Origin of the sequence: Streptomyces sp. NPDC051051 (assembly GCF_040682975.1) — a bacterium.
Lineage (GTDB): Bacteria > Actinomycetota > Actinomycetes > Streptomycetales > Streptomycetaceae > Streptomyces.
Genome location: NZ_JBFBCB010000005.1, coordinates 56,913 through 172,255, shown reverse-complemented (window position 1 = coordinate 172,255; position 115,343 = coordinate 56,913). Strand labels below are relative to the sequence as shown.

Annotated in this window: 101 protein-coding genes, 1 tRNA gene and 3 pseudogenes (1 of these 105 only partly in view); 67 read left to right on the top strand and 38 right to left on the bottom strand. The window is 70.7% G+C overall.

The window, feature by feature from the left end; all coding sequences use genetic code 11:
- Positions 1–170: 170 nt before the first annotated feature.
- Entirely contained in the window at positions 171–431 is a 261-nt protein-coding gene (locus AB0N31_RS06155; RefSeq protein ID WP_366057167.1) for a UBP-type zinc finger domain-containing protein, read from the bottom strand.
- 60 nt (positions 432–491) lie between these two features.
- Here AB0N31_RS06155 and AB0N31_RS06150 point away from each other — a divergent pair, with 60 nt between their 5' ends.
- A complete protein-coding gene (locus AB0N31_RS06150; RefSeq protein WP_366057166.1) occupies positions 492–2,090 on the top strand; it encodes a Na+/H+ antiporter in 1,599 nt (532 codons plus the stop codon).
- 36 nt (positions 2,091–2,126) lie between these two features.
- Here the strand turns inward: AB0N31_RS06150 and AB0N31_RS06145 are convergent, their stop codons facing one another.
- Positions 2,127–3,038, bottom strand: a complete 912-nt coding sequence (locus AB0N31_RS06145; protein WP_366057165.1) for a pyridoxal-phosphate dependent enzyme — start codon at positions 3,036–3,038, stop codon at positions 2,127–2,129.
- Between the two features lie 173 nt (positions 3,039–3,211).
- On the opposite strand from AB0N31_RS06145, the gene AB0N31_RS06140 reads away from it, so the two are divergent.
- From AB0N31_RS06140 to AB0N31_RS06125, 4 genes are all read left to right on the top strand, one after another.
- Positions 3,212–4,618 (top strand): family 2B encapsulin nanocompartment shell protein, encoded by a 1,407-nt coding sequence (locus tag AB0N31_RS06140; RefSeq protein WP_366057164.1) that lies wholly within the window; start codon positions 3,212–3,214, stop codon positions 4,616–4,618.
- A gap of 109 nt (positions 4,619–4,727) precedes the next feature.
- Positions 4,728–5,852, top strand: coding sequence for a family 2 encapsulin nanocompartment cargo protein polyprenyl transferase (locus tag AB0N31_RS06135; protein ID WP_366057163.1), 1,125 nt, complete (start codon positions 4,728–4,730; stop codon positions 5,850–5,852).
- 297 nt (positions 5,853–6,149) lie between these two features.
- Positions 6,150–6,734: a dihydrofolate reductase family protein gene (locus AB0N31_RS06130; RefSeq protein WP_366057162.1), complete on the top strand. Its 585-nt coding sequence runs from the start codon at positions 6,150–6,152 to the stop codon at positions 6,732–6,734.
- 18 nt (positions 6,735–6,752) lie between these two features.
- Positions 6,753–7,001, top strand: coding sequence for a hypothetical protein (locus tag AB0N31_RS06125; protein WP_366057161.1), 249 nt, complete (start codon positions 6,753–6,755; stop codon positions 6,999–7,001).
- 79 nt (positions 7,002–7,080) lie between these two features.
- Here the strand turns inward: AB0N31_RS06125 and AB0N31_RS06120 are convergent, their stop codons facing one another.
- A complete protein-coding gene (locus AB0N31_RS06120) occupies positions 7,081–7,833 on the bottom strand; it encodes a VOC family protein (protein WP_366057160.1) in 753 nt (250 codons plus the stop codon).
- A 178-nt stretch (positions 7,834–8,011) separates the two neighbouring features.
- Positions 8,012–8,407, bottom strand: a complete 396-nt coding sequence (gene sodN, locus AB0N31_RS06115; protein ID WP_366057159.1) for a superoxide dismutase, Ni — start codon at positions 8,405–8,407, stop codon at positions 8,012–8,014.
- Positions 8,408–8,552: 145 nt separating this feature from the next.
- On the opposite strand from sodN, the gene sodX reads away from it, so the two are divergent.
- The gene (gene sodX, locus AB0N31_RS06110; protein WP_366057158.1) at positions 8,553–8,987 is read left to right on the top strand and encodes a nickel-type superoxide dismutase maturation protease; all 435 of its coding nucleotides are present in this window, start codon (positions 8,553–8,555) and stop codon (positions 8,985–8,987) included.
- Here the strand turns inward: sodX and AB0N31_RS06105 are convergent.
- The 4 genes from AB0N31_RS06105 to AB0N31_RS06090 all read right to left on the bottom strand — a co-directional run bounded on the left by AB0N31_RS06105 (position 8,891) and on the right by AB0N31_RS06090 (position 12,446).
- A complete protein-coding gene (locus tag AB0N31_RS06105; protein WP_366057157.1) occupies positions 8,891–9,520 on the bottom strand; it encodes a CGNR zinc finger domain-containing protein in 630 nt (209 codons plus the stop codon). The two genes, sodX and AB0N31_RS06105, sit on opposite strands and share 97 nt — an antisense overlap.
- A 210-nt stretch (positions 9,521–9,730) precedes the next feature.
- On the bottom strand, positions 9,731–10,504 hold the full coding sequence (locus tag AB0N31_RS06100) for an amino acid ABC transporter ATP-binding protein (protein ID WP_366057156.1): 774 nt from the start codon (positions 10,502–10,504) through the stop codon (positions 9,731–9,733).
- Positions 10,501–11,439, bottom strand: a complete 939-nt coding sequence (locus AB0N31_RS06095; RefSeq protein ID WP_366057155.1) for an amino acid ABC transporter permease — start codon at positions 11,437–11,439, stop codon at positions 10,501–10,503. The genes AB0N31_RS06100 and AB0N31_RS06095 overlap by 4 nt, the downstream gene beginning before the upstream one ends.
- Positions 11,440–11,477: 38 nt before the next feature.
- Positions 11,478–12,446 carry an ABC transporter substrate-binding protein gene (locus tag AB0N31_RS06090; RefSeq protein ID WP_366057154.1) on the bottom strand — a complete coding sequence of 323 codons (969 nt, stop codon included), beginning with the start codon at positions 12,444–12,446 and terminating at the stop codon, positions 11,478–11,480.
- 602 nt (positions 12,447–13,048) lie between these two features.
- Here AB0N31_RS06090 and AB0N31_RS06085 point away from each other — a divergent pair.
- On the top strand, positions 13,049–14,281 hold the full coding sequence (locus AB0N31_RS06085; RefSeq protein WP_366057153.1) for an NADP-dependent malic enzyme: 1,233 nt from the start codon (positions 13,049–13,051) through the stop codon (positions 14,279–14,281).
- Positions 14,282–14,327: 46 nt separating this feature from the next.
- Here AB0N31_RS06085 and AB0N31_RS06080 read toward each other — a convergent pair whose 3' ends face one another.
- Positions 14,328–14,465, bottom strand: coding sequence for a hypothetical protein (locus AB0N31_RS06080; protein WP_366057152.1), 138 nt, complete (start codon positions 14,463–14,465; stop codon positions 14,328–14,330).
- 131 nt (positions 14,466–14,596) lie between these two features.
- On the opposite strand from AB0N31_RS06080, the gene AB0N31_RS06075 reads away from it, so the two are divergent.
- The 3 genes from AB0N31_RS06075 to AB0N31_RS06065 all read left to right on the top strand — a co-directional run bounded on the left by AB0N31_RS06075 (position 14,597) and on the right by AB0N31_RS06065 (position 16,466).
- Positions 14,597–15,562: a zinc-binding dehydrogenase gene (locus AB0N31_RS06075; RefSeq protein WP_366057151.1), complete on the top strand. Its 966-nt coding sequence runs from the start codon at positions 14,597–14,599 to the stop codon at positions 15,560–15,562.
- A 128-nt stretch (positions 15,563–15,690) separates the two neighbouring features.
- Positions 15,691–15,900, top strand: coding sequence for a helix-turn-helix domain-containing protein (locus tag AB0N31_RS06070; RefSeq protein WP_366057150.1), 210 nt, complete (start codon positions 15,691–15,693; stop codon positions 15,898–15,900).
- A complete protein-coding gene (locus tag AB0N31_RS06065; RefSeq protein WP_366057149.1) occupies positions 15,900–16,466 on the top strand; it encodes a Clp protease N-terminal domain-containing protein in 567 nt (188 codons plus the stop codon). The genes AB0N31_RS06070 and AB0N31_RS06065 overlap by 1 nt, the downstream gene beginning before the upstream one ends.
- A gap of 113 nt (positions 16,467–16,579) precedes the next feature.
- On the opposite strand, the gene AB0N31_RS06060 is transcribed toward AB0N31_RS06065, so the two are convergent.
- The 7 genes from AB0N31_RS06060 to AB0N31_RS06030 form a co-directional block, all read right to left on the bottom strand.
- On the bottom strand, positions 16,580–17,689 hold the full coding sequence (locus AB0N31_RS06060; RefSeq protein ID WP_366057148.1) for a helix-turn-helix transcriptional regulator: 1,110 nt from the start codon (positions 17,687–17,689) through the stop codon (positions 16,580–16,582).
- Between the two features lies 1 nt (position 17,690).
- On the bottom strand, positions 17,691–18,626 hold the full coding sequence (locus AB0N31_RS06055; RefSeq protein WP_366057228.1) for a DUF4097 family beta strand repeat-containing protein: 936 nt from the start codon (positions 18,624–18,626) through the stop codon (positions 17,691–17,693).
- 178 nt (positions 18,627–18,804) lie between these two features.
- Positions 18,805–18,984: a DUF6104 family protein gene (locus AB0N31_RS06050; RefSeq protein ID WP_073491365.1), complete on the bottom strand. Its 180-nt coding sequence runs from the start codon at positions 18,982–18,984 to the stop codon at positions 18,805–18,807.
- Between the two features lie 152 nt (positions 18,985–19,136).
- Positions 19,137–22,922, bottom strand: coding sequence for a multifunctional oxoglutarate decarboxylase/oxoglutarate dehydrogenase thiamine pyrophosphate-binding subunit/dihydrolipoyllysine-residue succinyltransferase subunit (locus AB0N31_RS06045; RefSeq protein WP_366057147.1), 3,786 nt, complete (start codon positions 22,920–22,922; stop codon positions 19,137–19,139).
- Positions 22,923–23,224: 302 nt separating this feature from the next.
- Positions 23,225–24,328, bottom strand: coding sequence for an ATP-binding protein (locus AB0N31_RS06040; protein WP_366057146.1), 1,104 nt, complete (start codon positions 24,326–24,328; stop codon positions 23,225–23,227).
- Positions 24,325–25,065 (bottom strand): response regulator transcription factor, encoded by a 741-nt coding sequence (locus AB0N31_RS06035; protein WP_366057145.1) that lies wholly within the window; start codon positions 25,063–25,065, stop codon positions 24,325–24,327. Before AB0N31_RS06035 ends, AB0N31_RS06040 begins: the two co-directional genes overlap by 4 nt.
- 123 nt (positions 25,066–25,188) lie before the next feature.
- On the bottom strand, positions 25,189–25,866 hold the full coding sequence (locus AB0N31_RS06030; protein ID WP_366057144.1) for a spermidine synthase: 678 nt from the start codon (positions 25,864–25,866) through the stop codon (positions 25,189–25,191).
- A 213-nt stretch (positions 25,867–26,079) separates the two neighbouring features.
- Here AB0N31_RS06030 and AB0N31_RS06025 point away from each other — a divergent pair, with 213 nt between their 5' ends.
- The gene (locus AB0N31_RS06025; protein ID WP_366057143.1) at positions 26,080–26,925 is read left to right on the top strand and encodes a rhomboid-like protein; all 846 of its coding nucleotides are present in this window, start codon (positions 26,080–26,082) and stop codon (positions 26,923–26,925) included.
- Here the strand turns inward: AB0N31_RS06025 and AB0N31_RS06020 are convergent.
- Positions 26,922–27,584, bottom strand: coding sequence for a GNAT family N-acetyltransferase (locus AB0N31_RS06020; protein ID WP_366057142.1), 663 nt, complete (start codon positions 27,582–27,584; stop codon positions 26,922–26,924). The genes AB0N31_RS06025 and AB0N31_RS06020 overlap by 4 nt on opposite strands.
- Positions 27,585–27,760: 176 nt before the next feature.
- Here AB0N31_RS06020 and lon point away from each other — a divergent pair, with 176 nt between their 5' ends.
- Together lon and AB0N31_RS06010 are read left to right on the top strand one after the other, a co-directional pair.
- The gene (gene lon / locus AB0N31_RS06015; RefSeq protein ID WP_366057141.1) at positions 27,761–30,184 is read left to right on the top strand and encodes an endopeptidase La; all 2,424 of its coding nucleotides are present in this window, start codon (positions 27,761–27,763) and stop codon (positions 30,182–30,184) included.
- Between the two features lie 358 nt (positions 30,185–30,542).
- Positions 30,543–31,082 (top strand): MarR family transcriptional regulator, encoded by a 540-nt coding sequence (locus AB0N31_RS06010; protein WP_366057140.1) that lies wholly within the window; start codon positions 30,543–30,545, stop codon positions 31,080–31,082.
- A 42-nt stretch (positions 31,083–31,124) separates the two neighbouring features.
- Here AB0N31_RS06010 and AB0N31_RS06005 read toward each other — a convergent pair whose 3' ends face one another.
- On the bottom strand, positions 31,125–31,910 hold the full coding sequence (locus AB0N31_RS06005; RefSeq protein ID WP_366057139.1) for a protein phosphatase 2C domain-containing protein: 786 nt from the start codon (positions 31,908–31,910) through the stop codon (positions 31,125–31,127).
- A 368-nt stretch (positions 31,911–32,278) separates the two neighbouring features.
- On the opposite strand from AB0N31_RS06005, the gene AB0N31_RS06000 reads away from it, so the two are divergent.
- The 6 genes from AB0N31_RS06000 (at position 32,279) to AB0N31_RS05975 (ending at position 39,399) form a co-directional block, all read left to right on the top strand.
- Positions 32,279–35,050: a nitrate- and nitrite sensing domain-containing protein gene (locus AB0N31_RS06000; protein WP_366057138.1), complete on the top strand. Its 2,772-nt coding sequence runs from the start codon at positions 32,279–32,281 to the stop codon at positions 35,048–35,050.
- A complete protein-coding gene (locus AB0N31_RS05995) occupies positions 35,047–35,550 on the top strand; it encodes a roadblock/LC7 domain-containing protein (protein WP_366057137.1) in 504 nt (167 codons plus the stop codon). Before AB0N31_RS06000 ends, AB0N31_RS05995 begins: the two co-directional genes overlap by 4 nt.
- The gene (locus AB0N31_RS05990; protein WP_366057136.1) at positions 35,547–35,978 is read left to right on the top strand and encodes a DUF742 domain-containing protein; all 432 of its coding nucleotides are present in this window, start codon (positions 35,547–35,549) and stop codon (positions 35,976–35,978) included. The genes AB0N31_RS05995 and AB0N31_RS05990 overlap by 4 nt, the downstream gene beginning before the upstream one ends.
- Complete coding sequence (locus tag AB0N31_RS05985; RefSeq protein WP_366057135.1) at positions 35,959–36,606, top strand: ATP/GTP-binding protein; 648 nt, start codon at positions 35,959–35,961, stop codon at positions 36,604–36,606. The genes AB0N31_RS05990 and AB0N31_RS05985 overlap by 20 nt, the downstream gene beginning before the upstream one ends.
- Positions 36,607–36,619: 13 nt before the next feature.
- Positions 36,620–37,873, top strand: coding sequence for a styrene monooxygenase/indole monooxygenase family protein (locus AB0N31_RS05980; protein WP_366057134.1), 1,254 nt, complete (start codon positions 36,620–36,622; stop codon positions 37,871–37,873).
- Between the two features lie 776 nt (positions 37,874–38,649).
- On the top strand, positions 38,650–39,399 hold the full coding sequence (locus AB0N31_RS05975; protein WP_366057133.1) for a hypothetical protein: 750 nt from the start codon (positions 38,650–38,652) through the stop codon (positions 39,397–39,399).
- Here AB0N31_RS05975 and AB0N31_RS05970 read toward each other — a convergent pair.
- The 4 genes from AB0N31_RS05970 to AB0N31_RS05955 form a co-directional block, all read right to left on the bottom strand.
- A complete protein-coding gene (locus AB0N31_RS05970) occupies positions 39,372–40,562 on the bottom strand; it encodes an NlpC/P60 family protein (RefSeq protein WP_366057132.1) in 1,191 nt (396 codons plus the stop codon). The genes AB0N31_RS05975 and AB0N31_RS05970 overlap by 28 nt on opposite strands.
- A 158-nt stretch (positions 40,563–40,720) precedes the next feature.
- On the bottom strand, positions 40,721–41,011 hold the full coding sequence (locus AB0N31_RS05965) for a hypothetical protein (RefSeq protein ID WP_366057131.1): 291 nt from the start codon (positions 41,009–41,011) through the stop codon (positions 40,721–40,723).
- Positions 41,012–41,025: 14 nt separating this feature from the next.
- Positions 41,026–41,676, bottom strand: a complete 651-nt coding sequence (locus AB0N31_RS05960; RefSeq protein WP_366057130.1) for a TetR/AcrR family transcriptional regulator — start codon at positions 41,674–41,676, stop codon at positions 41,026–41,028.
- 212 nt (positions 41,677–41,888) lie between these two features.
- On the bottom strand, positions 41,889–42,827 hold the full coding sequence (locus AB0N31_RS05955) for a diiron oxygenase (RefSeq protein ID WP_366057129.1): 939 nt from the start codon (positions 42,825–42,827) through the stop codon (positions 41,889–41,891).
- 261 nt (positions 42,828–43,088) lie between these two features.
- On the opposite strand from AB0N31_RS05955, the gene AB0N31_RS05950 reads away from it, so the two are divergent.
- Complete coding sequence (locus AB0N31_RS05950) at positions 43,089–43,991, top strand: ADP-ribosylglycohydrolase family protein (protein ID WP_366057128.1); 903 nt, start codon at positions 43,089–43,091, stop codon at positions 43,989–43,991.
- Between the two features lie 81 nt (positions 43,992–44,072).
- Here the strand turns inward: AB0N31_RS05950 and AB0N31_RS05945 are convergent, their stop codons facing one another.
- From AB0N31_RS05945 to AB0N31_RS05915, 7 genes are all read right to left on the bottom strand, one after another.
- Entirely contained in the window at positions 44,073–44,591 is a 519-nt protein-coding gene (locus AB0N31_RS05945; RefSeq protein ID WP_366057127.1) for a DUF3291 domain-containing protein, read from the bottom strand.
- Positions 44,592–44,636: 45 nt separating this feature from the next.
- A complete protein-coding gene (locus AB0N31_RS05940; protein WP_366057126.1) occupies positions 44,637–46,094 on the bottom strand; it encodes a penicillin-binding transpeptidase domain-containing protein in 1,458 nt (485 codons plus the stop codon).
- A gap of 49 nt (positions 46,095–46,143) precedes the next feature.
- Positions 46,144–47,511 (bottom strand): FtsW/RodA/SpoVE family cell cycle protein, encoded by a 1,368-nt coding sequence (locus AB0N31_RS05935; protein WP_366057125.1) that lies wholly within the window; start codon positions 47,509–47,511, stop codon positions 46,144–46,146.
- 53 nt (positions 47,512–47,564) lie between these two features.
- On the bottom strand, positions 47,565–47,927 hold the full coding sequence (locus tag AB0N31_RS05930; protein ID WP_366057124.1) for an SH3 domain-containing protein: 363 nt from the start codon (positions 47,925–47,927) through the stop codon (positions 47,565–47,567).
- A 69-nt stretch (positions 47,928–47,996) separates the two neighbouring features.
- Positions 47,997–49,418, bottom strand: coding sequence for a HAMP domain-containing sensor histidine kinase (locus AB0N31_RS05925; RefSeq protein WP_366057123.1), 1,422 nt, complete (start codon positions 49,416–49,418; stop codon positions 47,997–47,999).
- Positions 49,415–50,173 (bottom strand): hypothetical protein, encoded by a 759-nt coding sequence (locus tag AB0N31_RS05920; protein ID WP_366057122.1) that lies wholly within the window; start codon positions 50,171–50,173, stop codon positions 49,415–49,417. The genes AB0N31_RS05925 and AB0N31_RS05920 overlap by 4 nt, the downstream gene beginning before the upstream one ends.
- A 234-nt stretch (positions 50,174–50,407) precedes the next feature.
- Positions 50,408–50,914 carry a protein phosphatase gene (locus tag AB0N31_RS05915; RefSeq protein WP_366057121.1) on the bottom strand — a complete coding sequence of 169 codons (507 nt, stop codon included), beginning with the start codon at positions 50,912–50,914 and terminating at the stop codon, positions 50,408–50,410.
- Between the two features lie 110 nt (positions 50,915–51,024).
- Here AB0N31_RS05915 and AB0N31_RS05910 point away from each other — a divergent pair, with 110 nt between their 5' ends.
- The 11 genes and pseudogenes from AB0N31_RS05910 (at position 51,025) to AB0N31_RS05860 (ending at position 68,580) form a co-directional block, all read left to right on the top strand.
- Positions 51,025–51,831 (top strand): nuclease-related domain-containing protein, encoded by an 807-nt coding sequence (locus AB0N31_RS05910; RefSeq protein WP_366057120.1) that lies wholly within the window; start codon positions 51,025–51,027, stop codon positions 51,829–51,831.
- A 116-nt stretch (positions 51,832–51,947) separates the two neighbouring features.
- Positions 51,948–53,012, top strand: coding sequence for a Ku protein (locus AB0N31_RS05905; protein ID WP_366057119.1), 1,065 nt, complete (start codon positions 51,948–51,950; stop codon positions 53,010–53,012).
- 868 nt (positions 53,013–53,880) lie between these two features.
- A pseudogene (locus AB0N31_RS05900) lies at positions 53,881–54,111 on the top strand (MFS transporter); the annotation flags it as partial.
- Between the two features lie 103 nt (positions 54,112–54,214).
- The gene (locus AB0N31_RS05895; RefSeq protein ID WP_366057118.1) at positions 54,215–55,972 is read left to right on the top strand and encodes a glycoside hydrolase family 35 protein; all 1,758 of its coding nucleotides are present in this window, start codon (positions 54,215–54,217) and stop codon (positions 55,970–55,972) included.
- 238 nt (positions 55,973–56,210) lie between these two features.
- The gene (locus AB0N31_RS05890) at positions 56,211–57,284 is read left to right on the top strand and encodes a LacI family DNA-binding transcriptional regulator (RefSeq protein WP_366057117.1); all 1,074 of its coding nucleotides are present in this window, start codon (positions 56,211–56,213) and stop codon (positions 57,282–57,284) included.
- A 514-nt stretch (positions 57,285–57,798) separates the two neighbouring features.
- Positions 57,799–58,029: a mersacidin/lichenicidin family type 2 lantibiotic gene (locus AB0N31_RS05885; protein ID WP_366057116.1), complete on the top strand. Its 231-nt coding sequence runs from the start codon at positions 57,799–57,801 to the stop codon at positions 58,027–58,029.
- A 186-nt stretch (positions 58,030–58,215) separates the two neighbouring features.
- A complete protein-coding gene (locus AB0N31_RS05880; RefSeq protein WP_366057115.1) occupies positions 58,216–61,527 on the top strand; it encodes a type 2 lanthipeptide synthetase LanM family protein in 3,312 nt (1,103 codons plus the stop codon).
- A gap of 18 nt (positions 61,528–61,545) precedes the next feature.
- Complete coding sequence (locus AB0N31_RS05875; protein WP_366057114.1) at positions 61,546–62,124, top strand: hypothetical protein; 579 nt, start codon at positions 61,546–61,548, stop codon at positions 62,122–62,124.
- A complete protein-coding gene (locus AB0N31_RS05870) occupies positions 62,121–64,373 on the top strand; it encodes a peptidase domain-containing ABC transporter (RefSeq protein ID WP_366057113.1) in 2,253 nt (750 codons plus the stop codon). The genes AB0N31_RS05875 and AB0N31_RS05870 overlap by 4 nt, the downstream gene beginning before the upstream one ends.
- A gap of 348 nt (positions 64,374–64,721) precedes the next feature.
- Positions 64,722–67,319 (top strand): SpoIIE family protein phosphatase, encoded by a 2,598-nt coding sequence (locus AB0N31_RS05865; protein ID WP_366057227.1) that lies wholly within the window; start codon positions 64,722–64,724, stop codon positions 67,317–67,319.
- Between the two features lie 331 nt (positions 67,320–67,650).
- On the top strand, positions 67,651–68,580 hold the full coding sequence (locus tag AB0N31_RS05860; RefSeq protein WP_366057112.1) for an aminoglycoside phosphotransferase family protein: 930 nt from the start codon (positions 67,651–67,653) through the stop codon (positions 68,578–68,580).
- 55 nt (positions 68,581–68,635) lie between these two features.
- Here the strand turns inward: AB0N31_RS05860 and AB0N31_RS05855 are convergent, their stop codons facing one another.
- Positions 68,636–69,871, bottom strand: a complete 1,236-nt coding sequence (locus tag AB0N31_RS05855) for a hypothetical protein (protein ID WP_366057111.1) — start codon at positions 69,869–69,871, stop codon at positions 68,636–68,638.
- Between the two features lie 389 nt (positions 69,872–70,260).
- Between AB0N31_RS05855 and AB0N31_RS05850 the strand changes: the two genes are divergently transcribed.
- The 9 genes from AB0N31_RS05850 (at position 70,261) to AB0N31_RS05810 (ending at position 80,123) form a co-directional block, all read left to right on the top strand.
- A complete protein-coding gene (locus tag AB0N31_RS05850) occupies positions 70,261–70,821 on the top strand; it encodes a bifunctional DNA primase/polymerase (RefSeq protein WP_366057110.1) in 561 nt (186 codons plus the stop codon).
- A complete protein-coding gene (locus AB0N31_RS05845; protein ID WP_366057109.1) occupies positions 70,811–71,131 on the top strand; it encodes a hypothetical protein in 321 nt (106 codons plus the stop codon). Before AB0N31_RS05850 ends, AB0N31_RS05845 begins: the two co-directional genes overlap by 11 nt.
- A 4-nt stretch (positions 71,132–71,135) precedes the next feature.
- Entirely contained in the window at positions 71,136–71,432 is a 297-nt protein-coding gene (locus tag AB0N31_RS05840; RefSeq protein ID WP_358748565.1) for a hypothetical protein, read from the top strand.
- A 411-nt stretch (positions 71,433–71,843) separates the two neighbouring features.
- Positions 71,844–72,500: a class I SAM-dependent methyltransferase gene (locus tag AB0N31_RS05835; protein ID WP_366057108.1), complete on the top strand. Its 657-nt coding sequence runs from the start codon at positions 71,844–71,846 to the stop codon at positions 72,498–72,500.
- Entirely contained in the window at positions 72,497–73,510 is a 1,014-nt protein-coding gene (locus AB0N31_RS05830; RefSeq protein WP_366057107.1) for an HNH endonuclease, read from the top strand. Before AB0N31_RS05835 ends, AB0N31_RS05830 begins: the two co-directional genes overlap by 4 nt.
- A 723-nt stretch (positions 73,511–74,233) precedes the next feature.
- A complete protein-coding gene (locus AB0N31_RS05825; protein ID WP_366057106.1) occupies positions 74,234–74,944 on the top strand; it encodes a hypothetical protein in 711 nt (236 codons plus the stop codon).
- Between the two features lie 423 nt (positions 74,945–75,367).
- Positions 75,368–75,706, top strand: a complete 339-nt coding sequence (locus AB0N31_RS05820; protein WP_366057105.1) for a trypco2 family protein — start codon at positions 75,368–75,370, stop codon at positions 75,704–75,706.
- Between the two features lie 2 nt (positions 75,707–75,708).
- Complete coding sequence (locus AB0N31_RS05815) at positions 75,709–78,867, top strand: trypsin-like peptidase domain-containing protein (RefSeq protein WP_366057103.1); 3,159 nt, start codon at positions 75,709–75,711, stop codon at positions 78,865–78,867.
- 446 nt (positions 78,868–79,313) lie between these two features.
- Positions 79,314–80,123 (top strand): IS5 family transposase, encoded by an 810-nt coding sequence (locus tag AB0N31_RS05810; RefSeq protein WP_366057102.1) that lies wholly within the window; start codon positions 79,314–79,316, stop codon positions 80,121–80,123.
- On the opposite strand, the gene AB0N31_RS05805 is transcribed toward AB0N31_RS05810, so the two are convergent.
- From AB0N31_RS05805 to AB0N31_RS05795, 3 genes are all read right to left on the bottom strand, one after another.
- Entirely contained in the window at positions 80,062–80,574 is a 513-nt protein-coding gene (locus AB0N31_RS05805; RefSeq protein WP_366057101.1) for a hypothetical protein, read from the bottom strand. The two genes, AB0N31_RS05810 and AB0N31_RS05805, sit on opposite strands and share 62 nt — an antisense overlap.
- A gap of 111 nt (positions 80,575–80,685) precedes the next feature.
- Positions 80,686–81,312, bottom strand: coding sequence for a hypothetical protein (locus tag AB0N31_RS05800; protein ID WP_366057100.1), 627 nt, complete (start codon positions 81,310–81,312; stop codon positions 80,686–80,688).
- Between the two features lie 306 nt (positions 81,313–81,618).
- A tRNA-Arg gene (locus AB0N31_RS05795) sits at positions 81,619–81,690 on the bottom strand.
- A 160-nt stretch (positions 81,691–81,850) separates the two neighbouring features.
- Between AB0N31_RS05795 and AB0N31_RS05790 the strand changes: the two are divergent.
- The 26 genes and pseudogenes from AB0N31_RS05790 to AB0N31_RS05665 all read left to right on the top strand — a co-directional run.
- A pseudogene (locus tag AB0N31_RS05790) lies at positions 81,851–82,237 on the top strand (response regulator); the annotation flags it as partial.
- Positions 82,238–82,577: 340 nt separating this feature from the next.
- Positions 82,578–83,630, top strand: a complete 1,053-nt coding sequence (gene nrtL, locus AB0N31_RS05785) for an ArgS-related anticodon-binding protein NrtL (RefSeq protein WP_366057099.1) — start codon at positions 82,578–82,580, stop codon at positions 83,628–83,630.
- Between the two features lie 15 nt (positions 83,631–83,645).
- Entirely contained in the window at positions 83,646–85,037 is a 1,392-nt protein-coding gene (gene lysA / locus AB0N31_RS05780; protein ID WP_366057098.1) for a diaminopimelate decarboxylase, read from the top strand.
- 147 nt (positions 85,038–85,184) lie between these two features.
- Positions 85,185–86,483, top strand: a complete 1,299-nt coding sequence (locus tag AB0N31_RS05775) for a homoserine dehydrogenase (protein WP_366057226.1) — start codon at positions 85,185–85,187, stop codon at positions 86,481–86,483.
- A gap of 6 nt (positions 86,484–86,489) precedes the next feature.
- A complete protein-coding gene (gene thrC / locus AB0N31_RS05770) occupies positions 86,490–87,548 on the top strand; it encodes a threonine synthase (protein WP_366057097.1) in 1,059 nt (352 codons plus the stop codon).
- Between the two features lie 334 nt (positions 87,549–87,882).
- Entirely contained in the window at positions 87,883–88,812 is a 930-nt protein-coding gene (thrB, locus tag AB0N31_RS05765; protein ID WP_366057095.1) for a homoserine kinase, read from the top strand.
- Positions 88,813–89,217: 405 nt separating this feature from the next.
- The gene (gene rho / locus AB0N31_RS05760; RefSeq protein ID WP_366057094.1) at positions 89,218–91,230 is read left to right on the top strand and encodes a transcription termination factor Rho; all 2,013 of its coding nucleotides are present in this window, start codon (positions 89,218–89,220) and stop codon (positions 91,228–91,230) included.
- A 178-nt stretch (positions 91,231–91,408) separates the two neighbouring features.
- A pseudogene (locus tag AB0N31_RS05755) lies at positions 91,409–93,142 on the top strand (trypsin-like serine protease).
- A 164-nt stretch (positions 93,143–93,306) separates the two neighbouring features.
- Positions 93,307–94,461: an LCP family protein gene (locus AB0N31_RS05750; protein ID WP_366057093.1), complete on the top strand. Its 1,155-nt coding sequence runs from the start codon at positions 93,307–93,309 to the stop codon at positions 94,459–94,461.
- 215 nt (positions 94,462–94,676) lie between these two features.
- On the top strand, positions 94,677–94,898 hold the full coding sequence (gene rpmE, locus AB0N31_RS05745) for a 50S ribosomal protein L31 (protein ID WP_356567605.1): 222 nt from the start codon (positions 94,677–94,679) through the stop codon (positions 94,896–94,898).
- Positions 94,899–95,006: 108 nt separating this feature from the next.
- Positions 95,007–96,083: a peptide chain release factor 1 gene (gene prfA, locus AB0N31_RS05740; protein ID WP_366057092.1), complete on the top strand. Its 1,077-nt coding sequence runs from the start codon at positions 95,007–95,009 to the stop codon at positions 96,081–96,083.
- Positions 96,084–96,164: 81 nt separating this feature from the next.
- The gene (prmC, locus tag AB0N31_RS05735; RefSeq protein WP_366057225.1) at positions 96,165–97,004 is read left to right on the top strand and encodes a peptide chain release factor N(5)-glutamine methyltransferase; all 840 of its coding nucleotides are present in this window, start codon (positions 96,165–96,167) and stop codon (positions 97,002–97,004) included.
- Positions 97,005–97,074: 70 nt separating this feature from the next.
- On the top strand, positions 97,075–97,722 hold the full coding sequence (locus AB0N31_RS05730; RefSeq protein WP_363090955.1) for an L-threonylcarbamoyladenylate synthase: 648 nt from the start codon (positions 97,075–97,077) through the stop codon (positions 97,720–97,722).
- Positions 97,719–98,396 carry a protein-tyrosine-phosphatase gene (locus AB0N31_RS05725; RefSeq protein WP_366057091.1) on the top strand — a complete coding sequence of 226 codons (678 nt, stop codon included), beginning with the start codon at positions 97,719–97,721 and terminating at the stop codon, positions 98,394–98,396. Before AB0N31_RS05730 ends, AB0N31_RS05725 begins: the two co-directional genes overlap by 4 nt.
- Before the next feature lie 116 nt (positions 98,397–98,512).
- Complete coding sequence (glyA, locus tag AB0N31_RS05720; protein WP_366057090.1) at positions 98,513–99,751, top strand: serine hydroxymethyltransferase; 1,239 nt, start codon at positions 98,513–98,515, stop codon at positions 99,749–99,751.
- Between the two features lie 129 nt (positions 99,752–99,880).
- A complete protein-coding gene (locus tag AB0N31_RS05715; protein ID WP_366057089.1) occupies positions 99,881–101,212 on the top strand; it encodes an MraY family glycosyltransferase in 1,332 nt (443 codons plus the stop codon).
- Between the two features lie 312 nt (positions 101,213–101,524).
- Complete coding sequence (locus AB0N31_RS05710) at positions 101,525–101,971, top strand: hypothetical protein (protein ID WP_366057088.1); 447 nt, start codon at positions 101,525–101,527, stop codon at positions 101,969–101,971.
- Positions 101,972–102,181: 210 nt separating this feature from the next.
- Complete coding sequence (gene atpB, locus AB0N31_RS05705) at positions 102,182–103,018, top strand: F0F1 ATP synthase subunit A (protein WP_366057223.1); 837 nt, start codon at positions 102,182–102,184, stop codon at positions 103,016–103,018.
- A 77-nt stretch (positions 103,019–103,095) separates the two neighbouring features.
- The gene (locus AB0N31_RS05700) at positions 103,096–103,335 is read left to right on the top strand and encodes a F0F1 ATP synthase subunit C (RefSeq protein ID WP_366057087.1); all 240 of its coding nucleotides are present in this window, start codon (positions 103,096–103,098) and stop codon (positions 103,333–103,335) included.
- A gap of 43 nt (positions 103,336–103,378) precedes the next feature.
- On the top strand, positions 103,379–103,927 hold the full coding sequence (locus AB0N31_RS05695) for a F0F1 ATP synthase subunit B (protein ID WP_366057086.1): 549 nt from the start codon (positions 103,379–103,381) through the stop codon (positions 103,925–103,927).
- Entirely contained in the window at positions 103,924–104,739 is an 816-nt protein-coding gene (locus AB0N31_RS05690) for a F0F1 ATP synthase subunit delta (RefSeq protein WP_366057085.1), read from the top strand. The genes AB0N31_RS05695 and AB0N31_RS05690 overlap by 4 nt, the downstream gene beginning before the upstream one ends.
- 126 nt (positions 104,740–104,865) lie before the next feature.
- Positions 104,866–106,455, top strand: a complete 1,590-nt coding sequence (atpA, locus tag AB0N31_RS05685) for a F0F1 ATP synthase subunit alpha (protein WP_366057084.1) — start codon at positions 104,866–104,868, stop codon at positions 106,453–106,455.
- A gap of 20 nt (positions 106,456–106,475) precedes the next feature.
- Positions 106,476–107,393, top strand: a complete 918-nt coding sequence (locus AB0N31_RS05680; RefSeq protein ID WP_366057083.1) for a F0F1 ATP synthase subunit gamma — start codon at positions 106,476–106,478, stop codon at positions 107,391–107,393.
- A complete protein-coding gene (gene atpD / locus AB0N31_RS05675) occupies positions 107,393–108,829 on the top strand; it encodes a F0F1 ATP synthase subunit beta (RefSeq protein WP_366057082.1) in 1,437 nt (478 codons plus the stop codon). Before AB0N31_RS05680 ends, atpD begins: the two co-directional genes overlap by 1 nt.
- A gap of 132 nt (positions 108,830–108,961) precedes the next feature.
- Entirely contained in the window at positions 108,962–109,336 is a 375-nt protein-coding gene (locus AB0N31_RS05670) for a F0F1 ATP synthase subunit epsilon (protein WP_363090945.1), read from the top strand.
- 142 nt (positions 109,337–109,478) lie between these two features.
- Positions 109,479–109,925 (top strand): DUF2550 domain-containing protein, encoded by a 447-nt coding sequence (locus AB0N31_RS05665; RefSeq protein ID WP_366057081.1) that lies wholly within the window; start codon positions 109,479–109,481, stop codon positions 109,923–109,925.
- Between the two features lie 10 nt (positions 109,926–109,935).
- Here the strand turns inward: AB0N31_RS05665 and AB0N31_RS05660 are convergent, their stop codons facing one another.
- The 4 genes from AB0N31_RS05660 to AB0N31_RS05645 all read right to left on the bottom strand — a co-directional run bounded on the left by AB0N31_RS05660 (position 109,936) and on the right by AB0N31_RS05645 (position 114,252).
- Positions 109,936–110,073 (bottom strand): hypothetical protein, encoded by a 138-nt coding sequence (locus AB0N31_RS05660; protein ID WP_366057080.1) that lies wholly within the window; start codon positions 110,071–110,073, stop codon positions 109,936–109,938.
- 311 nt (positions 110,074–110,384) lie between these two features.
- On the bottom strand, positions 110,385–112,205 hold the full coding sequence (locus AB0N31_RS05655) for a glycoside hydrolase family 18 chitinase (RefSeq protein WP_366057079.1): 1,821 nt from the start codon (positions 112,203–112,205) through the stop codon (positions 110,385–110,387).
- 138 nt (positions 112,206–112,343) lie between these two features.
- Positions 112,344–112,985 (bottom strand): response regulator transcription factor, encoded by a 642-nt coding sequence (locus AB0N31_RS05650; protein ID WP_366057078.1) that lies wholly within the window; start codon positions 112,983–112,985, stop codon positions 112,344–112,346.
- A 91-nt stretch (positions 112,986–113,076) separates the two neighbouring features.
- Positions 113,077–114,252: a histidine kinase gene (locus AB0N31_RS05645; protein WP_366057077.1), complete on the bottom strand. Its 1,176-nt coding sequence runs from the start codon at positions 114,250–114,252 to the stop codon at positions 113,077–113,079.
- A 152-nt stretch (positions 114,253–114,404) separates the two neighbouring features.
- Between AB0N31_RS05645 and AB0N31_RS05640 the strand changes: the two genes are divergently transcribed.
- Positions 114,405–115,013: a hypothetical protein gene (locus tag AB0N31_RS05640; protein ID WP_366057076.1), complete on the top strand. Its 609-nt coding sequence runs from the start codon at positions 114,405–114,407 to the stop codon at positions 115,011–115,013.
- 7 nt (positions 115,014–115,020) lie between these two features.
- Here AB0N31_RS05640 and AB0N31_RS05635 read toward each other — a convergent pair whose 3' ends face one another.
- On the bottom strand, positions 115,021–115,343 hold the 3' portion of the coding sequence (locus AB0N31_RS05635; protein WP_366057075.1) for a cob(I)yrinic acid a,c-diamide adenosyltransferase. It continues 250 nt past the right edge of the window; the window shows 323 of its 573 coding nt (coding positions 251–573); its start codon lies off the right edge, out of view — the gene reads right to left on this strand; the stop codon is at positions 115,021–115,023.

Sequence of the window (115,343 nt, the reverse complement as noted above, 5' to 3'; positions counted from 1 at the left end):
CTGTCCCCGGGACCCCGACCCCCTGTCGTCACTCACAGTAAAACTGTGAATACGCTCCGTGTCTAGGGGTCCGTCGGCCCAAAAGAGAAGAGGGCGCGCCGGGTTGACGTACCCAGGCGTCAGATGCCCGAACCGTACCCGGTCGACGGACGGGCCGTCCCCGGCACGGCTCAGACGAGGACGTGGTCGACGAAGCACCAGCGCCAGTTCTCACCGGGTTCGAAGGTCCGCATGATCGGATGACCCGATTCCTTGTGGTGCTCTGTGGCGTGCCGGCCCGGCGAGGAGTCGCAGCAGCCCACGTGGCCGCACGTCATGCAGAGCCGTAGCTGCACCGGGTCGGTGCCGTCCCGCAGGCACTCAGGACACGTCTCGCCGCGCGGGACGGGTTCGGGGTGCGGCAGCGCTTCGGCGTGCGTGCACTGTTTCATGATTGCCAGATTACGACGGTCGTACGGACGGCCGTGCGGAAAAACGAGGGTGGGCGGGACATGGACGTGATGCCACTGCTGTTGCTGGTGGCGGGCAGTGCGGCGGTCGCCGCGGCGGCCCGGCGCACACCGGTGCCGGCACCGCTGCTGCTCGTCGCCGTGGGCCTGGCCGTGTCGTACGTCCCCGGGGTGCCGGACTACACCCTCGACCCCGACATCGTGCTGCCGCTCCTGCTGCCCCCGCTGCTGTACACCTCCGCCACCGACAGCTCGTACCTCGACCTCCGTGCCCAGCTGCGGCCCGTGGCCCTGCTGTCGGTCGGGTACGTCCTCTTCGCGACGCTCGCCGTCGGGTGGGCCGCCTATCTGATGGTCCCCGGACTGCCGCTGACCGCGGCGCTGGTGCTGGGCGCGGTGGTGGCGCCGCCGGACGCGGTCGCGGCGACGGCGGTGGCACGCAGGGTGGGCCTGCCGTCGAAGGTGACCACGATCCTCCAGGGCGAGTCCCTGCTGAACGACGCGACCGCGATCACCGCCTACAAGGTGGCCCTCGCGGTCGTCGTCGGCGAGGGCGCGTCCTGGGCCGGCGGGATGGAGGAGTTCCTGGTCGCGGCGGTCGGCGGCACCGCCGTCGGCCTGATCCTGATGGCTCCGCTGCACTGGCTGCGCACCCACCTGAAGGAACCGCTCCTCCAGAACACCCTCTCCCTGCTCATCCCGTTCGTCGCGTACGCGGCCGCCGAGCAGTTCCACGCCTCCGGCGTCATCGCCGTCGTGGTCGTCGCCCTCTACCTCGGCCACCGCGCGTGGGAGGTCGACTTCGCCACCCGGCTCCAGGAGGAGGCGGTGTGGAAGATGGTCGCCTTCGTGCTGGAGTCGGCGGTCTTCGCACTCATCGGCCTGCAGCTCCAGATCGTCCTCAGGGGCCTCGGCGACTACGAGGGCCTGGACGCCGTCCTGTACGCGGTCGCCCTCTTCCTCGTGGTCGTCGCGGTCCGTTTCCTGTGGGTGTACCCGGCGACCTTCCTGCCCCGGCTGCTGTCGGCACGCGTCCGCGCGCGCGAGGACAACCCGACCTGGCGGGGGCCGCTCGTCATCGGCTGGGCCGGCATGCGCGGCGTGGTCTCGCTGGCCATCGCCTTTTCCGTCCCCGTCACCGTGGACCACGGCGAGGCGCCCTTCCCGCACCGCAACCTGATCCTCTTCCTGACCTTCACCACGGTCATCGGCACCCTGGTCGTACAGGGACTGACCCTGCCCCCGCTGATCCGCCTGCTGAAGTTCCCCGCCCCCGACCCGCAGGCCGCGACCCTCGCCGAGGCCAACGCCCAGGCCCAGGCCTCCCGGGTCGCCGAGCAGCGGCTGGAGGAACTGCTGTCCGACGAACGCAACGCCCTGCCCCTGCCCCTCGCCGACCGCCTGCGCACCGTCCTCGAACGCCGCCGCAACGCCGTCTGGGAACGCCTCGGCCAGGTCAACCCGGTCACCGGCGAGACCGTCGACGACACCTACCGCCGGCTGTCCCGCGAGGTGATCAGCGCCGAGCGGGAGGTCTTCGTGCGGCTGCGCGACGGCCGCCACATCGACGACGAGATGCTGCGGACGCTGCTGCGCAGGCTGGACCTGGAGGAGGCCGCCGCCTACCGGGAGGCGGGTTAGGGCCTTTCGTCCGGTGGGGAGCGTGGGGCGGGCGGGTCAGGAGGTGAACGGTGCTCCCGTCACGACCGCCGCGAGCCGGGTCCCGCGCGGGAAGACGCCCTCCTCGGCGAGAACGACAAGTCCGTACAGCGACTTGGCGACATAGAGACGTTCGACCGGCAGGCCGTGCCGCTCCTCGAAGTCCCGCGCGAAGTCCTCGAGTGCGGGCGTGGTGCGGGCGTACCCGCCGAAGTGGAAGCGTTCGTCCAGCCGCCAGTCGCCCACCGGGCCGCCGAACGCCTCCCGCTGCAGGGCCCGTATCGCGTCGTCGAGGAAGCCGCCCTTGAGGACCGGTATGCCGAGGGCCCGCCGACCGGGGCCCAGGCCGGCGGCGAGGCCCGCGAGGGTGCCCCCGGTGCCGCAGGCGAGGGCCACGACATCGGCGTGGGCACGCAGTTCCTCGCCGAGGGCCCGGCAGCCGCGGACGGCCGGCGCGTTGCTGCCGCCCTCGGGCACCACGTACGCGTCCTCGGCGCCCGCCGCGCTCAGGACCGCCGCCAGCGCGGCGGGGTCGGCCTTGCGGCGGTAGGTCGCCCGGTCGACGAAGTGCAGCCGCATTCCGTCGGCCGCGCAGCGGGCCAGCGAGGGGTTCAGCGGGCGGCCGGCCAGCTCGTCGCCGCGCACCACCCCCACCGTGGGCAGGCCCAGCAGTCGGCCGGCGGCGGCCGTCGCCCGCAGATGGTTGGAGTACGCGCCCCCGAACGTGACGACCGGCCGCCCGCCCGCCGCCGCCAGGTTCGGCACGAGCTTGCGCCACTTGTTGCCGATCAGCTCCGGGTGGATCAGGTCGTCCCGCTTGAGGAGCAGCCGTACGCCGTGCCGGGCGAACCGGTCGTCGACCACCTCCTCCAACGGCGAGGGCAGCCGGGGGCGCAGGGCGGCGGAGTCGAACGGAAGGGGCCTGGTCACCCCGTCATTGTCGAACACCGTTCGTGCGAAAACCCGCCGTGCCCACACCGTCGATGATCCATTCCCGCTCTTTCGGGTAATGGCACGAACACTTTGAGTGATGGAAGGCTTGCCGCGAGAACAGTGCGTCGGCGCAGTACGGCTCCGGCGCATCACCGGGAGGGCAATTCTCTATGTCGGTAGGCGAAGAAGTCCGCGCTGAGCAGGGCAAGCCGCAGCAGAGCCTTGGCACCGCGGCCGCGCGGAACCTGGCCACCACCACCAAGTCCGTACCGCAGATGCAGGAGATCAGCTCTCGCTGGCTGCTGCGGAATCTGCCCTGGGTCGACGTGCAGGGCGGCACGTACCGGGTGAACCGGCGCCTGACGTACGCCGTCGGTGACGGTCGCGTCACCTTCGTCAAGACCGGGGACCGTGTGGAGGTCATCCCCACGGAGCTGGGCGAACTGCCCGCGCTGCGGTCCTACGAGGACGAGGACGTGCTCTCGGAGCTGGCCTCCCGCTGCCGGCAGCGGGAGTACGCGCCGGGCGAGGTCGTCGTCTCCTTCGGCAGCCGGACCGACAAGGTCTACCTCCTCGCGCACGGCAGGGTCGAGAAGGTCGGCACCGGCCCCTACGGCGACGACCAGGTCCTCGGAGTCCTCGCCGACGGCGCGTACTTCGGCGACCAGGCACTGCTCGACCCGGACGCCATCTGGGAGTACACCGCCCGCGCGGACACCGCCTGCACCGTGCTGATCCTGTCCCGCCAGGACTTCGAGCAGGTCGCCGAGCGCGCCGGCTCACTGTCCGAGCACCTGCGGAGGCTGCGCTCGATCCCCGCGCAGTCGACCAACCGCTACGGCGAGAAGGCCGTCGACCTGGCCGCGGGGCACGCCGGCGAGCCGGACATCCCGCACACCTTCGTGGACTACGAAGCCCGGCCGCGCGAGTACGAACTGAGCATCGCCCAGACCGTCCTGCGCATCCACTCGCGCGTGGCCGACCTGTACAACCAGCCGATGAACCAGACCGAGCAGCAGCTGCGGCTGACGGTCGAGGCGTTGAAGGAACGTCAGGAGCACGAGCTGGTCAACAACCGTGAGTTCGGTCTGCTCCACAACTGCGAGTACGACCAGCGGATCCAGCCGCACGACGGCGTGCCGGGCCCGGACGACCTCGACGAGCTGCTCAGCCGCCGGCGCGGCACCAAGATGCTTCTCGCCCACCCGCGCGCGATCGCCGCGATCGGCCGCGAACTCAACAAGCGGGGGCTCGTCCCCGAGACGATCGACGTCGCCGGCAACCGGATCCCCACCTGGCGGGGGGTGCCGATCTACCCGTGCAACAAGATCCCGGTGACCGAGGCCCGCACCAGCTCGATCATCGCGATGCGCCTCGGCGAGCAGGACCAGGGCGTCATCGGCCTGCGCCAGTCCGGCATCCCGGACGAGATCGAGCCGAGCCTGTCCGTGCGGTTCATGGGCATCAACGAACAAGCCGTCATCAAGTACCTGGTCACGGCCTACTACTCGGCGGCGGTGCTGGTTCCGGACGCGCTGGGCGTGCTGGAGAACGTCGAGATCGGTCGCTGGCGGTGACCTCACCCGTACGGACGCCGTGTCCCCGCCCACCCGGGCGGGTACACCCAGGGGGTCCGCGCCCGGCCGCGCATCCGCCGCCGTGCGTCGACCCGGCGAGGGGGACTCGATGACCGAGTACGTGACGCGGACCAGGCCGCACCCCGGCGCGGCACGGGAGAGGGGAAGGGGCGTCCCGGGTCGGACCGACAGCGGCCCCGCAGCGCTCGACGGGCACGAGGCCGCCGTGATCCTGGAGGAGACCCGGGGTTCCGTCGACCCCGCGCTCCGTGCGGCGATCGACTCGCTGCCCGGCTCGATGCGGCGGATCTCGCTCTACCACTTCGGCTGGGAACACGCCGACGGCACACCGGCCGCGGGCAACGCGGGCAAGGCGATCCGGCCCGCGCTGGTGCTCGCCGCGGCCACCGCGCTCGGCGGCCCGGCGGCCAGGACGGCGGCTCTCCCGGCGGCCGCCGCCGTCGAACTGGTCCACAACTTCACGCTGCTGCACGACGACGTGATGGACCGCGACACCACCCGCAGGCACCGTCCCACCGCCTGGACGGTGTTCGGCGACGCCGACGCCGTCCTCGCCGGGGACGCGCTCCAGGCGCTCGCCCTCGGGATGCTCGCCGCGCACCCGCATCCGGCGTCCCCGGCCGCCGCCGCCCGGCTCGCGGACTGCGTGATCGAGCTGTGCGCCGGCCAGCACTCGGACACCGCCCTGGAGAAGCGGGGCCCGGCCGAGGTCACCCTCGACGAGGTGCTCGCCATGGCTGAGGCCAAGACCGGGGCCCTGCTCGGCTGCGCCTGCGCCCTCGGCGCGCTGTACGCGGGAGCGGCCGAGGAGGATGTCGAGGCGCTGGACGCCTTCGGCCGCCAGGCCGGGCTCGCCTTCCAGCTCATCGACGACGTGATCGGCATATGGGGGGACCCGCGGCACACCGGCAAGCCGGCCGGCGCCGACCTGGTCGCCCGCAAGAAGTCCCTGCCGGTGATCGCCGCGCTCGGCTCCGGCACCCCGGCCGCCGCGGAACTGGCGGAGCTGTACGCGTCCCCCCGCGAGCAGGGGGACGACGTGGAGCGCATGACACTGGCCGTCGAGCTGGCCGGCGGCCGGGAATGGGCCCAGGAACAGGCGGCGGACCGCATGGCCCGGGCGATGTCAGAGCTGGCCCGTGCCGTTCCGGACCCGGAAGCGGCGGGCGGCCTGCTGTCCCTGGCGGAGTTCGTGACGCGCCGCAGCATGTGAGGAGGGCCGGCCCGCCACCGAGGCGGCCTTCGCCTCTCGCAGTCCCCGGGCCTCCGGGACCGTACGGCTCCTGACTCCGCACGGTCCCGAGAGGCCCGGCCCGGCGGGCCCCGCGCATCCCCACGGCGCGCGGGACCCGCCTCTTCGCGTGCGGGCCGCGCTCAGGACTCCCGGTCATGCGGAATTTCTTCTCTCACTTACCGCGGTCACCGATCCGGTCCGGAAAACACTTGTTACCACTACGGATGAAGTACTACAATTGGAGTTATTCTATTCGGACCACGGAAAGAGACCGGTTTGCGCAAGCTCACCTACTACGTCGCCTGCTCCATCGACGGCTTCATCGGAGACCCGCAGGGCGACGCGTCGTCGATGTTCGCCTTCCTCGACGAGGAGTTCCTCGCCTACCTCGCCTCCACCTATCCGGACACCATCGCCGTCCAGGGCCGTGAGCAGATGGGCCTCCAGGGTGCCGAGAACCCGAACTTCGACAGCGTGATCCAGGGCCGGGCCAGCTACCAGCTCGCCCTCGACACGGGCATCACCAGCCCCTACGGCCACCTGCGCGAGTTCGTCGCTTCCCGCACCCTCGGCCCCTCACCCGACCCGAACGTCGAGATCATCGACGCGGACCTGGTCGCCCGGGTGCGCCGGCTCAAGGCCGAGGACGGCGAGCTGGGCATCTGGCTCTGCGGCGGCTCACGTATCGCGGGGGCACTGCTCGACGAGATCGACGAACTCGTCATCAAGACCTACCCGCAGGTCTACGGCTCCGGCACGCCGATGTTCGGCGCCGACTTCTCCGTGACCGACTTCAGCCTGGAGTCCGTGCGCACCTTCTCCAACGGAGTCCTCGTCCGCAGATACGCGCGGAAGCGATGATCGGCCTACCCTGAGGACATGGACAGGGAAAAGCACGTCTGTCCCGACTGCGGGCAGACCGTGGACACGGTGATCCGGCGCCACAAGACGCTGGGCGCATGGGTACCGCGCTGGGTGGCGGGCCCGTGCCACAACCCCGACTGCGAGTCGTTCCTCGAACCCGGCGCCGCACGGCACGGCCACTCCGAGCCCGTCGAACAGCACGGCCGCCCCGAGTCCGCGGAACACGCCGACCAGTCCGGCACCCCCGCCGCGCCCGCCTCCTGACGCCTGTCCGGCAGGGCGTTCCCCGGTGGTCCACCGGGGAGGGACGGGGGACCCCGGCGACCGTGGGAGCCCGTGGCGCCTATCCGCGCGGCAGCCCGCCCGTCTCCGCGTCGCGGCCGGTCAGGCAGTACAGGCCGCCCGCCGGGTCGCGCAGCACCGTCCAGTGGGGGTGGCCGGCGACGAACCGCGCGCCCAGTTGCTCGTGCCGGGCCCGCACCGTCTCGATGTCCTGACCGCACGCGAGGTCGAGGTGGGCGGAGACGGGCCGCTCCTCACCGAGGAGCTGGAGCAGGATCCGCACGGGCAGTCCGGGCGGCGGCGCCACCACGTGGAACTCCGGCAGTGAGCCCGGCCGGGACGTCCAGTCGGGCAGGAGACCGCTCCAGAAGGCGACTTCGGCGTCGTACGCGGACGGCGGGATGTCGATGCTGACCTGGTCCGGGCGGCCGGCGGCCACCACGGGCGGGCGTACGGACTCGCCGTGCCAGGGGACCGCGCAGAACAACTGGCCTGCGGGGGAGCGCAGTACGGCCCAGTCGTCGTGGGCGGCGACCGTGCGCGCGCCCGCGTCCAGCGCCGCCGTGACGAAGGCCTCCACGTCCTCGACGCAGAAGTCGAGATGTGCCCCGCCCGCCCCGTCACCGACCGCCTGCGCCTTCACACAGGCATCGGCCCCCTCCGGCAGGAGGGTGACGAACTCGCCCTTGTCCCCACGGGGCTCGGACGGGACAGTGCCGGTGACGGCGGTCCAGAACGCGCAGGCCCGCTCGAAGCGCTCGGCGGGTCGGTCGAGGAAGGCGTACGTCCAGCGGACGCGGGTGCGGGAGCTCATGCGGCGATCGTAGGCCGGTGCGCGCGGGGGACCGCCCCGGTTTCCGGGCACCCGCGAGGACGCGCGGTCATCCGCCCGGGCATGCCGGAGGGGCCCGGTCGTGTGCCGACCGAGCCCCTCCGGGAAGTCCCTCGTCCCGCGGTGGTGCACCGACCGCCGGTGTGGGAGCGGCCTGGTGTCAGGCCTTCTTCGTCTCCCAGAAGATCCTGTCGATCTCGGCGATGAGTTCCAGCGCCTTCTCGCCCGTCTTCGGGTCGGTCGACGCCTTCGCGGCCGACAGGGCCTTGAGGGTGTCGTTGACCAGCTGGTGCAGCTGGGGGTACTTCTCGAAGTGCGGGGGCTTGAAGTAGTCGCTCCACAGCACGGATACGTGGTGCTTCGCGAGCTCGGCGCGCTGCTCCTTGATGACGGTGGCGCGCGTCTGGAAGTGCGGGTCGTCGTTGGCGGCCATCTTCTCCTGCACGGCCTTCACCGACTCCGCCTCGATGCGGGCCTGGGCCGGGTCGTACACACCGCAGGGCAGGTCGCAGTGCGCGCTGACCGTGACCTTGGGGGCAAACAGGCGGGAAAGCATGGAGCGTTCCTTCCTCGTGATCGTCTTCTCAGGTGGGACATTACTCCCTGAGGGAGCGGTTTTCGCGAGTGCCCCCATGGGCTTAGGACAAAAGTCCGGGGTCAGACTGAGACTGGTGGAGGAACGGACCAGGGAGGTGCCGGCGATGCCGGAGCCGTCGCAGGACGCCGAGCGCGGGAGGGCCGCCGCGCCGTTCGGGCTGGCCGAGGTGACCGGCCCGTCCATGGTTCCCACGCTGCACCACGGCGATCAGCTGGTGGTGCGGTACGGGGCCCGGGTGAGGCCGGGGGACGTGATCGTGCTGCGGCACCCCTTCCAGCAGGACCTGCTCGTCGTCAAGCGGGCCGTGGAGCGCCGCGACGGCGGCTGGTGGGTGCTCGGGGACAACGCCTTCGCCGGCGGTGACAGCACCGACTACGGCACCGTGCCCGACGAGCTGATCCTCGGGAAGGTGCGGTTCCGCTACCGGCCCCGGAAGGCGGATCAGCGTTCGCCGCTGGCGACGCTGCGCTGGGCGCTGTCCGCGGCCAGGCCCGTGCTCGCCGACCGGTCGGCCTCCAGGCGCTTGCGGGCGCGGTAGGCGGCCACGTTGGCGCGGGTCGCGCAGCGGTCGGAACAGTAGCGTCGGGAGCGGTTCGTGGAGGTGTCCAGGTAGGCGTTGCGGCACGGGCTCGCCTCGCACAGGCCCAGCCGGTCGACGCCGTACTCCGTCAGGTGGAAGGCCAGGCCCATCGCGGCGATGGCCGCGAAGCCGGCGGTCGCGTTCGACGGGTGGTCGGCGAGATGCATGTGCCACAGCGGGCGGTCGTCGTCGTCGCGGTGGTCGTGCCCGGAGATCTGCGGGCTGACCGGGAACTCCAGCAGGAGGGAGTTCAGCAGGTCGACGGCGAGGGTCTCGTCACCGCGGTCGGCCGCCTCGAAGACCGCGCGCAGCCGGGCCCGGACCGAGCGGAACCGGGTGACGTCCGCGTCGGTGGCGCGGCGGGCCGCCGACGCGTTGCCGCCGAACAGGCCGCGGACGGCCTCGACCGAGGTCAGCGAGTCCTTGCCCCGGGCCGGTTCCTCGCTGTTGACGAGGCGGACGGCGTAGTCCGAGTAATAGGCCAGTTCCACGTGAAGTCCTTACGGCTGGGCTCTGTGGTCGTCGGTGCGGTCGGGTAACGGCTGACTGCGCTCCCAGGGTATTACGCGGACGACGCCGGAACGGGCTTCCGGCTCCACGGCCACTCGTTCTCGGGCACCCCGCCGCCGGCGCCGACGTGACGCGAGGGGCGGTACGGGGAAAGATCCCCGTACCGCCCCTCGGTCGTGCGTCGCGTCCGGTCAGAGGACCTTGGACAGGAACGCCTGGGTCCGCTCGTGCTGCGGGTTGGTCAGGACCTCGCGCGGGTCGCCGGACTCGACCACCACACCGCCGTCCATGAAGACCAGGCTGTCGCCGACCTCGCGGGCGAAGCCCATCTCGTGCGTGACGACGACCATCGTCATGCCGGACTCCGCCAGGTCGCGCATGACGTCCAGGACGTCGCCGACCAGCTCCGGGTCCAGCGCCGAGGTCGGCTCGTCGAACAGCATCAGCTTCGGGTCCATGGCCAGGGCGCGGGCGATGGCCACGCGCTGCTGCTGACCGCCGGAGAGCTGCGAGGGGTAGTTGCCGGCCTTGTCGCCGAGGCCGACCCGCTCCAGCAGCTGCATGGCGCGCTCCCTGGCCTGGCCCCTGTTCTGGCGCTTGACCTGGACCGGGGCCTCCATGACGTTCTCGACCGCGGTCATGTGCGGGAAGAGGTTGAACCGCTGGAACACCATGCCGATGTCCCGGCGCTTCAGCGCGACCTCGCTGTCCTTCAGCTCGTACAGCTTGTCGCCCTTCTGGCGGTAGCCGACCAGCTCGCCGTCGACGTACAGGCGTCCGGCGTTGACCTTCTCCAGGTGATTGATGCACCGCAGGAAGGTCGACTTGCCGGAGCCGGACGGGCCGATCAGGCAGAACACTTCACCGGAGTTCACCTGGAGGTCGATGCCCTTGAGGACCTCGACGGGGCCGAAGGACTTGTGGACGCCCTCGGCTTTCACCATGGGGTGGGAAGGCTGCGTCATGCCGGGACTCCCTTCGAGCGGCGCGTCGGCAGGACGGCGGCCCGGACGCGCTGGAGCGGCGTCGGCGGCAGGCTGCGGCTCGAACCACGGGCGTAGTACCGCTCGACGTAGTACTGCCCGACGCTCAGGATCGAGGTCATGATCAGGTACCAGGCGGCGGCGAGGAAGTACATCTCCACCGTGGAGCCGGCGTTCTGACCGATGTCCTGGGCCTCCTTGAAGAGGTCGGCGAACTGCACCGCCGAGACGAGCGAGGTCGTCTTCAGCATGTTGATGACCTCGTTGCCCGTCGGCGGCACGATCACCCGCATCGCCTGCGGGATGACGATCCGGCGGAGCGTCTTGGTGTGGCTCATGCCGAGCGCCTGCGACGCCTCGGTCTGTCCTTCGTCGACCGAGAGCAGGCCGGCGCGGCAGATCTCGGCCATGTAGGCGGCCTCGTTGAGGCCCAGGCCGAGGAGCGCCGTCAGCAGCGGCGTCATGAACGACGACCAGTAGTCCTTGTAGATCGGACCCAGGTTGATGTACTCGAATACCAGGCCCAGGTTGAACCAGACGAACAGCTGGACCAGGACCGGGGTGCCGCGGAAGAACCAGATGTAGAACCAGGCGACCGACGAGGTCACGGGGTTCTTCGACAGGCGCATCACGGCGAGCAGGATGCCGCCGACGATGCCGATCACCATGGACAGCACGGTGAGCAGCAGGGTGTTCCAGACGCCGTGCAGGATGCGGTCGTCGAAGAAGTAGTCGGGGATCGCGCCCCAGTTGATGTTGCCCTGCGCGAAGGCGTAGACGACCGAGCCGAGCAGGGCCAGCGCGACGACCGCCGAAACGTACCGCCCCGGGTGCCGGACCGGGATGGCCTTGATGGCCTCCGGCCCGGCGGGGGGCGTCGCGTCGGGACCGTCCGTCTTGTTGACGTCAACAGTCACGGGTGGAGCCTTTCAGAGCCGAGTCGAACGGTGTCGGTTCAGGAACCGCCGTTGATCTTGGACTCGGTGACCGCGCCGTCCGCGACACCCCACTTCTCGACGATCTTCTTGTACTCGCCGTTGTCGACGATCGCCTGGACGGCCGCCTGGAGCGCGTCACGCAGCTCGGTGTTGTCCTTGGCGACGGCGATGCCGTACGGGCCGGCCTCGACCTGGTCGCCGACGATCTCGAAGTACTTGCCGCCCCCGGCGTTCTTCACGGAGTAGGCGGCGATGGGGAAGTCCGCGGAGACGACGTCGGCACCCTTGGAACGCATCCGGGTCTCGGCCTCGGGGTTGGTCGCGAAGTCCTCGATCTTGAGGGCCGCCTTGCCGTCCTTCTTGCACTTCTCCGCCTGGTCCTTGGCGAGGTCGTGGGAGAAGGTGTTGCGCTGCACGGCCATCGTCTTCCCGCACAGGTCGTCCCAGGTCTTGATGCCCTGGCTGTCGCCCTTGTTGGTGTAGAGGGAGACGCCCGCGGTGAAGTAGTCGACGAAGTCGACGCCCGCGCCGACCTTCTTGCCGGTGTCGGAGTCGACGCCTTCCTGGCGGTCCTTGGTGTCGGTCATGGCCGACATGGCGATGTCGTAGCGCTTGGACGCGAGGCCACCGATGAGGGTGTCGAACGTGGCGTTCTGGAACTCGAACTTCACGCCGAGCTGCTCGCCCATGGCGGCCGCGATGTCGGGGTCGATACCGGCTACCTTGCCGGAGCTGTCCTTGAACTCGACCGGCGCGTACGCGATGTCGGAACCGACCTTGATGACGCCCTTGTCACGGATGGCCTGGGGCAGCTTGCCGGCCAGCGGGGCCGTGCCGGCCGAGGCGGTGTCGCCGCTTCCGGAGCCGTTGTCCTTGGTCTGGTCACCGCACGCGGTGAGCAGCAGGGCGCCCGTGACCGCGAGGGTTCCGACCGCGGCGAGCCGGGTGCGCGCGGCGGTGGTACAGCGGATGGAGCGTGCGGTCATGGTGAGTGCCTCCGGCGGATGGATGGAGATGCCGATGGGTCGACGAGAACACACACCTTCGGGTGTCGCGACCTCGTGTGATGACGGCATCTTGCCATTCGGACTACGCCATTCAGGGGGCCAGCCATGTCAAAATCGGATAACGGGCGACACCCGAATCCGACCAGTCCGGTACATCACGACCTGACCAGGCCGGACCATCTGCGGGTATCCCCGCTTTCGGCCGGAAGATCTTCGGCCCATCTCGCCATGTGGACGAACACGCTCCGTCGAGAGCCGGGAAGTCACTTCCTGTCAAGGGTTTGGCCGAGACTTGTCCGCGCTTCACGCATGAGTCATGTCACTGGGATATGACGGTGCAGGTGAGGAGGCGGAGTCCTGCCGGCAGCGGCATGTGACCTTGCACCGAATGGACTCGTCGTCGGTGGTGTCCGTCCGGTAAGAAGGTTCTTTACACCCCTCATCCGGGGCTCAGGGCGCGTGTGCGGCGCGCCCGACGCGCAGTGCCCGTACGTATCACCGCTGGGTCCTGCGCGGTGCCCGCCCACTTCTCAACCAGGAGTGGCCACCCTCATCCATGAAGACCTAAGGGGTAAGACACAGTGGCAGCGGAGATCGTCAATCCTCGCAGCGAGAGCGAAACGGACCATACGGGCCAGGAGGGCGGTGCGGAGCCTCTCGACTCGTTCGACCCGGCGTTCGCACTGCACCGGGGCGGAAAGATGGCCGTGCAGGCCACCGTTCCGATCCGCGACAAGGAGGACCTGTCCCTCGCCTACACGCCCGGCGTCGCGCGGGTGTGCACCGCGATCGCGGAACAGCCGGACCTGGTGAACGACTACACGTGGAAGTCGTCCGTCGTCGCCGTCGTGACCGACGGCACGGCCGTGCTCGGCCTCGGGGACATCGGGCCGGAGGCCTCCCTTCCGGTGATGGAAGGCAAGGCCATCCTCTTCAAGCAGTTCGGCGGGGTCGACGCGGTGCCGATCGCGCTCGCCTGCACGGGCGTGGACGAGATCGTCGAGACCGTGGTGCGCCTCGCGCCCTCGTTCGGCGGAGTGAACCTGGAGGACATCTCGGCACCGCGGTGCTTCGAGATCGAGCGCCGGCTCCAGGAGCGGCTCGACATCCCGGTCTTCCACGACGACCAGCACGGTACGGCGGTCGTGACGCTGGCGGCGCTGCGGAACGCGGCCCGGCTGAGCGGACGCTCCATCGCGGACCTGCGGGCCGTCATCTCGGGCGCCGGTGCGGCCGGTGTCGCCATCGCCCGGATGCTGGTCGAGGCCGGCATCGGAGACGTCGCGGTCGCCGACCGCAAGGGCGTCGTCTCGGCGGACCGCGAGGACCTGACCGACGTCAAGCGCGAGCTGGCCGGGTTCACCAACAAGGCCGGCATCACCGGTTCCCTCGGGGACGCGCTGTCCGGCGCGGACGTCTTCATCGGCGTCTCCGGCGGTACGGTCCCGGAGGACGCGGTCGCCTCGATGGCGAAGGGCGCCTTCGTGTTCGCGATGGCCAACCCCAACCCGGAGATCCACCCCGAGGTCGCCCACAAGTACGCGGCGGTCGTCGCGACCGGGCGGTCGGACTTCCCGAACCAGATCAACAACGTGCTGGCGTTCCCGGGGATCTTCGCCGGCGCCCTCCAGGTGCGGGCGTCCCGGATCACCGAGGGCATGAAGATCGCGGCGGCCGAGGCGCTGGCGGGTGTCGTGGGCGACGATCTCGCGGCGGACTACGTCATTCCCTCGCCGTTCGACGAGCGGGTCGCCCCAGCGGTCACCGCGGCGGTCGCCGCGGCCGCCCGTGCCGAAGGGGTCGCCCGCCGCTGACGTACGGCTGAGACGGTCCCGCCCGTTCTTCGGGCGGGGCCGTTTTTTACCCGTCCGGGCGCCCGATCGGGTGGATCGAGGAGGGAGCCTCGCCCCCGGTGACGGCGGTGACGGCGGTGACGGCGGTGACGGCGGTGACGGCGGTGACGGCGGTGACGGCGGTCGTGCGGCGGCCGCGGGTCACGAGGGCCGGTCGCGCGTCCCCCCGCCCCTCCGGGGGCGTCCGCTCACGTCCGTGGGCCGGTCGCGCAAGAGGGCGTGTCTCACAGTGCCCCCCGGTTTCGCCGGGAGCCGCGGGACCCTATCGTCGGGGGCATGTTCGCCGTCTACGCCGCTCGAATCGACCGCGACCAGCCGCTTTCCGGACTGGAGTTGGGGGAGCGACCGGCCCCCGACACCCGCCCCGGCTGGAGCACCGTCACCGTCCGGGCCGCCTCCCTCAACCATCACGACCTCTGGTCCCTGCGGGGCGTCGGCCTCCCGGAGGACAAGCTGCCGATGATCCTCGGCTGCGACGCCGCCGGCGTCGACGAGGACGGCAACGAGGTCGTGCTGCACTCCGTCATCGGCCAGACCGGCCACGGGGTCGGCCCCCGGGAGCCCCGGTCCATCCTCACCGAGCACTACCAGGGCACCTTCGCCGAGCGGGTCGCCGTGCCGACCTGGAACATCCTGCCCAAGCCGAAGGAGCTGTCCTTCGAGGAGGCCGCCTGTCTGCCCACCGCCTGGCTGACGGCCTACCGCATGCTGTTCACCAACGCGGGGGTGCGGCCCGGTGACTCGGTGCTCGTGCAGGGCGCCGGGGGCGGAGTGGCCACGGCCGCGATCGTGCTCGGCAAGGCGGCCGGACTGCGGGTCTTCGCGACCAGCCGGGACGAGGCCAAGCGGAAGCGGGCCCTGGAACTGGGGGCCGTCGAGGCCGTCGAGCCGGGGGCGCGGCTGCCTCAGCGCGTGGACGCCGTCATCGAGACCGTCGGCGCCGCCACCTGGTCCCACTCGGTGAAGTCGCTGCGGCCCGGCGGCACCCTCGTCATCTCCGGAGCGACCAGCGGCGACCGCCCCTCCCATGCCGAACTGACCCGGATCTTCTTCCTGGAACTGAAGGTGGTCGGCTCCACGATGGGCACGAAGGACGAACTGGAGGACCTGCTCGCCTTCTGCGCCGCGACCGGCGTCCGGCCCGTCATCGACGAGGTGCTCCCCCTGGACCGGGCCCGGGAGGGTTTCGAACGGCTCGCGTCCGGCGACCAGTTCGGCAAGATCGTCCTCACCAACTCCTGACGGCTCCCCGCACTCCTGGCAGTTCCTCGCGCTCCTGACGGCGGGTCCGGATTCCGGGCCCGCCTTTCGCGCATCCCGCGTGTCAACTTGGGTTGACGTGTGGACGGATGTCAACGTAAGTTGACGGCATGACCGAAGCAACGGATCTCGCCGAGCGCGCGGGCGACCGTGATCCACGGGTCGGGCTGCGCGCCGTCGCCGCGCTGCGCCGGCTGCTGGAGCGGTTGGAGGCGGTGCAGGTGCGCAGTGCGCGCCATCAGGGGTGGTCGTGGCAGGAGATCGCCGTGGAACTCGGGGTCAGCAGGCAGGCCGTGCACAAGAAGTACGGGAGGCAGTGATGTTCGAGCGGTTCACGAAGGACGCGCGGGAGGTGGTGCGCGGCGCGGTCGCGCTCTGCGGGAACGCCGGCGGGGGGACCGTGGGCCCCGAGCATCTGCTCCTTGCCCTGCTGGACCGTGAGGCGAGCCGCGGCTCCTTCGCGCTGACCGCCCTCGGTCTTCCGGCGGAGGGCCGAGGACCGGTCCGTGAGGCGCTGGACGAGGCGCGCCGACGCGCGGGCCTCTCCCGAGCGGACGCCGACGCCCTCGCCGACCTCGGCATCGACGTGTCGGAGATCGTCTCCCGGGTCGAGGAGGTGCACGGGGTCGGAGCGATGTCCGGGGACCGGCGGGACGCGGGACGGCGTACCGGACGTCCCGGCTTCGGGCGGGAGGCCAAGGGCGTCCTGGAGGAGTCCCTGCGCATCGCCCTGGCCCACCGCGACCGGCACATCGGCGACGAGCACCTCCTGCTCGCCCTGACCGCCCGCCCCGGACCGCCCGCCGAGGTCCTCGCCGACCACGGCGTCACCCACACCTCCCTGACCCGGGTCCTGTACGCCGGGGGAGAGGCCCGGGCCGGCTGAGGCCATGGGGTGCGGGAGGGGGAACGGCGGGCCGTGGGTGGTTGGTGGTGGGCGGCGCCCGGTGACCGACGTGCCGGGCGCCCGTGCTCAGCCGGGGTGCCGGGTGCCCGCGCTCACTCCTTGCCCGTCCGCAGCATCGCCCCGATGTGGGCCGCCGCCGTCGACAGATGACGACGGGCCTCGCGGAGCTGGTCGGCGGTGACGCCGTGGTCGCGGGCCGCGTCGCGGATGTCGTCGCGGAAGCGGTCCAGGAGCCGGTCCAGGTCACGGGCCGGGTCGTCGCCGGGTGCCTCGTGGGCCCAGGACGGCTCGAAGCCGGCCGGGAAGTCCGCGGGGGTCTCGGTGTAGACCGGGCCCTCGGCCGCGGCCCCCGCACCTCCCGCCGACTCCTCCGGTCCCGCAGCGGTCTTCGGCCCCTCGGCCTTTTCGGCTCGCTCCGGGCTCTCGGCGCCGCCCCGGCCGAAGCCGAAGTCCTTCCCGAACTCCTTCCCGAACTCGCCGAACTCCTTGGCCAGTTCGGCCAGCCCCTCGCGGACACCCGTCGGCCAGTCGCCCCGCGCGAAGTGGTCCTGGACCTGATCCTGGACCCGTCGCGCTATGCGCTGGACCTCCTCCTGGGCCTGGGCCACGGCCCGGTCCTGGGCCTCCTTGGCCTGGCGGCGGGCCCGCTGGGCCTCCTCGCGGGCCCGTCGGCTCTCGTCCTTGGCCCGGCGGGCCTGCTCCTTCCACTCCTGCTTGGCGCGCCGCATCTCCTCCTTGGCGACCCGCCACGATTCCCTGTCGCCGTACTCCCCGTACTCCCCGGTGCCGGACCCGGTGCCCGCCCCGGTGCCCTGGCGGGCCTCGGAGGCCGCCGCCCGCATCTCACGCCGCAGCTCGCCCGCCGCTCCGCGCACGTCGGCCCTGATCTCCGCGGCCAGTTCCGCGACCGACTCGCGGATCTCCAGCTCCAGGTCGGCGAGTTCACCGCTGCGGTCGGCCAGCTCGGCCCGGCCCGCGTCGGTGATGGCGTACACCTTGCGGCCGCCCTCGCTGGTGTGGGTGACCAGGCCCTCGGCCTCCAGCTTCGCCAGCCGGGGGTACACGGTGCCCGCCGACGGCGCGTACAGCCCCTGGAAGCGTTCCTCCAGGAGGCGGATCACCTCGTAGCCGTGGCGCGGAGCCTCGTCCAGGAGCTTGAGCAGGTAGAGGCGGAGGCGGCCGTGGGCGAAGACGGGAGGCATGTCAGAGCACCTTCTTGTCGGTCGTGCTGTCGTCCGGGCCGGACGCTGAACCGTCCCCGGACGGGGGACAGTCTCCCGGACCGGCGGACTCGCCGTCGCCCGGAGCCGACCCGGCCTCCCAGGGCCCGTCCTCCACCGGAGGCCGCCGCAGCAGGGCGATCGAGCCGGAGACCGTCGTGGCCTTGAGGCGGCCGCTGCCCGTGCCGAGACGGCCGGTGATCCGCTTGGCACCCCACCGGCCGCTCACCCGGAGGTCCTCGAAGGCGTTGGAGACCGAGCCGCTCGCGGTGTTCGCCTCCACCTGCGCGTCCGCCGGGTGGGGCAGCCGTATGGCGATCTCGCCCGAGACGCTGGTCAGGCTGATGTCGGTGGGGCGGCCCGCCGGGTCGAGGTCGACGATCATCGAGCCGCTCACGGAGTCGGCCTTCACGGAAGAGCCCGCCTCGACGACGGTCAGGTCCCCGGAGACGGAGTTGAAGCGCAGGTCGCCGGTGAGGGCCTGCGCCTCCACGTTCCCCGAGACGGTGTCCGTGCGGACCGGCCCCGCCAGGCCGACGAGGGTCGTGTCGCCGGAGACGCCCTTCACCTCGGCGCGGCCGTCGATGCCGGAGACCACCGCGCCGGCGCTCACCACGCCCACCTCCACCCGGGTGCCGGCCGGGACGGCGAGCGAGACGACGGCACTGCGCCGCCAGCCCTTGCGGTCGAGCCATGTGAGGAAGCCCTTCCAGGGCAGGTCCTCGTACGCCACCGTCAGCGCTCCGTCCCGGTGGGTCACGACGAGAGGGGGCCCCTCGATGTGGGAGACCTCCAGGCGGGCGGAACCCTCGTCGGTGCCCACCACGTTGACCGTTCCGTCGACGATGCGGACGTGCAGCTCACTCACCGGCTCGTCGAAGAAGAGCTTCCTCGGCTCGGCGACGGACCACTCGGACATGGTGATGACCTCCTCGACGACACGACACGCCATATCGCGTCTCACGTAAAACACGATATATCGCGGACTTCGGAAGTCAAGACACTCTTTCCGGTGACCGGCCTCCCGCAGCCGTCGGGCACGCAAAAGGGGCGCCCCGCAGGGCGCCCCACACGCGACCGGCGTGCCGTCGGTGGACCTACTCGTCGTCCTCGTCGTCCAGCCGGGCCAGCCACGTGGCCAGCCGCTCCACCGGGACCTCGAAGTCCGGGTTCAGGTCGACGAACGTCCGCAGCTGCTCGGCGAGCCACTCGAAGGTGACCTCCTCCGCGCCGCGCCTCTTCTCCAGCTCTTCGATGCCACGGTCCGTGAAGTACATGAGTCAAGGATAAGCGGGCGCAAACAGCCGTACCGCACCCCGCGGGACAGCCGGCCGCACCCCGCGAAACGGCGGGGCCGCACCCCGCGAAACGGCGGGGCCGCACCCCGTGAGGAGGTGCGGCCCCGCCGCTGTCCGGTGGTCGAGGACGCCTACGCCTCGAACACCTCACGCACCAGCTGTTCCTGCTCGGCCTGGTGGCGCTTGGCCGACCCGACCGCCGGGGACGAGCCGTGCGGCCGCGAGATGCGGCGCAGGCGCTCGCCGTGCGGCACGTCCGCGCCGACGGCCAGGTCCAGGTGGTCGATCAGGTTCAGGGCGATGAACGGCCAGGCGCCCTGGTTGGCCGGCTCCTCCTGGGCCCACAGGTACTTCTCGGCGTTCGGGTACTTGGCGATCTCCGCCTGGAGCTCGGCACCCGGCAGCGGGTACAGGCGCTCGATGCGGATGATCGCGGTGTCCGTGATGCCGCGCTTCTGACGCTCGGCGTCCAGGTCGTAGTAGACCTTGCCGGCGCAGAAGACGACCTTCCTGACGGCGGCCGGGTCCACCGAGGCGTCGCCGATGACCGGGCGGAACTGGCCCGTCGTGAACTCCTCCGCCTTCGACGCGGCGGCCTTGAGGCGCAGCATCGACTTCGGGGTGAAGACGACCAGCGGCTTGTGGTGCGGGTTGTGCACCTGCCACCGCAGGAGGTGGAAGTAGTTCGACGGCAGGGTCGGCATGGCGACCGTCATGTTGTTCTGGGCGCACATCTGGAGGAAGCGCTCCGGGCGGGCGGACGAGTGGTCCGGGCCCTGCCCCTCGTAGCCGTGCGGCAGGAGCAGGGTGACGCCGGACGTCTGGCCCCACTTCTGCTCCGCCGACGAGATGAACTCGTCCACGACCGTCTGGGCGCCGTTGACGAAGTCGCCGAACTGCGCCTCCCACAGCACGAGCGCGTCGGGGCGGGCCAGCGAGTAGCCGTACTCGAAGCCCATCGCCGCGTACTCGGACAGCAGGGAGTTGTAGACGTTCAGGCGCGCCTGCTCGTCCGAGAGGTACATCAGCGGCGTGAACTCCTCGCCGGTCTCCCGGTCGATGATCACGGCGTGCCGCTGGCCGAACGTGCCGCGCTGGGAGTCCTGGCCGGCCAGGCGGACCGGGACGCCCTCCAGGAGGAGGGAGCCGACGGCCAGCGTCTCGCCCATGCCCCAGTCGATCGTGCCGTCCTCGACCATCGCGGCCCGGCGCTGGAGCTGCGGCAGCAGACGCGGGTGCGCGGTGATGTGGTCGGGGATGTTGACCTGGGACTCGGCGATGCGCTTGACGACCTCCGCCGAGATCGCGGTGTTCACCGCGACCGGGAAGCCGTCCTGCGGGTCGGGGGAGCTGCCGGGGACGGGCTGCGCGGTGGCCTCGCGGACCTCCGTGAAGACCTTCTCCAGCTGGCCCTGGTAGTCCTGCAGCGCCTGCTCGGCCTCTTCCAGGGTGATGTCGCCGCGACCGATGAGGGACTCGGTGTACAGCTTGCGCACCGAGCGCTTCTTGTCGATCAGGTCGTACATCAGCGGCTGGGTGAAGGCCGGGTTGTCCGACTCGTTGTGACCGCGGCGGCGGTAGCAGATGAGGTCGATCACCACGTCCTTGTTGAAGGCCTGGCGGAACTCGAAGGCGAGCCGCGCGACGCGGACCACGGCCTCCGGGTCGTCGCCGTTCACGTGGAAGATCGGGGCCTCGATCATGCGGGCCACGTCCGTCGCGTACATGGAGGAACGCGAGGACTCGGGGGCCGCGGTGAAGCCGACCTGGTTGTTGATGACGATGTGGACCGTGCCGCCGGTGCGGTAGCCGCGCAGCTGCGACATGTTCAGGGTCTCGGCCACCACGCCCTGGCCGGCGAAGGCCGCGTCACCGTGCAGGGCCACCGGCAGGACGGTGAAGTCCGTGCCGCCCTTGTTGACGATGTCCTGCTTGGCGCGCGCGACGCCCTCCAGGACCGGGTCCACCGCCTCCAGGTGCGAGGGGTTGGCGACCAGCGAGACCTTGATCTGCTCGCCGTCCAGGCCCGTGAAGGTGCCCTCGGCGCCCAGGTGGTACTTCACGTCGCCGGAGCCGTGCATCGACTTCGGGTCGAGGTTGCCCTCGAACTCGCGGAAGATCTGGGCGTACGACTTGCCGACGATGTTCGCCAGCACGTTCAGCCGGCCGCGGTGGGCCATGCCGATGACGACCTCGTCGAGGCGCGACTCGGCGGCCGAGTCGAGCACCGCGTCGAGCAGCGGGATGACGGACTCGCCGCCCTCCAGGGAGAAGCGCTTCTGGCCGACGTACTTCGTCTGCAGGAAGGTCTCGAAGGCCTCCGCCGCGTTCAGGCGGCGCAGGATGCGCAGCTGCTCCTCGCGCTCCGGCTTGGTGTGCGAGCGCTCGATGCGGTCCTGGATCCACCTGCGCTGCTTGGGGTCCTGGATGTGCATGAACTCGACGCCGGTGGTGCGGCAGTACGAGTCGCGCAGCACGCCGAGGATGTCGCGCAGCTTCATGAGGGACTTGCCCGCGAAGCCGCCGACGGCGAACTCGCGCTCCAGGTCCCACAGGGTGAGCCCGTGCTCGGTGATGTCGAGGTCGGGGTGCTTGCGCTGGCGGTACTCCAGCGGGTCGGTGTCGGCCATGACGTGGCCGCGGACCCGGTAGGAGTGGATCAGCTCGAAGACGCGGGCGGCCTTGGTGACGTCGTCGTCGTGGCTGGCGTCGATGTCCTTGAGCCAGCGGACCGGCTCGTAGGGGATGCGCAGCGCCTCGAAAATGTCGTCGTAGAAGCCCTGCTCGCCGAGGAGGAGGTTCGCGACGATCCGCAGGAACTCGCCGGACGCGGCGCCCTGGATGACCCGGTGGTCGTAGGTCGACGTGAGCGTCATGACCTTCGAGATGCCGAGCTTGTTCAGGGTGTCCTGGCTGGTGCCCTGGAACTCCGCCGGGTAGTCCATGGAGCCGACGCCCATGATGACCGACTGGCCGGGCATCAGGCGCGGGACGGAGTGGACGGTGCCGAGGCCGCCGGGGTTGGTCAGGGAGACCGTGACGCCGGTGAAGTCGTCCATCGTCAGCTTGCCGTCGCGGGCGCGGCGGACGATGTCCTCGTAGGCCTGCCAGAACTCGAAGAAGTTCAGCGTCTCGGCCTTCTTGATGCCGGCGACGACGAGCTGGCGGTCGCCGTTGGGCTTCACCAGGTCGATGGCGAGACCGAAGTTGACGTGCGGCGGCTTGACGAGGGTGGGCTTCCCGTCCTTCTCCGCGTAGTGCCAGTTCATCGACGGCATGGCTTTGATGGCCTGCACCATCGCGAAGCCGATCAGGTGCGTGAAGGAGATCTTCCCGCCCCGGGCGCGCTTGAGGTGGTTGTTGATGACGATGCGGTTGTCGAACAGCAGCTTCACCGGGACCGCGCGCACGGAGGTGGCCGTGGGCAGTTCCAGCGAGGCGTTCATGTTCTTGGCGACCGCGGCGGACGGGCCGCGCAGCGTCACGAACTCGGGGCCGTCGGGGGAGGCGGCGGGCGCGGCCTTGGCGGCCGGCTTCGCGGCCGGGGCCGCGGCCTTCGCGGGCGCCGGAGCCGCGGCGGCGGGCTTCGGGGCGGCCGGCGCCGGCGCGGGAGCCGGGGCGGCGGGCGCGGCCTGGGCCGGCGCAGCCGGTGCGGCGGGCGCCGCGGGCGTGGGGGAGGTCGCTGCGGCCCCCGCGGCCGCAGTGCCCGCCGGAGCCGACGGCGCGGCCGCGCCCGGCTTGTAGTCGGCGAAGAAGTCCCACCAGGCACGGTCTACCGAGTTCGGGTCCTGGAGGTACTGCTGATAGATCTCGTCGACGAGCCATTCGTTCGCTCCGAACGCGGCAGCGGGATTCTTGCCCGCATGGTCTGCGTCGGTCGAGATGCTCGATGCGTTACTGGGGGACTGTGGCGACACGGCGGCAACCGCCCTCTTCCGCTTCACAAGGTGATGGACAGCGGGAATAAAGGCTACGCCTCCCAGCGGGGGAAGGTCAGGCCGGGCCACCGCATCGTCGCGTAAGTCACATCGCAAGGGCTGTTTCGGGGGTGGAAATGGCGGGAAACAAACGCGGTTGCGTGCGGAAACGGGTGCGTTGATGCAGGTCGCGCACGCTCGGTGTGCGGACCTGGGCCGACCTGGGCCGGCGGGTTGCCTGATCACACGTGTCCGACCGCGCGAACGTCTGTGGATCTTGTGGCTCCGCCGCAGACTTTACGTCAACTTGAGACGGAGGAGTCTCCCGGAAGAGTGATAAGAATCCGGCAACCCCGCTCGGATTCGGCCACTCCGATCCGGCCGCCGTGCAGCTCGACCGCCCAGCGGGCGATCGCCAGTCCCAGTCCGGTGCCGCCGTCGCTGCCCGGACCGTGCGGACGGCGGACGGCGCCCCGGTTGAACCGCTCGAACACGCGGTGCCACTCCGAACGCGGGATGCCGGGGCCCTCGTCCAGGACCTCCAGCTCCAGCGACTCCGGCAGCGGCCCGCGCCGCGCCCTGACCGTCACCCGTCCGTGCGGCGGGCTGTGCTTGACCGCGTTGTCTATGAGGTTGGCGACGACCTGGTGAATGCGCTCCGGGTCCGCGTGCGCGGTCAGCTCCGGAGGGGTCACGTCCAGGTGCAGATGGACGTCCGTGCGCGTGTGGCTGCCGCCCGAGCCCATCGTGGCGCGCGCCGAGGCGACCATGTTGGCCTCCTTCAGCACCCCCGACAGGTACGGCCACACCTCGAAGCGCCGCTTGCGCAGCGGTACGACGCCGTTGTCCAGGCGGGACAGGTCCAGCAGGGTCTCCACCAGCCGCCCGAGCCGCTCGGTCTGTTTCAGCGCCGTGCGCATGGTCTCGGGGTCGGCCTCGGCGATCCCGTCGACCACGTTCTCCAGGACGGCGCGCAGACCCGCGATGGGGGTGCGCAGCTCGTGCGAGACGTTGGCCACCAGCTCCTTGCGCTGGCGGTCCTGCGCCTCCAGCTCGTCCGCCATGACGTTGATCGTCTGGGCCAGGTCGCCCAGCTCGTCACGGCGCTTCTCGCTCACCCGGCGGGTGTAGTCGCCGTGCGAGATGGAGCGGGCCACGGTGTTCATCTCGTCCAGCGGCGAGGTGAGCGAGTGCGCCACGAACTGCGTGATCAGCAGGGTGGCGATCATCGAGAAGACCGTGATGAAGCGCAGCTCGGTCTCGGTGCGCATGGCGATCATCATCAGCCCGGTGGTGATCAGCACCGAGATGACGACCAGCGCCCCCAGCTTGGTCTTGATCGAGAACGGGCGCACACCGCCCCAGGGCTCCCCGGGGCTTCTCGGTCCGTCCGGCCCGCGGCTCATGGCGTCGGGGTCTCCAGCGCGTAGCCCACGCCGTGCACCGTGCGGATCCGCTCGGCCCCGATCTTCCGCCGCAGCGCCTTGATGTGGCTGTCGACGGTGCGGGTGCCCGAGGCGTCCGCCCAGTCCCACACCTCCGCCAGGAGCTGCTCACGGGAGAGCACCGCGCGCGGGGTGTTCGCCAGGCACACCAGCAGGTCGAACTCGGTGGGCGTGAGATGCACGTCCTCCGAGCGCACCCGGACCCGGCGCTGCGCGTGGTCGATCTCCAGCTCGCCGAGCCGCAGTATCCCGCTGCGCGGCGTCGAGGCCGCGACCGCGGCGCGCTCCACGCGGCGCAGCAGGACGTGCACGCGCGCGGCCAGCTCCCGCATGGAGAACGGCTTGGTCATGTAGTCGTCGGCGCCGACGCCGAGTCCGACCAGCATGTCGGTCTCGTCGTCGCGCGCGGTGAGCATCAGCACCGGCACCGGGCGGGCGGCCTGCACGCGACGGCAGACCTCCAGACCGTCGAAGCCGGGCAGCATGATGTCGAGGATCAGCAGATCGGGCTGCCAGGCCTCCGCGGTGTCGACGGCCGCCGGGCCGTCACCCGCCGTTTGCACGAGGAATCCCTCGGCGCGCAGGCGGGCCGCGATGGCGTCGACGATCGTGGGGTCGTCCTCGACCACCAGAACCCGGCGCTGTGCACCGGGTGTCGCCGTCGTCGTGCCGTTGTGCGCGGTGTGTGTCTGCTCCATCGCCCGCCCCTGAAGTGTGCTTTCCGGAATCAGTGGGGTGATTCCTTTTCTGCGCATGACTGCGGTTGACGCCTTCATCGCCTGCGTCAGGGCAGCAGCGTACGGGGAGTCACCACGGCTTTGCTATCCAGGTCGGACGGCGAGGTGCACGACGTCCGGCACGCCTCGGGCAACCGGGATCTCTTCGGTACGCACCTGTTGGAACCCGGCATTCCCCAAGGTTCCCTCGAATTTGGGAGACGGCTGGGCGGACCATACCGCGAGCACCCCACCGGGCCTCAACACCCTTGCGCAGCTTGCGAGTCCGGCCGGTGAGTACAGGCCGTCGTTGCCCTCCGTGACGGTCCAGTCGGGCCCGTTGTCGATGTCGAGGCACAGGGCGTCGAACGTGTCGGATGTCTCATTGACGTGGTCGAGGAGATCGGCTTCCACGACGGTGGTGCGCGGGTCGGCGAGGGCGGCGCGGGAGACGGTGCCCAGCGGGCCGTCGAGGTGCCAGTCGATGACGGCGCGTTCGCGCTCGACGACGGTGATCCGGCCCCAGCGGGGGTCGGCGGCGGCGTGTGCGAGCGAGAATCCGACGCCCAGGCCGCCGATCAGCACGTCCGGTGCGGGGCAGCCGTCCAGCGCGGTGAGCGCGGCGTCCATCAGGAGGCGTTCCGAGCGCCCGTCGGAGGTGTCCATCAGGAAGCAGCCGTTGGCGATGATCTGGAGCAGCTCCCCGTGGCGACGCAGGACGACCTCGCCGTAGGGGCCCTCACGACGGTCCAGGACTTCGGGGGAGTCGTAGGAGATGGGCATCGGACCATCTTGGCACCGGTCCTGACGGTCGGTTGAGGAATATCGGGCGGAGGGGCGTTCGAACGGAGGTGATCGGGGTAGGCGCGGTTGACGTCCGACCGGTGCCGCCGACGTCCGAGAGATCGCTGTGAATCGACCGGCACGTGGCTCCGGTCACAGACAGGAGCGTCCCGGAGGGCGAAGGGTACGGGGGAACGGAAGGAGCGCCTCACGGTGGAAAGCACGCCGACCGGTACGGCGGCATCGTCCGGCCCGACCGGCTCGCCGACGCCCCTCCCCGACGCCCGCGGCCTCCTGGACGGCGTCCCCCGCCAGCGGGCGGCAGCCGGCCCCGGCGGGCGCGGTCCGTCCGCGCCCCGGCCCCAGGTCCCGGTGCCCGACCGGCCCCGCCCGCGCCCGTGGCACCTGCTGCCCACCCCCGCCGGCACTCCCTTCACCTTCTTCTACGCCTTCGTCCTCGCCGTCACGTCGTACGTCGCCGCGCACGCCGACCCCGCACTCGTACGGGTCCTGCACGAGAACTCCAGCACCGATGTCGCGCACCTGCTGCGGACCCCGGTGCCGGTGCTGGTGGCCAGCGCGCTGTGGGTGGCCGGTGGGGTCGCGTCGCCGTTCGCGCTCGGCTTCCTGGTGGTCCTCACCGCGCTGGAGCGGCGCGTCGGAGGCGTCCGCACGGCCGGCGTCTTCCTGCTCGGGCACGTCCTGGCCACCCTGGCGACCGAGGTCCCCGTGGGCCTGGCCGTCCTCGTGGGCCACCTTCCGGACAGCTCGCTGCACCGCCTCGACTACGGCATCAGCTTCGGCGTCGCGGCGAGCGTCGGCGCGTGGGCCGGCCTGCTGGGCCCCTGGCCGGGCCGGCTGCTGCTCGCGGCGTCCGGCGGGATGCTCCTGAGGGACCTGCTCGCCCTCACGGACCCGCTGAGCAACTGGGGCCACCTGATCGCGCTGGGGATCGGTGTCGCGACCTGGCCGTGGGTGCGGCGCCCGGGGAGCGGTCCGCGTGAGCGGCAGGGGGCGGCGGCGGCCGGCGCCCGTGCCGCGCGCGCGTGGTGCGACTAGTCGGGGACCCCGCCGGTTCCCGTGAACTTCGCGCTGGTCAGCGGCGCTGTCACCGTCCACCCCAGTGACTCGTAGAGGGCCCGGCCGGCCGGGGTTCCCGCCAGGACGCCCGTCTTTGCGCCCTCCGCGGCCGCCTGCTCCGCCAGGAGGCGCACGACGAGACCGCCCAGGCCGCGGCGCCGGTGCCCGGGTGCGGTCTCGATCTGGTCGACCACCGCCGTGGCGCCGGTCGGGGCGACCTGGCCGCGGGCCGCGAAGGAGCCGTCGGGTGCGGTGACCAGAAGGCGGGTGACGCCGCCGCGCGTCCAGCGGCGCGCGCGGTAGCCGTCGGGCACGCGCGTGTGCCCCGTCCGGGTCGGCAGCGGCACGGTCATCAGCCAACCGGGTTCCGGATCCACCCACCAGCCCTCCCCGAGCCAGCCCCCGACCAGCGCCGGGTCCTGGAACACCTTCAGCCACACGCCGGTTCCCCGCACCCCGTCCGCGACCTCGCGCACGGTCTCCTCCCCGACGCCGTCGCCGACCGCCGCGAGGACGTGCCGCGACACGTGCGCCGGCTGTCCCACGTCCACGGTGAACCCCCACGGCTCCCGCACCGGCGGGGCCGCCCCGCGCGACACGACCCAACCGTCCACCCACGCCCGTACGACGCCGTCCACGAAATCTCCCGTAATGGTCTCTCGCGCTCTTTAGCTATTACAAAGAACTTATGTCGTCGCCCGTCGGCGACGGCAGGCGTGATCGCTGACAGCGAACGGAGGTCGGGGCGGGGAACATTCGGAGACTCACGTGCATTGAGTCGGCATAACTCAACTTGACTGCCTAAGGGGAGATCATGGCTGCTGAGTCCGCAGCGTTCACACCGCTCACCCTGCCCGTGCTGCCGCTCGACGACGAGGTCGTGCTGCCCGGGATGGTGGTTCCGCTCGACCTCAACGACAACGACGTACGCGCCGCGGTCGAGGCCGCGCAGGCCGCCGCCCGGTCCGAGCCCGGCAAGCCCAGGGTCCTCCTGGTGCCGCGCATCGACGGGTCGTACGCGAGCACCGGCGTCCTGGGCACGGTCGAGCAGGTCGGCCGGCTGGCCGACGGCGACCCGGGCGCACTGATCCGCGGCCGCGGCCGGGTGAGGATCGGCGCCGGCACCACCGGCCCCGGTGCGGCGCTGTGGGTCGAGGGGACGAGGATCGACGAGAGCGCCCCCGATCCGCTGCCCGGCCACGTCGCCGAGCTGGTCAAGGAGTACAAGGCGCTCGCCACCGCCTGGCTGCGCAAGCGCGGCGCCTGGCAGGTCGTCGACCGGGTCCAGGCCATCGACGACGTCTCCGCCCTCGCCGACAACTCCGGCTACTCGCCGTTCCTGACCACCGAGCAGAAGGTGGAGCTGCTGGAGACCGCCGACCCGGTCGCCCGGCTCAGGCTCGCCACCCGCCAGCTGCGCGACCACCTCGCCGAGCAGGACGTCGCCGAGACCATCGCCAAGGACGTCCAGGAAGGCGTCGACAAGCAGCAGCGGGAGTTCCTGCTCCGCCGCCAGCTGGAAGCCGTCCGCAAGGAACTGCGCGAGCTGAACGGCGAGCAGGAGGGCGAGGAGTCCGACGACTACCGCGCCCGCGTGGAGGCCGCCGACCTGCCCGAGAAGGTGCGTGAGGCCGCCCTCAAGGAGGTCGACAAGCTGGAGCGGTCCAGCGACCAGTCCCCCGAGGGCTCCTGGATCCGCACCTGGCTGGACACCGTCCTGGAACTGCCGTGGCACGAGCGGACGGAGGACGTCTACGACATCCGGGGCGCCAAGGCGATCCTGGACGCCGAGCACGCCGGCCTGGAGGACGTCAAGGAGCGGATCACCGAGTACCTCGCGGTGCGCAAGCGCCGCAGCGACCGGGGCCTCGGGGTCGTCGGCGGCCGGCGCGGCGGCGCCGTGCTCGCGCTCGTCGGCCCGCCCGGCGTCGGCAAGACCAGCCTCGGCGAGTCCGTGGCCCACGCCATGGGCCGCAAGTTCGTCCGCGTCGCCCTCGGCGGCGTGCGCGACGAGGCCGAGATCCGCGGCCACCGCCGTACGTACGTCGGCGCGCTGCCCGGTCGCATCGTGCGCGCGATCAAGGAGGCAGGGTCCATGAACCCGGTGGTCCTGCTCGACGAGATCGACAAGGTGGGATCGGACTTCCGCGGCGACCCGGCGGCGGCCCTGCTGGAGGTGCTGGACCCGGCGCAGAACCACACCTTCCGGGACCACTACCTGGAGGTGGAGCTGGACCTGAGCGACGTCGTCTTCCTGGCCACCGCCAACGTCCTGGAGGCCATCCCGGAGGCGCTCCTCGACCGCATGGAGCTGGTCCGCCTCGACGGCTACACCGAGGACGAGAAGGTCGTCATCGCCCGTGACCACCTGCTCCCGCGCCAGCTGGAGCGGGCCGGGCTCGCCGAGGACGAGGTGACCCTCGAGGAGGGCGCGCTGCGCAAGCTGGCCGGCGAGTACACGCGCGAGGCCGGCGTGCGCACCCTGGAGCGGTCCGTCGCCCGGCTGCTGCGCAAGGTCGCGGCCCAGCACGAACTGGGCGAGCGGGAGCTGCCGCTCACCGTCCGCGAGGAGGACCTGCGCGAGCTGATCGGCCGGCCGCACCACGTGCCCGAGTCCGCCCAGGACCCGGCCGAGCGGCGCACCGCGGTGCCGGGTGTCGCCACCGGGCTCGCGGTCACCGGGGCCGGCGGCGACGTCCTCTTCGTCGAGGCGTCCCTGGCCGACCCGGAGACGGGCGCCGCGGGTCTGACCCTGACCGGTCAGCTCGGCGACGTGATGAAGGAGTCGGCGCAGATCGCGCTGAGCTTCCTGCGCTCGCACGGCGCCGAACTGGAACTGCCGGTCGCCGACCTGAAGGACCGGGGCGTGCACATCCACTTCCCGGCGGGCGCGGTGCCCAAGGACGGCCCGAGCGCGGGCGTCACGATGACGACGGCCCTGGCGTCGCTGCTGAGCGGACGGCTCGTGCGCACCGACGTGGCGATGACCGGCGAGGTCTCCCTCACCGGCCGCGTCCTGCCCATCGGCGGGGTGAAGCAGAAGCTGCTCGCCGCGCACCGGGCGGGCGTGACGACCGTCGTCATCCCCAAGCGCAACGAGCCCGACCTGGACGACGTGCCCGCGGAGGTGCTGGACAAGCTCGACGTCCACGCCGTCACCGACGTCCGCCAGGTCCTGGAGCTGGCGCTGGCCCCGGCGACGAACGGGGCCGCGCCGGAGGTTCCGGTCGCCGCGTGACGCCGGTCCCGGCCGCGGGCCCGGCCCGCGCGGGGACCGGACGAGGGAAGGTCCGGGTTCCGTGAGGGAGGCCCGGGCCTTCACCGCGCGTGGGCCCGGCGGCCGTGCGCGGGCCCGGCCGCCGGCGGGGGCGACGAGCCGGTCCGGCGCCCGGTCGAACCGGCAGGGGCCGCCGGCCGGTGGGGGAGCGCGACGCCCGGCGCCGGCCGCCGGGAGAAGCCGCGAACGCGGAACCGGAGCGCGGAAGGGGGGTCGGAGGACGCCGAAGGTCCAGGCCTGCGAAATACTGGGAGAGCTGCGGCAACGGCGGAAACGGGCGAGAGCTTCCGGCGCGGGAAACCTGATCAGGAGTGCTGACGTGCACGAGGACGGAAACGGCGACGGACGCGGGAACGCGCCCGGGACGTCGCCGAGCGGTGCGCCCGGGACGTCGCCGGGTGACGCCCAGGATGCGTCGCCGGGTGGTGTGGACCGGGAGTTCCTCTCCCTCGAGCGGGAGCTGACGGTGCTGCTGCGCCGCGCCCGCGCCAACCAGGGCGAGATGGCCCGCGAGGTCCACCCCGACCTGGAGCCCGCCGCCTACGGCCTCCTCGTCCGGCTGGAGGAGCTGGGCCGGCAGCGCGCGACCGAGCTGGCCGCCTACATCGGCGTCGGCAAGGCCACCATGTCCCGCCAGCTGCGCGCCCTCGAACAGCTGGGGCTGGTCGCCCGCGAGCCCGACCCGGCCGACGGACGGGCCTGGCTGGTCGCCCTGACCGAGGAGGGCCGTACCCGGGTCGGCCGCGTCCGTGAGGCCCGCCGCGCGCGGTACGTCAGCCAGCTCGCCCACTGGGACCGCGGCGCTGTCGCCGAACTCGCCCGCCTGTTGCACGAGTTGAACCAGGGCATGGCCAAGTAGAGGGCCCACCGCGAGAGTTCCACGAGGGCCTGCGCGGGGGGATCAGAACTCCACGTAGACGGCCGTGGCGTCGTCATGCGCCTTGGCCCGGCCCAGGAACACCCGCTCCGTGTCCGCCCGTTCCAGCTCGCGCACCCGCTCCACCACCGCCTGCGCGCCCTGCTCGGCGACGTGGGCGAACAGGTCCGTCCAGTCGCCCTCCCGGAACGTCTCCACCCAGCGGGTGACCCCGTCGCTCAGGGCGGCCAGGGCCGCCACGCCCCCGCGCGGGACGGAACCGGTCACCGCGCGGGCGGCCACCGACGGATCCGCGGCGGCCGTGAAGAAGCCGCCCTCCCGGTTGCGGGCGCGCGCGTCGCAGATCTCCGCGCCGGCCAGCAGGGCCGGCGGCACCCGGTCGAGGCGGTCGTCGCGGACCGCCGTGACCGTGCCGTCGGGAGAGGCCAGCAGAAGGACCGCGTCGCACAGCACCAGGTAGTCGACTCGTTCCGGCGACCAGCGCGCCACGGCCACGGTTGCCTGCGGGGTGCGCGGGTGAGAAAGGTCACAGGTTCCGGCGTGTGCCTCGGCGGTACGCGCGAGGGCCCGGCGCAGCGCCTCCGTCAGGGGAACATCCGGGAGGGAAAGGGTCAGTTCGGTCAGGGCGCCGCCCAGCCGTGCGGTGAACCAGGGGACCGAATGCAGACAGCCCGAGCTGCCCGCGGGCGGCGTCACCCCGTCCAGGACGACCAGCGCACCGCCCTGTCCGGAGGCGGGAAGGCCGACACTCGCGAAGTCCTCGTTGGGCCGCCCGCGATCGCCGGGCTCCGACACAAGTTCCGTACGCATCCGGCCAGTCTGCACGACCCCTTCACGCTCTCTCCGAAAGGCCGGCGATGTCTGCCGGGCCGACGTACCCGCGCAGGTCAGACGCCTGTTTTGGGCGGTAATGAAGCACTCCGGGAAGACGTGGCGGCGAATACTGCCAAAGGCTGCCGCCCACGTCCAACCGGCCCGCCGGGCACCGCCGTCGCACACGCCGGGGGAACTTGCCCGCCAACTCCCCTCCGATGTTCACTCCTTCGGGTGGCGGGGCATGCGATGCGCGACCCCTGCCCACCGGCACTGGGAGGGTCGGGAACCGTACCGGACAGGACACGCCAGCTGACGGTGTGTCATCCGGCCCATGGGTAAACGAGTCAGGAATGCGAGCACCGGTGCAGAAGACGCGGCCTCGGCGCCCAGGCAGCAACACGGCCTCCGAGGGGGGCGCGGAGCGCACCCCCGTCGGCAAGGGCCGCCCCACCCACGTACGCAACCGGCTGATCGTCGCGGTGGCAGTCGTCGCCGCCGCCATCGCCGGAGCGGGCGCGCCCGCCGTCCTCGACGCCTCCGGGCGGTTGAAGGACTCCCAGGACCTGGTCACCCTGGCCGAGCAGACCCAGGACGCGCTCGCGCTCGCCCAGGCGCTTGCCGACGAACGCGACGAGGTCACCGTCTACGTCGCGGCCGGCCGGACCAAGTCCAAGGCACCCTCTCCCGAGGGCAGCGCCCGCGTGGACCTGCAGGTGCGCGAGCTGACCGCCGACACCGACACGCCCGCCGCGCTCCGCAAGGACCTCGACGGCATCGCGACCGTGCGCCAGGAGGCCCTCACCGGCCGCAGCACCGCGCTCCAGGCCCACCAGGCCTACTCCGAGACGATCACCGCGCTGCACGGCCTGGCCGAGCTGCTCGCCGAGCGGATGCCGCCCCGCGCGGGCTCCGGCGCGTACGCCCTCGCCGAACTGGACACCGCCGTCCAGCAGGCCGCCGCGACCCGCGGCCTGCTGCTCGCCGCACTGAACGTGCCCACGTCCACCGAGAGCGTCTACGACCCCGTCACCGGCGGGACCTCCACCGAGAAGGTCTCCTCCGACGCCGACACGGAGCGGCGCGACGCCCTGACGGCCGCCGCCCAGCAGGCCCGCCTGCGCTCCGACGCGTCCGTGGCCGCCTTCCGGGAGAACGCGCCCGAACAGGCCGTCGAGTCCTACGACTCCACGGTCACCGGCACGGACGTCGAGACCGCGGAGAAGTACCTCGCGTCCCTCACCGACCAGCCGGAACTGAGCGACGACGACCTCGGGACCAGCACCAAGAAGCTCGACGCGGCGCTCGCCGCACGCGTCGAGCTGATGCGCGGCACCGAGTCCGCCCTCTACGACCGCCGCACCAAGGACCTCGCCCAGCTGCGCGACGACGACGTCACCGCGCTGGAGATCCGCATCGCCCTGCTCGGCGCGCTGATCCTGCTGGCCGTCGGCATCGCCACCGCCATGGCCCGCAGCCTCACCCGCCCGCTGGCCGTCCTGCGCATCGGGTCCGCCCGGCTGGCCGGCGCCGAGAACCCGGCCGCCGAGGAGCCCCTCCGGTTCACCGGCCGCAACGACGAGTTCGCCCAGGTCGTCCGCTCCGTCAACGCCCTGCACGAGCACGCCGTCGCCCTCCACGAGCGCGTCACCACCCTGGAGTCCGACCGCAAGCACCTCGTCGGACAGCGCCAGCGGATGGCCGACGCCCGCGAGGAGCTGCGCGCCGAACTCGCCGACTCCGCCGCCCAGCTGGACCGGCTGCGCGGCAGCATCGGCGGCACCTTCGTCAACCTCTCGCTGCGCACGCTGGGCCTCGTCGAACGGCAGCTCGCGGTCATCGAGGGCCTGGAGGAGCGCGAGCAGGACCCCGATCGGCTGGCCACCCTCTTCAAGCTCGACCACTTCGCCACCGTCATGCGCCGGCACAGCGAGAACCTCCTGGTCCTCGCCGGCACGGAACACGTCCAGCAGCACGCCGGCCCCATCCCGCTGGTCGACGTCGTCCGCGCCGCCGTCAGCGAGATCGAGCGCTACGAGCGCGTCCGCATCTCCGCGCTGCCGCCGCACGCGCACGTGGCCGGCTTCGCCGCCGACGACCTGAGCCACCTGCTGGCCGAACTCATGGAGAACGCCACCTCGTCCTCCCCGCCGGACCTGCCCGTCGAGGTCTCCGGCTGGCTCCTGGAGAGCGGCGAGGTCATGCTCTCCGTCCAGGACGAGGGCATAGGCATGACCGAGGAGCGCCTGGCCCGCCTCAACGCCCGCCTCGCCGAGTTCGCCCCGGACTCGCCGTACGAGCAGGAGGGCGAGGAGGGCCTCGGCCTCGGCCTGTACGTCGTGGCGCGGCTCGCCCACCGGCACGGGGTGCGCGTGCAGCTGCGCGAGCAGAAGAAGGGCGGGATCGCGGCCGTCGTCGTCCTCCCGACCCCCCTGCTCGCCGCCTCGCCGGCCGCCGCGGTCCCCGCGTCGGCCCCGGGTTCCGGAACGCACGCCTTCGCCCTGCCCGGCGCCGACGCGGAGGCCAACTCCAACGTCCTGCCCGGCCGCCCGAAGTCCGGCGGCGACCCGCTGGTCGAGGCCGCCGAGCGGGCCGTACGGGCCGCGGAACCGGAGACCCCGTCCGAGACGACGATGGAACTCCTCATCCCGGCGGACGGGGATGCGGATGCGGAGGGAACGGCGGACGCGCACGCGGAAGCCGGACAGGAGACGGACACGGCGGCCACCGAACCGGCCGTCACCGAACCCGCCGCCCCCGGACCGGAAGCCGTTCCCACCCCCGAGGCCGCCCCCGAGCCGGAACCCGCGCCCGAGGCCGCCGAAGGCGCCGACGAGGCGGAGCACACCCGGACCCCCGACGCCTCGGAAGACGTCGTCACCGACAAGGGTCTCCCGAAGCGCACTCCCAAACTGACCTCACCCACCCCGGCCCCCCGCCAGCGGAGCGGGTCCGTGGACGCCGACGCTCTCCGCCGCCGTCTCGGTGGCTTCCGCCGGGGGGCGGAGGCCGGATACCGCGACGTGGAGGCGGAGATCGCCGAACAGACGGCCCGGAACAAGGTCCCGTCGTCCCAGGAAGCACACGCACACGCCGCAGAAGACACGGGGGGCACAGTCGAGGAGGCAAGCAGTTGACCGCGTCCAGTACCTTCGGACTGAGCAGTGAAGCCCGCAACCTGCACTGGCTGTTGACGAACCTCGTGGAGGAGGTGCCGGGCATCCAGTCCGTCGCCGTCGTGTCCTCCGACGGTCTGCTCCTGCTCTCCTCGGACCCGGGCCGCCACGACGCGGCGCGCGAGTCCCTGGGAGCCAAGCCCGCCGGCCCGCGCGGTTCCGCCGCCGACCTGGCCACCATCGTCTCCGGCATCGGCAGCCTCACCATCGGCGCCGCCAAGCTCATCGGGTTCGGCGGGGTCAAGCACACGATGATCGCCATGGACGAGGGCAGCCTCTTCGTGATGTCGATCAGCGACGGCTCGCTGCTCGGCGTGCACGGCTCCGCCGACTGCGACATGAACGTGGTGGCTTACCACATGGCCCTGTTCGTGGGCCGCGCCGGCCACGTCCTGACCCCCGAACTCCGCAGCGAACTGCGCAGATCCCTGGAGTCGGAGACGACGGGGAGCGGCCGATGAGCACGGCGCCGCAGAACCGCAGGCAGCAGCTCCCCGTCCGGGGCGGCGACCGCAGGCCGGCCCGCGTCCGCCCCTACTCGCTGACCGGCGGTCGTACCCGCTTCGGTCACGTCCTCCTCGTCGAGACGTTCGTGGCGACCACGGCCGAACTCGAGGCGCCCGAGGAGCGCAAGGAACTGACGAACGGCTCCCTCACCACCCGGGTCATGCCGGAGATGCGGGCCATCGTCGAACTGTGCCGCCGGATGCGCACGGTGGCCGAGATCGCCGCGCTGCTGAAGATGCCGCTCGGCGTGGTCCGGGTGCTCCTCAGCGACCTCGCGGACCAGGGAAAGATCCGTGTGTACGGCACCGGGACCGGTCACGGTACGGGCCGTCCCGACCGCGCTCTGCTGGAAAGGGTGCTGAGTGGACTCCGTCGTCTCTGACGCCGACACCCCCTTCGGTGTGTCCCCGCTCCTCGACGAACCGGACGAGGAACTGAAGTCCTGGCAGACGGACCGCACCCGGGCCCCCGTCGCCACGAAGATCGTGGTGGCCGGCGGCTTCGGCGCCGGCAAGACCACCCTCGTCGGCACCGTCTCGGAGATCACGCCCCTCCAGACGGAGGCGCTGATGACCGAGGCCAGCGAGGAGACCGACGACCTCACCGGCACCCCGGACAAGGTCACCACCACGGTGGCCATGGACTACGGCCGCATCACGCTCGACGACGACCTGGTGCTCTACCTGTTCGGCACGCCGGGCCAGCAGCGGTTCTGGTTCATGTGGGACGACCTGGTGCGCGGCGCGATCGGCGCCGTCGTCCTCGCCGACACCCGCCGGCTGAAGGACTGCTTCCCCGCGCTCGACTACTTCGAGAGCTGCGGGCTGCCGTACGTCGTGGCCGTCAACCACTTCGACGACAGCGAGCTGTTCGAACCGGAGGACGTACGGGAGGCGCTGACCGTCCCGAAGCACATACCTGTCATGATCATGGATGCGCGTCGCCGGATCTCCGTGATCGAGACCCTCCTGGCCCTGGTGGGCCACGCGCTCGACGAAACCCCCGAGTAGGAGACAGCCCCGCATGCGGAAGATACTCGTCGTCGGAGCCGGCCAGTCCGGTCTCCAACTCGCCCTCGGCCTCCAGTCGCACGGGTACGAGGTCACCCTGATGTCCAACCGGACCGCGGACGAGATCCGCGCCGGCCGGGTGATGTCGACGCAGTGCATGTTCCACACGGCCCTCCAGCACGAGCGCGACCTCCAGCTGAACTTCTGGGAGCAGCAGGCCCCGAAGATCGAGGGACTCGGCGTCTCGGTGGCGGCCCCCGGCTCGCACGACCCAGGCCCGACCCAGCGCGCCATCGACTGGGTGGGCAGGCTCGACGGGTACGCGCAGTCCGTCGACCAGCGCGTGAAGATGGCCGGCTGGATGGAGACGTTCGCGCAGCGCGGCGGCCAGCTGGTGATCCACGGCGCGGCGGTCTCCGACCTCGACTACTTCTCCCGCGCCTACGACCTCGTCCTCGTCTCCGCGGGCAAGGGCGAGCTGGTGCACATGTTCGGCCGCGACGCGTCCCGCTCCCCGTACAGCGAGCCGCAGCGCGCGCTGGCGGTGGCCTACGTGCACGGACTGGCCCCGCGTCCGGAGCACCCGGACATGGAGGCGGTCCGCTGCAACCTGGTGCCCGGCGTCGGCGAGATGTTCATCATGCCGACCCTGACCACCTCGGGCCGCGCCGACATCCTGTTCTGGGAGGGCGTACCCGGCGGCCCGCTGGACGTCTTCAAGGGCGTCAAGGACCCGTCGGAGCACCTCGCCCTGACCCTGGAGCTCATGGAGAAGTTCCTCCCCTGGGAGTACGCGCGGGCCACCAAGGTCGAGCTGACCGACGCCGGCGGCACCCTCGCCGGCCGCTACGCCCCCACCGTCCGCAACCCGATCGGCCGCCTCCCCGGCGGGGGCCTGGTGCTGGGCGTCGCCGACGTCGTCGTCGCCAACGACCCGATCACCGGCCAGGGTTCCAACTCCGCGTCCAAGTGCGCGGCCTCCTACCTCGCCTCGATCCTCGAGCAGGGCGAGAAGGAGTTCGACGAGGCGTGGATGCAGGCGACGTTCGACCGCTACTGGGACACCGCCCGGCACGTCACCAAGTGGACGAACGCGATGCTCGCCCCGCCGCCGGAGCACATCCTGGGCCTCATCGGCGCGGCCGGCGCGCTCCAGCCGGTCGCCGACCGCTTCGCCAACGGCTTCAACAACCCCGCGGACTTCGAGAACTTCTTCTACGAGCCCGAGAAGACGGCCGCCTACCTGGAGTCGCTCGCCGGCGCCTGACAGGCCCTCTGACCGGGCGGCCGGGGCAGCCGTCCGCGGCGGTGGCATACTCGCGCGATGCCGAAACTCACCGATCGGGTCTTAGGCCCGCGCCGCGCCGCGATACGTTCCTTCCACGAGACCGAGCGCAACCTCGTGGGAGTGAACGGCCCGGACGTGCTGCCCCACAACGAGACCGGCGTGATCGGCTGGGGCACCTCGTGGCGCATGCAGGGGTATCTGCTGATGGCGGAGCGCACCGGCCGGCCCGCCTACGCCGAACGGCTCGCGGAGCTGATCGACCAGGTGCTCCGGGCCCGCGACGACGTGCGCGGCGTGCGCGACTTCCGGGGCCGCAGCCTGCCGGTGTGGAGCAGCGCCCACAAGTTCACCGCCGCCTCCGCCGTCCTGTGCGACACGGACGACCGGCCCGCCCCGGAGGTCACGGTCTGCCCGCCGCACGCCAGGACCGCCAAGGTCACCGTGGCGGCGGACGGCGACCGGCACTTCCGCATCACCGTGACCGGTCCCGACCGGGCGGACGTGGACGTGGCGGGGCTCAGCCTCGACCCGCTGGACGAGCGCCGGGCCGACCGGGTCGTGTACGCCGCGTACGAGCAGCGCACCGCGGTCACCGCCCGGCTCGTCCCGCGCGACCGCCCGGCGCACGGTCCCCGGCGCCTGCGCCCCGGCACCTTCGCCGTGCGGCCCGCCACGGTCTCGCTCGCCGCCCAGACCGGCATGATCACCTACCCGATGGCGGGCTGGCCCGGCTCGCCCGCGACCGCCCGGACGCCGTGCCGGCGTCGGTGCGGCGCCGCGTCGACGGCTACCTCGACGCGGCGGACCGCGCGCTGCGCGTGCACGACGAGCAGTGGGGGACGACGGACGACGGACGCGGCTTCTACCGGTGGCTGCCCGACGAGCCGGTCTCCTTCGCGGGCGCCGAACTGCCGACCAACGAGTTCCTCGCGATGGGCCGTACCGCGGTCCAGCTCGCCGTGGTCACCGGTGATGCCCGCTGGCGCGAACGCGCCGCCGCCATGGCCCGCGCTCTGCACGGCGACCTCGCCGTCACCGACGGGGTGGCGGTCTGGCCGTACTGGCCCGGCTTCGGCCGGGTGTACCACGGGTGGCAGGCGACCGGTTCGCCGAAGACGGACGGTTCCGACGTCCGCCCCTCCTACCGCGCGGTCACCGTGCCCGAGGACGTCACGCACGCCCTCATCGACCTCGACTTTCTCTGCCTGTACCACGGCGCCCCCGGTCTGCCCGAGGTCTTCACCCGGGCCGGCGTGCGCGCCGTGGCCGACACCTTCACCCGCAACGCGGTCGAGCGCCGCGGCCGCGCCCCGCGGCTGCGCCACGACGTCGGGGGCAAGGGCCGTCGCGGCACCGACCGCGAGCAGGCCTATGCCGCCGCCTGGCTTCCGCTGCGCCGCTGGTCCCGTGAGGTGCCGCGGCTCGTCCGCGTCGTCCAGCCGTCCGCTCCGCCGCTTCCCCTGATGGGCGTGGACACCTACTGCGCGGCCCTGCTGGCTTCCTGACGCCCGGAAGGGTCCTCACCGTCGGGAGCCGGGAGGCCGGTGGTGACGTCGTTGCCCTCGTCCGAGCCGTCCGTCGCGGTCTCCGGGAGGGCGGGCGGCTCGTAGCGGGGGCCGGCCGGCTCCAGCGGGTCCGGGCGCACGGCTCCGAGGATCGGGTTGGCCGCGATCGGGGACACTTTCACCGCGGCCCCCGGTCGCGGAGCCTGGACGACCCTCCCCTCGCCCAGGTAGATCGCGACGTGCGTGGCCTCGGGGAAGTAGACGACCAGGTCGCCGGGGCGCAGTTCGGCCAGGGGGATGTGCGCGAGTTCGGCCCACTGCTCCTGGCTGGTGCGGGGGATGGGGGAGCCGGCGGCCCGCCAGGCCTCGGAGGTGAGGCCCGAGCAGTCGTAGGACGCCGGGCCCTCCGCGCCCCACTCGTACGGTTTGCCGAGCTGGCGCACGGCGTAGCGCACCGCGCGGTCGCCCTCCTCGGACGGGTTGCGGTCGTCGCTCAGCGCGCCGGACGCCATGATCTCGTCCTGGGCCTCGGCGACGCCGTCGCGTTCGAGGCGGGCGAGGGCCGTGAGCTGGTCGGCGGTGAGGGAGGAGAGGAGTTCCTCCACGTCCTCCAGCCGACGGCGTACCGCGTCGCGTTCCTTCTTCCGGCGCTCGGTGAGGGTGAGCTGCTCGTCGAGGGCGGCGCGGGCCCGGCGGGCGAGGCCGTCGGCCTTGCGTTCGCTGTTCTCCAGCCGCCCCACCGTCCGCACGCGTTCGCGCGCCAACCGGCCGATCACACGGCCCTGGTCGAGGGCGCGCTGCGGGTCGCGGGCGAGCAACAGCCGTACGTAGGGGGAGAGGTCGGTGCTGGTCTGGTACTGACGGCTGGCCAGCCGGCCGGCCGCGCCCCGGCTCTCCTGGAGGGACAGGCGGGTCCTGGCCAGCGCCGCGGTGAGCCGGTCGGCCTCGGCCCGGCGTTCCTTGAGCTTCTCCTCGGTGGCGTTGTAGGTCTCGGTGGCCCGTTCGGCCTCCCGGTACAGCTTCTGAAGGTCCGTCAGCAGCTCGGCCACCGACCGTTCGCCGCCCGCCGGCGGTTCCGGTGCGGCCGCGGCGACCCCGGGGGCCAGCAGCACCTGCGCGGCCAGCGCCGTCGTACACACCATGCGCAGCAGCCTTCCTGACACGTCATCACCTCCGCCGCGGGGCGGCCCCTCCGCCCCGCACGGCGAGCATCAGGCGTGCGTGCGGATTCCGCGCGCCGGGTGTGAGCGGTTCGGCGCAACGGGGTCACCCGTCGGCGTCGTCCCGGCCGCCTCCCGGCGTGGCGTCGGGCTTCCGCCCCTCACGACGTGGCGTCGGGTCCGGTGTCCGGCTTCGACCACGGCCACTTCAGCCGGGTGTCCTTCTTCCCGCCCTCCGGGTCGTAGGCGTACTTCCAGCCCCGTGGCAGACCGAGCTTCCCGCCGGGCCCGCGCGGCACGCGCCGGTAGACGAGGACGGTGGGCGGGCCGCCGCCGGCGTCCGGCACCGGGACGCGGTACGTCTTCGGCGGGTGGCCGGTCGGACCCAGCAGCACGGGGAGGACGCGGCCGTCCAGGGGGCCGCCCTCGAAGGGGGTGTCTTCGCTCTTCACGGAACCAGTGTCGATCAGGTCTCCGCGGCGAGTGCGCCACGGAGCAGCTCGGCGGTCTGGGCGTCCCGCTCCGCGGTCACCGCGAGGACGGCGACGAACTGGTCGACCAGCCAGTCCCGCAGCTCGTCGGCGGGCGGCTGCTTGTCCTCGTCCAGCCAGATCAGCGAGGCCGCCTCGACCGCCGTGATCCACATCCGGACGGTCATCCGCAGCCGGGGCCCGGGGTCGGCCACGTCCAGGTGGCTGTAGATGCGCTCGGCCGCGGCCCGCCGTACGCCGTCCACGATGGCGGTCGTACGGGAGGTCTCGACGACGCTGCCGCCCTGGAGGAGGGCGCTGAAGCCGGCGTCGTGCCGGCCGACGAAGGTGAGGTAGCGGTCCAGGGCGCGGGCGAGCCGGGGGAGCGGCGGGCCCTCGTGGGGCTCGTCGAAGCAGTGCCGCAGCTCGTCGGCGGCGGTCCGCAGCGCGGCCTCGTACAGCTGCTGCTTGCCGCCGGGGAAGTACCGGTACACGAGGGGCCGGGAGACCCCGGCGGCCTCGGCCACGTCGTCCAGCGAGACGTCCTCGGGGACGCGGTGCGCGAACAGCGACAGGGCGGACTCCAGCAGCTGGCTGCGGCGCTCCTCGACGCTGAGGCGACGGTAGGCGGGGGCGGCGGGGCTCATGACGTGCAGCGTAATCGCCCGCCCCCGCGGCGCGCCTAGGGCGTGTTTCGAAAGTCCCGTCTGCCCGGCGACGCCTGGCACGCACGCTCGCCGCGTTGTCGGGGGCGCCCCGGTACAACCAGTATCGGGGCGACCCTCCGCCTTGCGATCGCACGCACCAGACGCCGCCGGGCCTGCCCTTCGGGCAGACGACGCTACTTTCGAAACACGCCCTAGGCCAGCAGCCCGGAGGACTTCCACAGCCGCCGTCCCACCCCGCGCAGCACGCCGATGTCGTCGAGGAAGTCCGTCAGGCGCTTCGCGCCGGTCTGCATGACCTCGCGGCGGTGGCCGCTGGCCTTGACCTGGGCGAGCGCCTCCCGCTTGTCCAGGCCGACGTTGGTGTAGACGTCGGGGTTCACGAAGGCCACCGAGAACACCCGGGCGAACTCGCCGGAGGTCACCCGCGTGAACTCCTGCGACCACTTGGGCGCGGTCACCATCTGCCGGCGCAGCTCCTCACGGGCGTACCGCACGTGCCGGGCCTCCTCCACCACGTGGATGCGGGTGACCCCCCGGATCAGGGTCTGGACCCGCTCGTCGGGGAAGGTCAGCCGCTGCATCCAGTCGAGGATCTCCTCGCCGAGCAGGGTGGCCGTGAAGGAGCCGGGCGTGGTGGAGACGGTCTTGAACAGGCGGCCGAGGTGCTGGTGGGCGCGGCTCACCGGGTACCAGGGGGTGCCGCCCTGCGCGATCAGCCGGGCGAACATCTTCGAGTGCCGGCACTCGTCCTCGATCTCGGTGAGCGCGTACCGCACGTGCGCGCTCGTCGCCGCCTTGTCGTAGATGTGCCGGCACAGCAGCTGCATCAGGATGATCTCGAACCAGATGCCGAGCGAGGCGAGTGCGGCGGCCTCGTGCCGGGACAGCAGGATCCGCTGCTCCTCGCCCATCTTCTTCCACAGCGGGGTGTCGTACAGCGACACCAGCTCCGGCGGCCAGAACCACTTGCCCTCCTCGAAGGGCGCGTCCCAGTCGAGTTCCCGGTCCGGGTCGAAGGAGTGCTTGGCGGAAGAGGCGAGCAGCCGCTCGGCCACCTGCTCCCGGTCCTTGAGCAGTCCGAGCGCGTCGCGCAGGCCGTCCAGCGCGTCGGCTTCCGTCAGGGTCGTCATGGCTGATCCACCTCGTCGTACGGGGGCGGGTACGGGGTCGTACGGCAAGCGGGCCGGGTCCAGCGGGGTGGGGGTGCGCGGTCGTGCGGGGTGGGGGTGCGCGGTCGTGCGGGGGTTACCGGCGGTTCACTTGCCCGATGCTCTTATGAGACTGCTTGTCAGCAAGCTCGTCAATCCCCCGGGCGGAACTTGCCGGCCGCGCGTCCGTTCCTCGTGCGCGTGGGACACTTGCCGGGCCGTCGGTCCAAGGGGGGACACCGGGTGGGCACCGCACCGCACAGAGCCGCCGCGCGCCGCAGTCTGGAGGGCCTGGCCCTCGGGGACGCCTTCGGCGAGCGCTGGTTCCCGCTGTTCAGGGACCGGCGGCAGGCCTACGTCGAGGTCCGCGCCCGCCGGATGCCCAAGGAGCCCCACTGGCACTGGACCGACGACACCGCGATGGCCCTCGGCCTGTTCCGGGTGCTCGACCGGTACGGCGAGGTGCGGCAGCGTGAGCTGGCCCTCGCCTTCGCCCTCGGCCACGCCGCCGATCCGGCCCGCGGCTACGGCCACGGCATGCACGACCTGCTGCCCCGCGTGCTCCGCGAACCGGACCGCTGGCCCGAGTTCGCCCGCGACCTGTTCGGCGGCGAGGGCAGCCTCGGCAACGGCGCGGCGATGCGGGTGACGCCCCTGGGCGCCTGGTTCCACACCGACCTCGCACAGGTCGTCGAACAGGCCGGCCGCTCGGCCGAGGTCACCCACGCCCACCCCGAGGGCATCGCGGGCGCGGTCGCCGTGGCGGTGGCGGCGGCCCTGTCGGCCCGGGGCCGGCTGAGCATCGCCGAGGTGGCGGCGCTCACTCCGGACAGCGCCACCCGCGACGGGCTCGCGCGCGCGGCCGGCCTCCCCTTCGCCACCGAGCCGTGGAAGGCCTCCGACCTCCTCGGCAACGGTCAGCGCATCCGCGCCGACGACACCGTCCCCTTCGCCGTCTGGACCGCCGCCCGGCACCCCGACGACCTCGTGGGCGCCCTGTGGGCCACCGCCGAGGGCTTCGGTGACGTGGACACGACCTGTGCGATCACCGGCGGCATCGTGGCCGCCCGCACCGGCGTCGACGCCGTACCGGAGCAATGGCTCCGGCGGCGGGAGGCGCTGCCCGCGGGAGCGGACGGTCGATGACGGCGACGGGACCGGGATCGAGCGCGGCCGCCGGCATCCGACGCCGCCCGGCCCGCCCCGGCCGGGGCAGCGGGCCAGGGCTCAGGCCGAGCACCCCAGGTTTTCGGGCACCTCGACGGCGACCGGCTCCGCGCCCCGCGCCGGGAACGACGTCCGCAGGGTGAAGGCGTACGGCGTCGGGCCGTGCGCGCGCAGGTGGAGCAGCCGGGCCTCCGCCTCCGCGACGGTCGGGCGATGGCCCGCTGGCACCCACCACAGGGCCGTCATCGCCTCCTGGACCCGCTCGAACCACTCCCGCCGCCGGGCGAGCATCTCGCGGTGGCGGCCCTGGTACATGTACGCGGTAAGGGCGTCCTGGTCCCGCCACATCGTCAGGTTGACGATGAGCCAGTCGTCGCCGAAGACCGGGACGTCGGTGGCGTTGCCCTCCTCCGACTGGAGCCGCCACACAAAGCCGTCCGCGGCCTCCGCGTCCGCGTTGACGGGGGCGAGGGCGTCCACGAAGTCCTTCAACTCGGGTGAGTCCAAGGGGAACTTGAGACGGGCGAGGTTGACCTGGGCGAGTTCGAGGGCCGGCGATGCGGCGGCTGCGTCAGTCATGAGCGCACCGTAGGGCGCACCTTTCCGGCGCGGGAAGACCCCGTCTCACGAGGTGAGCACCGCCTCCATGACCGACCGGGCGATCGGCGCCGCGAGCCCGCCCCCGGTGATGTCCCGCCGCCGCGCCGCCGAGTCCTCCACCACCACCGCGACCGCCACCTTCGGCTCCATGTCCCGGTCGCCCTGCGCCCAGGAGACGAACCAGGCGTACGGCGTCCCGGCGTTGCCGATGCCGTGCTGGGCGGTGCCGGTCTTGCCGCCGACGGTCGCGCCCGGAATCGCGGCGTTCTTCCCGGTCCCCTCGCGCACCACGTCCGCCATCAGCTCCCGCAGCCGCCGCGCGGTCGACGGCCGCAACACCTGCCGCGCCGGACGCGGACCGGCCGAGGCGACGGTCGCCCCGCCGCCGCGCGTCGTCCGCTCCACCAGGTACGGCGTCCGCAGCTGCCCCCCGGCCGCGACGGCCGCCGAGACCATGGCCATCTGGAGCGGCGTGGCCCGCGTGTTGTACTGCCCGATCGAGGACAGGGCCAGCTGGGCCCGGTCCAGCGAGGTGTCGAAGGTGCTCCGCGCGACGGCGAACGGGATCCGTACGTCCGCCGCGTTGAACCCGAAGGCCTCCGCCGTGCCCACCATGTCGGTGAGCCCCACATCCACGCCGAGTTTCGCGAACACCGTGTTGCACGACCACATGAACGCCTCCCGCAGCGGCGCGTCCTCGCAGCCCTCGCCCCCGTTCGCCAGCAGCGTCCTCGTGCCGGGCAGCCGGTACGGCGCCGGCGAGTCGGTCGGCGCGTCCAGATCCCTGATCACCCCCGCGTCCAGCGCCGCCGCCGCGGTGACCACCTTGAACGTCGACCCTGGCGGGTACGTCTGCCGCACCGCCCGGTTCAGCATCGGCCGGTCGGGGTCGGAGTTCAGCCGCGCCCACGCCCGCTCGACCCGCGGCCCGTTCCCGGACAGCACGGCGGGGTCGTACGACGGCGCCGACACCAGTGCCAGGATCCGTCCCGTCGACGGCTCCACCGCCGCCACTGCGCCCTTGCGGCCGGCCAGCCCCTCGTACGCCGCCCGCTGGGCCCGCGGATTCAGGGTCGTCACCACGTTCCCGCCGGCCGACAGGGACCGGGTGACGTCGTTCCACAGCGGCAACGGCGCGAGCCGGGGGTCCGTACCGGAGAGGACGCCGTCGTGCGCGTGCTCCAGGAACGTCGTCCCGTACACCTGTGAGGCGAAGCCGGTCACCGGCGCGTACAGCGGGCCGTCGAGGTAGGTGCGTTCGTAGCGCAACTGCTCCCCGGTGTCCCGGGAGCCGGTGACCGGTACGTCCTCCACCAGGATGTCCCCGCGGGGCTGGCCGTAACGGGCGATGGAGGCACGCCGGTTGGCCGGGTTGCCGTCGTAGGTGTCGGACCGGACGACCTGGACGCGGGCGGCGTTGACGAGCAGGGCCACCAGGAGGAGGGCGCAGAAGAACGCGGCGTGGCGGATGTGACGGGACATCACGGGGTCACCTCGGATCGCGGGTGGCGGCCCGTCCGCCGGAGTCCGTTCACGGCGCGGCCTTCCCGTCGTACTGGCGTCGTGCCGAATTGCTGATGCGGATCAGCAGCGCCACGATCGTCCAGTTGGTGACGACCGAGGAGCCGCCCTGCGCGAGGAACGGCATCGCCATCCCGGTCAGGGGGATCAGACCGGTCACCCCGCCCGCGATCACGAACACCTGGAGCGCCCAGATCGAGGCGAGCCCGACCGCCAGCAGCCGGCCGAAGGGGTCGCGCAGGGCCAGTCCGGCCCGGTAGCCGCGCTCCACCAGCAGCCCGTACAGCAGGAACAGCGCCGAGAGCCCCGCCAGGCCCAGTTCCTCCCCGGCCGTCGCCAGGATGAAGTCCGACTTGACGGCGAATCCGATCAGGACGGAGTGGCCGCGCCCGAGACCGGTGCCGAAGGTGCCGCCGGCGGCGAAGGAGAACAGCGACTGCGCCAGTTGGTTGGGACCCTCGCCCGCCTCGATCGACGCGAACGGGTGCAGCCAGTCCTCGACCCGGCTGTGGACGTGCGGCTCCAGCAGGCCGACGGCGACCGCGCCCAGCGAGGCCAGCACCAGCCCGACCGCGGTCCATCCGACACGGCCGGTGGCCACGTACAGCATCACCACGAAGAGGCCGAAGAAGAGCAGCGAGGTGCCGAGGTCGCGCTCCAGGACGAGGACGCCGACGCTCAGCAGCCAGATCGCGACGACCGGCCCGAGGACCCGGCCGGTCGGCAGCTGCATGAACCCGATCCGGCGGCCCGCGTGGGCGAGCGCCGTGCGGTTGGCCGCGAGGTACGCCGCGAAGAACACCGCGAGCAGGACTTTCGCGAACTCGCCGGGCTGGATGGAGAATCCGGCGATCCTGATCCAGATCCGGGCGCCGTTGACCGCCGGGAAGAGGATCGGCAGCGTCAGCAGGGCCAGCGCGGTGACCACGCACACGTACGCGTACCGCTGGAGCACCCGGTGGTCGCGCAGGGCGGCGACGACGAAGACGAACAGGGCCACGCCCAGCGTCGACCAGACGAGCTGGGTGGGCGCCGCCCGGTCGCCGGGCGTCTCCAGGTCCAGCCGGTAGATCAGGACCAGTCCGGTGCCGTTGAGCAGCACCCCGATGGGCAGCAGCAGCGGATCGGCGTACGGCGCGCGCAGCCGGACCGTCAGATGCGCCAGCAGCGCGAGCACACCGAGCCCGGCGCCGTAGCCGGCGGCGCCGGGCGGGACGGTGCCGTTCCTGGCGAGGCCGACGGCGCAGTAGCCGTACACCGACAGCAGGACGGCCAGGACGATGAGGGAGAGTTCGACGCCGCGGCGCCTGGGCAGGCGCGCCACCGGGACCGGCGCGTCCGCCGTCGGGGCGATGACTTCGGCTCCGGCGTGCATCATGTCCGGAACTTACCCAAATGGGGCTCCTTGTGAGCCTTGGTGGACGGTCGGTGTCAGCAGCGGCGCGGCGTGGGCCCGAGGTCGCGGATGTAGCGCGCCGCGCCGTAGGCCCAGGCGCCGTCCCTGAGGAGGTACCACTGGGAGTTGCCGTCCACCTTCTGGCCGGTGGTCCGGCAGTAGACGGTGACGACGTCGTCGCGGAAGGCGACGCGGACCACCTTGCCGCCGCGGTTCGGCGCGTTGCGCAGCAGCAGCTTGTTCGCGGTGACGACGCCCTTGTACAGGCGCGGGGCCTGACGGTGGGCGCTGCCCTGAGCGCCCTCGCTCGCGGTGGCGGGGGTGACGGCGGACGCGACGGCGAGGGTGCCGGCGGCACCGGCTATGGCGAACCGGACGAGGGCGGAGCGCAGGGGCATGGGGTACCTCCGACAAGGGGGCAGAACTGACTTACCGCCACATTAGGAGGAGTCGCCGCCGGCCGCCCGTCACGCTGCGCCATCGGGGAGACCACGGTCGCCGGGGGGAGTGGTCCCGCCGCGGGGGACCGTCTCCGGTGGCGGTGCGTGAGGCAGCGTCAGCGTGGCCACCGCGCCGCCGTCCGGCGCGTTGGAGAAGGTCAGCCGGGCGCCCAGCACCTCCGCCTGACCGGCCGCGATCGTCAGTCCGAGGCCGTGCCCCTTCGCGCCCCCCTCGGTGCGGAACCGCTGCGGTCCGTGCGCCGTCAGGTACTCCGGATAGCCGTCCCCGTGGTCCCGCACGGTCACCACCGGCCCGTCCACCGTCAGCACCACCGGCGCCCGCCCGTGCAGGTGCGCGTTGGCGACGAGATTTCCGAGGACCCGCTCCAGACGGCGCCGGTCGGTCTCGACCCGGGCCTCGCGTACGACCCTGACCTCGGCACCGGCACCGGCACCGGCACCGGCACCGGTGCCCGTGCCCGTGATCGGGTGGGCGCCCGGCGGGGCGCCGGAGGAGGCCGCCGCCCGCACCACCCGGCGGACCACCGCCCCCAGGTCCTCGGTGTCCGGCTCCAGCCGCTCGCGGCCGGTGTCCAGGCGGGAGATCTCCAGCAGGTCCTCGGTGAGCGTGCGCAGGGCGGCCACCCGGTCGCGCACCAGCTCCGTGGGCCGGCCCGGCGGCAGCAGCTCGGCCGCCGCGTGCAGCCCGGTCAGCGGGGTGCGCAGCTCGTGCGCCACGTCGGCGGTGAAGCGCTGCTCGCTCAGCAGCTTGCCCTGGAGCGAGGACGCCATCGAGTCCAGCGCGACGGCGACGGCGGCCACCTCGTCCTGCGGGCGGGTCGGATCCTTGCTCCGGGGGTCGTCCACGCGCGCGTCCAGATCGCCGGCGCTGATCCGCCGGGCGACCCGCGCGGTGGCGTGCAGCCGCCGCGTCACCCGGGTCACCGCGAACGCGCCGACCAGCAGCGTCGCCCCGATCGCCAGCGCCGACGACCACAGGATCGCGTTGTCCAGCGCCTCGATGGTGCGGGCGCTCTGCGCGTAGTCGACGGCGACCGCGAGGGCCCTGCCCCGTCCTCCGGGCGGGGGGACCCCCCTCTCGCTTCGCTCGCCGTCGGCGGGCCCGGCGGCCCACATCGTCGGCCGCCCGCGGTGCTCGGCGACCATCGTGCCGCGCTCTCCCGCCACCGCCAGGTCCCGCAGCGCCGCGGGCAGCCCCGGCGGGTCGACGCCCGCGCCGGGGCCGAGCGTGTCCCCCGCCTCGAACGCCGTCGTGGCGTCCTCCAGCCGGGACAGCGCGAGATCGCGGGCCTCGCCGACGGTCTGACGGGTCACCGAGACGTGGACGAGGACGCCGAGCAGCGCGGCGAGCGCACAGCACATCACCGTGATGAACACGGCGGCCTTCACGGCGAGCGTGCCGGACCACCGGGGGAGCGCGAGCCTCATCGGCCGCTCACGGAGGCCGAGGGGGACGCTCCCGAGGTGGACGTCGACCGGGGCGGGCGGGTCCGGCCGCCGCCCCGCCCCTGCGTCCGCACCATCTCGTCGTGCGTGAGCAGCATCGCCCGCTGGTCCTGGTCCCACGTCCACTGGAGGCGGTACTCGTACCCGGCGACCTCGGAGGGCGAGCGGATGATCACCGAACGCCCGGCCAGCTCCACCGCGCTCACGGCGTCCTCCCACCCCATGACCTGCACCAGCCGGTGCTTGTCGACCGTGTACACGCGGACGGCCGTCAGGTCCCCGGGCAACTGGCGGAAGCCCAGTGTCAGTTCGTCCCGTCCGTCACCGGTCAGATCCCGGTAGTACGGCCTCAGCACCGGGCAGGGGGGCCGCCCGGGGCCGCTCTCGTCGCAGTCGGCGATCCGGTCGGCCGTCTCGCGGTACGGCGCCTCGGAGCCGGCGTAGTCGCCCGGGTGCGCGGCGATCTCGCGGCGTACGACCTCCACCGGGTCCACCCGGTGGAGGTCGTCGGCGGGAACGGCGATCCCTTTCACGACCTCGGTGTTCACCTCGTCGATGTCGAACGCCGGACTCGACGCCGCCGGCAGGTCCGGCCAGAGTTTCTCCGGGCTGACCGCGGTCGGCGTCGCCCCCGCGCCCCGCAGCCCGCCGGCGTCGCCGCAGGCCGCGGTCGCCGACGCGAGCAGGGCTACGGCCGCCAGCGCGAGGGCGGTGCGGGTGGGACGCGGGTGCGGCACGGGGCTCCTGTGATCAGGGTGACGGGCGGCCCCGTACACCCTATTCATGGGGAAGTCCTTTTTGCGTACCGGTCGGGCGTCGGTCGGCAGGCCACTCGGGCCGCTCGCGACGCTCCACGGCCGGCCGGTGGGCCCGGCGGCCGCCCGTCCACCCCGGGGCCGGACGACCGGGGAGCCGCGGGAGAACGGCGCCGGGACGGCCGGGAGGGGACCGCAGAACGCCGGGAGAAACGATTACTCGGCCAGTTCCTCCAGCAGCCGGGCCGTCGGCAGGCCCGCCCGCAGGTACGCGACGAACAGCTCGTTGTGCAGGGCCCAGGGAGAGCGCCGCGACCGTATCAGCCCGATCGCCTCGTCGGGCGAGTGGCCCCGGCCCACCAGTACGTGGGCGACGACCAGACCCGAACGGTTGTATCCGTGCCAGCAGCGGACCAGCACCGAACGGCCCTCGTCCAACGCCTCACCGGCCGCCTGCGCCAACCGCATCACCCCGGCGAGCTGGGTGCCGTCCAGCGGCCCGTCCGGTATGGGCCAGACCTGATGCGGAACGCCCCGGTCGGGCCCGTGTCCGGGCAGTCGCAACAAGGTCTGGACGAGGTCGAACTCGCCCCTCACCACCACGAACTCCCGCTGTCCGCTCCGGCCGCGGAACTCGTGCCCGCCCATCCACAGGCCGGGCACGATCTCGCTCCACGGACTGTCCGGAGCCGGTACGTCGGGTTGCTTCCTGCGGGTCCGCAACGGCGCCTCCCCAACCGCGTCCCTGGGGCATGCCCAACTCCTCCCCAAGGTAATCGCCTCCTTGCCCCCGAGGCACCCCTCCTGTTCCCATGGTCATGGGGTGATGGTGCATGAACGGACTCCGCGTCGTACCGACCTGGCGCCACGGCCGGGAGCGGCTGTACGTCTGTCTGAAGGACGGCAGGAACATCGCCTGGTACGACAGGGAGGCCGGCCGGGTCAACATCATCGGCGACGACCGTCGGGCGGACGTCCTGGAGGTGCTCGAACCCTTCCTGACCGGCTCCGTCACGGTGGGCCCGCCCCCCGTCCCCACCCCCGCCGAGCTGGCCCGCCTCTCCCTCCATCCCGACGACGACCTCGCCCCCAACCGTCCCGGCGAGGCCCTGCTGACCGACCTGGACCGCGACCCCGGCCCCGCCCGCCTGCTGCGGCCCGACCCGCGCCGCCGCGCCCTGGAGGCCGAGCAGGCGGTGGGCGAGCTGCTGGACCGGCTGGACGGCGCCGGCTGGTACAGCCTGCACTCCGTCCCGCTGCCCGGCGGCGACCGCGTCCACCACCTGGCGATCGGCCCCGCCGGACTGTTCGCCGTGCACACCCTGTACGCCCGCAGGCAGCGGGTCCGCGTCGCCGACCCGGAGGTCGCCGTCGGCCGCCGCGACCCCCGCCCCCTGCTGCACCGGGTCCGCGCCGACGCCGACCGCGCCTCCCGCACGCTGACCGCCGAGGTCCGCCCGGTGCTGGCCCTGGTCGGCCCGGCCGACGTGCGCCTGGTCACCGCCCCGCGCGAGGTGCGGGTGCTGCGGGACACGGAACTGGCGGGGCTGGCCCGGCTGGACGGCGTACTGAAACCGGCGGACGTGGAGGCGCTGCACGCGATGGCGCGCGACAGGCGGACCTGGGCCGTCGGCCGCTGAGCGGGACCGTCGCCCTTCCCCCTCCGTGAGGGGGCACCATACGATGAGAATCGCGTAGATAATAACCATATGACTGTTATGTCTCATATGTGAATTTCATCGGCGAAGTCAGGAGGGTGCTGCACGTGCGATCCCTATGGAACGGCGCCATCTCGTTCGGCCTCATCAGCATCCCGGTCAAACTGGTGAACGCCACCGAGAGCCACTCGATCCCGTTCCGCCAGGTCCACATCGAGGACGGCGGACGCATCCGCCACCGCAAGGTCTGCGAGCTGGAGGACCGCGAGGTGAGCCAGGCGGAGATCGGCAAGGGCTACGAGGCGGCCGACGGCACGATCATCCCGATCACCGAGGAGGACCTGTCCCGTCTGCCGCTCCCCACGACGAAGACGATCAAGATCGTGACCTTCGTGCCGGCCGACCGGATCGACCCGCTCCAGATGGACGCCGCGTACTACCTCCAGGCGGGCGGCGTTCTCGCGGCCCAGCCGTACACGCTGCTGCGGGAGGCGCTGAAGCGCAGCAACAAGGTCGCCATCACCAAGTACGCGCTGCGCGGCCGCGAGCGCCTCGGCATGCTCCGCGTCGTCGGCGACGCGATCGCCATGCACGCCCTGCTGTGGCCCGACGAGGTCCTCGCCCCCGAGGGCATGGCCCCCGGCCCCGACGTCACGGTCCACGTCAGGGAACTCGACCTCGCGGACACCCTGATGGACATCCTCGGCGAGGTCGACCTGGAGGACCTCCACGACGAGTACCGCGCGGCCGTCGAGGAGGTCGTCGCCGCGAAGGTGGCGGGCGAGGCACCTCCCGAGGCTCCCGGCACCGCCCCCGGCGGCAGGGTCCTGGACCTGATGACGGCCCTGGAGAACAGCGTCCGCGCCGCGAAGGAGTCGCGCGGCGAGCCGGCGGGGCGGGAGAAGGCCGGGGCCGGAAACCTCACCGGACGCGAGGCGGCCCGCACGGCCCCGAAGCAGACCGGCGGCAGGAAGTCCACGTCGACCGCGAAGAAGACGGCGGCGTCCGCGAAGACGGCCACGAAGTCCGTCCAGCCGGCGAAGAGGACGGCGTCCACGAGCAGGAGCACGGCGAAGAGGGCGGCGGCGAACGGCACGGCGAAGAAGACGGCGGCGAAGAAGACGGCGGCGAAGAAGACGACGGCGCGGAAACGGTCGGCGTGAGGGTCCGTGGTCGGCCGGCGCGAGGGTTCGGCTTGAGCCGGACGCGCCTCGGGTGACCCCTTTCGCGCGCTCCGCGCCCGGGCTGCCCGGTCTCGGGCGGCCTCCTCCCGATTCCGCCGGTTCGGCGCGCCGCCGTCACCCTTCCCGCCCCTCCGGTCCGCCCCGCGGTTGAGGGCCACGGGCACGGTGCCCACCCCCAGCCCCACGGCGGGCCACACCGGGAACCTCCCCTCATGCGCGAAGCCGTGCCCCGCGAAGTGCGCCAACGCCCAGACGCTCAGGCCGGGTCCGGCCCACAGCCACAGGCCCGCCGCGTCCCCGGCGCCCTCCGCGTCCGCGATTCCAAGGCCCCGCGCGCGCCCAACTCACCTTCTCCGCCACGGAGCGGACGGCTTTCCCGACGTTCGCGGCCCGCGACTGACGACCGCCCGAACCCGGCGGTGCGCCTCGCCGGACCGAGGCCACCGCCGGACCGGTGAGGTCGCGCACGGCGACCTTCCCCACGCCACGCGGAGCCCTCCGGCCCCGGCGGGCGATGCCGGCGGGACTGCCGGGAAGGACCGCTTCGAACGACGATCCTGACGATCCGCGAACGCGGCCGGATCCCTTGACGCGTGAATTGTTACCGGTAACATCGGTCGTCGTCAGAGATCGCCGCACCCCACTCCCACGTCCTCGTCGTGGGCCGTCCGTCCTCGGGAGTCCGCGTGACAGAGCAGCCCACGGCACAGCGCGCGAAGGCGGCACCGGGCGGACCGCACACCGAGGGTGGTGCCGTCTTCAGCAGGTCCGCCACAGCCGCCTCCTGCGTCGGCTTCGTCCTGATCGGCGCTCTCCAGGCGCTCTACGGCCCCGCGATGCCGGCCCTCCGCGAGGACTTCGGGCTGTCGCCCTGGTCATCGCCGCCTCGATGGCCGGCGGGGTGGCCGCCGGACCGTCCCTCGGCAAGGTCATCGAGTGGTCCGGCATCAGGGCCGTACCCCTCCTCCTGGCCGCGGTCTCCGCGGTCCGCCTGGCAGCCGCCCTCTGGCTGATCCGCGCGACCCGCACGGTCGACCCCGGCCCCGACCCCGACCCCGGCCCCGTTCCCGGTCACTGACGCCCCCGGGCGTCCACGTGGCACCCACAGCCATCCGCGGCCAGTCCACCCACACTCCACCCCAGCCCTCAGCCCCCAGCCCCAGCCCTCGAAGGGACCGCACATGTCCGCCCTGACCGCCACCCCCGACGGCTTCCTCCTCGACGGCTCCCCCCTGAGGATCATCTCCGGCGCCCTCCACTACTTCCGGGTCCACCCGGACCACTGGCCCGACCGCCTCCGCAAGGCCCGCCTGATGGGGCTGAACACGGTGGAGACGTACATCCCCTGGAACCTCCACCAGCCCGAGCCCGGCACCCTCGTCCTCGACGGCCTCCTCGACCTCCCCCGCTTCCTGCGCCTCGCCGCCACCGAGGGCCTGCACGTCCTGCTCCGCCCCGGCCCGTACATCTGCGCCGAGTGGGACGGCGGCGGCCTGCCCCACTGGCTCACCGCCGACCCCGACATCCGCCTGCGCAGCAGCGACCCCCGCTTCACGGACGCCGTCGACCGCTACCTCGACCTCCTCCTCCCCCCGCTCCTCCCGCACATGGCCGCGTCCGGCGGTCCGGTCATCGCCGTACAGGTGGAGAACGAGTACGGCGCCTACGGCGACGACACGGCCTACCTCAAGCACCTGGAGGCCGCCCTGCGCACCCGCGGCGTGGAGGAACTCCTCTTCACCTGCGACCAGGCCGACCCCGAACACCTCGCCAAGGGCAGCCTCCCCGGCGTCCTCGCGACCGGCACCTTCGGCAGCCGGATCGACCGCTCCCTGGAACGCCTGCGCGAGCACCAGCCCCAGGGCCCGCTGATGTGCTCGGAGTTCTGGATCGGCTGGTTCGACCACTGGGGCGGCCCGCACCACGGCCGGGACGCGGCCGACGCCGCCGCCGACCTGGACCGCCTGCTCTCCGCGGGCGCCTCGGTCAACATCTACATGTTCCACGGCGGCACCAACTTCGGCTTCACCAACGGCGCCAACCACCACCACACCTACGCCCCCACCGTCACCTCCTACGACTACGACGCCCCCCTGACCGAGCACGGCGACCCCGGTCCGAAGTACCACGCCTTCCGCGAGGTCATCGCCCGCCACGCGCCGGTCCCGGACGAACCGGTCCCCGCACCCGCACGCAAACTCCCTCCGACCACAGTGGAGTTGACCCACCGCAGGCCTCTCCTCACGTCGGCCGCCGCGAAGGCCGTCCCCGCGCCCGCGGACCCCCTCTCCGCCGACGCCCTCGGCCGGCGCGCCGGCTACGTGCTGTACCGCACCACGCTCCCCACGGAGGGACCCGGCCTCCTCCACTTCACCGGCGGGGTGGGCGACCGCGCCCAGCTCTTCGTGGACGGCGCCCCCGTCGGCGTACTCGAACGCGAGCGCCAGGAGGAGACCCTGCCGATCCGGGTCCCGCGAGCCGGCGCCGAACTCCACGTCCTGGTCGAGAACATGGGACGGGTCAACTACGGTCCCCGTATCGGCACCCCCAAGGGCCTGCTGGGACCGGTCACCTTCGACGGCACCCCCCTGCACTGCTGGGACTGCCACCCCCTGCCCCTGGACGTCCCGCCGCCGCTGCCCTTCGCACCGGCCCCCGCCCCCCTGTCGGCGGAACCGGCCTTCCACCACGGCACCTTCGAGGTCGGGACCCCTGCGGACACGTTCCTCTCCCTGCCCGGCTGGACCAAGGGCCAGGCATGGATCAACGGCTTCCACCTGGGCCGCTACTGGAACCGGGGCCCCCAGCGCACGCTGTACGTCCCGGCCCCCGTCCTGCGCCCCGGCACCAACGACCTGGTCCTCCTGGAACTCCAGGCCACCACCGCCACCCGCGCCCACCTCACGGACGCACCGGACCTCGGCCCGGCGGCGCACTGACCCTCCCCGGCGCCGTCCCGCTCCCGCCACCTGACCACAGCCCCCGGCACCGACCGGCCTATCCTGTGGACCGGCGGGAGCGGGCCCCGACGCCCGCGCCGCCACCCGCACCACCCCGTCACCCGCAGCACCAGAACCGGACCCGGGCCCGGACCGGAACCCCGGGCCGGGCTCGGGCCGGAACCCGGAGCCGGACCCGGGCCGGCCGGATTCGGCGAAGGACAGAAGAGGGCACCCGATGACCCCGAGCGCCGCCGACGACCCGGCGACCAAGGGAGGCCGCAGCCGCCGCAACTTCGCGGGCGCGCGCCCCGTGATGGCCGACGTGGCGCACCTGGCCGGCGTCTCCAAGCAGACCGTCTCGCGGGTGCTGAACGACCACCCGGCCGTACGCCCGGAAACCCGCGAGGCGGTCCTCGCGGCGATGCGCACGCTCGGCTACCGCCCGAGCCGCAGTGCCCGCTCGCTGGCCAGCGGCCGGACCCGGATGCTCGGGGTGATCTCGTTCGACGCGGCCCGCTACGGCCCCGCCTCCACCCTGACCGCGATCAACACGGCCGCGCAGGAAGCCGGTTACCTGGTCAGCGCGATCGCCCTGGACACCGCCGACCGCGACACGGTCGTACGTGCGGCGGACCGCCTGGCGGCGGAGGGCGCGGACGGCGTGATCGCGATCGCCCCGCAACTGCGCGTGGCGAAGGCGCTGGCGGAGGCCCGGCTGGACACCCCGCTGGTGGTCCTGGACAACGACCTCGGCGACGGCACCCCGGTGGTCACCTCGGACGCCCGCACCGGAGCCCGCAAGGCCACCGAACACCTCCTGTCCCTCGGCCACCCCACGGTCTGGCACGTGGCCGGCCCGAGCGGCTGGGCGGCGGCGGACCGCAGGGCGGAAAGCTGGCGGGCCACCCTGGAGACCGCCGGAGCCCCGGTCCCCGCCCCCCTCCTCGGCGACTGGAGCGCCGACTCCGGCTACGGCCTCGGCCGCGAGCTGGCGCGAAACCCGGAGATCACCGCGGTCTTCGTGTCCAACGACCAGATGGCCCTCGGCGTCCTGCGCGCCCTGCACGAGGCGGGCCGCCGCGTCCCCGACGACGTCAGCGTGGTCGGCTACGACGACATCCCGGAGGCGGCCCACTTCCTCCCCCCGCTGACCACCGTCCGCACGGACTTCGGGGACATCGGCACCCGCGCCCTCCACGTCCTCCTCGACCGCATCGACACCCCGGCGGCGCCCCCGCCACCCCTGACGGTCACCCCCGTGGACCTGATCGTCCGCGACAGCACGTCGGCACCCGCACGGGAACGCTGACCTCGTCCCGCCGCCGGGCGATGCCGGACGCGGGCGCGCTCCCCGTGCCGGCCCTCGTCCAGGTCGTCGCATCCATCCGGCAGGGGGAGAACCGGCACCCGATGCCGGTTCTCCCCTCTTCGGGAAATACCCGGGAGCGGTATGTCACGGCCATCGCCGCCAGGGAGTGAGGTGCCCCTTGACAGGCTTTGGATCCGGAGCAAGGCTTGTCGGATAAAGGAGTTGGGCAAACCGTCCGACCGCGCGGAGTGGGTGGGTTCATTTCCCCCGACCCGTATGCGGGAACAAGAGGACCGATGCACCTCCCGTGACATCTGCGTTCTGCGCTCATCGTCGGCGGGCGGTGCGAACACTGTCGATTCCGCAGAGCGCTCACATCATGCCTCGCGCCACGAGACACAGAACGACGTCTCGCCATGGCGGAGCGCGGTTCTGGGTCTTTCCGAACGGCAGCGCACATCAGGGTCGGCACAGCAGGCCGACGAAGCAGGACGAGGAAGTCAGAGAGAACCCCATGAGTCTCCGGAAGACCATCCGGGCCTGGGAAGACCCGGAGTACCGCAGCAGCCTGAACACCGAAGAGCTCGCCGACCTGCCGGAGAATCCGGCGGGGATCATCGAACTCACCGACGCCGAGCTGGGGCAGGTTCTGGGCGGCGCCCAGAGCGGAGCCAGCGTCGGCTGTAACACCAAGACCTGCGTCACGACCCGAGGCAACTCGGCGAACCCGTGCCGTAACTGCTGACCGCGCATGTCCGGCACGGTCGGACGTACCGCGGTTCCGTCAGCCGGCACGGTCGGTGACAGGTGAATCCCCTGATGCTGGAAGTCAGGGTCCAGGGAAACGAGGCGAGGGCTGCCAGACACCGTCCGGCAGCCCTCGCCGACGTGCCGGGGAGCAGAGGACGGAAACCGAGGGAGCAACCGGACCATGAAAGCGGAAGAGGTGTGGGAGGCTCCCGAGTGGTACCGCGCATTGCCCCTCTTCGAACGCGGTGACACACGAAAATCCCGCCCGCCGCAGACGTCTCCCCCTTCGAACCGCTTTCCCGCGGCGGCGCTCGACCACCTGGACGCCTGGAAGAGCCAGAAACCCTTCGACCGTGGGCCGCTGTTCGCTCGGCGACTGGCTCTCGGCTCGCTCTCGGAACGTGATCTGCTGGCTCTGCTGGCGGAGCCGGCACCCTCTCTCAAGGCCCGTGTCCAGGCCACCCCCGACTGGCTCGTCGTTCTCCGTGACGCGTTCACGCATCCGGAAGCCGCCGAGGAACTGGTGCCGCTGCTCGAGAAGACCGAGGCGGATCACCCTCTCGCCGGATGTCTGCCGGCGCTCGGCCCGCTTCTCCGGCACTTTCTCGACCGTCTCCAGGAAAGGGTGCGCGGGCTTCGCGTGGAAGACGATTCCCTCCCCTTCGAAACAGCGATACTCCCCGGGGTGTTCCTGGCGAATCTCGCACCCCTCGTCCTCTTCCAACTCAGCAGACCACTCCTGATCGAGCTGCACGTCGCCCGCATCGAAGGGCACTTGAGGGGCGAGACGGCGGAGGAACGTTTCGAGGACTTCGTCCGAAGGCTCCGGCAGGACGGCGCCATCGTGGCGCTCCTCGCCAAGTATCCGGTGCTCGCGCAGCAACTGGTGCTCACCACCGAACAGTGGGCCGACTACCTGTACGAGTTCCTGACGCATCTGTGCGCGGACTGGCGGACCATCCGCACGACCTTCGCCCAGGGCACCGACCCCGGGCCGCTGGTCGACCTGGAGGCCGGCAAGGGGGACCGGCATCGTCGCGGCCGCACCGTGCTGCTGCTGCGGTTCCGCTCGGGGATGAAGTTGCTGTACAAGCCGAGGTCGCTGAGCGTCGACGCGCACTTCCAGGAGTTGCTGTCCTGGTTGAACGACCGGGGGGCCGAGCCCCGCCTGCGGCCGCTGAAGGTGGCCGACCGCGGGAACCACGGCTGGGCGGAATGCGTCGACGTGGCACCGTGCACCCGCGAGGAGGAGGTCGTCCGCTTCTACCGGCGTCAGGGAAGCTACCTGGCCCTGCTGTACGCCCTGGACGCTGCCGACCTGCACAACGAGAACCTGCTCGCCGCGGGCGAGCACCCCGTGCTCGTGGACCTGGAGGCCCTGTTCCACCCGCACGTCGACGCCGAGGGGCCGGCCCCGGCGAACCTCGCGACGGGAGCACTGGACCGTTCCGTGTGGCAGGTCGGGCTGCTGCCGCGGCGTGTGTGGTCCGACCGGAGTTCCATCGGCGTGGACATGAGCGGCCTGGGCGGGCAACCGGGCCAGATGAACCCCCATCGGCTCATCGGCTGGGAAAGGCCGGGGACGGACGAGATGCGGGCGGTCCGACGGCGTACCGAGCTGCCCGTGAGCGAGAACCGGCCCCGCCTGGGCGACCGGGACGTCGAGGTCTGGAGGTACCGGGACGCCGTGCTCGCCGGGTTCACCGGCATGTACCGGCTGCTCGGCGAGAACCGGGCCGCCCTGCTGGCGGAACAGCTCCCGCGCTTCGCCCACGACGAGACCCGCGTCGTCGCCCGCTCCACGAACGTGTACGGCCTTCTCTGGTACGAGAGCTTCCATCCGGATCTGCTGCGTGACGCGCTCAGACGTGATCGCTTCTTCGACCACCTGTGGATCGAAGCGGCGCAACGCCCTCACCTCGCCCCCCTCGTCCCCGCGGAGCAACGGGATCTGTGGCACGGCGACATCCCGCTGTTCCGCACCTGTCCGGGCGGCCGCGCGGTCCTCACCGCGGAGGGGGAGCGCTTCGAGGACTTCCTCGAAGCGCCCAGCCTGGAGGTGGTGCGAGAACGAGTGGAGCGGCTCGGTGACGACGACCTGGCCAAACAGACCTGGATCATCAGGGCGTCGCTGGCCACGCTCCTCATGGACTCCGAGGACCGGATCAGCGGGCCGGAGCACATCCGGTCGAGGAAACGGCCTTCCCCGGTGACCGGGCGGACACGGCGAGAACGACTGCTGGCACTGGCGAGTTCCCTCGGGAAGCGTCTCGACGAGCTCTCCCTGCAGGACGAGGACCGCGCCCACTGGCTCGGCGTGGGCCCCCTGGACGCATCGACGTGGGGCCTCTTCCCCTCCGGCCGTGACCTCTATTCCGGAACCAGCGGAATCGCCCTCTTCCTGGGCTACCTCGGGGCGGTCACCGGCGAACCCTCCGTCACGCTCCTCGCGCACAAGGCACTGACATCGGCACGCCTGCAGGTGAGGGAAGGGCTCCAGGAACAGGCGGACGCCGGCGGACCACCTGCGACCGTCGGCGCTTTCGACGGCCTCGCCTCGGCCGTGTACGTCCTCACCCACCTGGGCGTCCTCTGGGCCGAGCCGGACCTTCTCGACGAAGCGGCCGAAGTGGTCGAGCGGCTCCCCGGGCTCATCTCCGGGGACCGCGCGCTGGACGTCGTCTACGGTTCGGCCGGATGCATCCTCTCGCTGCTCGGCCTGCACGCGGTCCGTCCCTCACCACGGACCTCGGACGTCGCGACCCGCTGCGGCGAGCGGCTCCTGGCCACGGCCCGCCCCGTGCACCGCGGCATCGCCTGGACGACGCTCGAGGACCAACCGCCGCTGGGCGGGTTCTCGCACGGCACGGCCGGCATCGCCCTGAGTCTTCTGCACCTGGCCGCACACAGGGGCGACGACCGATTCCGGCGAGCGGCCCTCGGCGCCCTCGACTACGACCGCAGCCTCTTCGTGCCCGAGCTGGACAACTGGTCCGACCTGCGGGTCTTCCCGCCCCGAACCATCCGGGACGATCCGGTTCAGCCGGCCGTCGAACTGCCCCGGAAGACCATGGTGGCCTGGTGCCACGGTGCCCCGGGCATCGGTCTGGCACGTCTCGCCGCCCTGGAGCACCTCGCCGACGCGACGACACGGGACGAGATCGACACCGCCCTGCGCACCACCCGGCAGTACGGCTTCGCCATGAACCACTCGCTCTGCCACGGCGCGCTGGGGAACATCGAGCTCCTCCTGACGGCGGCGCGGACGCTCGGCAGACCCGAAGACCACGACGCGCTGGAACGGGCGACGGCTTCGGTCGTGACGGGCATCGAGGAGGAGGGCTTCGTGACGGGAGTGCCCCTCGGAGTGGAGACGCCCGGGCTCATGACCGGACTGGCGGGAATCGGCTACGAGCTGCTCCGGCTGGCGGACCCCGACAAGGTGCCGTCCGTTCTTCTTCTGGCTCCTCCACGGTGGCGGCCGCGGGGCTGAGGGAAAGGACCACTGGCCGTGACCCACCGTCCGATCTTCCGGGAGAGCGCCGTCGAGTCCTATCGGCGCGGCGCCGCGAAGGACATCGTGCCCCGCCTCACCTTCCGACCGGTCGTCGTCTGCCTCTGGCTGCTGCTGGCCGTACTGATCGCCACCGCGGCACTGGCCTGGTCCGTACGGGTGCCGGCCTATGTCAGCGCCCAGGGCACGGTGCTCGCCGACGGTGCCCGGGCCGGACCCGGCGGCGGCACGACGACGACGGCCGTCCTGTTCCTGCCGGCGGACCGATCGGCGCACGTACGCGCCGGCCGGCACGTCCAGGCTCAGATCGGCTCCTCGGGTCCGGCGGTGGCGGGGGTCGTCGTCCGGGTCGAGCCGGACGTGACGGGCCCGGACGCGGCACGGACCCGGTACGGATTCGAGCCCGGCCCCGACACCGTCCGGCAACCCTGGACCGTCGTGGTCGTGCGGCTCGGACAGCCGCTGCCGGCGGCCGCCTACGGCGGGAGTCTCCTGACCGCCCGGGTGGAGGCCGGGTCCCAGCGGATCCTGACGCTGTTCCCCGCACCGGGCGCGCCCATCGGCGGTGCCGCGTGACGAACCCGTTCACCTGGTTCATCGACCACCGACCGCGCCTGCGGGCGGCACAGGGCGCCGTCCGCGGGCCGCACCGCAGGAGAGTGCCCGAGGTCAGGCAGATGAGCGAGGTGGAATGCGGCATCGCCTGCCTGACCATGATGCTCAACTTCTACGGCTGCCGGACCTCGCTGTCGGAGCTGCGGACACGTTGCGGCGTCGGCCGCGACGGCCTCTCCGCGCTGGAGATCGTCAGGATCGCCCGGGACCACGGCATGCGGGTGAGGACCGTCTCGCTGCCGCGGAACGACCTGCGTTTCGTGGCGCTCCCCGCGATCGTCCACTGGGAGTTCACCCACTTCGTCGTCGCCGAACGGTGGTCGCGCAAGCACGTCGACGTGGTCGATCCCGCCAGAGGACGCTGCCGGCTGACACAGGACGAGTTCGACGCCGGATTCACCGGCGTGGTCATCCTCCTCGAGCCGGGCGCGGCCTTCGACCGGCGTACCGCCGCCGCACCCGGCGCGACCTTCCGGGGGTACGTCGTCCAGTTCCTGCGGCAGGCGCCCGGAACGGCGCTGCAACTGCTCGGAGTCTCCCTGCTGCTGATCCTGCTCGGCCTCGTCCTGCCGATCCTGACCGCGGTCGTGATCGACCAGGTCCTGCCCTTCCGGATGCGCGACGTCATGCCGGTCCTGGGGATCGGTATCGTCGCGGTCTTCATCGCCCAGACCGTCGCGACACTGCTGCGCGAATGGCTGCTGGTGTACCTGCGGGCGCGTATCGACGTCAGCATGATGCTCGGCTTCGTCGAACACCTTCTCGAACTGCCCTACAAGTACTTCCAGCAACGGTCGACCGGCGATCTGCTCGCCCGGGCGGCCAGCAACGCCATGCTGCGGGAACTGCTGAGCAACCAACTGCTGTCCGCCGTCATGGACAGCGGGCTGGTGATGTTCTACCTGCTCCTCCTCTTCTGGCAGTCCCCGCCGTTCGGCGCGCTCACGCTGGGCGTCGGCCTGCTGGGAGCGACGGTCCTCATGCTCAGCAACGGCACCATCGGCCGGTTGTCGGGACGCGAGCTGGCCGCCTTCGGAAAGTCCCAGGGGTACCTGGGCGAAGCGATCGTCGGCATCGGAACGCTGAAAGCGGCCGGCGCCGAAGCACAGGCGTTCGACCGGTGGTCGAACCTGTTCTTCGACCACCTCAACATCTCGCTGCGCCACAACTACGTCTCCGGCACCGTGGCCTCGATACTCGGCTCCCTGCCCTTCTTCGGCCAGCTCGGGTTGTTGTGGGTGGGCGCCACCCAGGTGCTCGACGGATCCATCAGCGTGGGCACGATGGTGGCGCTCCTGTCCCTGGCCGCCGCCTTCTTCGCGCCGCTCACGTCGCTCGTCGACAGCGCCCAGCAGTTCCAACTCGTCAGCGCCAACCTCGACCGCATACGGGACGTGACCGAGGCGGAGCCGGAGCAGCCGTCATCAGCGCACCGACCGGCCCCACGCCTGTCGGGGCACCTGCGGATGGACGGGGTCGGGTTCCGCTATTCGCAGACGGGTCCCCAGGTGCTGCGCGACATCAACCTGACCGCACGGCCCGGAGAGAGGATCGCGATCGTCGGGCACTCCGGTTCGGGCAAGAGCACACTCGGCGAACTGCTGCTCGGACTCTACGTCCCCACCCAGGGGGACATCTTCTACGACGGCGTCTCGCTGCGGGACGTCAAGTGGCAGGAGCTGAGACGCCAGTTCGGCGTCGTGCTGCAGGACAGCGCCCTGTTCAGCGGTACGATCCTGTCCAACATCACGCTCAGCAACCCGTCGATCAAGCGCGAGCGGGTCGTCGCGGCGGCCGAGCTGGCCGCGATACACGACGACATCATGGCCATGCCGATGCAGTACGACACCTTCGTCTCCGAGGGCGGGAGCGCCCTGTCCGGAGGACAGCGACAACGGCTGGCCATCGCACGGGCGATCGCGCACAAACCGGCGATCATCATGCTCGACGAGGCCACCAGTCATCTGGACGTCGAGACCGAGCGAAGGGTCGCGGAGAACCTGCGCACTCTGGGCTGCACCCAGATCATCGTCGCGCACCGCCTGAGCACGATCCGCGACGCCGACACCATCCTGGTGCTCGACCAGGGAACCATCGTGGAGCGGGGCAGCCATCACGACCTGCTGCGCAGAGGCGGCCCCTACGCGAGGCTCGTGCACCAGCAGCTCGAGCCGGACGCGCGGGCACGGCCCCGCCCCGGTGTCCCCTGACGGCCGCGGACGACGGTCCCCCTCCTCCGCGGCCCGAGGCGCCGTCGCCTGCCCGGAGCCGGCCGGACCGGGAGACCGAACCGCCGCCGGACCACGACCCCGACCCGTCTCCGACACGCGCACCTGTGGGGCTGTCGATGCTGTTGGGGCGCTGTAAGGCTCCAGTGACTGTTGTGGCGGCTGGGGCGATCGATCGTCGGTGGGCACGGGTGGTTCGGAGGCCGGACCGTGACTAAGGGGGGTGAGCAGTGCTAGAAAGGCCGGATGGGAGACCGTTTTGCCCGATTTACGCATATATCGCGGTTGTGGTCACTGGTGCGGAAGAACACGCGAAGCGTCGCGGGGCAGATGTTCCTCATGCAGGTGGCACTGGTGGTGCTGCTCGTGGCATTCGCCGTCTTCGCCCTCGTCCTGCAGTCACAGCGGCACACCGACGCCGAGGCCAAACGGAGATCCATAGCCGTCGCGCAGACTTTCGCGCACTCCCCGGGCGTGCTGTCCGCACTGCGAGCCCCCGATCCCTCGCAGGTCCTGCAGCCGCTGACCGAGGCCGGACGCAAGTCCGCGGGCGTCGACTTCGTCGTGGTGATGAACACGGAAGGGATCCGTTACACCCATCCCCTGCCGGACCGGATCGGGAAGCGGTTCGTGGGGAAGATCGAGCCGTCGCTGGCGGGAAAGGTCTACACCGAAAGCGTGGACGGCCCCCTCGGCCGGGAAGTCCAGGCGACCGTGCCCATCCGGAACACCCGGGGCCGCGTGGTGGCCCTCGTCTCCGCCGGGCTGAAGGTCAAGAACGTGACCAGTCTGGTGGAGCGGCAGATACCGATCATCCTGACCGCCGGGGCGGGCGCGCTCGGAGCGGCCACCGCCGCCACGGTGCTGGTGAGCAGGCGGCTGCGACGGCAGACCCACAGCCTGGCCCCGAACGAGATGGCCCGCATGTACGAGCACCACGACACCGTGCTGCACTCCGTGCGCGAAGGGGTGCTCATCGTCGACGGCGAGGGGCGACTGCTGCTGGCGAACGACGAGGCCAGGCGGCTCCTGGAATTGCCCCCGGACGCAGAGGGGCAGCGTGTGTCCGCGATGCCGACCCTCGAACCGGAGATGATGTCGTTGCTCAGCTCCGGCCGCGAGGCCAATGACGAGGTGCACCTGGCCGGACCGCGGCTGCTGGTGGTCAACCAGAGGCTCACGGACTACGGCGGAGGCCCCAAGGGCACCGTGGTGACGCTGCGCGATTCCACGGAACTGCGGGCCGTGTCGGGCAGGGCCGAAATCACGGGTGAACGGCTGAAGCTGCTCTACGACGCCGGACTGGGCATCGGCACCACCCTGGACGTGGTCCGAACGGCCGACGAACTCGCCCGGATCGCCGTCCCCCGTTTCGCCGACTTCGTCACCGTGGACCTGGCCGACGCCGTACTGCACGGCGAGGAACCGGCGACCACGGCAAAGGGAATGAGACGTGTCGCCGTATGCGGCATCCGCGACGACCATCCGCTCTACGAGAAGGGCAGGCTGATCGACTTCCTGCCCTCCACGCCCCAGGCACGCGGCTACGGCACCGGCCGCTCGGAACTGGTGGCCGACCTGTCCACCGCGACGGGCTGGCACCTGCAGGACCCGGAACGCACCGAACAGATCGTGGACTACGGCATCCATTCGCTCATAGCGGCTCCGATCCAGGCCCGCGGTGTCGTGCTGGGCACGGTCAACTTCTGGCGCTCCGAGGAGCACGACCCCTTCGACCGGGAGGAGCTCTCGCTGGCGGAGGAACTGGTGGCTCGCGCCGCGGTCAGCATCGACAACGCCCGCCGGTACACGCGCGAGCACGCCCTGGCGGTCACCCTCCAGCGCAGCCTGCTGCCGCGGGGCCTGCCCGAGCAGAGCGCCCTCGACGTCGGCTACCGGTACCTCCCGGCCCAGTCGGGTGTGAGCGGGGACTGGTTCGATGTGATTCCCCTGCCGGGCAGCCGCGTGGCGCTGGTCGTCGGTGACGTGGTCGGTCACGGCCTGCACGCCGCCGCGACCATGGGGCGGCTGCGGACCGCGGTGCACAACTTCTCCACGCTCGATCTGCCGCCCGACGAACTGCTGAGTCATCTGGACGACCTGGTCGGGCGCATCGACCAGGACGAGGCGTGCACGGACAGCCCCGCCGCCGTCGTGGGCGCCACCTGCCTGTACGCGATCTACGACCCCACGACGCGCCGCTGCACCATGGCACGCGCGGGGCACCTGGCTCCCGCGCTGGTCCGCCCTGACGGAAACGTCACCTTTCTCGACCTGCCGCCGGGTCCACCACTGGGTCTCGGCGGCATGCCCTTCCAGGCCGCCGAGCTGGACATCGCCGAAGGCTCCCAGCTCGTCCTCTACACCGACGGCCTCATCGAGGACCGGACCCGCGACCTCGACGAGGGAATGGAACTCCTGCGCAAAGCCCTGGCGGGCCAACCCGAGCGCGCGCCGGAGGAGAGCTGCCAGGCCGTGCTGGGATCGCTGCTGCCCGAACGCCCCAAGGACGACGTGGCTCTGCTCATCGCCCGTACCCGTGCGCTGCCGCCGGAACGGATCGCCGAGTGGGACGTACCGCCCGATCCGGCCGCCGTCGCCGGGGTACGTGCCGCGGCGACCGACAAGCTCGACGAGTGGGGGCTGTCCGAACTGGGCTTCAGCACGGAACTGGTGCTGAGCGAGCTCGTCACCAACGCCGTCCGCTACGGTTGCGAGCCGATCCACCTGAGGCTGATCCACGACCGCACGCTGATCTGCGAGGTGGCCGACGGCAGCAGTACCTCGCCCCACCTGCGGTATGCCGCGACGACCGACGAAGGCGGCCGGGGCCTGTTCCTGGTGTCGCAGCTGACCGAGCGCTGGGGGACCCGGTACACCGCCCAGGGCAAGGTGATCTGGGCCGAGCAGGCACTGCCGAAACCCTGAGACGTCCTTCGCTTCCGCGCCCGGAGCGCCTCCAGCACTTCCGGACGCCGTTCCGACGCCCGCCCGGAGCGGGCCCGTCGGCGGACGCACACGCTAAGACCCCGGCCTCAGCGTTTCCGCTGGTGACGGGGTCTTTGGGCACCTTCTGCAAGGTGCCCCCGGCAGGATTCGAACCTGCGCACATGGCTCCGGAGGCCAGGTGAGAGCGAAGGCTGTCGGGGCTCTGACCTGCGGGGGAGTGGTGCCGGTGGCGGGACTCAACCAAGATCATCACGCCCCTATTACGTGGGCGCCCTGTCCGGGGGTGGGGCCGCGCCGTATCGTCGGAGACATGATCTCGGGCACTGGCGGCGAAGCGCACGACGACGGCACGGAGTTCACGGCGGAGGGCATGGAAGCCGTCATGCGTGAGGCGTGCGAGGCGGCCGGCCTCGACTCCACGGGGGCAGAACTTCTACGCCTGGGCTCCAACGCGGTGTACCGGCTGGCGTCCTTACCGATCATCGTCCGTATCGCACGTGATCCTGCCGTCCTGGCGGAGATGGAACGCGCCGTGGGCGTCGCCCGGTGGCTCGGGACGATCGAGTTCCCGGCCACACGAGTGCCAACCGCCATCGCACAACCCGTCCTCGTCCGCGGCCTGGTGGTGACCTTCTGGGAGAGCGTCCAGGAGCGAGAGGAGTACGCGACGGTCGGCGAGCTGGCCGACCTGCTCCGTCGCCTGCACTGGTTGGAAGAACCCGAGTCGCTGGGGTTGCCCTACTTCGATCCCCTGGCCAAGCTGTCGGCCTCGCTGGACGGCTTGCACGCTGTCTCTCCGGAGGACCGGTCCTTCCTGGATGAACGAGCGGCCAAGCTCGCCAAGGAGTACGACCGGCTGGACTTCGTGTTGCCTTTCGGCCTGATCCACGGAGACGCCAACATCGGGAACATCCTCCGCCACCGGGACGGTCATGCGGTCCTGATCGACCTCGACGGATGCGCCCTCGCCCCGCGCGAGTGGGACCTGATCCTGACCGCCCTCTACTACGACCGGTACGGCTGGCACACCAGGGCGGAGTACGCGGAGTTCGTCCACCGCTACGGCTTCGACCTCATGAACTGGCCCGGATACGAGACCTTGGCCGATCTGCGGGAGCTGATGATGGTGGCGTGGCTCGGTCACCAAGTCGACGTGAGTGAGCGCTCTGCGACCGAGTTCGCCCGGCGGATGAGGTCGTTGCGGACGGGCGAGGGACGCGACTCGTGGAGTGCCTTCTAGGCACTGGCAGCGCAGCACTGGCTAGCTCCGTGACCCTGGAGCCTGCCGAGAAGACCTACGTTCCCGCGGCGATCCACAGCCTGTGCTCGCTTGCCTCGTCTGCGAGGTCGCGTGCAGCGGCACTGTGGCCGGCGGCGCTGAGGTTCCGGCGGAACTCGGCGAGGTAGCTGACACACCGCGCCGACTTGAGTTGTTCGCCGAGATCCAGAGCATCCAGGGCTACACGGCATGCCTCCTCGACGTCCCCCGCGCGCAAGTGGGCGTCGGCGAGGACCATCGTCGCGAAGAAGTCGCTTCGTACATGGCTGCCGCTCATGGCGTTCTCGGCGTGGGACACCGCCCGGCGGGCGCTGTTGACGTCGCGGAAGCAGTGGGCGGCTTCGGCGGCGAGCTCGGCCTCGTCGAAGTAGCTGATCCACTCCGGCTCGTCGTCGCTGTTTCGACCTTCGAGGGCCTTGGTCGCCGCGTTGAGCGCGGCCTCGCAGGCGGCGACGTCTCCGGTGCGAGCAAGGGCGCGGGCCTCCATCGCGTGGAACTGAGCCCGCAGCGTCGGTGTGGCCACCGGAGAGATACCCATGAGCGCTGCACGGGCAAGAGTCGCGGCCTGCGTGTACCGCCCCAAGAAGGTCGCCTGGTGGCTCATCGCTGACAGGATGCTGCCCGCGAGCCGGCGGTCGTTGGCGTCCTGGGCGAGGCGGAGGGCCTGGAGGAAGTACCTCTGGGCAAGTCCGTGGTGGCAGGCGTCGTAGGACATCCAACCGGCAAGAAGCGTCGCTTCCGCCACGGTCGAGAACAGGGCCCTGCCCACCTGCTCGGTGTACCGGCCTTGCAGGAGCGGGGCCACGTCGTTGTTGAGGTACTGGATGACCGAGTGGCGGGCATGGTCGCCGCCGAACTGATCGTCAAGCTGGGCGAACATGTCCGCGGTGGTCTTGATCGCTGCCACGTCGCCGAGACCGACTCGCACCCCCTCGGCACGCGGCCGGGGAATGCTCGGCTCGGGAGCAACGAGCCACCGGAGGGATGCCTCGTTCCATGCAGGCTCGGACGGCTCCGCGGTGAGTAGAGGGTCGTAGTGGTTGAGGTCCGCGCGCCACAACTGGCCGACCGTCTGAATGGCGTCATCAGGGCTGGCGGGGTACGAGGCGTCGAGTACCGAAGCGTCCTTCGCCTCTCCGTAGTCCAGGCCGAGTTCCGTCGGACTCGTCGCGAAGGCATCACACAGAAGTGGCCCGTAGAAGTCGTCGGGCGAGCTGTGCCCGTTCTCCCAACTCGCGATACGGCGCTTCACACTGGCGTCCGAAGGGAGTTGATGCCCGCGCTGGGATGCCGCTCGACGTAACTCCCTCACTAACCGCGGCTGACTCCAGCCCCGGCCGGTGCGAGCTTCCCGTAAGCGGGCACTGGTCGGCTTCATGAGGACGTAGCCCTTCATTCCCTGTGCGTACGCCGGTGCGAACACTCGGTCTGCCCGACCGAATGTACGCGCTGGTCATTGCTTCTTGCACGTAGTAATCGGAGATCGCTCGCAAGGAACAGGTGACGGGGGATGACGCGACGGGCGTGGACGCGTCATCCCCCGTCACCCCTCATCATCTGCCCTGGCCAGGTGCCGGGCCGGGAGTGTGGACCTACGGCGGCACCGAGGCCGCACCGCAGTCCGACTGAGGGTGAGATGACGTGCAGAGGATGACCAGGCGGGGCATGGAGTGGCTGTCTGCGGCAGCGGACAACCCGACTGAGTGCCGACAGGTTTGGGCGGATGACCCGCGGATGCCCTGCCTCCTGCCGACCGGCCGCTTCTTCGACGTGGTGAGCGTGGAACAGCGCCTCGGAATGGAGATGTTCGACCGCTTCCAGCGCAGCGGGATGCCGATGGGACCTTCGGTCATCGACCGCAAGGCGCAGCGAGTCGGATTCTTCCTGGGCTCGCAGAGCCGCGAGACCTTCACGTACTACCTCGACCGTGAAACCTCGTCTCCGCCGCCTTACCGCTACCTAAGCGATGGTTCGGCCGTCGTCGTGCCCGGCCCCATTCCGCTGTCCGAGGACCGCTATCAGTGGCTCCGGGCACCGACGCGTCGGCCGGAGGCCAACCCGCTGCGGCCGGTGGCTCTCGCGACTGCGCTGGTCGCCTCCGCTGAGCTCTTGGCGAGGATCGACCGCTTCGACGAGCAGTACCCGACTCCTTACGCGGCGGTTGCTGCGCTCCCCGAGGAGACGACCACCGATGCCGGATGAGCCGACCGTCGGGCGCGACGCCGCCGCGTGGTCACCTCTCGACAGCGACGGCTGGTACGCGGCTCGAAACGCCACCACCGCATTGCGAGACGTCCTCGTGCGCGCCGGCCTGGAGAAGGACTTCCCCTACCTGCGTGCGGACTTGAACGCCTTCGGACACGGCCTCGTCGAGCTGGGACGTGTCTCACCCGATACGGCCGAGCGACTCGCCGAGCTCCTACGTCTGGCACTGGCAAGCGGATACGGCCGCGACCGTGACGGCGACGGTCACGCGTCAACCACAGCCGAAAAACACAAGGGAAGGACCTGACGTCATGACCGACCGGCGAGGAGTGGTGGCCAAACGGGCGGAGGACCTGGTGCCCGGCGTGCCCTACGTCCGAGGCTGGAACCGTGCGCGCCGAAGCGCCGGCACCCTGGCGGACCAACTCGTGCTGCTCGGGTTGGACTCCGACTTCCCCGGCTTGATGGCCGACGTGAACGTCCTCGGCGACGGATTGGTGCAGCTGGGAACCGTGCGCCCTGACGCGGCCGAAATGCTGGCGAAGCTCATCGCGGCAGGACTCCAAGCAGAGCTGCACGGCACGACGACCGAGACATCCGCCGTCTGAACCGCTCCTCGAACGCCGGTCGCCGCGGTTCGAGCGTGCTCCTGTGGCTGGCTGGTTTGGCCCTGTACGACATCGTTCCCCCAACGCTGTCGTACGGGGCCACTTGCTGTTTTGACGAACTTGACTGGCCTGTCGCTCGGCCGGGACCGGCGCCCCAGCGCCGCAGCCCGGACGGAGCGGCAGGCCAGCCATGACATCAGCTTGGGTGCTTCAGGGGCGGGAAGCTTGCTGACCTGCGGTGTAACGGTGTCGACGCCTGACGTCCGCGGCTTGCATTCCTCGGTGTTCCCCGTGGCTTCCCGCCCGACCTGGCACGGTTCTGGCACGTCTGCCGGGGTGCCGAATGACTCCGCACCCACCTTTCGTCTTCATGCGTCGGCCGTTGTCGGTGCGGTCCCGTAGCTTGAGGCCATGGTTGGTACAGGCGAGAAATTCCCTCACTTCGGCGAGTCGTCGGCGGTGGGCCATCCTGCTGCGGGCGTCCAGCCTTACTACGCGCAGCGCGCTGCATTGCTGGGGCAGAGGTACGGGAGCGTCACCTTCGAGGAGGTGCATGGCGGGGTGTTGGATCTGCTTCCGCCGGCGCCGGCGAAGGTGCTGGACGTAGGTGCTGGCACTGGGCGGGACGCCGCGGCAATCGCACGGCGCGGTTACCAGGTGGTGGCAGCGGAGCCGGTCTGTGAGCTTCGGGAGGTCGCGCAGAGCCTCAACCCGTGCGAGGACGTCCGTTGGGTCGAGGACTCGCTGCCCGCACTGTCCCACCTGCAAGGGCCTTTTGAGCTGGTGCTGCTGTCGGCTGTGTGGATGCACCTGGCGCCGGCCGGGCGTGGGCAGGCGATGGAGCGGCTGACCACGCTGCTGGCTCCGGCGGGGCTGCTGGTCGTCTCGCTTCGGCGCGGAGTCCCACCGACAGACCGGGTGATGTTCGATGTGCCCGCGGAGGAGGTCGTGCGGGACGGGGAGCGGCAGGCGCTGCGGTTGGTGCGGCTGGTAGAGGAGGGCGCGGACCGGCTCGGCCGTGCCGATGTGTGGTGGCAGACGGTTGTCCTGCGCAAGGGGGCCGCGTGAGCGGGCGCGAGTTCTACGCCCAGGATTCCTCGGCGCGCGCGTCGTGGCGGTTGGCAGTGCTGATGGGGGCCAACTCGCGCACCTACAAGTTCGCTCTCGGCCAGGCGCTGTTGGGGTTCGGGCGGACCGGGCGAGAGGAGATCTCCCTTGCCGAGCTCGCCGCTGCCTACAGCCTGGGCCTGGTGCAGCATTTGGCCCAGGACCCGCAGGCGCCGCAGACGATGGAGCTGGGCGAGAAAGACTTCCTCACCGTCGCTGGGCAGGAGAGAGCCGCGACGCTGGAGGCCGGCCAGCCCACCGAGCGTCTACTGACGGCCGCAGTGCGTTCCATGCCGATGATGGTGATGCAGAAGTTCCACAATCTCCGCGGTGAAACTGCAGTGCCCCACACCTTCTACGAGCTGGCAGGGACGGGACGGCAGCGAGTCGTGCGCCTGACTCCTGACCTGCTGCGACTGGCGCAGTCGGAGCAAGCATCAAGCCTGGCCGCGGAGCTGGGTGCGCGCTGGAGCATCGTGGAGAGCTCCTTCGCTGCCGGCGTCGGGCGCAGCCTCGTCGAGGAGGGCGTTACGGTCGACTGCGACACCCTTAAGATCACCGACAAACGCCGACGCCGCTCGGTGACCGGCATCGTTGACGCCACAGTCGGTTTTCAACACGGCCGCTGCCTGATCTGCGGCGATGTTCTGACCCCGGGCGACGCCATAGCCGTCGACCACGTCTTCCCGTTCTCCCTGATGCGTCGCTTCGACAGCGTCGGCTCCTGGCACGGTCCAGATCTGGACGCCCTGTGGAACCTTGCCCCCGCACATGCCCCCTGCAACGGAGCCAAAAGCGACCGACTACCCACCCCGGCCGAACTCGCCCGCCTCGCGGCCCGGAATGACGCAATCATGCAGTCCCCCCATCCCCTGCGTCGCACACTGCAACTCAGCCTGAAAAACGCCCTGCCCGGCCAGAAGACGCCCTCGTGGACCGAGTTCCTGGGAGCGATTCAGACAGCAGTCTGACTCCGAACCCAGAGGTCCTGGGCCACTCACGGACGGCGCGCATGGCTTCGAAGTGATCGCGACGGATGAGCACCGCTTCAGGAGTTCGGTCTGACCGCCTGTCCACCCGTGCTGCGCGGGGCGGCCGTGGCCGTGTCAGACCGAACCGCGCCGCCGCTGTCCGCTGTCCGCTGTCGTTGATGTCAGCCATGGATGTCACCTCGCATCCGCTGGGGTCACTTGCGACGCTTGCGTGTCTTCGCCTTGCGTTCGGCTTCCTTGCGCTTCTCGATGGTGTACGACGACCACTCGCCACGGTGCAGGTTGCATCGCGACGCACCGACCATCGCCAACCGCCGACACCGAGTGCCCTTCTCTGTGAGCGCTCCACATCTGGACTGCGTACGAGCCATGTCTCCCACCCCCGGTCTCGACCGTCGTGCGGACCAGTGCAGGATTGCCGGACACATGTCCTCTGTGGAAGGCGCACTGCTCCGCGCAGCGGTGCACGGCGGCCCAAGGAGGTCGCTCAGGGGCGCACGCTTTCCCACTGTGATGGTGACGCCGGAGGTCTCGGGCGGGGCCGTTCACCTGCGTTCATGGGTGGCCGGTTGAGCTAGTGGCTACTGGCTGCAATCTCGTCTGAACGTCCGCGAACGACAGCGAATGAGACGGAAACTGAGACGGAAGAGGGCCGAACTTCCCTCCTGACGCGGTGACTGTCCCGCGTGCCATCATCTGCACATGCTCAAGATCCCCGGATACGAAGGCGGCCCCTTGGTCCGGGGTGACGCCTACCTGGACGACCCGTTGTTCTGGCCTGTGCACCTCGGCTCCTGCCTGCGGGGGGAGGACGCACAACGAGCCGCGTTCGGTGCAGACTGGGATGCGGCCATGGAGCTGTATCGCGCACTGTCCGCCGAACATGAGTGGCCGGTGTTCAGTGTGCCGCTGCGCTCTGGTCACACCATCTACGTCGTCTACCGCAACTTCGTGGACGAATGGGGCGTGGACTATCTGATCCATCAGCCGGCTTGGTCCGAAGCGGAAACCCTCGCTGTGGTCGACGGTCACTTCATGGGGCCCGGCATGGCCTGGCCGGAACTGCTGTCCGCTGCTCGGCAGTCGGCAACAGAAGGCACTAGTGATGCTGACGCCCGTCTCTTGCTGCTCTTCCCCACGCTCGGCGACGCGCTGCTTCCTGACGATGCAGCCTCGGCTCTCACCACTTCGCTCGCGGCTCTCACCCTGATCGAAGAGCCCGCCAAGGTGGCAAGGATGCTCCTTGAGAACCAGGGCCAATGGGCTCCCGCTCGGTGGAGGTCGGCAGGCGGCATCTGGACCAACGACGGTGGGCACTCCTACCGAAACCCAAGCAACGCATTCGCTCTGCCCGAGGGGCGCCTTCTGGAGATCAGCAGCGCATTGCACGGCGGGAGCCGAGTACCACTTTAGGAGAGCGGCTGGGTGATCTGCGCGCTGATCTGCGGCTTCGTCAGCTGAGGAAGCGGGCGGCTACTCGACCGCAGGGCACCGGTGTTGACCCTGGCTGCCCCCTGCATCTGGCACGGTTGTGGCACGAACCCTAGCCGACGACAGTCAGCTACGACGGAGGATGCGCCGGCCGACCAGGCGTGCGTAGGTCGCGCTGCACCCCTATCGGCCAGAGCAAGCCGCGATGGCCGCAACTTATAAGTGACTCCGTGAAGCATGCGCGGGATCAGACCGATCACGGGATGCGAGGGGGGCACTCCAGCCACGACCGACTATTTCTAGCCAGCCTGAGAGGCTGGGCGCTTCGCAGCAAAGGAATTTTGTCACCATAGCCCGGAGGACGAGCAGCAAGGGGACGGAGGCGCCGAGTAAATGAGGGATGCCTTGGAAAACATCGAACTCACTGAGGCAGTGCAAGGATTGAGAGATCAATTGATTTCTTGTGTGGAATCATCCGCTGGCCAGCAAATCAAGTTTGAGGTCGAGGAGATAGACCTAGAATTCGCTGTAGAGCTGCGCCGAGACGTTAATGCCAAGGCTGGCTTTAAGGCTTGGGTCACTTCGGTTGACTTGCAGGGAGGAGCCGCCTGGAATTCCACCCACAGGGTGTCGATAAAACTGAGGCCGAAGGAATCAGGAAGTGGTAACCCGTTGGAGATCGGAAACCAAAGCAAAGTCGATATGGGTGAGTTCACCGCGCTCCCTGGAGAAAGCCGGACTTGAGCATGCGGTCTGCCGAGCGAATCGCGATTATCCAGGCTGCGCGGCAGGGCAGCGGATACCTGCTGAATCCGCGCCTAGTGCTGACATCTGCTCACCTATTCGATGATGCGGAGTTTGCGCATGTCGCTGTCCCAGGAGGCACCGGTGCGCAAAAGTGTCGGGTTATCTGGCGGCGACACGATGGGGCCTGCGATGCTGCGCTACTTGAAGCTACTGACGACCTAGTGGTGAATGTATCGAAATGTGGAATATCCGATGTTAAGTGGGGGAAGGTAAGTGACCTATCGGCTAGGGACAACTGTGAAGCCATTGGATATCCGCGCATTTCACTGCGCGATGGAGCGAGGCCAGACACTGAGCAGATAGTAGGGACTCTCAAGCCGGGATCATCTATCCTTCGTAATCGCTACATATTGGACAGTGCTCATTCTGCGCCTCCTGGCGGAAAAGATGCCTCGGGATCACCATGGCAAGGAATGTCAGGTGCGGCCCTCTTCCTGGATGATTACTTAATCGGTGTCGTCTCCGGAGATCCGGTGCAATGGGGGCACGCTCGTGTCGAGGCTGTACCCGCATCAGTCTTGATCGAAGACGAAAATTTTAGGCAAGTCATCCAAGGTGCGACAGGATCACAGGTCGAAATAACGGAAATACGCAGGCAGGCACCGCAGTCCTTGGCAACATCACGACAAATCGGTGATATCCATTGGTATCCTGTCTCTGAGGCGGAGCCGATCACGTTTGGGGTTCATCGGGCTCCCGACTCGCCCGGCCATCCACAGGTTGTAGAATACGTACCTCGCGGTGTCGATGTCGAATTGGATGACCATCTCGAAATCCTGGCGAGAGAAGGCGGTATGCTCCTTCTCACTGGAGATTCCGCCGCAGGTAAGACCAGAGCACTGTTTGAAGCCATGCGCCGTAACCTCGCAGGCTGGCTCGTCTGCAAACCCGATCCCGAAGCGAGTCTCTCAACCCTGCTTTCCTTGGATGGCAATGGGCAGAGGATAGTTTGGCTCGATGATTTGCATGACTATCTACACTCTGATGGCCTGACTCCAATGCTGCTGGATGCCTTAACTAGCCGTCGAGTGGTTCTACTTTCAACCTTGCGGACAGAATTTCACGAGCACTATACGGATGATAGGGACGTTCGATCCGTTACTCGAATAGACGGCCCACGCATTTCGTCTTCTCCTGGCAGAGTAATTCGTGCGGCCCGTCATGTCACAGTGGACCGCATCTGGACTCCCAGTGAGAGGCGGCGGGCTTCTCTGGTCTCAGATCCACGAATTACTGAGGCTCTCAATTCAGACAAATCGTACGGAGTTGCAGAATATCTGGCAGCGGGGCCCCAAATTCTCAAGATGTGGCGCTCCGCTTCCAGGGTAAGAGGAAACCCGCGTGGCGCTGCTCTCGTGGCAGCCGCTGTAGACCTAGCACGTACGGGGGTGGATTCCTCTCTACCTGCAGATGCAGTGGAGCGCCTGCATGAGCACTACCTAGAAGAGGTTGGCGGGCTGGCTCTGAGACCAGAAGGAGTTGATAAAGCATGGAATTGGGCAACTGATGTTGTGCTCGGGGTGACCGCATCTCTGAATCCGGGAAGGGGTGGCACATGGAAGCCATTTGATTATCTCGTATCTGACGTTGCTCGGCGATCGCCCGCAAGTGATCTGCCGGATTGCGTATGGGGCGAAGCCTTGCGTGTGGTCGATAATTCGCGCCGTACTTCTGTTGCGATGATAGCCAGAGTCGCCGGCCGACCGGACGTTGCGAAGGAGGTACTGGTACCGCTCGTCGAGGCGAATGACCCTGACGGCCTGATCAATCTAGGAGCCCTTTTGGCTTCTGAGAAAGATTATGAGGGTGCCAGCAGGTGCTTCCTGCAGGCTTCTGAACTCGGCGACTCAACAGGTACCCACAATCTAGGCGCTCTCTGTTACGTCAGAGATGATCTCAGTGGCGCCCTCCAGTGGTATTCGCTGGCCGTCGAGCGCGGGGAGCTGCAGTCAATCGGTGCTCTAGGGCTCGTCTATGACAAGCTAGGTGACCAAGATAAAGCGGTGGAGCTATGGAAGCGTGGCACTGAAGCTGGCGACCCAGCGAGTGCGCTTCACTATTCAGACTGGCTAGCGCTGAAGTTTCAATCGGATGAGTCGGTGGAGGCTTTGCGGATAGCGGCTGACGGGGAGATACCTTTCGCGACGCTCTCGTATGCTGGCGTGCTGCTGCGGAAAAAGGACCATGATCAGGCTAACGTTTACGTCTCTAAAGCCTACGACATAGCAAGGAAGCAGGCGCATCTAGGGGACTCTGTCGGCGCTCTGATGGCCGGAGTGATTGCTTACTCCTTTGGAAATCTAGGCGAGGGAAAAGGGTGGTGGGATAGGGCGCGCAGTAATGGTTTAGACGTAGATTGGTTGGTGCTTGAGGCTTCGCCTGACTTTCCTGGGTTGCGATACCTTGCGGTGAGTCGAGAGATGGTGGATAAGCTCGGAGAAGATGAAATCCGGCTCCTAATGCAGATTCTTTGGGCGGGGGACTGCCTAGACTGCGGGTATCCTCTAGCGGGCAGCGTACCGGCTCTGTATGTCGATGATTCGTACACTAGGGCAGACGCAAGGATATTTCATTTCGGCCTGTGCAGATACCCGCGCTGGAATGATTCTGCACTAATCACCATGTCGAACGACGTTGGTATCAGTTGGAAGTCGGTTAGCGCCGCGTTTTCGGTTGGAGATTCGTCTGGCGGTCCTGTCCCTACTCTTATCGTGAACCCGTCACTAGAGCGAGCCCAACTGAATCTGGACGGGGAGCAAGGGTGGACGGTGACGGGTGTGTACGGACCGCAATCGGTATTGGGATCGGCTCTCAACTTGCGGCCTTTGTGGTCCGGCTTTCCGCCCAGGGAAGCTGACTCTCTTGCGTGGGCCTTTATCGGTGACGGTGAGGTATCGGTGGCGGCGGGCCACCAAGTCTGGTCAGCCCCTGCGCGGAGTGAGCTGGTCACGCTGGTGGAGCAATTCGGTGGTCTCCTCCTTATTTTGACCAGCGCCCTTGGACCAGAACCGTCTGTCAGCATGGATCTGTTGTCTGATGTGTTGGAGTCTTGGGACTCAATGGCTCGATGGGTACCACTGCATAATCCGAGCGCATAGGTGGAGCGTTGATGCTCTCGCTAGAGGTCGGTGGAGCGGCTTTGGGGTGGCGCTGCTTTGGGGCGAGTGATCATGGCCCCGTAAGCTTCCGGCGCGTCGGGCAGTCTGTGGACCTGCCCGGTAAAGCACGACGTTGGGGCCATGATCTTCGAGGCTCGCGCCAAAGTGGCTGCCTAACTGGCCGTTCTCTATCCGTTCGTGTGCTCGGCCTGGTTCGAACGGGGCGCTGGATCCGGTGAGTTGGCTGACGTCAGGGCATGAAGAAAAGGGCCTCTTGGTAGCTCGCGGTTGTCGAGTCCAGCGAGAAGCAAGAGGCCCTGTTGTCGAAGTGTTGCGTGGTCGTGGTTGCCGGGTCCAGTCCGTCCACTCCTGGGTGTGACTGTCTCGCCCACAGGTTCGGGAACGCCGCCGACCGGCCGGAGCGCCGGCCCCGGTATGGCTCGGACATGAGCGATGCCGAGTGGGCACGGGTGCGGGATCTGCTACCGGTGCCGGGATGGCTGGCCGGCCGGGGCGGGCGGCCGGAGGGCTACTGCCACCGGCAGATGATCGACGCGGTGCGCTACCTCGTCGACAACGGCATCAAGTGGCGGGCGATGCCGTCCGACTTCCCGCCCTGGCCACGGGTGTATGCCTTCTTCGCCCGCTGGCGGGATGCGGGGCTGGTGGCCGAGCTGCATGACCGGCTGCGCGAGGCCGTCCGCCGGGCCGAGGGCCGGAGCCCGGAGCCGAGCGCGGCCGTCGTGGACTCGCAGTCGGTGAAGGCGGACGTCACGGTCACTCTCGCTTCACGGGGATACGACGCGGGGAAAAAGATCAACGGGCGCAAGCGCCACCTGCTCACCGACACCCTCGGACTCCTGCTGGCTGTGCTGGTCACGCCGGCCTCCACGACCGACCGGGACGCGGCCCGCATTGTGCTGCCAGCAGCAAAGAAGCACTTCCGGCGGCTGGCGCGGGTCTGGGCCGACGGCGGTTACACCGGCCACCTCACCGACTGGACCGCGGCGCATCTCGGACTCGTCCTCGACATCGTCCGCCGCAGCGACAACGTCCAAGGTTTCGAGGTCCTGCCTCGCCGCTGGGTCGTCGAGAGATCCTTCGCCTGGCTCCTGCGCAGCCGGCGCCTGGTCCGTGACTACGAGCGACGCACCGACACCAGCGAGAGCGTCGTCCTGTGGTCGATGACCATGCTCATGAGCCGCCGCCTGGCCGCCCAGCGCCGGCAGTGTCCTGCTCCGGCGCGGGCAGCATGAACCTGCCCGGTTTCTCCTCGACCAGCCAGCCCCGTTCCACCAGCCGTTTCAGCCGGGCCCTCGCTCCCTCGACACGGGAGGCAGAGGCGCTGTCCCAGCCCAGCACCACCGCGGCCCGCCGGGCACCGAGCCCATCGGCTCCCGCCCCCAGGGCGGCGGCCATCAACGCCTGGTAGTCCACCGACAACACCTCGGGTCCGGCCGCGTCCTGGCGGTGAGGCACCGCCCGGCGCGGACCCACCGGCTTCCTCTGCGACACGACGGCCACGGCGGGCGCATCCTCCTCGGCCAGCGCCTCCAGATACTGCTCCAGGCCGATCACCCGGCGCCTGAGCACCTCTTCCGCCTCAGTCAGAGCCGCCCGCACTCGCTCCAGCTCGGCTTCGAGCTCCTCCACCCGCACCGCCGCGGCCTTCTGCCGCGCTTCCAACACCGCCCGCATCGACGGCATCCGTCACCCCCACGACGTCTTGGTCAGCAACGGACCCAGACTTCCGTGCCAGCCGCTATCTCATGCCTGACCAGCGGAAACCGCACACGAGGTTCGGAAAGAGAACGACCTCTAAGCAGGCCTGGCGGCCGGGGCCTGTTCGGAGGAGAGCAGGCGTTCAAGGTGTTTCCGCTCGCTGTCGAGCGCAGTGAGCATCTGGATGTGGGTTCGTTCGAAGTCGGGCTCAACCTCGACGCCGAGGTCATGTCGCAAGGTGACCCGCAGCAAGTACACGCCGTCGGACAGCGGTCCACTGAACCAGGCCTTCGCACGACTGTATGCCTCGTCCAGGTTGGGACTGCTCGGCAACTGCTTGACCACGGAGTACCCGACTCCGAGCGCCCTGTTAAGGGTCGAGGCGGTTTCGAGAACATCCTTGGGCAGGGCCATCTGTGCCTGAGAATATTCCTCTGACCAGGCCTCTTTAGCGGCGTCGAGGATTGTCGGCTCGACATCCTCGCCGCGTTCGGCTGCTCGGACTGCGTCTCGGGCGGCGACCCGGTAAGCGCGAGCCGTGGTGTTCAGGCGGGCATAGAGCTCACGTCTGGCTTGCTGTGCTTGGTCCTGGCGGTCTTCCGCCCGCTCACGATCGGCACGCTCGTTCTGCTCTCGGCTCGCGCGCTGGCTGAGCACCGCCCCGCCCAGAGTTCCGCCCAGTGTTCCTCCGACGCCGATGAGCGCGACGGCAAGAGTGGTCACATCCACGAGATCCCCAACTCGTCCATTCGTCTGCCCGGCCGGCGGCTGGTGGCGACGACAGCTCAGCTTCGCCTGCCTCACACCCACCCGCGGTGCAGCTGTAGGCCAGGACGACGATAACGAGGGGTAGACCTGCTCGGCTCCGACGAGGCTCACCACCTGCGGCGATGCCCCAAGATCCCGTCCACGCCTCGTCCACAGACCCCGACGCACGCCCGCTCCGGGCTGCATCCGCCTGCACATACGCGAAGACCCCGGCCTCAGCGTTTCCGCTGGTGACGGGGTCTTTGGGCACCTCATGCTGGGTGCCCCCGGCAGGATTCGAACCTGCGCACACGGCTCCGGAGGCCGTTGCTCTATCCCCTGAGCTACGGGGGCGTGTCGGTCGCGTTGCTCGCGGCGACGGACAGAACACTACCAGCTCCCTCGGGGTGATCAGGAACGGGTTTGCCGGGGTGGAGGCGGGGAGGGGTCCGCGGAGGGGGTGGAAGTGGGGAAAACCCGGACGCGGTGGCCGGGTCCGACCTACTCTCGAGTGGTGTCAGGCGCTTCGGGCCGGGTGCTTGTTGTCGACGACAACAAGGTCATCCGGCAGCTGATCAGGGTCAATCTCGAGCTGGAGGGCCTCGAGGTCGTGACCGCGTCCGATGGTGCCGAGTGTCTGGAAGTCGTGCATCAGGTGCGGCCCGATCTCGTGACCCTCGATGTCGTCATGCCCCGGCTGGACGGTCTGCGGACCGCCGCGCGGCTCCGCGCCGATCCGCGCACCCGCGGCCTTCCCCTCGCCATCATCAGCGCCTGCACGCAGTACGAGGTCGAGTCCGGCCTCGAAGCGGGCGTCGACGCCTTCCTCTCCAAGCCCTTCGATCCCGCCGATCTCGTCAGCCTCGTGCGCCGGCTCATCGAGGGGAAGCGGGGGGAGGGGAGCGGTGGCGACGCCCCTGGCGGTCTGGCCGGCGCCGACGGGGGACCCGGGCTCGACACCTCTCTCGGCACGGCCCCCGGTCCCACCTCCGGCGCAGCCTCCGAGGCCTGTCGCAGTACGGGTCCCGGGCTTGCCCACGGCCGCAGCCCCCTCCACGGCCCCGACCCCACTTCCACTCCCGGCTCCGCCCCCACCCCCCTGGTCGAGCCCGTCGCCGAATGAGTCACCGGCGGCCTCCCCCTCCTGGAGCGTCCCCCCTCACCGCCCCCACCCCGTCCACATCCCGGACACCCCCAAACCGGCTCGCATACCCACCCCCCTCCTCCCCTACGCTGGTCCCGTGACCCCCGTCGAGTTGTCCCGCACCGTGCTGCACGCGGTGCGGTGTGCCGTCGACGACGGGGCGCTGAGTGTGGCCGTTCCCTCGCGGGTGGTGGTCGGGCCGCCCGGGGCGGGAGGGTGCGGGGACTACGCCACCAACGTCGCCCTCCAGCTGGCCCGCCCCGCCGGGCAGCCTCCGTTGCGGGTCGCCGCGCTGCTCCGGCCGTACCTCGTGCGCGAAGCCGGTGTCACCGACGTCGCGATCACCGGGCCGGGGTTCCTCAACATCAGCCTCGACCGGGCCGTCACGTCCGCCGCACTGGTCCGGCGGATCCTCGACGAGGGGCCGGGGTACGGCCGTACCGACGCCCTCGCCGGTCAGGTGTTCGTGTTGCGCGTGCCGTACGAGGTCCGTGCCGAGGTGCTGGCCGACGTGCTCGCGCGCATGGTCGGCTCGCAGGGCGGGCGCGTCGAGATCGCGCACGGCGACGGTGTGAACCTGCGGCCCGTGCCGGCGCCGGAGGACCCCGCTCCGCTCGGGCCGGACGCCGCCCGCTGGGCCCTGCTCCATCCCGCCCCGCACGACCGGCCCCGCATCACCGCCGATCACCTGGTCCAGCGCGAGAGCAACCCCCTCTTCCGGATCCGTTACGCCCACGCCCGCACCCGCGCCGTCGCCCGCAACGCCGCCGACCTCGGATTCGACGCCGCCACCCGGCCCGAGACGGCCCCGGCTGCAGCGGGCCCGGTGGCAACGGACGCGGAGACGCCGGACGCCCTGGACGCCCCGGACACCCCGGACCTCATCGCGCTGCTCGCCGACCACCCCCGCGTCCTCGCCTCCGCCGGCAGGCTCCCGCACCCCGATGCCCTCGCCGCTCCCTCCCGGCTCAGCCGCCACCTCCTGGCCCTCGCCGACGTGACCCTCGCCCACCTGCCCGCCGTTCTGCCGCGTGGGGACGAGAAACCCTCGGCCGCCCACCGGTCCCGGCTCGCCCTCGCCGAAGCCGCCGGGACGGTGCTGGCCGGTGGCCTGTCCCTGCTCGGCATCGACGCACCCGACCACCTCTGAGAGAGCACGCCCACGATGAGTCGTTCCGCACACCCCGCCGGGCCCCGTCACGCCGACGTCCTGCCGGAGGGGCATTACTCGGCGCCGCCCGCCGACCTCAACTCCCTCGACCCCAAGGTGTGGTCGCGGACCGTCACCCGTGACGCCCTGGGGGTCGTCACCGTCGGCGGGATCGACGTGAAGACGCTCGCCGAGGAGTACGGCACCCCGGCCTACGTCCTCGACGAGGCCGACTTCCGGGACCGGGCCCGTGCCTGGCGCACCGCCTTCGGGACCGAGGCCGACGTCTTCTACGCCGGAAAGGCGTTCCTGTCGCGCGCCGTCGTGCGGTGGCTGCACGAGGAGGGGCTCAACCTCGACGTCTGCTCCGGCGGCGAGCTGGCCACCGCGCTCTCCGCCGGCATGCCCGCCGACCGCATCGCCTTCCACGGCAACAACAAGTCGACGGAGGAGATCGAGAGGGCCGTCCGGGCCGGTGTCGGGCGGATCGTCCTCGACTCCTTCCAGGAGATCGTCCGCGTCGCGCACATCGCCCAGTCGCTCGGCAGGCGGCAGCCCGTGCAGATCCGCATCACCGTCGGCGTCGAGGCGCACACGCACGAGTTCATCGCCACCGCCCACGAGGACCAGAAGTTCGGGATTCCGCTCGCCGGGGGGCAGGCCGCCGAGGCGGTGCGGCGCGCGCTGAAGCTCGACGGGCTGGAGCTGATCGGGATCCACTCGCACATCGGGTCGCAGATCTTCGACATGTCCGGCTTCGAGGTGGCCGCCCACCGGGTGGTCGGGCTGCTCAGGGACATCCGCGACGAGCACGGCGTCGAGCTGCCCGAGATCGACCTCGGCGGCGGGCTCGGCATCGCCTACACCAGCGACGACGACCCCCGCGAGCCGCACGAGATCGCCAAGGCGCTGACGGAGATCGTCACCCGCGAGTGCGAGTCCGCCGGGCTCCGCACGCCCCGCATCTCCGTCGAGCCCGGCCGCGCCATCGTGGGGCCCACCGCCTTCACGCTGTACGAGGTCGGCACCGTCAAGCCGCTCGACGGACTGCGCACGTACGTCTCCGTCGACGGCGGCATGTCCGACAACATCCGCACCGCCCTGTACGACGCCGAGTACAGCGTGGCGCTCGTCTCCCGTTCCTCCGACGCCGAGCCGATGCTGGCGCGCGTCGTGGGCAAGCACTGCGAGAGCGGGGACATCGTGGTCAAGGACGCGTTCCTGCCGGCCGACCTGGCACCGGGTGACCTGATCGCCGTCCCCGCCACGGGGGCGTACTGCCGGTCCATGGCCAGCAACTACAACCACGTGCTGCGGCCGCCGGTCGTCGCCGTGCGCGAGGGCGAGGCCCGCGTCATCGTCCGGCGCGAGACGGAGGAGGACCTCCTGCGGCTCGACGTCGGATAGGCGCAGGCCGACCGGGTGGAAGATCTCCTGTCCGCCACCCCGTGGAAATGAAATAGATGTCTCACGATCCGGACCGGGGACAGAAACCCCGGTCCGGTGAGTGAGACTGGAGCAACCGTAGACGGTATGAGGAAACGAGGTCGGATGATGCGTACGCGTCCGCTGAAGGTGGCGCTGCTGGGCTGTGGAGTGGTCGGCTCAGAGGTGGCGCGCATCATGACGACGCACGCCGACGACCTCGCCGCCAGGATCGGGGCCCCGGTGGAGCTGGCCGGAGTGGCCGTCCGGCGGCCCTCCAGGGTGCGCGAGGGGATCGATCCGGCGCTCGTCACCACCGACGCCACCGCCCTGGTCAAACGGGGCGACATCGACGTCGTCGTCGAGGTCATCGGCGGGATCGAGCCGGCCCGCACCCTCATCACCACCGCCTTCGAGTACGGCGCGTCGGTCGTCTCCGCCAACAAGGCGCTGCTCGCCCAGGACGGCGCCGCCCTGCACGCCGCCGCCGACGAACACGGCGAGGACCTCTACTACGAGGCCGCCGTCGCCGGCGCCATCCCGCTGATCCGCCCGCTGCGCGAGTCGCTCGCCGGCGACAAGATCAACCGCGTCATGGGCATCGTCAACGGGACGACCAACTTCATCCTCGACAAGATGGACTCCACCGGGGCCGGCTACCAGGAGGCCCTCGACGAGGCCACCGCCCTCGGGTACGCCGAGGCCGACCCCACCGCCGACGTGGAGGGCTTCGACGCCGCGGCCAAGGCCGCCATCCTCGCCGGGATCGCCTTCCACACGCGCGTGCGCCTCGACGACGTCTACCGCGAGGGCATGGCCGAGGTGACCGCCGCCGACTTCGCCTCCGCCAAGGAGATGGGCTGCACCATCAAGCTGCTCGCCATCTGCGAGCGGGCCGCCGACGGGGGATCCGTCACCGCGCGCGTGCACCCCGCGATGATTCCGCTGACCCACCCGCTCTCCTCCGTGCGCGGCGCCTACAACGCCGTGTTCGTCGAGTCGGACGCGGCCGGGCAGCTCATGTTCTACGGCCCCGGCGCCGGCGGTGCTCCCACCGCCTCCGCCGTGCTCGGCGACCTCGTCGCCGTGTGCCGCAACCGGCTCAGCGGGGCGACGGGGCCCGGCGAGTCGGCGTACGCCGCCCTGCCGGTGTCGCCGATGGGTGACGTCGTCACCCGGTACCACATCAGCCTCGACGTCGCCGACAAACCGGGCGTCCTGGCACAGGTCGCCACCGTGTTCGCGGAGCACGGGGTGTCCATCGATACGGTGCGCCAGCAAGGACGACAGGACGGAGGCGGCGAGGCCTCCCTCGTCGTCGTCACCCACCGCGCGTCCGACGCCTCCCTCACCGGGACCGTCGAGGCGCTGCGCAAGCTCGACACCGTGCGGGGTGTCGCCAGCATCATGCGGGTTGAAGGAGAGTAACCAGCAATGACCCACCAGTGGCGCGGAATCATCGAGGAGTACCGGGACCGGCTGCCGGTTTCCGACAGCACGCAGGTCGTGACGCTCCGCGAGGGCGGCACGCCCCTCGTGCCCGCGCAGGTGCTCTCCGAGCGCACCGGCTGCGAGGTCCACCTCAAGGTCGAGGGCGCGAACCCCACCGGCTCCTTCAAGGACCGCGGGATGACCATGGCGATCACCCGGGCCAAGGAGGAGGGCGCGAAGGCGGTCATCTGCGCCTCCACCGGCAACACGTCGGCGAGCGCCGCCGCGTACGCCGTGCGCGCCGGCATGGTCTCGGCCGTCCTCGTCCCCCAGGGCAAGATCGCGCTCGGCAAGATGGGGCAGGCCCTCGTCCACGGCGCGAAGATCCTCCAGGTCGACGGCAACTTCGACGACTGCCTCACGCTGGCCCGCTCACTGAGCGACAACTACCCCGTGGCGCTGGTCAACTCGGTCAACCCGGTGCGTATCGAGGGACAGAAGACGGCTGCCTTCGAGATCGTGGACATGCTCGGGAACGCCCCCGACATCCACGTCCTGCCGGTCGGCAACGCGGGCAACATCACGGCGTACTGGAAGGGCTACAAGGAGTACGCCGCCGACGGGATCGCCGCGCACACCCCGCGCATGTGGGGTTTCCAGGCCTCCGGCAGCGCTCCGATCGTGCGGGGCGAGGTCGTCAAGGACCCGTCGACCATCGCCACCGCGATCCGCATCGGCAACCCCGCGTCCTGGCAGTACGCGCTCGCGGCGCGGGACGAGTCCGGCGGTCTCATCGACGAGGTGACGGACCGTGAGATCCTGCGCGCCTACCGGCTGTTGGCCGCGCAGGAGGGCGTCTTCGTGGAGCCCGCGTCCGCCGCGTCGGTGGCCGGTCTGCTGAAGGCCGCCGAGCAGGGCAAGGTCGACCCGGGCCAGACGATCGTGTGCACCGTCACGGGCAACGGTCTGAAGGATCCCGACTGGGCCGTGGCCGGCGCTCCGCAGCCGGTGACCGTCCCCGTCGACGCGGTGACCGCGGCCGAGCGCCTCGGGCTCGCCTGAGCGACCCCGCGGGCAGCGGGGGCGCCACTCGGAGACGTGGGCGTCCCCGCGCGGGCATGAAGGGCCTCACCTGGGGAAGTTCCTCCACGGAGGACTTTCCCTGGCGAGGGTGCACGGGGGGCTCGCGACACGCATCGTGCGCCTCCCGTGCGCCCTATGTCGCCACAGAACCTTCCTTCGATAGGCTGTACCGAACCCGCCTACCGCATATGCCTCCGCATCTCGCGCGGGCACCGGTGCCGCGCCGTCATCAGCGGCCCGAGGGTCTTCGTACGTCATCGAAGTCAATCGAAGTCATTCGACCATCACGCAGCTCAAGGAGAGTCAACGAGCGATGGCCGGTCCAGCGTTCCGCGCCGCCGCCGTCCGGGTGCGCGTCCCCGCCACCAGCGCCAATCTCGGTCCGGGCTTCGACGCCCTGGGCCTCGCGCTGGGGCTCTACGACGACGTCGTCGTCCGGGTGGCCGACTCAGGGCTGCACATCGACATCGCGGGTGAGGGCAGCGAGACGCTGCCGCGCGACGAGGAACACCTCCTCGTCCGCTCCCTGCGCACCGCCTTCGACGTCCTCGGCGGCCAGCCCCGCGGCCTCGAGATCGTCTGCGCCAACCGCATCCCGCACGGCCGCGGCCTCGGCTCCTCCTCCGCCGCCATCTGCGCCGGGATCGTCGCCGCCCGCGCGGTGACCATAGGCGGCGAGGCCCGCCTCGACGACGCCGCCCTGCTGGAGCTGGCGACCGAGATCGAGGGGCACCCCGACAACGTCGCGGCCTGTCTGCTCGGCGGGTTCACGCTTTCCTGGATGGAGGCCGGCGCCGCGCGGGCGATCAGGATGGAGCCTTCGGATTCCATCGTTCCGGTGGTTTTCGTGCCCGGGAAGCCGGTCCTGACCGAGACCGCGCGCGGACTGCTCCCGCGCACCGTGCCGCACGTCGACGCCGCCGCCAACGCGGGCCGTGCCGCCCTGCTCGTCGAGGCCCTGACCAGGCGCCCCGAGCTGCTGCTGCCCGCCACCGAGGACCGTCTCCACCAGGAATACCGCGCTCCCGCCATGCCGGAGAGCGCCGCACTGGTGGAGCGGCTGCGCGCCGACGGGGTCCCCGCGGTGATCTCCGGCGCCGGGCCGACCGTGATGGCCCTGGCCGACGCGGAGTCGGCCGACAAGGTCGAGCGGCTGGCGGGTGCGGAATGGGCCGCCAACCGGCTGAGCCTGGACCTTCGGGGGGCGAGCGTGCTGCCGCTCGCGCCCTCCGGCGACCTGTGAAAGCACACGGTTGCCGGATTTCGAGAGGGGGAATGTTTGTTGGATCCGGTAGTGTTAACCTCAAGTCTGCACCCGACCCCACCATGGCGAGGTGCTTCACGTCCCCCTCCGGGACAGACATTCTTCCGGGAGCTCCCCAAGCCGCACTGCGTTCCGTACGTCGTACCTGGGCAGTACGCCGTGCAGCGACGCTGAGCGGTCCGACGGGCACGCTCCGGAATCGGTGCGACCACGCCACGTGACACTGGGTGTCACGGATCGTCGAGGAAGCGCCATCACCAGAAATCTCTTCCGCCGCTTTGGCGGACCACCGCCCCGGCTTCGCCACAGCAAGGACCGAAGCCGGACAGCACAACCGGTCGCCGAGCCAGACAGGCCGACGTCCGCTCCAGGGAAGGACCCTTCGTGAGCGACACCACCGATCTGATGGGCGCACGTGTCGAGGAGACCGCTGCCGCGCCCGCCACGGACGCCTCCGCGCCTGCTGCCGGTGCCGGCTCCCGGCGGCGCCGCGGTACCGGCCTCGAGGGCATGGTGCTGGCCGAGTTGCAGCAGGTCGCATCCGGCCTCGGCATCAGGGGCACCGCGCGGATGCGCAAGAGCCAGCTGATCGAGGTCATCAAGGAGGCGCAGGCGGGCGGGGGCACCTCCGCCGCGAAGGCCCCCGCCGGGGACGCCACCGAGACCAAGCCCAAGCGCCGTGCCACCTCCAAGGCCCGCACGGGTGAGGACGCCGCCGGGAAGAAGGCGGACGCCGCCCCGGCCGAGGCCCCCGCCGAGAAGGCCGTGGCCCAGCAGCAGATCGAGATCCCCGGCCAGCCGGGTGGGGGCAACGAGGCCCCCGTCGAGCGCCGCCGCCGCCGGGCCACCGCCGACGCGGGCAGCCCCGAGACCGTGACGGCCGAGGCGAAGAGCGCCCCGAAGGCCGACACCGCGGTCGCCACGCAGACCGAGCAGGCCCAGCCGCAGGGCGACGCCAGGAGCGACGCCGACGGCGCCGAGGGCCGCCGCCGCGACCGCCGGGAGCGCGGCCGCGACCGTGACCGCGACCGCCGCGGCAAGGGCGACGACCAGCAGGGCCAGGGCGGTCAGCGCCAGCAGCAGAGCCAGCAGAGCGGCGGCCGTCAGGACCGCCAGGACCGCCAGCGGGACAACGGGCCGCAGGACGACGACGACTTCGAGGGCGGCCGGCGCGGCCGTCGCGGGCGTTACCGGGACCGCCGCGGCCGCCGTGGCCGTGACGAGATCGGCGCGGCCGAGCCGCAGGTCGCCGACGACGACGTCCTGATCCCCGTCGCGGGCATCCTGGACATCCTCGACAACTACGCCTTCATCCGCACGTCGGGCTACCTGCCGGGGCCGAACGACGTGTACGTCTCCCTCGCCCAGGTCCGCAAGAACGGCCTGCGCAAGGGCGACCACGTCACCGGCGCGGTCCGTCAGCCGAAGGAAGGCGAGCGGCGCGAGAAGTTCAACGCGCTCGTGCGTCTCGACTCCGTCAACGGCATGGCGCCCGAACACGGCCGCGGCCGCCCGGAGTTCAACAAGCTCACCCCGCTGTACCCGCAGGACCGCCTCCGTCTGGAGACCGACCCGGGCGTCCTCACCACCCGCATCATCGACCTCGTGTCGCCGATCGGTAAGGGCCAGCGCGGTCTGATCGTGGCCCCGCCGAAGACCGGCAAGACCATGATCATGCAGGCGGTCGCCAACGCGATCACGCACAACAACCCCGAGTGCCACCTGATGGTCGTCCTGGTCGACGAGCGTCCCGAAGAGGTCACCGACATGCAGCGGTCGGTCAAGGGCGAGGTCATCTCCTCGACCTTCGACCGCCCGGCCGAGGACCACACCACGGTCGCCGAGCTGGCCATCGAGCGCGCCAAGCGCCTGGTGGAACTGGGTCACGACGTCGTCGTCCTGCTCGACTCGATCACCCGCCTGGGCCGCGCGTACAACCTCGCAGCCCCGGCCTCCGGCCGCATCCTGTCCGGTGGTGTCGACTCGACCGCGCTGTACCCGCCGAAGCGCTTCTTCGGTGCCGCGCGCAACATCGAGGACGGCGGCTCGCTCACCATCCTGGCGACCGCGCTCGTCGACACCGGGTCCCGCATGGACGAGGTGATCTTCGAGGAGTTCAAGGGCACCGGCAACATGGAGCTCAAGCTCGACCGGAAGCTCGCCGACAAGCGGATCTTCCCGGCGGTGGACGTGGACGCGTCCGGCACCCGCAAGGAAGAGATCCTGCTCGCCCCCGACGAGCTCGGCATCGTCTGGAAGCTGCGCCGGGTGCTGCACGCCCTCGACCAGCAGCAGGCGGTCGAGCTGCTTCTCGACAAGATGAAGCAGACGAAGTCGAACGCCGAGTTCCTGATGCAGATCCAGAAGACGACGCCGGCGCCGGGCAACAACGACTGACGCGTTTCTTCGCAAGAGGGCCGCCCCTTTCCGGGGGCGGCCCTTTTCGCTGTCCGGGGGAGGGGTACGATCACGCCCTTCGGTCGTCTTTTCGACCAACATCTTCCTGAACTCCAGATCCCGAGGGGGGACTTGAGTGGGTACACCCACGCCCGGGAGCGGACGGCACAGACGCCGGATCCGCATCGCCCTGCCCGTCGTCGCGGCCGGTGTCGCCACCGCCGTGGCCGGCGCGCTGTTCATGTCGAGCGCACAGGCCGCCGAGACCCCGCCGTCGCCCGCCCACAGCGGCCCGTCGGCCAAGGAACTGCGGCAGCGCCTCACCACCGCCGTCACCGGTGACGACCTGCCCGGACAGACCGCTAAGGCCTCCCTGAGCGCCGGCACCGCCACCACCATCGATCCGAAGATCATCGGTGGCACGACGACGACCGTCACCACCGCGCCCTGGATGACGCAGCTCTGGTACGGCGACGACCGGGGGACCGCCACCACCAGCGACGACATCGGCTTCTTCTGCGGCGGTGCCGTCATCGCGCCGACGAAGATCCTCACCGCGGCGCACTGCGTCAAGGGCTACAACTGGTACGCCCACGGCGCCGTCGTCACCGGCGCCACCCAACTCGCCACCAGCACCGACCTGTACGGCGGGACCGTGACGGGCGTCTGGCGCCAGTGGAACCACCCGTCGTACAACGCGGCGACCATCGACAACGACATCGCCGTCCTCACCCTGGCGAACCCCGTCAGGGCCACGCCGATCCGGATGACGACGGCCGCCGACACGGCGTCGTACAAGGCCGGGACGAACGCCAAGCTCTACGGCTGGGGGCGGACCACCTCCACCACCCAGGACATCTCCACCACGCTGAAGACGGCCACGCTGCCGATCCAGGCCGACACGACCTGCGCGGGCTTCTACGGCGCCGACTTCGTCAAGGGCCACATGGTGTGCGCGGGCACCCCCGCCACCGGTGCCGACGAGGGCACCACCTCCGCCTGCAACGGCGACTCCGGCGGGCCGCTCGTGGTGAACAACCGCATCGTCGGCGTCGTCTCCTGGGGCGTGAAGGACTGCGTGGAGAACGGCGCGTACAGCGTCTTCAGCAAGGTCTCCACGTACGTCGGCGCCGTCTACCCGCGCGTCGACGACACCAACCTCAGCAATGACCACTACGCCGACCTGTGGATGCGCAACGCCGCCGACAAGACCGGCTACGAGCGCGACTCCAAGGGCACCTCGCTCGCCGCGCGCGAGTCCTGGGGCAACTGGAGCGGGGTCAACCTGGTCCTCCAGACCGACCTCGACCGGGACGACTTCCAGGACCTGCTCGTGCGCCGCGCCTCCGACGGCGACGTCTTCTGAAAGCACTACGTGCCCTCCAGCGGCACCTGGGCCACCAAGCTGGTCGGCGACAACTGGAAGACCCGGCTGAGCATCGTCGCCCCCGGTGACGTCACCGGCGACTACCTGCCCGACCTGGTCTCCGTCGACTCCGGCGGCGCCCTGTGGGTCTACCCGGGCAAGGGCAACGGCTCCTTCGCCTCCCGCGTCAAGGCGGGCGTCGGCTGGAACTCGTTCAACGCCGTGCGCGGCCACGGCGACTTCAACGGCGACGGTCTGGCCGACCTGATCGCCCGCAAGAAGACCGGCGGCGCGGTGTACCTGTACAAGGGCCGCGGCAACGGCACCTTCGCGGCGGGCGTCAAGGTCGCCACCTGGAGCAACACCACGTACAACATGCTCGCCACCGTCGGTGACGTCAGCGGGGACGGAAAGGCCGACCTCCTGGCCCGCACCCCCGCCGGCACGCTCTACCTGTACCGGGGCACCGGAAGCAACGGGAGCGCGATCTTCTCCGCCCGGCTCTCGCTCGGAACGACCTTCAAGCAGTACGACATCCTCGGCTGACACCGCGGGCGAGCGGGGCCTCCCCGCTCACCCGGTGACGCCGTGACGCCCTGTGCCCGACCTCCCGCAGGCCGGGCACAGGGCGTCGCGCAACCCCGCGCCGAGTTTCTCCGTCAGACATGGCGGAGGACGATGGTGAGGACGACACAAGACGTGAGGAGCACATGTCCGCCGAGAGCACGCCGGAGCCCGGCATACCGGGGGAGTCCGGCACACCGGACGGGCCCGGCGCCAGTGGCCCGCGGGAGCCGTCCAGCGACCCGCGCCGCAGGTCCCGCGCCCGGCGCAGAGGCCTGCTGATCGCGGCCTGGACCGCGGCGGGGGTCGTCGTCCTCGGCGGCACCGGCCTCGGGTACGTGTACGTCAAGCTCAACGGCAACATCGAGAGCCTCGACATCGACCACGCCCTCGGCACCGACCGGCCCGCGAAGGCCGACAACGGTTCGCAGAACATCCTCGTCCTCGGCTCGGACACCCGCTCCGGCGCCAACAAGAAGCTCGGCGGCGGCGCCGACGACGGCAGCGCCCGCTCCGACACGGCGATGGTCGTCCACGTGTACGAGGGCCACCGGAAGGCCGGTGTGGTCTCCATCCCGCGCGACACCCTCGTCGACCGCCCCGCGTGCACCGACACCGAGGGCGGCACCCACGACGCCGCGACCGGCGTGATGTTCAACTCGGCGTACACCACGGGCGGCGCGGCCTGCGCGGTCAAGACCGTCGAGGCGATCACCGGCATCCGGATGGACCACTACCTGGAGGTCGACTTCTCCGGCTTCGAGAAGCTGATCGACGAGCTGGGCGGGGTCGACATCACCACCACCGAGGACATCGAGGACCCCGAGAGCCACCTGGACCTGAAGGCCGGCACGCACACCCTCGACGGCGAACAGGCCCTCGGCCTGGTCCGCACCCGGCACGGCGTCGGCGACGGCTCCGACCTCGGCCGCATCCAGCTCCAGCAGGCCTTCGTCAAGGCCCTGGTCGGCAAGGTCGAGGACATCGGCCTCCTGTCCGGCGGCACGAAGCTGTACGCCCTCGCCGACACGGCCACCAAGGCCGTCACCACCGACTCCGGCCTCGGCTCCCTGAACTCCCTGATGTCCTTCGCCGGCGGTCTCAAGGGCATCGGCGCGGACGACATGACCATGGTCACGATGCCCGTGCGGTACGACCCCGCGAACCGCAACCGCGTCCTCGTCGAGAAGGCGAAGGCCCAGCAGGTCTGGACGGCCCTGAAGAAGGACCTCCCGATCCCGGAGTCCGCCACCGAGGGCAACGCCGCGGGCGAGGCCGCGGGCGTCGTGTCCTCGCCCTGACCGTCCGGGGTCCTGATCCTCCGGGCCCCTGACCGCCCGGAGTCCTGGCCGTCCGGGGTCCGGCACCGGCCGTGGAACCCGCCGGGAATAGATCGCCCCACCCCCCGGTTTTGGGGGATGCGGCCAGTCCTGGCAGACTGGTACGTCGGCTCCGGTTCACGCTTCCGCATCCCGCGGACGGCGACCCGGCGCCCTCCCGAAACCTAGGAGACACCTTGAAGCGCGACATCCACCCCGAGTACGTCGAGACGCAGGTCAGCTGCACCTGTGGCGCGTCGTTCACCACCCGCAGCACCATCGAGTCCGGTGCCATCCGTGCCGACGTGTGCTCCGAGTGCCACCCGTTCTACACGGGCAAGCAGAAGATCCTCGACACCGGTGGCCGTGTGGCCCGCTTCGAGGCCCGCTTCGGCAAGGCCGCCGGCTCCCAGAAGTAGCGAGCCCCATTTCGCCGGTCCACGGCCGCACCCCCGCCCGGGGCGCGCGCCGGGACCGGCGTTTTTGGTCGCCCGCCTTCCCTTCCGTTCGCAGTACAGGAGCCAGAGATGTTCGAGGCCGTCGAGGAACTCGTCGTAGAACACGCCGACCTGGAGAAGAAGATCGCCGATCCGTCGGTCCACTCCGACCAGGCCAACGCGCGCAAGCTGAACAAGCGCTACGCCGAGCTGACCCCGATCGTCGCCACGTACCGCTCCTGGAAGCAGACCGGCGACGACGTCGAGACCGCGCGCGAGTTCATCGCCGACGATCCGGACTTCGCCGCCGAGGTCAAGGTGCTGGAGAAGCAGCGCGAGGAACTGACGGAGAAGCTGCGGCTGCTGCTCGTCCCGCGCGACCCGAGCGACGACAAGGACGTCCTGCTGGAGATCAAGGCGGGTGCGGGCGGCGACGAGTCCGCGCTGTTCGCCGGCGACCTGCTGCGCATGTACCTGCGCTACGCCGAGCGCGTCGGCTGGAAGACCGAGATCATCGACGCCACCGAGTCCGAGCTGGGCGGCTACAAGGACGTCCAGGTCGCCGTGAAGACCAAGGGCGGCCAGGGCGCCACGGAGCCCGGTCAGGGCGTGTGGGCCCGCCTCAAGTACGAGGGCGGCGTGCACCGCGTCCAGCGCGTCCCGGCGACCGAGTCGCAGGGCCGTATCCACACCTCCGCGGCCGGTGTCCTCGTCACGCCCGAGGCGGAGGAGGTCGACGTCGAGATCAACCCCAACGACCTCCGCATCGACGTCTACCGCTCCTCCGGGCCGGGCGGGCAGTCCGTCAACACCACCGACTCCGCGGTGCGCATCACGCACATCCCCACCGGGGTCGTCGCCTCCTGCCAGAACGAGAAGAGCCAGCTGCAGAACAAGGAGCAGGCGATGCGTATCCTGCGCTCCAGGCTGCTCGCCGCCGCCCAGGAGGAGGCGGAGCGGGAAGCCGCCGACGCCCGCCGCAGCCAGGTCCGCACCGTCGACCGCTCCGAGAAGATCCGCACCTACAACTACCCGGAGAACCGCATCTCCGACCACCGGGTCGGCTTCAAGGCGTACAACCTGGACCAGGTCCTGGACGGCGACCTCGACGCGGTGATCCAGGCCTGCGTCGACGCGGACTCGGCGGCGAAGCTGGCAGCCGCGTAAGGCACGTACGCACGACCGAGGACGACACGGAGGACTTGCGTGCAGCGATCATCTGGGGGACGTACCCCGAGCCCCCGCAGCCTGCTGCTCGCTGAGGTAGCTCAGGCCACCCAGCGGCTGGCCGACGCCGGCGTGCCCTCGCCGCGCAACGACGCGGAGGAGCTCGCCGCGTTCGTGCACGGGGTGAAGCGGGGCGGACTCCACTCCGTGAAGGACTCCGACTTCGACGCCCGGTACTGGGAGGTCATCGCCCGGCGCGAGCAGCGCGAGCCGCTCCAGCACATCACCGGGCGCGCCTACTTCCGGTACCTGGAGCTCCAGGTCGGGCCCGGCGTCTTCGTGCCGCGCCCCGAGACCGAGTCGGTGGTCGGCTGGGCCATAGACGCCGTGCGCGCCATGGACGTGGTCGAGCCGCTGATCGTCGACCTGTGCACCGGCTCCGGCGCCATCGCGCTCGCCCTCGCCCAGGAGGTCCCGCGCTCGCGCGTGCACGCCGTGGAGCTGTCCGAGGACGCCCTGGTGTGGACCCGCAAGAACATGCAGGGGTCCAGGGTCGACCTGCGGCAGGGCAACGCCCTGGACGCCTTCCCCGACCTCGACGGCCAGGTCGACCTGGTGGTCTCCAACCCGCCGTACATCCCCCTCACCGAGTGGGAGTACGTCGCCCCCGAGGCCCGCGACTACGACCCCGAACTGGCCCTGTTCTCCGGCGAGGACGGCCTCGACCTCATCCGGGGCATCGAACGCACCGCGCACCGCCTGCTGCGGCCCGGCGGTGTCGTCGTCATCGAGCACGCCGACACCCAGGGCGGCCAGGTGCCGTGGATCTTCACCGAGGAGCGGGGCTGGGCCGACGCGGCCGATCACCCCGACCTCAACAACCGGCCGCGCTTCGCCACCGCCCGCAAGGCGCTGCCGTGACCTTCCCCCGGACTTCATCCGCTCCATCCGCTTCATCCGAGAGTTATGTGCACGAGGAGGCCCGCTAGACATGGCACGGCGATACGACACCAACGACGCGACCGACCGCGTGACGGGTCTGCGCGAGGCGGCGTCCGCCGTCCGCCGTGGCGAGCTGGTCGTCCTCCCGACCGACACGGTGTACGGCATCGGCGCCGACGCGTTCTCCAAGGAGGCCGTCGGTGACCTGCTGGAGGCCAAGGGCCGGGGCCGCAACATGCCCACGCCCGTCCTCATCGGCTCCCCGAACACGCTGCACGGCCTCGTCACGGACTTCTCCGAGCTGGCCTGGGAGCTGGTCGACGCCTTCTGGCCGGGTGCGCTCACCCTCGTCGCCAAGCACCAGCCGTCCCTGCAGTGGGACCTGGGGGACACCCGTGGCACCGTCGCCGTCCGCATGCCGCTGCACCCGGTCGCCATCGAGCTGCTGACCGAGGTCGGCCCGATGGCGGTCTCCTCCGCCAACCTCACCGGCCACCCGGCGCCGGAGAACTGCGACTACGCCCAGGAGATGCTCGGCGACTCCGTCTCCGTCTACCTGGACGGCGGCCCCACCCCCGGCAACGTCCCGTCGTCGATCGTCGACGTCAGCCGCGAGGTGCCGCTGCTGCTGCGGGCCGGCGCCATCTCGGAGGACGAGCTGCGCAAGGTGGTACCCGACCTCGAGGTGGCGAATTGACAGCCCCTGACGCGGGGCGTGGCATAGGCAACGGGGAGCGTGCCGCGGAACAGACGACGACGTTCGGGTTCCCGCGCGACACCTTCCGCATCCTCCACGTCAGCACCGGCAACGTCTGCCGCTCGCCGATCACCGAGCGGCTGACCCGGCATTTCGTGTCCCAGCGGCTCGGGGTGCTCGGCGGCGGGCTGATCGTGGAGAGCGCGGGCACCTGGGGCCACGAGGGCGCGCCGATGGAGGCCAACGCGGAGACCGTGCTGGCCGACTTCGGCGCGGACGCCTCCGGCTTCACCGGCCGCGAGCTGCTCGACGAGCACGTCATCATGGCCGACCTGGTGCTGACCGCCACCCGGGACCACCGCGCCCAGGTCATCTCCATGGGCCACTCGGCGGGCCTGCGCACCTTCACGCTGAAGGAGTTCACCCGCCTGGTCGACGCGATCGACCCGGTCACCCTCCCCCCGCTGGAGGAAGGCGTGGTGATGCGGGCCCGTGCCCTGGTCCGCGCCGCCGCCGCGCTCCGCGGCTGGCTGCTGGCCCCCACGGCGGAGGCCGACGAGGTGTACGACCCGTACGGCGCACCCCTGCCCTTCTTCCGCTCGATCGGCGACGAGATACACCAGGCGCTGGATCCGGTGGTGACGGCGCTGACGGGAGTCCCGGCGCGGGCCTGAGACGCGCACGACCCGCGGGGTGACGCGCGCGGTGCGCGAGGCGCCGGGAAGCGGGCGGCCGGGGCGGCGGCGGCCTACATTGGACGTACGTCACCGTCGACGCCCCGGAGTCCACCATGCCGGTCACCCCTGCCATCGAGGCCGACGTCCTGCACCGGCAGGACCCCGCGCTCGCCGAGATCCTGCTCGGGGAGCGCGAGCGGCAGGCGTCGTCGCTGCAGCTGATCGCCGCCGAGAACTTCACCTCGCCCGCCGTGCTGGCCGCCCTCGGCTCGTCGCTGGCCAACAAGTACGCCGAGGGCTACCCGGGCGCCCGTCACCACGGCGGCTGCGAGATCGTGGACATGGCCGAACGCCTCGCCGTGGAACGGGCCAAGGCGCTGTTCGGGGCCGATCACGTCAACGTCCAGTCGCACTCCGGCTCCTCGGCCGTCCTCGCGGCCTACGCCGCCCTCCTGCGCCCCGGTGACACCGTCCTGGCCCTCGGCCTGGCCCACGGCGGCCACCTCACGCACGGCTCGCCGGCGAACTTCTCCGGCCGCTGGTTCGACTTCGTGCCCTACGGCGTGGACGCGGAGACCGGGCTCATCGACCACGAGCAGGTCCGCGCGCTGGCCCGCAGCCACCGCCCCAAGGCGATCGTCTGCGGCTCCATCGCCTACCCCCGGCACATCGACCACGCCTTCTTCCGCGAGGTGGCCGACGGGGTCGGCGCCTATCTCATCGCCGACGCCGCCCATCCCATCGGCCTGGTCGCCGGGGGAGCGGCCCCGAACCCGGTGCCGTACGCCGACATCGTGTGCGCCACCACGCACAAGGTGCTGCGCGGACCGCGCGGCGGCATGATCCTGTGCGGCGCCGAGCTGGCGGAGCGGGTGGACCGGGCCGTGTTCCCGTTCACGCAGGGCGGCGCGCAGATGCACACCATCGCCGCGAAGGCGGTCGCGTTCGGCGAGGCGGCGACGCCGGCGTTCGCCCGGTACGCCCATCAGGTGGTCGCCAACGCCAGGGTGCTGGCGGCCCGCCTGGAGGCGGAGGGGATGGCCGTCACCACCGGCGGCACGGACACCCACCTCATCACCGCCGACCCGGCGCCCCTCGGCGTCGACGGACGCGCCGCCCGCGGCCGGCTCGCGGCGGCCGGGATGGTCCTGGACTGCTGCGCCCTGCCCCATGCCGACCTGCGCGGCCTGCGTCTGGGCACGGCCGCGGTGACCACGCAGGGCATGGGGGAGACGGAGATGGCGCGGATCGCCAAGCTGATGGCGGGCGTGCTGCGGGGCGAGGCGGAGGGCAGGCGGGTACGGGAGGAAGTGCGGGAACTGACCGCGGGATTTCCGCCCTATCCCGGCTGAAGCGGGGTACGCGCCGACCCGTGCACAGCCGCACGTGCAACCATCGTCGCTACCCGGAAGTCCCCAACCATATGCGTGCATCGCTAGGGTGTGGGGCTGAGATGGCCAGCGAGACCTGTGGGGAAGCCTGTGCGTGAATACCTGCTGACGCTCTGCGTGACGGCCGCGGTGACGTATCTGCTGACAGGGCCGGTACGGAAGTTCGCGATCGTCGCGGGGGCGATGCCGGAGATCCGGGCCCGTGACGTGCACCGGGAACCCACTCCGCGCCTCGGCGGGATCGCCATGTTCTTCGGCCTGTGCGCGGGACTGCTGGTCGCCGACCACCTGACCAACCTCAACCAGGTCTTCGAGAAGTCGAACGAGCCGCGCGCCCTGCTCTCGGGCGCGGCGCTGATCTGGCTGATCGGCGTGCTGGACGACAAGTTCGAGATCGACGCCCTGATCAAGCTGGGCGGCCAGATGATCGCCGCCGGTGTGATGGTCATGCAGGGTCTGACCATCCTGTGGCTGCCGGTCCCCGGCGTGGGCACGGTCGCGCTGACCCCGTGGCAGGGGACCCTGCTGACGGTCGCGCTGGTCGTCATCACCATCAACGCGGTCAACTTCGTCGACGGCCTGGACGGCCTCGCCGCCGGCATGGTGTGCATCGCCTCCGCCGCGTTCTTCATGTACGCCTACCGCATCTGGTACTCGTACGGCATCGAGGCCGCGGCCCCCGCCACCCTGTTCGCGGCGATCCTGATGGGCATGTGCCTGGGCTTCCTGCCGCACAACATGCACCCCGCGCGCATCTTCATGGGCGACTCCGGTTCGATGCTGATCGGGCTGGTGCTGGCGGCGGGCGCGATCTCCATCACGGGCCAGGTCGACCCGGACGTGATGAACCTGTTCTCCGGTTCGGAGCGCGCCACGGTCCACCAGACGGTCCCCGTCTACATCCCGCTGCTGCTGCCGCTGACCATCATCGCGATCCCGGCCGCCGACCTGATCCTGGCGATCGTGCGCCGCACCTGGCGCGGCCAGTCGCCGTTCGCCGCGGACCGCGGGCACCTGCACCACCGGCTGCTGGAGATCGGCCACTCGCACAGCCGCGCGGTGCTGATCATGTACTTCTGGTCGGCGCTGATCGCCTTCGGCGCCCTGACCTACTCGGTCAACTCCGCGTCCATGTGGATCGTTCTCGGTGTCGTGATCCTCAGCGCGATCGGCCTGGGCCTGCTCCTGCTGCCGCGTTTCACGCCGCGCGCCCCGCGCTGGGCCGAGTCCTTCGTGCCGCCCCGCTACCGGCGCCGCAAGGTCCTGCCGGAGTCGGCGCAGGTCCTGGCGGCGGAGGCCGAGGGACAGCCGGCGGGCGGCGACGAGGGCGAGGAGCAGACGCACCGCACCCCGGTGGCGGTGGGCGTCTCCGGGGCCAACGGGGCGACCGCGGTCGGGCCCCGCTCGCGTGCGGCAAGGTAAGAATCTGACTAGAGCATTGCCAAGTCGTGGGGAAACCGCGGGTGGGCAAAGATGCCCAATACCAGACAAGTGGTCGCGGTTCCTGCACAGACGCGCAGTCTCACTCTCATGTGTGACACCGAGCACACCATCCAGGTAAAGACCTCATCAAATAGTTTGTGATACGGTTCACGAGAACCCCGGATGGAACCGAAGGACCGTGTGCCACGGCCCCTCGGTCGCGAGGTCGGCGTGCGGTCCTTCGCCCCTCGGACGGGGACTACGCTCGTCCATGACGACACCCTGCCCCCCTTTGAAAGCGGAGTTGCCGCCATGCCGTCCAACGACGTCCGGATCCTGATCCAGGCTGCCGTGCCCACGGCCGCCGTCGGCGCGGTTGCCGCCGTCGTCAGCGGCGTGGTCGCGGGTGGCAAGGGTGCGATCGGGGCCGGCGTCGCCGCGGTGGTGGTCATCCTCTTCATGGGGATCGGTCTCTACGTGCTCCAGCGCACTGCCAAATCGCTTCCGCACCTGTTCCAGGCCATGGGGCTGATGCTCTACGCGGCGCAGATCCTGCTGCTGTTCATCTTCATGGCCGCGTTCAAGAACACGACGTTGTTCAACCCCAGGGCGTTCGCGGTCTCCCTGCTCGTGTGCACGCTGGCCTGGATCGCCGCTCAGGCGCGGGCTCACATGAAGTCCAAGATCCTCTATGTCGAACCCGAACCGAGCGCTTCCGTCAAGGGCGAGCAGTCCCACAAATCGGGGCACTCGTCGTGAGAGGTAGGCCCGGGATAAAGGCGCCTGAGAGATCCTGCTATCGTCCGGTGCCAACTGCGGCATCGCGGGCGCGGGCATTCGAGCTGACGCCTGCTCAATCGCGAGGCGAGATGCCCCCAAGCCGCCCCCACATCCGTAACACCAGTCCCGTGCCGAACTGCGGCTCCGCGCCGCGCCGACACAACGAGGTTGCCGTACCTATGCGCCACGCTGAAGGAGCCCGCGGTGAGTGCTGACCCGACGCAGGTGCTCGCCTTCGAGACCGACTGCCACATCTTCGACGGCTGTGGCTTCCCGGCCCCCGGCCTGCACTCGTTCCTGTTCGAGCCCTTGCTGGGCCACCAGGACGACGCCGTCTACTTCAACAAGACGATGCTGCTGGCGCTGCTCGGCTCGATCGTCGTCATCGGCTTCTTCTGGGCCGCCTTCCGCAAGCCGAAGGTGGTCCCGGGCAAGCTCCAGATGGTGGCCGAGGCCGGCTACGACTTCATCCGTCGCGGTGTCGTCTACGAGACCATCGGCAAGAAGGAAGGCGAGAAGTACGTTCCGCTCGTCGTCTCCCTGTTCTTCTTCATCTGGATGATGAACCTCTGGTCGATCGTTCCGCTCGCCCAGTTCCCGGTCACGTCGATCATCTCGTACCCCCTGGTACTCGCACTGATCGTCTACGTCCTGTGGGTGTCGCTGACCTTCAAGCGTCACGGGTTCGTCGGTGCCTTCAAGAACTTCACCGGATACGACAAGTCGCTGGGCGCGGTGCTGCCGCTGTCGATGACGATCGAGTTCTTCTCGAACCTGCTCGTCCGGCCGTTCACCCACGCCGTGCGACTCTTCGCGAACATGTTCGCGGGCCACACGCTGCTGCTGCTCTTCACGATCGCCAGCTGGTACCTGCTGAACGGCATCGGCATCGCCTACGCCGGCGTCTCGTTCATCATGGTCATCGTCATGACGGCCTTCGAGCTCTTCGTCCAGGCCCTTCAGGCGTACGTCTTCGTGCTCCTGACCTGCAGCTTCATTCAGGGCGCGCTCGCCGAGCACCACTGAGCACCGCCACCTCCCAACCCCCAGACGTCCGATGGTCAACCTCCCCATCGGTCCTTGAAAGAGAAGGAAGAACTGGCATGTCCCAGACTATCGCCGCTGTCACCGGTGACCTCAAGGCGCTCGGCTCCATCGGCTACGGTCTCGCCGCCATCGGCCCCGGCGTCGGCGTCGGCATCATCTTCGGTAACGGCACCCAGGCGCTGGCCCGTCAGCCCGAGGCCGCCGGTCTGATCCGCGCCAACCAGATCCTCGGCTTCGCCTTCTGTGAGGCGCTCGCCCTGATCGGTCTGGTTATGCCGTTCGTCTACGGCTCCTGATCACTCAGGTTGACGACCAGCAACCCAGACGAAAGGCAACGACATGAGCCAGCTGCTCATTCTGGCGGCTGAGGGGGAGACGGAAAACCCCCTCGTCCCGCCGATCCCCGAGCTTGTCATCGGCCTCATCGCCTTCGTCATCGTCTTCGGCTTCCTTGCCTGGAAGCTCCTTCCGAACATCAACAAGGTTCTGGAAGAGCGCCGCGAGGCCATCGAGGGCGGTATCGAGAAGGCCGAGGCCGCGCAGACCGAGGCAAAGAGCGTTCTTGAGCAGTACAAGGCTCAGCTCGCCGAGGCCCGGCACGAGGCCGCGCGTCTGCGCCAGGAGGCGCAGGAGCAGGGCGCGACCCTCATCGCGGAGATGCGCGCCGAGGGCCAGCGTCAGCGCGAGGAGATCGTCGCCGCCGGTCACACGCAGATCGAGGCCGACCGCAAGGCCGCCGCGTCCGCGCTGCGCCAGGACGTCGGCAAGCTCGCCACCGAACTGGCCGGCAAGCTCGTCGGCGAGTCCCTCGAGGACCACGCCCGCCAGAGCCGCGTCATCGACCGCTTCCTCGACGAGCTCGAGGAGAAGGCCGAGGCGTCGCGATGAACGGAGCGAGCCGCGAGGCCCTGGCAGCCGCACGCGAGCGTCTCGACGCGCTGACGGACAACACGTCCGTGGACGCGGCGCGGCTCGCCGCCGAGCTGGCGGCCGTCACCGCGCTGCTCGACCGCGAGGTGTCGCTGCGTCGGGTCCTGACCGACCCGGCGCAGTCCGGCGAGGCCAAGGCCGAGCTGGCCCATCGCCTGCTCGGCACCCAGATCAGCGGCACCGCCGCCGACCTGGTCGCCGGCCTGGTGCGGTCCCGCTGGTCGCAGTCGCGCGACCTGGTGGACGCGCTGGAGCAGCTGGCGGACGTCGCGGACCTCACCGCCGCGCAGCGGGCCGGCACGCTCGACGACGTCGAGGACGAGCTGTTCCGCTTCGGGCGGATCGTCACCTCGAACGTGGAGCTGCGCGCCGCACTGACCGACCGGAAGGCCACCGCGTCGGCCAAGGGCGAGCTGCTGCGCAGCCTGCTCGGCGGTCGTGCGGACGCGGCCACCGAGCGTCTGGTGACGCGCCTTGTAACCGCGCCGCGAGGCCGTAGCCTGGAAGCGGGACTCGAGTCCCTGTCCAAGCTCGCCGCCGCGCGCCGGGACCGCATGGTGGCCGTCGTCACCTCGGCGGTACCGCTGAGCGACCTGCAGAGGCAGCGCCTGGGTGCCGCCCTCGCGAAGCTCTACGGCCGCACGATGCACCTCAACCTCGACGTGGACCCCGAGGTCCTCGGCGGGATCCGGGTGCAGGTCGGTGACGAGGTGATCAACGGCTCGCTCGCGGACCGTATCGAGGACGCCGCCCGCCGCATGGCGAGCTAGCAGCAACTCAACACGTAGCAGTACTTACGGCCCTGGTTGGGCCGTGCAGAGGATGCAAAGTTTCTGGGGGAGTCCCCAGATCCCCCAAAGAAACTTCGGGCCCAACAAGGAGAGCAGGGAACCCAGATGGCGGAGCTCACGATCCGGCCGGAGGAGATCCGGGACGCACTGGAGAACTTCGTCCAGTCGTACAAGCCGGACGCGGCCTCGCGCGAGGAGGTCGGTACGGTCAGCCTTGCCGGCGACGGCATCGCGAAGGTCGAGGGCCTCCCCTCGGCCATGGCCAACGAACTGCTGAAGTTCGAGGACGGCACCCTCGGTCTCGCCCTCAACCTCGAGGAGCGCGAGATCGGCTGCGTCGTCCTCGGTGAGTTCAGCGGCATCGAGGAGGGTCAGCCGGTCACGCGTACCGGTGAGGTCCTCTCGGTCGCGGTGGGCGAGGGCTACCTCGGCCGCGTCGTCGACCCGCTCGGCAACCCGATCGACGGCCTCGGCGAGATCGAGACGTCCGGGCGTCGTGCCCTGGAGCTGCAGGCTCCGGGCGTCATGGCCCGCAAGTCGGTGCACGAGCCGATGGAGACCGGCTACAAGGCCGTCGACGCGATGACCCCGATCGGCCGTGGTCAGCGTCAGCTGATCATCGGTGACCGTCAGACCGGCAAGACCGCCCTGGCCGTCGACACGATCATCAACCAGCGCGACAACTGGCGCTCCGGCGACGTGAACAAGCAGGTGCGCTGCATCTACGTCGCCATCGGCCAGAAGGGCTCGACCATCGCGTCGGTCCGCCGCGCGCTGGAGGAGAACGGCGCGCTGGAGTACACGACCATCGTCGCCGCCCCGGCGTCCGACCCGGCCGGCTTCAAGTACCTGGCGCCGTACACCGGTTCGGCCATCGGTCAGCAGTGGATGTACGAGGGCAAGCACGTCCTCATCATCTTCGACGACCTGTCGAAGCAGGCCGACGCCTACCGCGCCGTGTCGCTGCTGCTGCGCCGCCCGCCGGGCCGCGAGGCCTACCCGGGCGACGTCTTCTACCTGCACTCCCGTCTGCTGGAGCGCTGCGCGAAGCTCTCGGACGAGCTGGGTGCCGGTTCGATGACCGGTCTGCCGATCGTCGAGACGAAGGCCAACGACGTCTCGGCGTTCATCCCGACCAACGTCATCTCCATCACCGACGGCCAGTGCTTCCTGGAGTCGGACCTGTTCAACGCCGGTCAGCGCCCCGCGCTGAACGTCGGTATCTCCGTCTCCCGAGTCGGTGGTTCCGCGCAGCACAAGGCGATGAAGCAGGTCTCCGGCCGTCTCCGCGTCGACCTGGCCCAGTTCCGTGAGCTGGAGGCGTTCGCCGCCTTCGGTTCCGACCTGGACTCCGCGTCGAAGGCGCAGCTGGAGCGCGGTCAGCGCATGGTCGAGCTGCTCAAGCAGGCTCAGTACCAGCCGATGTCCACCGAGGACCAGGTCGTCTCCGTCTGGGCCGGCACCACCGGCAAGATGGACGACGTTCCGGTCGCCGACATCCGCCGCTTCGAGAAGGAGCTGCTGGAGTACCTGCACCGCAAGGAGCAGGGCCTCATGACCTCCATCCGCGAGGGCGGCAAGCTGTCCGACGACACCCTGACCGCCATCGCGGACGCCATCACCGAGTTCAAGAAGCAGTTCGAGACCTCGGACGGCAAGCTGCTCGGCGAGGACGCCCCGTCCGCCGCCAAGTGACGTAGGAAGGGACCTGACTCATGGGAGCCCAGCTCCGGGTCTACAAGCGTCGCATCCGATCCGTCACCGCGACCAAGAAGATCACCAAGGCGATGGAGATGATCGCCGCCTCGCGCGTCGTCAAGGCGCAGCGCAAGGTGGCGGCCTCCACGCCGTACGCGACCGAGCTGACGCGCGCGGTCACGGCGGTCGGGACCGGCTCGAACACGAAGCACCCGCTGACCACGCAGGCCGACACGGTCGTGCGGTCCGCGGTGCTGCTCCTGACGAGCGACCGCGGTCTCGCGGGCGCCTTCAACTCCAACGCCATCAAGGCCGCGGAGCAGCTGACGGCGCGCCTCGAGTCCGAGGGCAAGCAGGTCGAGACGTACATCGTCGGCCGGCGCGGTCTCGCCCACTACAACTTCCGTGAGCGCAAGGTCGCGGAGTCGTGGACGGGCTTCACCGACGAGCCGACGTACGCGGACGCCAAGAAGGTCGCGGCCCCCCTGATCGAGGCCATCGAGAAGGAGACGGCGGACGGCGGTGTGGACGAGATCCACATCGTGTTCACCGAGTTCGTGTCGATGATGACGCAGACGGCGCTCGGCGACCGTCTGCTGCCGCTCAGCCTCGACGAGGTGGCCCAGGAGTCGAAGGCGAAGGACGAGATCCTTCCGCTGTACGACTTCGAGCCGTCGGCGGAGGACGTCCTCGACGCCCTGCTGCCGCGCTATGTGGAGAGCCGCGTGTACAACGCGCTGCTCCAGTCGGCCGCCTCCAAGCACGCCGCCACGCGGCGTGCGATGAAGTCGGCCACCGACAACGCCGGAGAGCTGATCGAGACGCTCTCCCGACTTGCCAACGCGGCCCGCCAGGCCGAAATCACCCAGGAAATCAGCGAGATCGTCGGTGGCTCCAGCGCCCTCGCCGACGCGACCGCGGGGAGTGACCGCTAATGACCACCACTGTTGAGACCGCGACGGCCACGGGCCGCGTCGCCCGGGTCATCGGCCCGGTCGTCGACGTGGAGTTCCCCGTCGACGCGATGCCGGAGATCTACAACGCCCTCCACGTCGAGATCGCCGACCCGGCGAAGGCGGGCGAGAAGAAGACCCTGACCCTGGAGGTCGCCCAGCACCTGGGTGACGGCCTGGTCCGCACCATCTCCATGCAGCCGACCGACGGCCTGGTCCGTCAGGCCGTCGTCACCGACACCGGCACGGGCATCACCGTTCCGGTCGGCGACTTCACCAAGGGCAAGGTGTTCAACACCCTCGGTGAGGTGCTGAACGTCGACGAGCAGTACTCGGGCGAGCGCTGGTCCATCCACCGCAAGGCCCCCAACTTCGACGAGCTCGAGTCGAAGACCGAGATGTTCGAGACCGGCGTCAAGGTCATCGACCTCCTCACCCCGTACGTCAAGGGTGGAAAGATCGGTCTGTTCGGTGGTGCCGGCGTCGGCAAGACGGTGCTCATCCAGGAGATGATCTACCGCGTCGCCAACAACCACGACGGTGTCTCCGTGTTCGCCGGCGTCGGCGAGCGCACCCGTGAGGGCAACGACCTCATCGAGGAGATGTCGGACTCGGGCGTCATCGACAAGACCGCCCTGGTCTTCGGTCAGATGGACGAGCCCCCGGGCACCCGTCTGCGCGTGGCCCTCGCGGGTCTGACCATGGCGGAGTACTTCCGCGATGTGCAGAAGCAGGACGTGCTGTTCTTCATCGACAACATCTTCCGCTTCACCCAGGCCGGCTCCGAGGTGTCGACCCTGCTCGGCCGTATGCCCTCCGCGGTGGGCTACCAGCCGAACCTGGCCGACGAGATGGGTCTCCTCCAGGAGCGCATCACCTCGACCCGCGGTCACTCGATCACCTCCATGCAGGCGATCTACGTCCCCGCGGACGACCTGACCGACCCGGCCCCGGCCACCACCTTCGCCCACCTCGACGCGACGACGGTTCTGTCCCGTCCGATCTCCGAGAAGGGCATCTACCCGGCCGTGGACCCGCTGGACTCCACGTCCCGCATCCTGGACCCGCGGTACATCGCGCAGGACCACTACGACTGCGCCATGCGCGTCAAGACGATCCTGCAGAAGTACAAGGACCTCCAGGACATCATCGCGATCCTCGGTATCGACGAGCTGGGCGAAGAGGACAAGCTTGTCGTCCACCGCGCCCGTCGCGTGGAGCGCTTCCTGTCCCAGAACACCCACGTCGCCAAGCAGTTCACCGGCGTCGACGGGTCGGACGTGCCGCTGGAGGAGTCCATCAGGGCCTTCAACGCGATCTGCGACGGCGAGTACGACCACTTCCCGGAGCAGGCGTTCTTCATGTGCGGTGGTCTCGAGGACCTCAAGAAGAACGCGAAGGAGCTCGGCGTCTCCTGACCTGGGGAGCCGCTCAGTCCTGAGCTGTGAGTTCGTGTGAGGGGGCGGGGGCGCCCCGCCCCCTCTTCCACGCCTATTAGACTTGTAACCAACACCCGGCAGACCCGCCGGGTGGTGACCCGAGGAGCCACCTTGGCTGCTGAGCTGCATGTCGCGCTGGTCGCGGCCGACCGAGAGGTCTGGTCCGGCGAGGCCACCCTGGTCGTCGCGCGCACCACGTCCGGCGACATCGGCGTCATGCCCGGTCACCAGCCGCTGCTCGGTGTGCTGGAGTCGGGCCCGGTGACCATCCGTACGAGTGAGGGCGGAACGGTCGTCGCCGCGGTGCACGGCGGTTTCATCTCGTTCGCGGACAACAAGCTGTCCCTGCTGGCCGAGATCGCCGAGCTGTCGGAGGAGATCGACGTCCAGCGCGCGGAGCGGGCGCTCGAGCGCGCGCAGGCGGAGGCCGACGCCGCCGCCCAGCGCCGGGCCGACGTACGACTGCGTGCGGCGGCGGTCCACTGACCCGGCTCGCCGTGTGACGACGTCACTCAGCCGCGGCCGGCACCGGAGCGATCCGGAGCCGGCCGCGGCTGAGGCAGATCTGGATGTTTTTTCCGTTCCGTTACCTATTTTCGGTACCTAGGAGACGAGGAGGTCGGTGTCGATGGTCCTCGCTCTGACTGTGTGCGGAATTGTCGTGGCCCTGGTGGTGCTGGGGCTGTTCGTCTTCGGCCTGCGCCGCAGACTCATCCAGCGTTCCGGCGGGACCTTCGACTGTTCCCTGCGCTGGGACGTCCCCGAGGACACGGACACGAGCGGAAAGGGCTGGAGCTACGGCGTCGCCCGCTACAACGGCGACCGCATCGAGTGGTATCGCGTCTTCTCCTACGCCTACCGCCCGCGCCGCGTGCTGGAGCGTGCCTCGATCGAGGTGGCCGGCCGCCGGCTGCCCGAGGGCGAGGAGGAGCTGGCGCTGCTGTCCGACGCGGTCGTCCTCACCTGCGCGCACCGGGGCACGCGTCTCGAACTGGCGATGAGCGAGGACGCGCTGACCGGATTCCTCGCGTGGCTCGAGGCGGCCCCGCCCGGTCAGCGCGTCAACGTGGCCTGAGGCCGGCGTATCAGCCCAGCGGTACGCTGCTCCCGCCGTAGCCCACCGACAGGGTGCCGGTGCTGTCGAGTTCGGTGACCGACACCCACGTCCCGTCGCGGTTCACCCCCTCGTCGTCGCCGACGCACGGCTCTCCCTCGACCGGCACGGTGCCGGTCGAGGCGACGGTGCCGAAGCCCGTGAGATCGAACCCGGCCCGTCAGCCTTGTCCTGAGTCGCATGATTCCCCCTGAATGAGAACTTCCGGTTGCTGTCGACCACCCCACTGTCGGGCCGACGGAGCGCACGTCGACATCGGCTGACCGGCCCCCAGGGGGACCTAAGGGCTCCATGGGGCGCGTGAGCGGGGGCGTGCGGGGCGCGAAAAACACCGCGGGCGGGCCCTGGGGCCCGCCCGCGGTGCCGGTGCGGGGAAAGTGCGGAAGAGGGGGAGAAGGGACGGGGGGACGGCGGCTGTTCCTACAGGCCGCTGTTGATGGCGCTCACCAGCTCACCGTTCGCGGTGTCGCCGCTGAACTCCCAGAAGAAGGCGCCGCCCAGGCCCTGGTTCTTGGCCCAGGTCATCTTTCCGGCGATCGTCGACGGGGTGTCGTAGGACCACCAGTTGGTGCCGCAGTACGCGTAGGCCGTGCCGGCGATGGTGCCGGTGACGGGGCAGGACGTCTTGAGAATCTTGTAGTCCTCGATGCCCGCCTCGTAGGTGCCGGGGGCCGCTCCGGTCGCCGTGCCGCCGGGGGCGGCCTGGGTGACGCCGGTCCAGCCGCGGCCGTAGAAGCCGATGCCGAGCAGCAGCTTGGCGGACGGGACGCCCTTCGCCTTCAGCTTGGCGATGGCGTCGGCGGAGTTGAAGCCCGCGGCCGGGATGCCGGCGTAGGAGGTGAGCGGGGAGTGCGGGGCGGTCGGGCCGTCCTTGTCGAAGGCGCCGAAGTAGTCGTACGTCATCACGTTGTACCAGTCGAGGTACTGGGCGGCGCCGCCGTAGTCGGCCGCGTCGATCTTGCCGCCGGAGGAGCCGTCGGCGGTGATGGCCGCGGTGACCAGGTAGTCGGGGCCGAACTCGGCGCGCAGGGCCTGCGAGAGGGTCTTGAAGGCGGCCGGCCCGCTGGTGTCACAGGTCAGGCCGCAGGCGTTCGGGTACTCCCAGTCGATGTCGATGCCGTCGAAGACGTCGGCCCAGCGCGGGTCCTCCACGACGGCCTTGCAGGACTTGGCGAAGGCGGTCGCGTTGGCCGCGGCCTGGCCGAAGCCGCCGGAGTAGGTCCAGCCGCCGAAGGAGTACAGCACCTTGATGTGCGGGTACTTCGCCTTGAGCTGGCGGAGCTGGTTGAAGTTGCCGCGCAGCGGCTGGTCCCAGGTGTCGGCGGTGCCGCTGACGGACTGGTCGGCGGTGTAGGCCTTGTCGTAGGCGGCGTAGGTGTCGTCGACGGTGCACTGCCCGTTCTTGACGTTGCCGAACGCGTAGTTGATGTGGGTGATCTTCGCGGCGGAGCCGGAGGTCACCAGGTTCTTGACGTGGTAGTTGCGGCCGTACACGCCCCACTCGGTGAAGTAGCCGAGCTTGACCTTGCCGCCGGTGGGCGGGGGCTCGGTGGTGCCGCCGGTGGTGCGCACGGCGCGGGCGCCGCTGACCGGGCCGGTCTGGTCGGCGGTGTCACGGGCCTGCACGGTGTAGGAGTAGTCGGTGCCGGCGGTCAGGACGGTGTCGGTGTACGAGGTCGTCGTCACCGTGGCGACCTTGGCGCCGTCGCGCAGGACGTCGTAGTTCTTGACGCCCTTGTCGTCGGTGGCCGCGCTCCAGGCCAGCTTCACCGAGGTGTCGGTGACGTCGGAGGCGGTGGGGGTGCCCGGCGCGGAGGGGGCGGCGTCACCGGGGACCGAGGTGCCGTCGCAGCTGCCGCCGTTGAGCTTGCAGTTGGACGGGGAGCCGGTGCCGGCGCCGTTGAAGCCGAAGGAGACGGAGGCGCCGGGGGCGAGGGAGCCGTTCCAGGACTTGTTCTTGGCGGTCCAGTGGGTGCCGGCGGAGGTGACGTCGGCGTCCCAGGCGGAGGTGACGGACGTGCCGGAGGGGAAGTCCCACTCGACGGTCCAGGAGCTGATGGTCGTGGTGCCGGTGTTCTTCACCGTCCACTTGCCCTCGAAGCCGGTGCCCCAGTCGGAGGGCTTGGCGTAGGTGGCGGTGGCGGACGTCGCGGCCTGGGCCGGGCTCGCGAGGCCGACCAGACCGGCCAGCGGGAGCAGCAGGGTCGAGAGACCTGCCACGGCTCTGTGTCCGAAGCGCATGCAGCGCCTCCTCTGTGAAAGAGCGGGGGTGGGGGGTGTGACTGAGCCTTCACACCCACGGTGCCGCGAGAATAGAAAGGTCTGGACCACAGGTCAATAGGTCTGGACCACTCTGCGGTGCCCGGTTCCGGTCCGGTCCTAGATCCCCAACTCCTGCGCCAGCACCGCCGCTTGCACCCGGCTGCGCAGCTCCAGCTTGCCGAGCAGTCGGCTGACGTGCGTCTTCACCGTCGCCTCGGCCATGTCCAGGCGCTCCGCGATCCCCGCGTTGGACAGCCCCTCACCGAGGCAGGCCAGTACCTCCCGTTCGCGCCGGGTCAGTGAATCCAGCACCGCCGGATCGGCCTTCGGCCCCGGCGCCGGGCTCGCGGCGAACTCCGCGATGAGGCGCCGCGTCACGGCGGGTGCCACGACGCCCTCGCCGCGCGCGACGGTACGGACCGCCTCGATCAGGTCCCTCGCCTCGGTGTTCTTCAGCAGGAACCCGGCCGCGCCCGCCCGCAACGCGCCGAACACGTACGCGTCGAGGTCGAAGGTGGTCAGCACCAGCACGTCCGCGAGCCCCTCCTCGACCACCTTCCGGGTCGCCGACACCCCGTCCAGGCGCGGCATCTGCACGTCCATCAGCACCACGTCCGGCCGCAACTCGCGGGCCAGCGACACCGCCTGCTCCCCGTCGGCCGCCTCGCCGACCACCTCCAGGTCGGGGGCGCTGCGCAGGATGAGGACCAGACCGGCGCGGACGGCGGACTGGTCCTCGGCGACGAGGACGCGGATCATGCGGTGACTCCCTCGGTGACGGCGGTGACGGCGGTGGTGGAGAGGGTGGCGGTGACGAGAGGGTGGCGGTGACGGGCTCGGGGGGCGCGGGTCACTCGGGAGGGTCCCCTTCGGCGATCGGCAGCGAGGCGCGGACGGTCCACGACGTGTCCTCGGGACCGGCCGTGAAGGTGCCGCCCAGCAGCGTGGCCCGCTCCCGCATCCCGACCAGGCCGGCCCCGGAGCCGGGGGCGCGAGGGCCGTCCCGGTGGCCGTACGGGCTGGTCACCCGCACGTCGAGCGCCCCGTCCCGTCGGGCGAGCGTGACGGCGACCGGGCCCGCCGAGGCATGCTTGAGGGCGTTGGTCAGGGACTCCTGGACGATGCGGTAGGCGGCCAGTTCGACCGGGGTCGGCACCGTGCCGTGGTCGGCGCGCAGGGTGACGTCCAGCCCGTTGGCGCGGGCGCCCTCCACCAGGTCGCCCAGCCCGTCGAGGGTGGGGGCGGCGGCCGGTTCGCGGTCCCCGCTGCCGTCCCGCAGGATCCCGATCAGCCGCCGCATCTCGGCCAGTCCGGCCACGCTGTTCTCCCGGATCACCGACAGCGCCTGCCGTGAGGTGTCCGGGTCGTCCAGGGAGAGCGCGGCCGTGGAGTGGATGGCGATCGCCGAGAGGTGGTTGGCGACCATGTCGTGCAGTTCGCGGGCCATCCGGGCGCGTTCCGCGGTCACCGCCTGGGCGCGGTCCATCTCGGCGAGCAGCGCGGTCTGTTCGGCGCGCAGCCGGGCGGCCAGGGCGGCGTCGCGGTGGTTGCGGACGATCAGACCGGTGGAGGCGGGCGCGAAGGACACCACCCCCACGGCCACCCCGATCAGCAGCGCCTCGGGCACCCGCCAGAGGGCGAACGGCACCACCGTCGCCGCCACCGTCAGCAGCCCGGTGATCCACGGGACGCGCCGGGCCGTGGCGGGCGTGCCGTACAGCACGGCCGCGTACACGAGGTCGGTGAACATGATCAGCGTGACGACGCTGCCCCGGGTGACCGTGTCCAGGGTCAGGGCGGCCGTGCCGGTCAGCAGTGCGGTGCGCGGGGCGGCCCGGCGCAGCAGTTCGCAGCCGGCCATCGCCAGGAGCGGCAGCAGGACCGGCCAGCGGCCGTCGAGCAGCACGAGCGGCTCGTCGGCCGGTCGGGTGCCCAGGCCGATGCCCCACAGCAGCACTCCGCCGAGCAGCCCGCCGACGGCGGCGACCACGTCGAACCGGTGCGGGCGGGGGAGTCGGACGGCCATGGCTCCATCCAACACGGCCCGCGCGTCCGCCGCCTTGTGCCCGGGAACGGTTCCGCACTGCATCTTTCGATGTACCGGAGGTTCGTCACCGGCGACGACGAACCGGGCCGCTCCGCGCGGGAGCCTGAGGGGGTGAGAGAGAGGAGCGAACCGTGATCGTCTGGTTGATCGCCGCCTGTGAGATCGGCTTCTGGGTGCTGCTGGCCCTGGGACTGGCCGTCCGCTACCTGCTCGGGTGGCGGCGCACCAGCGTGGTGCTGCTGCTGTGCGAGCCGGTGCTGGAACTGGTCCTGTTCGCCGTCACGGCGATCGACCTGCGCAATGGCGCCGAACCCGGCTGGGAGCACGGCCTTGCGGCGCTCTACATCGGCTACACCGTCGCCTTCGGCCACTACACGATCCGCTGGCTCGACGGCCATGCCGCCCACCGCCTCGCCGGCGGCCCGCCGCCGCCCCGGCCGCCCCGCTACGGCCGCGCCCGCGCCCGCCACGAGGCGAAGCTGTGGCTGCGGGCCGTGTTCGGCGGAGCCGTCGCCCTGGCCCTGCTCGAGTGCGCCGTCCGGTACGTCGGCGACTCCGGCGACGTCAGTTCGCTGCGCGGGTTCCAGTGGACGGCCGTGCGGGCGGTCGGTATCTACGGCCTGATCGCCCTGTCCTACACGGTCTGGCCCCGCAGGGCCCCGGCGGGCGGCCACGCGGAGGCGGAGGGGGACGGGTCCGCGAAGGACCGGCCGGCGCGCACCTCCGCCGGCGACCGCTAGCGGACCCTCAGCGCTCCCCGCCGGGGACCCACAGGACGTCGCCCGCGGCCTTGTTCGCCGACCGCGCCAAGATGAACAGCAGGTCCGACAGGCGGTTGAGGTAGGTCGCCGTCAGGGGGTTCATCACCTCGCCGTGCGCCTCCAGCGCGGCCCAGGTCGAGCGCTCGGCGCGGCGGACCACCGTGCACGCCTGGTGCAGCAGGGCCGCGCCGGGCGTACCGCCGGGGAGGATGAAGGACCGCAGCTTCTCCAACTCCGCGTTGAAGCGGTCGCAGTCGGCCTCCAGCCGGTCGACGTAGAACTGCTCGACCCGCAGCGGCGGGAAGTCCG

What these genes read in the sequence shown, in the direction of transcription:
- AB0N31_RS06155 (WP_366057167.1), bottom strand. Translation starts at nt 431, where the DNA reads ATGAAACAGTGCACGCACGCCGAAGCGCTGCCGCACCCCGAACCCGTC.
- AB0N31_RS06090 (WP_366057154.1), bottom strand. Translation starts at nt 12,446, where the DNA reads ATGACCGCACGCTCCATCCGCTGTACCACCGCCGCGCGCACCCGGCTC.
- AB0N31_RS05815 (WP_366057103.1), top strand. Translation starts at nt 75,709, where the DNA reads ATGCGGTCTGCCGAGCGAATCGCGATTATCCAGGCTGCGCGGCAGGGC.
- AB0N31_RS06125 (WP_366057161.1), top strand. Translation starts at nt 6,753, where the DNA reads ATGGACAGGGAAAAGCACGTCTGTCCCGACTGCGGGCAGACCGTGGAC.
- AB0N31_RS05650 (WP_366057078.1), bottom strand. Translation starts at nt 112,985, where the DNA reads ATGATCCGCGTCCTCGTCGCCGAGGACCAGTCCGCCGTCCGCGCCGGT.
- AB0N31_RS05680 (WP_366057083.1), top strand. Translation starts at nt 106,476, where the DNA reads ATGGGAGCCCAGCTCCGGGTCTACAAGCGTCGCATCCGATCCGTCACC.
- AB0N31_RS05940 (WP_366057126.1), bottom strand. Translation starts at nt 46,094, where the DNA reads ATGTCCCGTCACATCCGCCACGCCGCGTTCTTCTGCGCCCTCCTCCTG.
- AB0N31_RS05655 (WP_366057079.1), bottom strand. Translation starts at nt 112,205, where the DNA reads ATGCGCTTCGGACACAGAGCCGTGGCAGGTCTCTCGACCCTGCTGCTC.
- AB0N31_RS05845 (WP_366057109.1), top strand. Translation starts at nt 70,811, where the DNA reads ATGCCGGATGAGCCGACCGTCGGGCGCGACGCCGCCGCGTGGTCACCT.
- AB0N31_RS05730 (WP_363090955.1), top strand. Translation starts at nt 97,075, where the DNA reads ATGGCACGGCGATACGACACCAACGACGCGACCGACCGCGTGACGGGT.
- AB0N31_RS05880 (WP_366057115.1), top strand. Translation starts at nt 58,216, where the DNA reads ATGAAAGCGGAAGAGGTGTGGGAGGCTCCCGAGTGGTACCGCGCATTG.
- AB0N31_RS06005 (WP_366057139.1), bottom strand. Translation starts at nt 31,910, where the DNA reads ATGCGTACGGAACTTGTGTCGGAGCCCGGCGATCGCGGGCGGCCCAAC.
- AB0N31_RS06030 (WP_366057144.1), bottom strand. Translation starts at nt 25,866, where the DNA reads ATGCCCATCTCCTACGACTCCCCCGAAGTCCTGGACCGTCGTGAGGGC.
- AB0N31_RS05665 (WP_366057081.1), top strand. Translation starts at nt 109,479, where the DNA reads ATGGTCCTCGCTCTGACTGTGTGCGGAATTGTCGTGGCCCTGGTGGTG.
- AB0N31_RS06100 (WP_366057156.1), bottom strand. Translation starts at nt 10,504, where the DNA reads ATGACGCAGCCTTCCCACCCCATGGTGAAAGCCGAGGGCGTCCACAAG.
- AB0N31_RS06035 (WP_366057145.1), bottom strand. Translation starts at nt 25,065, where the DNA reads ATGGAGCAGACACACACCGCGCACAACGGCACGACGACGGCGACACCC.
- AB0N31_RS06135 (WP_366057163.1), top strand. Translation starts at nt 4,728, where the DNA reads ATGACCGAGTACGTGACGCGGACCAGGCCGCACCCCGGCGCGGCACGG.
- lysA (WP_366057098.1), top strand. Translation starts at nt 83,646, where the DNA reads ATGAGTCGTTCCGCACACCCCGCCGGGCCCCGTCACGCCGACGTCCTG.
- sodX (WP_366057158.1), top strand. Translation starts at nt 8,553, where the DNA reads ATGCCGGAGCCGTCGCAGGACGCCGAGCGCGGGAGGGCCGCCGCGCCG.
- AB0N31_RS06120 (WP_366057160.1), bottom strand. Translation starts at nt 7,833, where the DNA reads ATGAGCTCCCGCACCCGCGTCCGCTGGACGTACGCCTTCCTCGACCGA.
- AB0N31_RS05750 (WP_366057093.1), top strand. Translation starts at nt 93,307, where the DNA reads ATGTCCGCCGAGAGCACGCCGGAGCCCGGCATACCGGGGGAGTCCGGC.
- thrC (WP_366057097.1), top strand. Translation starts at nt 86,490, where the DNA reads ATGACCCACCAGTGGCGCGGAATCATCGAGGAGTACCGGGACCGGCTG.
- AB0N31_RS05810 (WP_366057102.1), top strand. Translation starts at nt 79,314, where the DNA reads ATGAGCGATGCCGAGTGGGCACGGGTGCGGGATCTGCTACCGGTGCCG.
- AB0N31_RS05955 (WP_366057129.1), bottom strand. Translation starts at nt 42,827, where the DNA reads ATGACGACCCTGACGGAAGCCGACGCGCTGGACGGCCTGCGCGACGCG.
- AB0N31_RS06040 (WP_366057146.1), bottom strand. Translation starts at nt 24,328, where the DNA reads ATGAGCCGCGGGCCGGACGGACCGAGAAGCCCCGGGGAGCCCTGGGGC.
- AB0N31_RS05885 (WP_366057116.1), top strand. Translation starts at nt 57,799, where the DNA reads ATGAGTCTCCGGAAGACCATCCGGGCCTGGGAAGACCCGGAGTACCGC.
- AB0N31_RS06055 (WP_366057228.1), bottom strand. Translation starts at nt 18,626, where the DNA reads ATGTCCGAGTGGTCCGTCGCCGAGCCGAGGAAGCTCTTCTTCGACGAG.
- AB0N31_RS05865 (WP_366057227.1), top strand. Translation starts at nt 64,722, where the DNA reads ATGTTCCTCATGCAGGTGGCACTGGTGGTGCTGCTCGTGGCATTCGCC.
- AB0N31_RS05990 (WP_366057136.1), top strand. Translation starts at nt 35,547, where the DNA reads ATGAGCACGGCGCCGCAGAACCGCAGGCAGCAGCTCCCCGTCCGGGGC.
- AB0N31_RS05775 (WP_366057226.1), top strand. Translation starts at nt 85,185, where the DNA reads ATGCGTACGCGTCCGCTGAAGGTGGCGCTGCTGGGCTGTGGAGTGGTC.
- AB0N31_RS06065 (WP_366057149.1), top strand. Translation starts at nt 15,900, where the DNA reads ATGTTCGAGCGGTTCACGAAGGACGCGCGGGAGGTGGTGCGCGGCGCG.
- AB0N31_RS05895 (WP_366057118.1), top strand. Translation starts at nt 54,215, where the DNA reads ATGTCCGCCCTGACCGCCACCCCCGACGGCTTCCTCCTCGACGGCTCC.
- AB0N31_RS05690 (WP_366057085.1), top strand. Translation starts at nt 103,924, where the DNA reads ATGAACGGAGCGAGCCGCGAGGCCCTGGCAGCCGCACGCGAGCGTCTC.
- AB0N31_RS05700 (WP_366057087.1), top strand. Translation starts at nt 103,096, where the DNA reads ATGTCCCAGACTATCGCCGCTGTCACCGGTGACCTCAAGGCGCTCGGC.
- AB0N31_RS06060 (WP_366057148.1), bottom strand. Translation starts at nt 17,689, where the DNA reads ATGCCTCCCGTCTTCGCCCACGGCCGCCTCCGCCTCTACCTGCTCAAG.
- AB0N31_RS05695 (WP_366057086.1), top strand. Translation starts at nt 103,379, where the DNA reads ATGAGCCAGCTGCTCATTCTGGCGGCTGAGGGGGAGACGGAAAACCCC.
- AB0N31_RS05860 (WP_366057112.1), top strand. Translation starts at nt 67,651, where the DNA reads ATGATCTCGGGCACTGGCGGCGAAGCGCACGACGACGGCACGGAGTTC.
- glyA (WP_366057090.1), top strand. Translation starts at nt 98,513, where the DNA reads ATGCCGGTCACCCCTGCCATCGAGGCCGACGTCCTGCACCGGCAGGAC.
- AB0N31_RS05835 (WP_366057108.1), top strand. Translation starts at nt 71,844, where the DNA reads ATGGTTGGTACAGGCGAGAAATTCCCTCACTTCGGCGAGTCGTCGGCG.
- sodN (WP_366057159.1), bottom strand. Translation starts at nt 8,407, where the DNA reads ATGCTTTCCCGCCTGTTTGCCCCCAAGGTCACGGTCAGCGCGCACTGC.
- AB0N31_RS05930 (WP_366057124.1), bottom strand. Translation starts at nt 47,927, where the DNA reads ATGCCCCTGCGCTCCGCCCTCGTCCGGTTCGCCATAGCCGGTGCCGCC.
- AB0N31_RS05910 (WP_366057120.1), top strand. Translation starts at nt 51,025, where the DNA reads ATGAACGGACTCCGCGTCGTACCGACCTGGCGCCACGGCCGGGAGCGG.
- AB0N31_RS05935 (WP_366057125.1), bottom strand. Translation starts at nt 47,511, where the DNA reads ATGATGCACGCCGGAGCCGAAGTCATCGCCCCGACGGCGGACGCGCCG.
- AB0N31_RS05710 (WP_366057088.1), top strand. Translation starts at nt 101,525, where the DNA reads ATGCCGTCCAACGACGTCCGGATCCTGATCCAGGCTGCCGTGCCCACG.
- AB0N31_RS06075 (WP_366057151.1), top strand. Translation starts at nt 14,597, where the DNA reads ATGTTCGCCGTCTACGCCGCTCGAATCGACCGCGACCAGCCGCTTTCC.
- AB0N31_RS06050 (WP_073491365.1), bottom strand. Translation starts at nt 18,984, where the DNA reads ATGTACTTCACGGACCGTGGCATCGAAGAGCTGGAGAAGAGGCGCGGC.
- atpA (WP_366057084.1), top strand. Translation starts at nt 104,866, where the DNA reads ATGGCGGAGCTCACGATCCGGCCGGAGGAGATCCGGGACGCACTGGAG.
- AB0N31_RS05960 (WP_366057130.1), bottom strand. Translation starts at nt 41,676, where the DNA reads ATGAGCCCCGCCGCCCCCGCCTACCGTCGCCTCAGCGTCGAGGAGCGC.
- lon (WP_366057141.1), top strand. Translation starts at nt 27,761, where the DNA reads ATGGCTGCTGAGTCCGCAGCGTTCACACCGCTCACCCTGCCCGTGCTG.
- thrB (WP_366057095.1), top strand. Translation starts at nt 87,883, where the DNA reads ATGGCCGGTCCAGCGTTCCGCGCCGCCGCCGTCCGGGTGCGCGTCCCC.
- AB0N31_RS05840 (WP_358748565.1), top strand. Translation starts at nt 71,136, where the DNA reads ATGACCGACCGGCGAGGAGTGGTGGCCAAACGGGCGGAGGACCTGGTG.
- AB0N31_RS05805 (WP_366057101.1), bottom strand. Translation starts at nt 80,574, where the DNA reads ATGCCGTCGATGCGGGCGGTGTTGGAAGCGCGGCAGAAGGCCGCGGCG.
- AB0N31_RS06150 (WP_366057166.1), top strand. Translation starts at nt 492, where the DNA reads ATGGACGTGATGCCACTGCTGTTGCTGGTGGCGGGCAGTGCGGCGGTC.
- AB0N31_RS05945 (WP_366057127.1), bottom strand. Translation starts at nt 44,591, where the DNA reads ATGACTGACGCAGCCGCCGCATCGCCGGCCCTCGAACTCGCCCAGGTC.
- AB0N31_RS05645 (WP_366057077.1), bottom strand. Translation starts at nt 114,252, where the DNA reads ATGGCCGTCCGACTCCCCCGCCCGCACCGGTTCGACGTGGTCGCCGCC.
- AB0N31_RS06070 (WP_366057150.1), top strand. Translation starts at nt 15,691, where the DNA reads ATGACCGAAGCAACGGATCTCGCCGAGCGCGCGGGCGACCGTGATCCA.
- AB0N31_RS06140 (WP_366057164.1), top strand. Translation starts at nt 3,212, where the DNA reads ATGTCGGTAGGCGAAGAAGTCCGCGCTGAGCAGGGCAAGCCGCAGCAG.
- atpD (WP_366057082.1), top strand. Translation starts at nt 107,393, where the DNA reads ATGACCACCACTGTTGAGACCGCGACGGCCACGGGCCGCGTCGCCCGG.
- AB0N31_RS05825 (WP_366057106.1), top strand. Translation starts at nt 74,234, where the DNA reads ATGCTCAAGATCCCCGGATACGAAGGCGGCCCCTTGGTCCGGGGTGAC.
- AB0N31_RS05980 (WP_366057134.1), top strand. Translation starts at nt 36,620, where the DNA reads ATGCGGAAGATACTCGTCGTCGGAGCCGGCCAGTCCGGTCTCCAACTC.
- AB0N31_RS05925 (WP_366057123.1), bottom strand. Translation starts at nt 49,418, where the DNA reads ATGAGGCTCGCGCTCCCCCGGTGGTCCGGCACGCTCGCCGTGAAGGCC.
- AB0N31_RS05890 (WP_366057117.1), top strand. Translation starts at nt 56,211, where the DNA reads ATGACCCCGAGCGCCGCCGACGACCCGGCGACCAAGGGAGGCCGCAGC.
- prfA (WP_366057092.1), top strand. Translation starts at nt 95,007, where the DNA reads ATGTTCGAGGCCGTCGAGGAACTCGTCGTAGAACACGCCGACCTGGAG.